This window comes from Aquamicrobium sp., from assembly GCF_023954335.1.
GTDB lineage: Bacteria > Pseudomonadota > Alphaproteobacteria > Rhizobiales > Rhizobiaceae > Aerobium.
In genome coordinates, this window is sequence record NZ_JAMLIE010000001.1 from 442,790 (window position 1) to 557,242 (window position 114,453).

The following is a 114,453-nucleotide window of genomic DNA, read 5'->3' on the forward strand; positions in this document are numbered from 1 at the left end:
ATCGCCTATGCGACATCGGTCGCGGCGGGGACGATCGCGCCGGCCGTATCCGGGACCATGTCGACGGAGGACGCGCTCGCGCGGCTCCTGTCGGGCTCGGGGCTGCGCTACAGCTTCACCAACGCCAACACCGTCACCATCCTCGAAGCCGGCGCGACGACGGACATCGGCAACGTCGCGGCCGACGGCAGCACGGTGCTCGACACGATCGACGTGCTGGGCGGCGGCGGCGGGTTCTCGCCGGATACGCCTTACGAGACGGCGGGCTCCAGCACCTACATATCGGGCGAGCAGATCGAGCGGTTCCGCGGCACGTCCACGGGCGACATACTGTCGGGCACGCCCGGCGTGCTCAACGGCGACAACCGCAACGGCGCGGCGCTCGACGTCAACATCCGCGGCATGCAGGGGCAGGGCCGCTCGCCGGTCAGCGTCGACGGCGCGATACAGGAAACGACGGTCTATCGCGGCTATTCCGGCGTCGTCGGCCGCTCCTATGTCGATCCGGACCTCATCGGCAGCGTGGCGATCGAGAAAGGGCCGAGCTCCGCGGCGGACGGGGCCGGCGTCATCGGCGGCATCATCCGCATGAGCACGATCACCGTCGACGACATCCTGCTGCCCGACAGGACGTTCGGCGTGCGGCTCAAGGGCGGCTTCAACACGAACAACTCTTCCGTCCCGCCCGTCGGAACCTGGGGCGGGCTTTCCGGCGCCGGCAACTATCCCAACGATTCCGTGCCAACGTCCTTCGGCGGGCCGGACGGCATGGACAGGCCGGGCTTCCTCGAGCCGACCGGCGGCTCTGGCAGCATCGCCGCCGGCTACCGGTCGGACTATGTCGATCTCGTCGCCGCCTATGCCCGCCGCAGGCACGGCAACTATCACGCCGGCACGAGAGGCGACGCCATTCCAAAGCCGGAGATCGGCCCGCAATATGGCTGGATCATCGTCAATGGCGAAAGGGTCTGGGGACCGCTGGACGACAGGAGCACCGTCACCTTTCCCGGCCTGTCGCGCTACAGGGCCGGCGAGGAGGTTCTGAACACGTCCCAGGACAACGCGTCCATTCTTCTGAAAGGGACGATCCGTCTCCCTCACGACCAGCAGATCGATCTCGGCTTCATGCGCTACGAGAGCACCTATGGCGAGATCATGCCGTCGCAGGTCCTGTGGAACCCCGGCGGCGGTGCTTACCAGGCCTGGCTGAACAGCATCGAGCTGGACACCTACACCGCGAAATACAAATGGGATCCGGCGGACAACGACCTGATCAAGCTGAACGTCGGCCTGTGGATGGTCGACAGCAACCTGATCCTTCCATACCAGTGGTACTTCACCGATCAGACGCCTCCCCCGGAACTCGCCAACTGGTTCGGCAGCAAGGGCAGGCGCTGGGGCGTGAACATCGACAACACCTCCTTCTTCGAGACAGCGTGGGGCGACGTATCGCTGAACTATGGCGGCTCCTACACCTATGAGATCATCCGGCCGGGCGACGGCACGGAACTGGACGGGAGAAGAGGAAACAGGCGCGAGCTCAGCCTGTTCACCGCCGGGCAGTGGAAGCCGACGGACTGGCTAACCCTCGACGCATCGCTCCGCTATTCGGACTTCACGTCGAAGGACACGCGCCCGTGGACGGTAACGACCTATCCTCTCCGGCACGGGGATCAGGTGATCAACTTCAAGACCTCCGCCGAACGCACGGCGTACCGGCAGGCAAATCCGGGCTCGGTCAATCTTCCTACCGTGCGCGAGACCAAATACGGCGTCTATCGCACCTTCGAGGACGACGGGCTCGCTCCGATCGTCAGCGCGACGGTCGAGCCGTGGGACGGCATCCAGTTCTACGGCAAATATGCCGAGGCGCTGAGGCTGCCGAGCCTGTTCGAGACGACGCGCGGCTGGTCGGCCGACCCGACCCAGGCCGATCTGGAGCCGGAGCATGCCAGGACCTGGGAAGTCGGCTTCAACGTGCTGCGCGACGACGTGCTGGTCGAAGGCGACCGCCTGCGCTTCAAGGCGAGCTACTTCGACAACAACGTCGACAACTACATCACCCGGACCGATACGCCGGAAGGCACCCTGCTCATGGTCAATGTCGACCACGCGAGGCTGCGGGGCTTCGAGCTTTCGGGTTCCTACGACACGGGCCGGTTCTTCGGCAGCCTGGCCTACACCCGCTACACGGACACCGAATTCTGCGTGAAGCCGGGGCAGATCAGAAACGCGACCTATGCCGACCAGCTCTGCACCGAAGGCGGTGTCTCGAACAGCTACGTGGTCAATCATCTCCCGCCGAAGGAGAGCGTGTCGCTGACGCTCGGCGCCCGCGCCTTCGATGAAAGGCTGACCGTCGGAGGCCGGCTCACCTATATCGGCGAGCGGCCGGTGACCGGATTGGGCGAGCGGGCCGGCACCGGCCTGATAACCCATATCGAATGGGAGCCCTACACGGTGGTCGACCTGTTCACGAGCTACAAGGTCAACGATCAGTTCCAGATCGACGCCGCGATCGACAACGTCACGGACACCTATTACATGGACGCGCTCACGCTCGGCCTGTTTCCTTCGCCCGGCCGCACCTTCCGGCTGAACATGACGGCGAAGTTCTGATATCCGTGCCGCGGGGCGGGCGATTCCCGTCCCGCACTCGATCCTGATCCGTCCGTGAAAGCCCTGTCCATGAACGAAGCCGTCATCCTCGACAAACCGCTCGACCTCTCCCGCTCGAAGCGCCTGAAGGCCGCGACCCACGAGACGCACGGGCGGCTGGACGATGCGATCATGGCCGGCGCGCCGTTCGCCAGCCGGGAGCGCTACGGCCTGTTCGCCAGGGTCCAGCACGGCTTCCACCGCGACATCGACTGGTCTGCCCCCTGAAAAGTGGCCCTCCCTGAAGTAGGCTATTGAGCCGTTGGAGAGGACTTTGGAATGCCCCAGAAGAAGCACAAGCCCGAAGAGATTGTCGCGAAGCTGCGCCAGGTCGATGTTTTGTTGTCACAAGGCCGCTCGGTTGGAGAAGCGGTTCGTTCGATCGGCGTGACGCAGTTTACGTATTACCGCTGGCGCAAGGAGTTCGGCGGTCTGAAGGGTGATCAGGTGAAGCGCCTCAAGGAGCTTGAGAAGGAGAACGACCGTCTGCGCAAAGCGGTGTCGGACCTGACGCTCGAGAAACTGATCCTCAAAGAGGCTGCCTCGGGAAACTTCTAAGCCCTTCCCGTCGTCGTCGTTGTGTCGATCATGTCATGGCGAAGTTCTGCGTGTCGGAGCGCTTCGCCTGCAAGGTTCTCGGCCAGCACCGTTCGACCCAGCGCAAGAAGCCCAGAGGTCTGCATGATGAGGAGGCGCTGACTGCCGACATCATCCGTCTGGCTTCCCGGTATGGCCGCTATGGCTATCGTCGGATCACCGCGAAGTTGCGGTCGGAGGGATGGACGGTCAACGCCAAACGCGTCGAGCGCATCTGGCGGCGGGAGGGGCTGAAGGTTCCCCAGAAGCAACCGAAGAAAGGCCGGCTGTGGCTGAATGACGGATCGTGCATCCGGCTTCGGCCGGAGCATCCCAACCATGTCTGGTCCTATGACTTCGTCGAGGGCCGGACCCACGATGGCAGAAAGTTCCGCATGCTCAACATCATCGACGAGTTCACTCGGGAGTGCCTGGCGATCCGGATCGGTCGCAAGCTCAACTCGACCGACGTCATCGACGTTCTGTCGGACCTGTTCATCCTGCGCGGTGTGCCGGGCCATGTTCGTTCCGACAATGGTCCGGAGTTCATCGCCAAGGTCGTGCGGGAATGGATCGTGGCCGTCGGCGCAAAGACCGCCTTCATCGAGCCGGGCAGCCCGTGGGAAAACGGCTACTGCGAAAGCTTCAACTCGAAGCTCCGCGATGAACTGCTCAACGGTGAGATCTTCTACAGTCTCGCCGAAGCAAAGGTCATCATCGAGGCATGGAGACGCTACTACAACACCGAGCGGCCGCACTCATCGCTCGGATACAAGCCGCCGGCACCGGAGGCCATCATCTGGCCTCCACCGTCGCGCGGATCGACACCGCCATCGGCCCAGGTAATGGCCGACAAGCCGATCATGCATTAAGATTGAAACCGGACCACCCTATGGGGTCAGGCCAGTCTTCCCTCTCGGGGAGCCACCAGAGGCCCTCTTCTACAACGCTTTCATCAAGACTGATGGTCATGTTTTAACTGGCCTGTACAACAGCATTCAGAGGCATAAACAATTTTAGCGGCTGAGAGTCGAAAATCACAAAACCATGATGACGATAGAACGCGGCGGCTACTTCATCCTTCGCATCTACTGCGAGCGCGAAAACACCCATTTCCGCACGAAGGGCGCGATTGGCTGCATCCCATAGCATTGCCGCACCAAGGCGCTTTCCCTGAAACGCCGTGTCGATGGCAAGTCGCCCGACGCGCGCGACGGGGACCACCGGATAACGCGGCAGGCGGCGAGCTATCTCTTCCGGCATGTCGCGCAGGGCCACATCACCAGCAGACAGCGTGTAGTATCCAGCGATGCGGTTCGACTCCTGCTCATGCGCGACGTAGCAGAGGGCCGCGCGCCGCTTGATGTCCTGTCCGGCTTGCTCTTTTAGATAGCGGTCCAGCGCAAACACGCCGCAGGAGAATCCCTTGCGGTCATGCTGTGACGCCAACGCCTCGATGACGAAACGGGCCGTCACCGCGATTCCAGAACCAGTTCATCATGTGCGGCCTTGGCGCGCTTCAAAGCCGCCGATGGTTCCGGCGGATTGAAAAGCATATCGACAAAGCGTTGCTGGTCCTCGATCGACAGGCGAATGACGTTGTTGTCCTCGATTGTGCGACGCGCGGCCTCCTGCGCGGCGGATACGATAAAATCGCTAAGGCTACGCCCTTCCATTTCAGCGGCGCGCTTGACGATAGCCAACGCTTCCGGTGCGATACGGGCCTCAAGCCGCGCTGTGCGTGGTGTTTCCTGTGCCATAGGTGAATCTCCTTTCCATCATTGTACGTGAAATCACCGTACAAATGCAAGAAAATCCACTACGTCCTAAATGGCGGGCATATCCAGTTTTCCGGCAGGGCGGAACGTCACCGCCTCCGGCTGGGTTTCCGGTTCGGCATCGTCCAGCGCAAGGGCGTGATCCTGCGGCAACTGACGTTTCACGGCGTCGGGTGCTTCATCGGCGAGCTTTTCCCGCAATTCTTGCAGACGCTCTCGGTTCATTCCGCCCGCTTCGTTGGCCCTTCTGGCTTCCGCGCGCGTCTCGTCGGCAAGTTTCTGAAATTCGAGAATGTCATCGCGCTGTTGCACCAGATCGGCCTCTCGCTCGAACGGGTTCTGATATAGCTCCCAATGGGGTCGCCAGTCCTCGATCATATCGGGGTCGATGTCTTCCACCTCGACGCCATGTTCATCGAAGACCCGCGTTCCGTCCTCAGTCTTGAAGACGCGGCGGCCATCGGGAAGCACATAGGCTTTGTCGAGCAGTATTTTCAGTTCCTCGCGAACCTGTTTCAACTGCTCGTCGTTTTCCATCAGGGCCTTGACGGTGGCGGCGTCATATTCGTCAAGCTCGATCATGAAGCCATTGAATTCTGCTTCGGTCGCCAGAATGGTGATGGCCATATCCAAAAGCGCATCATGCTCGGCGGAAGTATCCTGCTCGCGCTTCTTGTCGCGTTCTTCCTTGTCCTTGACGTGTTGATGGATGCGCCGCTCTTCCTCGCGCCGATCTGCGGCACGTTTCGCAAACTCAAGGCGATATGAGCGAAGCGGTGCTACTTCCATCACCCCCCGCATTCTTTCTCGACAAGAGCGGCCATTACTGCCCCTGCTGTGTAGTCGGAGAGGCGCAGCGGCGGGACATAGACATCTTCCTAGAGAGCTACTCTGAGGTCCCTTGGGAAATCATCGGGGAGTTTCAGGACGTGCTTTCTGGCAAGCATGATGACCGCCCCCAATTGGCCGCCGCCCTCAAGATGGTGCGGGAGACTGGAGCCGAATTGCTTGTGGCGAAGCTGGACCGCCTAAGCCGCAAGGTCTCCTTCATTGCGGCCCTCATGGACGACCCCAAGGTAAAGCTCCGGGTTGCCTCCATGCCCCACGCCGACAAGTTCCAGCTTCATATCTATGCGGCTCTTGCGGAGCAGGAGCGGGACTTCATCTCCAAGCGCACTAAGGCCGCACTCCAGATGGCGAAGGAGAGGGGTCGGCAATTGGGCGGCCTCAGGGACAAGACCATGAAGCGAAACGAGGCGATCCAGCGCAAGGCCAACGCCGAGGCCGCGAAGCTCATCAAGATCATCGGACCCCTCCGGGAGGCCGGACAGACCCTCGCCACCATCGCCGGGACGCTCAATGACATGAAGGTGGAGACTTCGAGGGGCGGCACATGGACGCCCATGCAAGTCAAGAGGGTGCTGGTTCGTATAGGGAGCCTATGAGCAATGCCCACCCTCCACGTCTTGCCAGACATCACCAAGTGATTAATGATGTTGGATGGGATCGGAGGGAAATCAATGCAAATTGACAAGCAGAAAAGTGTTGCAGTTGTTGGGAGAAGCGCCGCGATACCGAGACCAAAGAGGGTTGCCGTGGCGCTTTGGCAATTAATAGCGTCTCTCGCGCTGATCGGCGGAGTAATCTATGCCTTCTTCGCTGGCTGGTATTGGGCACTATTGGGTTTCATCACTATGTTCATTATTGCCAAAGCCAACCAGAATACCGCCGCCAATTTTATTGCGGAGACGGCAAGAGAGAACCCAGTTTTTGAGGCCGAGATGCGCCGAGCGAGTGTCATCCTAGATTAGGATCGCCGCCCGGTATCCTTCACCCCGAACCGTGGAAACCGCTCCATCGCCCGCGCCTTCGCCGCCACCGTGACGCCGCCATACTGCTCGCCCACCGTGCGGGGCTTGTGGCCGCATATCGCGTCTAGCACACGCTCCGCAATCCCGGCCTCTATGCCGATGGTCTTGAACGTATGCCGCCAGCCGTGGTTAGGCGCAATGTTCGGATCGGGGACAACCTCCCGTGCCACCTCCACCATTCTGTTTTTGGCTGTCCTCCATGCCGCCCTGTCCGTACCAGACCACAGGAATAGGAAGCCGTCAGGAGCCGCATGGACGAACTCCAGAAAGCCCATCTCGATAAGGTGAGGGTGGATTGGAACCTCCCGCCCTTGGTTACCCTTCACCGTGATGGCCTCCGGCGTGATGGCGAGAACCCAATGCCCCTCTATCTGCCGCACGTCTTGTTTCCGTAGCTGGACCATCTCCCCGACCCGCGCCCCGGTATAGGCGCAAAGCCATGGAACCCATCGACGGGCCTCAAAGCGCGGCAGCGGCTCCTTGCGCCCTCGCGTGGCCGAGGATGCCTGTGTGAGGAGTGCGTCAATCTCCTCCTTGGAAAACCAAGAGTCGCGCATACGGGCCTTCTTGCCGACCTTCATCGTGATGCCCGCAGCCGGATTAGCAGACAGCTTGCGATTGTCCACGGCCCACCCGAAGACACGGCGAATGCCACCGAGATAGTTATCCTTGATGGTGCTGGCGCTCAGGGGCCTCTTGGTGCGCGGGTTTGGGGTGGAGACGAGATGCTCCTTGAACCGCACCACATCCTCAGGGGACACCTTCCCGGCATCGTCATGACCGAGGAAGGCCACAAGCGCCCCCACGGCGGTCTCATAGCTCTCCTTGGTGCTTACCGAAACGCCTGCATTCTCAGCCTCAGCCCACCATGACTTGAACAGGGCGCGGAGGGAGACCGAAGGCGTTGCAGACGCAGGCTTGACCTCAGGCGGAGACCATTCGGGGAACCGTTCGGACTTGGGATCGGGCTGATAGTCGCCGCCGGCCTTACGTGCACGAACCCGCATCCCATCGGCTAGGGACCGGGCGAACTCCACGAGCAACAGGCCGCGCGTCTCTCCAGTGACAGACGCAATGCCCCGGCGTAGCAAGAGGCGGTCCACCAAGGGGCCAAGCTGCCGCTCCAGTTCACCACCATCCAGCATCTCCGCCTTGTCAGCTTCCAGAACGTAGGCCGCCGCCTCCGCCTCTAGGTCCATCCATAGTCGCGGATCACCGTGCCGTCCGCCTCGACCTGAAGCGTTACGCGCCGGGAGGCCTCTAGGTCCGCCGCCCATGAGCGGTAAAGCTCGCCGGACAGGGCCACGCATTGCTTGTGCGTCAGGAAGATCGGGGCATTGGCCCTCAGGTTCGCGTAGACGCCTTCGAGGTAGGCGACCGCCTCCGCCTGCCGTCGCTTGGCCTCTCCGGTATCGGCAGCCCTCAGGGAGTACCGGACGGAGCGCGTCTTTTCGGTAATGGTAATGGGAACGATGTCGCCGCCGCGCGGAATCTCCAATGTCATTCCGATGAGGCGTACCTTCAGGTCAGCGGGAATGCGCTGCTCGAACTGGAGATTGGAGGAGTCTTTGCGTGTGGTCGGAGCCACTATCCGAAGCCTCATGTCACGCGCCTTTGTCACACGGTAGAGCGAGCGCAAAGGATTGAAAAGGCCTAAATATCTGATCCGCTTATCGGAACGGAGAAGATGGTGCAAGGGCGGCATCACACTCAATCAATAGCTTATTGAAAAGAAACCATTTTTATAATGAGATTTTACGAAGTACCAACAAAAATACCAACAAACCGAAATCCGTACCGCCTCGCGGGCCTAATCCGGGAAACACCGATCCTGCATCAGGCCCAAGCCCGGCGAGGCTGCATTATTCATTGACCGGCGCGGACGGAGGTGAGCCGGCCCGCTCATGGCCCAACTCGCGGCTGATCTGCCGCCGCGATCCGATGACGCGATGCCGGCAGCTTCCCGTCCGGTAACCCATGCGCCGTCTACCGCGGATATGGATGTCGCGGTTCTGTGCTGCATCGGCAGCGCGACGGTCGACCTTCATACGGGCCGAAGCTGCCGCATGTATGGGCGCGCTCGCCGCAGGCATCTCGGGGTTCACTCGAGATGCCGCGGAAGCGTCACCGCATGGCGCGTGCGGAAGCTAATCGGCGGCAGCCGGGTCCTTCAGGAACTCGATGAGGTTGGCGATGTCTTCGGGCTTCTTGACACCGGCGAAGGCCATGGTCGTGCCTTTCACGGTCGTCCTGGGCGCGGCGAGATACTCCGCGAGATGCTGTTCGTCCCAGACCTTCCCGTCCTCGCCGAATGCGACCATTGCCTTTGAGTATCTGAAGCCTTCTACAGAGGCGACCGGGCGATCGACAACGCCGTCCAGATGAGGTCCGACGCGGTTCTTCCCGTCGAGGGCATGGCAAGCAGCGCATAGCCTGAAAGCCTTCTTGCCGGCGGTTGCATCCGCTGCGGCGGCAGCCGGGGAGAATAGGGAAGTAGCGACGATCGCCGAAAGCCAGGTCGCGGTGGTGAAGTGCTTGAACATTTCGTTTTCCTCAGCTTGCTCGATCCTGCATTCCCCAAGTGGCGTGTCGTTTGAGGTGAAGATCGCCTGTATCCGAGCGCTAGACAAGGATTTTCTGCCGCAAGCGGCACCTGCGGTCGCGCAGACTGCTGGATCTGGACGGATCAGACCGCGAAGCCGCTGTTTCCTTGCCCAGGGGCGGCGTTTTTCAGCGCAGCGGACAGATCTGTCCAGCCGCTTTCGTTCAGTTTGAGCGTGGATCGCGATCATGCGCATAGCGGTGGCGCTCGCAATCGGCGGATAGCGGCGAGGATGGCGCGTACCATCGTGCCGGTGACAGCGACCTCGGCCAGCTGGAAGGTGATGGTGCGGGCGTGACGGACCACACGTGCCCCGATCTTGATCAGCTTCAGTTGCAGGCTGGTCAACGACCAGTCGGCCATGGCCTCGGGCAGCTCGATGCAGCGCAAGAAGGTGGCCAGGTTGTACGCCAGGGCGTGCAGTTGCAGCCGCACCTCATTGTCGCGGAACTTCCGGCACGACAGCCGCGTCCAGCGAAAGGCGTATTTGCCCTCTTTGATGTGCTGCTCGGCGGTGCCGCGCTGGTTGTAGAACCGCACCACCCAGTCCGGCTCCATCGGCAGGTTGGTGACGATGAAGCCGACACGCGGGAACAGTTCGCCCGGATGCCATTCGATCTTGGCGATCACCCGGCGTTCCTTGTCCCAGGACGCCGCCTGATACTCGAATTCCTCGAAGAACCGCTTGACCTTGGTCAGTGACGGCCGCCCGACAGGGCGCGTTAGCCGATGCGCGATCTTGTCCTTGAGGACCGCGTTTGCGGGCAGCCGGATGGCGTAGAAGAACCGCGCTTCTTCCAATCGCTCATAGATCGCCGGGATCGCGTAGGCAGCATCGGCCCGGAAGAACCTGCCACCAAGGTCGCGCTCCGCCCCGCCCGCAAATCGCTTTTTCGTATGGGCCGCATAGAATCAGCCGTGGCAGCCGCTGGCAACCAAAGATTGCTCGCAGGGTACGATCAGGCGGCTTTAGAGCGCAATCGGGCAGCAAGAAGTGCAAGCATGGCCTCATCGTCCATTTCCGGCATTGCGTGCGCTTCCGCGCCGGCTTCTTCCCGCGCGCGAAGCTGGTCGAAGATTTCAGTTCGGCGATGATCGGGAACTTGCCCGTAGCTGCGAAATGTCGTCAGCACGTTTTCATGTCCGAGATTCGCGCCCCAAGCCGCCCAGGCTTCGGTCGTTATGGTCGTCCGTTCGCCTAGCCGCGCCAAGGTGTTGCGGAAGCTGTGAGGGTTGGCATAGGGCAGGCCGGCCCGCGCGAAGGCTTCCTTGAAAATCCGCCGAATCGCCGCCGCATTGCTCCAATGCTGGCGCGCCAGCCCGCCCGCCTCGAAACCGTTTTCGCCCAACGTCACCTTCGTCGCCGGGAAAAGCGGATCGTCCGGCCCGAAGCCGCGTTCCTTCAAGAGCGCCAGCCAGTCCACGACGATGTGCTCAATATCCGCGCCGACAGGAAAGAAACACGTCGTGAACGTCTTGCGGTTCTTGGTGCGCACATCGCGCGCGTCCTGAAACACGGCACGTCGGTCGAGATCGACATGCCTCCGCCTTGCCTTCACGTTCGGCCTTGGCGAGAAATTCGTCTGCGATGGCAGCGAACGTGTTGGCGTTCGACGCCAGCTTGGCCGCCCTGTCCGTCTTGGCTTGTTGCGCCGGGTCGATGCCGTTTGCCAGCAATTGCTTCGCGCCAGTGCGTTTCAGGCGCGCGTCGGCCAGCGACACGATGGGATATGCGCCGAGCGCCAGGGTCTTCTGCTTGCCGCCGTGCCGGTAGGATAGCCGCCAGAGCTTTCCGCCGGCCGGAGATACCAACAAGTGTAGCCCGCCGCCATCGCTGTGCTTGGTTGGGCTTTGAGAGGGGCGTAACCCTTTGATTTGCGTGTCTGTTAGCGGCATTTGTTGGTATCTCTACCGCCCGTTGGTTGGCATTTAGGACGATATGCCAACCAAGATACCAACAAATCCGTTGGATGCCAACAAACGGCCTCGGACCTCACCGGACAATGGGCAACAAAAAAGCCCAGAAATCCGGGCTTCCTGTGGTGTTTCTGGACCTTACTGGACAGTCTGAAACGAGAGTTTGGTGCCCAAGGGCGGATTGCGCTCGCAACCTCCACCCCTATTGATTTATAAGGGAAATTCCCGTCGTCGCCTAGCGATTGTCACACGGTCTTGCCACACGGAGGCCAATTCCCAGCTACTTGAAAGGAGGGGGCCTGCGGTTCAAAATTATTCAACACGACGCAGCTTCCGGCAGTCCCGACGCGAGCACAAGCGGGCCAAGGGGTCAGGCCGAGATTAACACCACGCATCTACCGGCAGTCCTACGCTACGAAGCTACGGAGGTTAAACCTGTTGCGGGCCGACTCCGCATGCCCATAGTGGGGAGCGCAACGCACACATGGAGTTTGCGCAATGACCACCGTACTACCCCTTACCGCATCTTCCGCATCCACCCCCGCCCCTTGGTGCGAGGACCTCGACGTGACACTGAGGCTCCTCCAAGACCCGGCCTTTGCCATCCGCTTCGCCCTCGATCACGTTCCCGACGCCGGCCTTGGGCGCATCTTCCTAGAGGAGTGGCAAGACGACCGTGCAGAAGGGACCACCGCCCGCGTCCGCCACTTGCTGGAGGGGATGAAGGAAGACCTCTCATACGGACAACCGGAAGCGGCCCAGTAGCAGCACCCAGCATCAATACGAGGGAGTGAGCCCAGCACCGGGCCGCTCCCTCAAGTTCTTTGTGAGTAAGCGTTCATGAGTACCAGACACATCAAGGCCTACTTTGAGGCCAACCGAAGACTAGTCGTGGAGGCCCGAGAGCTGCCCGTCGCCATCGTCCTCACCTTCCTTGGGGTTGCCATATGGGAGCAGCGCGGGGGCGACCACGGAGAGCCTATGACCCTTGAGGAGCTTGCCGTAAAGGTTGGCCGATCCGCGACCACCATCTCCCAGCATCTGAATTACCTAGGGGAGCACTACCGGGAGGGAAAACCGGGCCTAGGCCTTGTGGGGACAGAGCAGTACCTCCACAACCGGCGCAAGAAGGTGTTTCACCTGACGCCAAAGGGTAGAGGCCTCATCCGGCAGCTAGACATGATCCTGCGCAAGGCGGGATAGAGAAGACCACGGGCGCGGCTCCGGGGGACAACTTCGGGGCCGCATCTGGCTAATTCCCACGTACTTGAAAGCTATGCAGGCGGGCCGAGAGGATTGTGATTAATTCCCTCGCCCTTGAAATAGGTGCCCACTTGAAAGGATGATGCCGCCTGCCCACCGCATCGCGCCAATTAGTCCCTACTTGAAGGGCGGAGAGGAGATTGTGGCGGGATTGTGATTAATAGGCGGGTACTTGAAACACCGATAACGGTCAGCCGCCCGCGCAATTCCCTTGTATTTGAATAGAGCATAGCCGCCCGCAAGTAGCGGCCAGCTAGGCCCGCCCACCCCTCAACCGACCATCACCGCGCCCGCCGACCCTTCCAGCCACTAGCCGGGAGGACGCGGGCCTTTTGCCGTCCACAAAGGAGAACCTCTTGGACACTTCCCCCACGTTTGCCCCATCGTCGCTCATAACGCCCGAGCGGCTTGCCGCCGACCCTCAAGCCGCGCTCGCAGCCCTTCCACACTGGGTCCACAAGATTGAGTTCGTCACGCCTGAGACTGGCCCCGAGGCTCATCCCGCCGTCCAGCCCATAGTCTTCATATGGGCCGGCGAAACGCATATCCTCTATGAGGCGCACACGCCGCTTGCCGCCGCCCTTATGTGGGAAATCACGAAGCTCCCCGGCGTCTCCATCGCGGTTAACACCAACGGCAGCAAGGCACGATACTTCAGGTTCACCATTGCCGAGGTGGAAGAAGACCTCACCACCGTGGCCCGCTTTCTCAAGAACGTCGGCACGGACGAGCAAGTCCTGAAGACCCCGGCCCGCAAGTGGGACCAGAGGCCCGAGACCCTTATGACCCGCCCCGCACGGAAAGCCTCAAAGGACAGCCGGGCTGTCCTCATGGGCCACATCGAGCGCATCGCCAAGGAGTGGGAGGCGAGCGGGAAGATGCCCGCCCACCTTACGGCCGCCGAGTATATCGCCAACCTCTACCGCCTCCTCGTCCTCCTCGACCAAGAGGCCATCGGACGGGAGCTTTGCGACCTCCTTCCGACCATGCGGGAGGCCTGAGCGATATGGACAGCATCAGGACCGAAGAAGACCTCCTCCAAGAAGCACTTAGGCGGCTAGAAGCCGAGGATGCGCTCCCGGATCGGGGTCCCCCTACCCAGCCTCAACAGCCCGCGCCCGACATGCAGGAGGAAGACGCCAAGACCCTCCTAGACGCCGGCCGGGAGCTATGGGACAGCATTGGGGCAGGCATGGCGAAAGCCGGCATCGAGACCAAGGATTTCCTGCTAGGGGAGCCAGCGGAGCACGAGAAGTCAGCATTTCGCCGTGGCATTGAGCGCCGCGCTCAGGAACTCGCCTCCTCCAGCCCCGCCAACGCCGTCACCATCGGCATCTCACAGTTTGCCACCGGCCTCCTTGGAGCCGGAAAGCTCATGGCCCCCATCAAGGCCGTCCAGAAGCTCAAGGGCGCAGGGACGGCTGGCAGGGCGGCCTACGAGGTGGGCCTTGGCGCTACGGCCGGTGCCGTGGTGATCGACCCCCACGAGGAGCGCCTGAGCAACCTCATTGAGGAGTTCCCCTCCCTCCAGAACCCGGTGACCGACTATCTGGCGGCTGATCCCACGGACAGCGCCGCCGAGGGCCGCTTCAAGAACGCGTTGGAAGGGATCGGCCTAGACCTCGCCATCATCGGAACGCTTGGGGTCTCCCTCCGCGCCTATCGCGCAATGCGAGGAGGAGAGACCGAGCAAGCAGCCAAGGAAATCTCCAAGCTCCAAACCGGAAGCGCGGCCCCGGCCAGTCTCCGCCATGAGGCCGCAACCAAGCAGGCCGAAGCCATCAATCGGGATGCGTTCGGTCTCGACTTTGGGCCGGCTGCCCGAGAAACGCCCGCAGAGACTCACACAGGCCCGTCAGCGCCCGCCGAGTCCACCACACAGGCCCGAGCCCGAGAGGCCGCCCCTGAGCCTCCTAGAGGCGAGGAGGCGCGTTCTGCTTTCGAGGAGCGGGCTGCCGTCCTTGAATATGAGGAGGGTCTACCCCGCGCCGAGGCCGAACGCCGCGCAGCGGGCGAAACCGGCTATCAGCCGGAAGATACTGGGAGGGCGGCCAGCCCGAGCGGAGAGAGCAACCAAACGGGAGGGATTAATCCCGAGTCCGGTCTAAGAACGGCCTCCGACCTCCCTTCCCCTATCCAAGAGCCGCCGCGCGGTGTCGCCCCGAGAGGCCCCGCCTTGGTGGATGCCTCCCCCGAAGCCGTGGCAAAAATCGTCCTGGACACCGAGGCCGACCTGAAGGCCATCGCCAAGTTCGGCTCCCGTGAGGCTGCCATAGAGGCCGGCCAGATTGCGGGCCGCTCAGCGTCCCGGCTCCCGTGGCAAAAGCTCATAGAAACCCCGGACGGTCTCCGGGAGTTCATGACCAACGTGGAGGCCGTCACCAAGGGCCAGATGGACACCATCAAGGGCGGGGACGTTCTGTCCGACGCCACTGTCAACGCCAAGGTGAGGAAGATGGCCGAATGGTACGGCGAAGACCCTGCCACCCTCATGGGCGAACTTGTGGAGGCTGGGGGAGCCGCCGCCCAGATGACCGCCCGCATGGAGGCCGCCTACCTCGTCACCAACCGCATGTTTCAGGAGACCTATGAGCTTGCCTTCAAGCTCCAGAACGGAATGCTGGACGAGTTTGGAGGAGACGCGGCGAAGGCAGCGGCCGAACTCCGGGACAGGCTAAGGCTATCCGCTTCCATCCTCGCCTCCGCCCAATCCATGAGGGCCAGCGCGGGACGGACCATGAGGCGGCTCCGAGGACAGTTCCAGCTCAAGCCAGAAGACCTTGCCGCACTCGACGGGATGGACTCCGCTAAGCTGGCCGAACTCATTGCCTCCACCCGTGGCGACCCGAAGAAACTGGCACAGGTGGCAAACCCGACATTCCTCCGCAGGGTGATGAACGAGGTCAATTACAGCCTCATCAACTCCCTGCTTTGGCTCTACCCCACCCATGTGGTGAACGTCACGTCCAACGTGGTGATGCTCCTTGGCAGGCCGACCGAAAAGCTCCTTGGGGCCATCGCCATGGGGCCGAAGACGGGCGGGGACCTCCTCAGGCGGCAGGCCATCGCGGAATATACCGCCACCGTCGCCGCCCTTGGTGATGCTTGGCAGGCCATGGTGGAGGCCTTCAAGCGGGGCGACTCCATCCTCAGCCCCCACAACACTGAGTTCTTCCAAGGGGCCATCACCCAGCGACCGCTCCCATGGAAGCCGGCCGGGGGCATCATGGACCTTGCCGAGAACGTATGGAAGGCCGCGAACTATCGGAACATCGTCGGACTGCCCACGCGGACACTCGGGGCCGTGGACGAGTTCTTCAAAACCCTCCGCTATCGCGCCTATGTGCAGGGACAGGCGGCTGCCCGAGCGTACTCCTTGGGCCTCACTGGGGAGGACTTCCAGCGATACCTCCGGGCCGAGATGGAGAGGGTGATAGACCCCGCCACTGGGCAGGCGCTGGACCAGCGAGCATTGAGGGAAGCGCAGACCGCTACCTTCCAGAATGAACTCCTCGCCGGTACGGCAGGGGCGACCATCCAGCAGGCAAGGAACCGGCATCCCGTCCTTACCCTCATCCTGCCATTCGTGAAGACCCCGGTGAATGTGCTTCGCTACGGATGGAAGATGACCCCCGGCCTCAACCTCCTCCAGAAGGAGTTCCGGGAGGCCATCTCCGGGAAGCTCGGAGAGGAAGCAAAGGCCCACGCCTTGGGGCAGATGGCGCTAGGCATGACCTTCATGGGCCTCGCCGCCACGCTGGCGCTCAATGGCCGCATGACGGGAGCGGGACCATCCGACACGAGGCTTCAGGCCGAACTTAGGGCCACCGGCTGGCAACCTTACTCCTATGTCTTCGAGGGGGAGGACGGCACCAAGAGGTATGTCCCCATCGGCCGCTTTGACCCTGCCGGTATGGCGTTCGCCACCATCGTCAACCTCATGGACGCCCTACGCCAGAACCCGGATAGCAGCGAAGTGGAGACCGGCATCGGGGCGACAGCCCTTGCGCTTGCCAAGGCATTCTCTGACAGGACATTCCTCCATAACATGCACCAAGCCCTTGAGGCCTTGACCGACCCTGAGGCCAGAGGCGAGAGGTGGCTGGGGAATATTGCGGGCAGCGCCATCCCGCTCTCCTCCGCCCTCCGGGGTCTCAACCCCGACCCGTATCTTCGTGAGGCTCGCTCCTTTGTGGATACCGCCTTGAAGAACTTGCCGGGATTCTCGGCGACCCTGCCGCCCGTTCGGGATGTCTTCGGGGAGCCGGTTGCCCGCCGCATCGGCATCACCACCGACCAAAAGGCCGACCTAGTGGAGGCAGAACATAGCCGTATCCTCATTGAGACGGGGAGGGGCATCGGTAAGCCAGAACCCGACTTCGAGGGAGTGGACCTCCGCGACGTGACCTTGGAGTCGGGCCAGAACGCCTATGACCGCTATCAGGAACTCAGCGGCCATATCCCCGGCCAGAAGCCTCTCAAAGACCACCTTGCGCGGCTCATCAAGTCCGAGGCCTATCAGGACATGCCAGATGGAGAGGCCAGCGTCGTCGGCACACGGCTCAACGCTTTGGGGCGCATCTTGACGCAACACCGGCAAGCGGCCCGAGCGCGTCTCCTGAGAGAGAACCCTGAGCTTCAGTCCTTGGTGAAGGCCCGCCAGAGAGCGGTACGGGGGGCGATACTAGAGAACCGCAGCCAGCGGACAGGGAGCCAACCGGGAGCGAGGGAATTATTGGACGCCTTGGGACCACAGGAGGCAGGAGTTCCCTCAGGCCGAGGAGGGGCACAGCGCATCCTTGACCAGCTACGAGCACAGGAGGCGGCACGGCCTCCCCTCCAAGAGAGGCTGGCGGAAATTAGTGCAGCCCGTGCAGAAAGGCTGCGTCTGAAGCGCGAGGCCGATCATCGTCTTGCCGATGGGAGAATAGACCGCCGCCGTTAGGCTAACAGTGACCAGATAGGGACGCCGAGTTTGCTAGTGGCAGGCGACCTCAGGAGGGAGGGGGAGTGGGTGCTTCCCCCCTCCGAATTTATTGGGAAAAGAGCATAGATTTTCCCGTGGCGGGAACGATTTTAGGGTAGTATATGGAAGGTCGCCTAATAAAAAGGGACGACCATGACGCTCCTCCAGATTGCATATTTCCTTATTGCACTATCCTATGTTCTAGCAGCCGTCGCCATGTTTACTAATCACTAGGAGCGAGTATGAGGGACCTCGCCACCAAGGCAGACCTCCGCGCTAGTGTCCGGGACATCGAGGCGAAGCTCCATACGGAGGCTAACAGGCTCACCTTGCGGTTTGGCCTCATGTGGGCCGCAGCCGTCATCATCGTGGCATCGTGGCATTGTGGCTTCCCTAGCCGGCCTAACGCTAGGCGGGGGCGCTGAGTGAGGCTAGGAAGCGTAGATAACCAATCCCTTGAGTAGCGGACATGATGGCAAGGTCTAAGGGAGCCTCATGGATTTGCTCCAAGGGTGTCCCATGCCTGAACGGGTGGGCCGACTTCACCCACGCCTTGAAGTGGTCCATGAAGCGGTCCGCCAAGTCTTCCGCGTCCCCATGCCCGGAATAGCGTGCCAAGAGGAGGGGCTTGAGGTGTTTGTCCAGCACCTCCCCATTCAGACGGTTAACTTTGGGATCGCCTATGACCGCAAGGAAGGCGCTTTCGACCGCCTCAAAAACTCCCCGGATAAGGCCTTTGCCGCTTTGCCGCGTGGTTCCTAGATGGGCCATGGCCTCATGGAGAGCGTGGAGAGCGGCAGCAAAGCGAGGTGCACCAAGACCAGCAACCGCAGCGGCTACGGTCCTTTCAAATTCCTCGTCAACAAGGAAGTGGACTCCGCCCTTGTCGTCAATACGATACCCGAGGTGCTCCTCCCGAAAGATTCGCCGGACTTCTTTCAGAAATTCGCCCGGCTTATGCGTTGTGTGAAACCATATCGTGATAGCGCTAAGTATGTCCGCAATGTCTGCCTTGGTCCAGAATCTCTCATGGGAGAAGTGACCACTAATTCCTTTAGGATAGTTTATCCCCAGCTCCTCCTCAACAACTCCAGAGAAATCGTGTGCATTGAATCCGCTCGTTGATGCGGTGTTGAGGAACAGTTTTGCAATACGAAGCCTTGCCCTCTCGCTTTCTCTAAGAGGGGTCTCAGGCCTAATATAGTTCCTTATAAACATCGCCCCCTCTCTGGGTTGCGAGCTTTCCGTTTTTTTCATTCTGCCTCCGTATTCAGCGCCCGAACTCGTCAACAATATTTACTATCCGACTCCCGGAAAAGCTCCAAGTATCCGCCGCGCCGGCTATCTGGTGATTTACGCCCTGAGGCCGTTTCGCCTCGCCACTGTGCTGCTATCCTTAGACCCCAGAGGGAGGGCTCGAAATGTCGGCTCAATGCGCCATATGGCAGACGCGAACTTACAATCTTGATCCTGCTGGTAACGGCTTCCAGTACAATTCCCCCAGAGCCGGTGGATTGTATGAAATAACGGGTAGCGCCAAGACCACCGTGGGTCATCTCAATGCTCGGCAAAAGGCATATCTCACAACGTGGCTAGTGGGCCAACGCTGGCTTGGTGTCAAATGCCCCAAGGTTACCAGTGCCCAGATAGAAGCATCGAAAGCAGCAATTCCCTTGGCTGTATTCGATCGGCGCGATAGACTTCTTCGAGTGATTGCGACTCACACACCCGCCTTGGGGCAGACTATGGACTACTACGACCGCCGTGTTATGTGGGTCGTAGGGGAGCCTGTGCGAGAGAATAGCCATTGGGCCGAACAAGATGCACTGTTGGCGGCAACTGAGTCCATCGAGATTGATGAGGTAGAAACTCTAATCGCCTTTGCTGTAGAGCAGGGTCTATTATCGAATAAATCAGGGCTTGCCCTAACCTTCGACGGACACGCCCACCTGGATAGACTTCGAGGAGCCGCAACAGACTCCCTTCAGGGATTTGTCGCGATGTGGTTCGGGGCGGAGGTGGCCGAGGCATACGACAAGGGGATTGCGCCTGCAATCACTGATGCCGGTTACAAGCCAATGCGGATCGACCAGAAGGAGCATAACAACAAGATAGATGATGAGATCATTGCCGAGATTCGACGCTCCCGATTTGTCGTAGCGGACTTCACATGTGGTCTCATTGGAGAAGGCGAAGCAGAGACCGCTATTCCACGCGGCGGCGTCTATTACGAAGCTGGCTTTGCTCAGGGTCTAGGGATTCCGGTTATCTGGATGTGTCGAGAGGACCACATCAAGCACGTCCACTTTGATACCCGGCAGTTCAACCACATCACTTGGACTACCCCCGAGGAACTCAGAGAGAAGCTCCACAATCGAATTGGTGCGTTGCTTGGGGATGGGCCGCTGCGTGGCTAGGGCTTCTACCCATCCCAGCCATCTAAGTATCTGCGATGTCCTTCTACCGCTCTTAGCTTCCACCCGCGATGATCCCGGAATTATTCTTCAAGGAGCTAAAAGATGCCAACCGGCGAGGCCCCTATTGCAGTCCAGATCGGCATACTAGCCGTGGTGCTCTTGGCCATCTATGGCTTTGCCCAGCTTGTTTCCGGACCAACCGAGGACCAGCTACGGGCACAATATTTCCAATGGTTCCGCGAGGCCTACTCCTGTAAGGACCAAGGAAACCTCATTATCTGCCGATACCCATAGCCCGGCCAAGCGACAACTCCCGCGTTGGAGTAGCCGGGGTAAGGCCGGGCGAGGGCGCGGTCAGGACAGCCAGCCAACCACCAAGATCACCATCAGGGGGATGAGGAGCCTAGCCGCACCTTGTCCCCCTTTCTCTTTGCAGGGAACCATCATGACCTCACGAAACAGAAGGCGTACTCAAGCCGCCGACATCAAGCGCCGCGCCAAGGCCCCAGCGCCAGACGGCCCGGAGCAATGCGTTGTCGCGGGATGCCAGAGACCCACCCAACGCTCAGCCAGAAAGGGCCTCTCAGAGACCTATTGCCGCGTCCACATGGAGCGCCAAGCCCGCCATGGGCATCCCACAAGGCCGAGCTATTCCAAGGCGGAGCTTGTGCCGTTCCGCGAGGCCGCGCTCGGCTGGTATCGCCAGCACCATCACGAAGCCCACGTCCGCCAAGCCATCGTCCGGCTAGAGAGCCTCATGTCCTCCCAAGACCGCCCTAAGGACCACGACCAGCAGCGAAGCATGGCCCCGAAGGACAAGGCCCGGAACGTCCTCGCGCGGCTCCATCGGGAGGGTAAGACCGGAGAGCAGCTATTCCTCATAGTCCTCAGCGTTCGGGCGGCCTACGCCGAGATTGGTCCCTATGGCTACCCCGAGTTTCCGCTTGTGGTCATCGCCAAGCAGGCGAAGCAGCTCAGGGGAGCATCAGGAACCCACTTCCGGGATAGCCCCTATCGCTTTCCCTCCAAGTATCCCCGACCGCGCGGCCTCTACCTCCGCCTTCTTGGGGAGATGATCGAGGAGACGGCCAACATAGACCGGGACACCATAGAGACCGTGGCGCAGGCGGTGCGGCCTGCCGTGCGACAAGCCCAGAAGTCCGCATGGGAGGAAGCCAAGGCCCGTCAGGACGAGGAGGAGCGCACCATCGCCCTCATCCGCCTCATGGGCCGAGTTGGGAGCCTCACTGTTGGAACATCTTGACGAGAGATTGAGTGAACGCGAGAGGGGGAGAGTGGGCCTCCGAGTGAACAATAGGGAAGGCCCTTCCTCCATCTTCCTCGACCCGTGGTTGACCTCCGAGGGCCTGCCCCTAGCCACCATCGCGGACCACCTCCAAGTCCTCACCACGCCTCCACCAGCCTCCCGCATCAGGTCCGAACGCAAGGACGCCACCCTCCGCCGCCACTTCCTCATGGGCAACATCGCGGCCAACCTTGCGCACCTCGCCCTAAGCCCCAGCCGGGAGGACGGGCAGCGCCTCGCCATCTCCACCCGAAACGGCCAGAGGGAAACCACGCGGTACGACCGGCCGGGCTATCCTCAGCGCATGCTCAAGGCCGCCGTGGAGTCTCTCCAAGAGGCCGGCATGCTCGCGGTCCACCCCTACGTCTTCAAGCAGCGGACTACGACCGTAGAGCCTGTCCGTCGTCAGGGTTTTTGGGACAACAGGCGGCGTGAGCTAACGGAGGCTCTGGTCCATCAGGTTTGTCACATTAGGCCGCTGCATCTCGATGAAGCAAGCGACGCTGTTTGATGGTTTCGCGTTTGATCCTTTCCCTTTCCAGCGTGATGATATCGCCGCGCCCGAAGTAGACGTCGGCAGGGGTGAGATTGTCGAGGCTCTCGTGGTAGCGGCGGTGGTTGTAGTGATCGACGAACGCCGCGACCTGCTGCTCGAGATCACCCGGCAGGAAGTAGTTTTCGAGCAGGATGCGGTTCTTCAACGTCTGGTGCCATCGCTCGATCTTGCCTTGGGTCTGAGGATGGCAGGGCGCCCCGCGCGTATGTTCCATGCCCTTGTCGGATAGCCATGCGGCCAGGTCGGAAGAGACGTAAGAGGGGCCGTTGTCGGACAACAGCCGCGGCCGCTGCACCACCCTGGCGCTGTCGCAGCCAGAAGCCTGCAGCGCGATGGTCAGCGTGTCGGTGACGTCCTCGGCCTTCATCGTGGTGCACAGCTTCCAGGCGATGATGTAGCGAGAGAAGTCGTCGAGCACGGTCGACAGGTAGAACCACCCCCAGCCGATCACCTTCAAGTAGGTAAAGTCGGTCTGCCAGAGCTGGTTGGGCGCCGTCGTCTTGTCGTGGAACTCATCGGCGGCCTTGATGACGATGAAGGCGGGGCTGGTGATCAGGTCGTGGGCCTTGAGCAGGCGATAGACTGAGGATTCCGAGACGAAGTAGCCCCTCGTGTCGGTGAAGGTGACCGCCAGTTCCCGTGGCGACAGCTCCGGCTCGTTCAACGCCAGCTCAATGATCTGATCGCGTTTCTCCTCGGGGATGCGGTTCCAGACCCGGTTCGGCCGGGGCCTGCGATCCTCCAGCGCATCGACACCGCCGGCCAGGAAACGGTCATACCAGCGATTGAAGGTCGAGCGCGGAATACCGAGTTTTTGCAGCGTGCGCCGCGCCGACAGATGCGACTGCTCGACGAGCCGAATGATCTCCAGCTTCTCGGATGCGGGGTATCTCATTCGTCGTCGCCCCCATCCGCAATCATGCTTTTTTTAAGAATCCGCAGTTCCAGCGCCTGCTCGGCGACGACCTCCTTGAGATCGCGCGCCTCCTTGCGCAGAACCTTCACCTCGTCGCTGGTGGCGGCGCGCGCCGTATCCCCGGCAAGCCGCTTCTTGCCGGCTTCCAGGAATTCCTTCGACCAGGTGTAATAAAGGCTCTCCGCGATCCCCTCGCGCCGGCACAGCGCCGCGATCGACTCTTCGCCGCGCAAGCCCTCCAGCACGATGCGGATCTTCTCCTCGGCCGAATATTGCTTGCGGGTTGCGCGGCGGATGTCTTTGATGACCTGCTCTGCCGGCGCTTTCCCGGTTCCGGATTTCTGTCTCATCTTCGCTCCTTTGAAAGGCTACGATGAACCAGAAATCCTCCGTTCTCAGTTAAGCCGATTTGGTCCCATCAGTGCTGACGCCGGACAATTCGCAGCCGAGCTCAGCGAGGAGATGATCCTTCGAGAGATGGAGGATGCCACCGGCAATTACATCTCACGTCGGGGTGATGCCGATCCCGCGCTCCTCCTCGCGCCCACATCGGAACTCCTCTCATGCATCGACAGCGAGGCTCAGCCCCCCCGGGTCTAGGGACCGTATCGGCTTTCCCAAGCCACACGGGCCCGGGGGACCCCGAAACTTCGCCAGTGGATGTGGTCAGAAAGCGGTACACGCATGCACGTGTGCACGTGTGCAGCACGGATCATTCAGTCTGGACTGGAGATTGAGTAGTTGATCATGGAAAACCTAATCCAACATCCTCTTGCCTGCCGTGCATGCGCCATAGGCGGTGAAGCATGAGCGCCCAGCTTTTCCACATTGCGGATCGTGTTCTCAATCGGCCGCTGATGATCACGCAGGACAAGGCTCAGGTAATCCTCTCCGTCCTCGCTGGGCGCATCGGCGTCAGTATGCCAGAAGCCAGCCAGTTTGAAGGCTCTCCGTATGCGGGGGGCTCATGGGAAACGAGCCCGTTCAATGTGGCGGACGGTGTGGCGATCATCACGATCACCGGCTCCCTGGTCAATCGCGGAGCCTGGGTCGGAGCGAACTCAGGGCTTACCTCCTACGAAGGTATCGGCCACCAGCTCAAAACCGCGATGGCGGATGACGACATCCATGCGGTCATTCTCGACTTGCATTCGCCCGGCGGGGAGGCAGTTGGCGCCTTCGAGACGGCCGCGCTGGTTCGCGATCTCGCCGCAAAGAAGCGCACGGTCGCCGTCGTGAACGGCATGGCCTGCTCAGCAGCTTATGCCATCGTGTCGGGTGCGACAAAGATCGTGACGACGGAAACCGGCGTCTCAGGCTCGATAGGTGTCGTGCTGCTGCACGCCGATTTCAGTCAGCAGCTCGATCGTGAAGGCATCAAGCCGACGCTTATTCATGCCGGCGCGCACAAGGTCGACGCGAACCCGTTTCAGCCTCTCTCGGCCGCGGTGCGCGCCGACCTGCAGGCTGAGGTAAATTCATTCTACGAGGTTTTTGTTTCGACGGTTGCGAAGGGCCGTGGCGGCCGCCTATCAGCCGCGGCAGCACGCCAGACTGAAGCCCGAACCCTCATCGGCAGGGCCGCGGTGAAAGCAGGCCTGGCGGATGACGTGGGATCGTTTGAAACAGTTCTGGCCGAGTTGTCTCGCAAGTCGGCTCCTTCCGGTTTTCGTCGCTACGATTCCTCACACGCCGCAGCCTCGGCCGCCTTCCATAACCTCGCGGAGACTACAGGATCCAACACAGGAGTTTCCCCCATGCCTTCAAGCGTCGACCGAAAAGAGCGGACACGCCAGAGCCTTAACGCACATGCCCGCGATTATTGGGGCCAGCATGCGACGCAGCCGCGCAGCCAGACAGGTTCGCAGGCTGCCGACGAAGAGCACGAAGCGGGCGCCGCACGGCAGGCATCGAGGCCAGGTGATCGTCTCTCCGCCATTGCCCGAGCAAGGTACAGGAAGCGCGATCGCAGGGGCTCTGGGGAGGCGACCAATGAGTAAGCGCACTGTCGAGGCTGTACTGCGCCTTTCATCGAAACTCGGAAACATGGCGGCATTCCGCCAGCTTTCGAGCCATATGGAAGCGGTTGACAGAAAGGCCAAGGCCGTGAACCGCAGCCAGGCTTTAATCGCCCGATCGGCAAACGGTGCATATGCCGCAACCGCGAGGCTGATCGCGCCTGTGCTGTCGACCGCGGCCGCAGTTAATGCGACGAAAAACTACGCTGCGATGGATCGCCAGCTCGGTCGCATTGGCGATACTGCAGACGCGACCGTCGAGCAAACAGAACGCTTTGGCCGGCGCATGCGTGACCTCGCGGCAGAAGTGCGCATGCCTTTTCAAGAGGTCGTGAGTGGCGTGGCCGAACTGGCGGCCTCGGGGAAAAATCTCGACGAGATCGGGCAACTCATGCCGCATCTCGCCCGCGTTGCCCACGCCACCGGATCGGAATTTGCCGACATATCGACGACGTCCGACTCTATCGCCAACGCATTCGGCATCACGGCAAAACAGATGGAAACGTCTTTCGATCTGTTGGCGTACTACGGCAAAGCCGGAAAATTCGAGCTTCGCGACATGGCGGCCGAGCTGCCATCCCTCGCTCCTGCCTTCGCTGCGCTGGGCTATCGCGGCGAGGAGGCAGTCACAAAGCTTGCCGTCGCCCTCCAGACCGTCCGCATGGAAACAGGGACGTCGGGCGAAGCCGCTACGTCGTTTATGGACGTGCTCACCAAGATGCAGAGCGAGACGGTAGCGAACAACTTCAAGAAGTTCGGCATCGACGTGCGCAAGGCCATGGCGACGGCGCGGCGCGACGGCAAGGACGTGCTCGAAACCTTCAAGGACCTCGCCCTTCAGGCGGTAAAGGGCGACCTTTCCAAGCTGCCGCAGCTTTTCACCGACAAGCAGATGCAGGTCGGCATGCGATCGCTGATCAATAACTGGTCGGAGTTCGAACAGCTGCTTCAGAGTTCCGACAAGGCCGCCGGCACAGTTGCGGAAGGGGTGAAGAGATTCTCGAACGACGGCCAGGCTGCCATCGATGCGCTTTCAAACTCCTGGGATCGTCTGGCGAACAGTGTTGGCCGGGCACTCTACAAAATGGGCGGCGCCTCGATCATGGATCGAGTGTCCAGCGATCTCGAGACCGGAATGTCGCTCAGCGATCACCTTGCCGGCCAGGGAATGTCGGCGCTTCAGCGCGCAGATTGGACCTATCGACACTACCAATCGGACGATACGAAACAACGGCTCATGGAGTGGGAGGTCGGATACGGCCGAGATTCCCAACGCGAGGCGATCAATGCCATCGGTGAAGAGCTCGCCGCGAGGATGCATCAATCGACAGTTTCGCAGTCCCTTCCGGCCGACAAGGCGGGTTTTCCCATCGAGGGGCCGATTCCTATGATGCGGCCTGACAAGGCGACGGCGGCATCACTCGACGCGGCGCGCTGGAGCCGGCAGGCACGTGTGCCACATGCCTTTCGCATGGGCATCAAGGCGACACCGACTGGAAGGTATGACAGCTACAACGCCGGCAATAACGCATTAGCCGTCGAGCTGGCTCAGGCGGCGCGGGCGCCATCGCATCGCGATGCCGAGCGCGACTCGATGCATGTACTCCGCTCCGATCCCAATGGCGTCGCCGACGCAATCGACGAGGCGCTCGCGAACGGCGGCAGGAAGCTGCGCGAGGAGGCGGTGCGGGCCGGTGAGGATCTTGGCGCACAGGGTGGTACGACATTGGCTCGAAGCCTCGACGGTGTCGGCCGCCGGATCGGCGAGGAAGCCGCACGGGCATTTAAGGCCGGCGTCGGAACCATCAATGTCAATGCGAACGTGTCCGGCATCGGATCGGGTGTCTCTGGCAATCGCGGGACCATGCCCGCGCCCGGCACGACAGCGGAATGATCTTTGCGCGAACATCGGCCGAGTTCTGCTCGGGGCCGGTCGGGCTCCATTTCGATGTCGATCCTCTCACGCTGGTTGAGGATGACAGGATCGTCGTAGCATACCAAGATTGTGAGATGCTGCTTACGGTTCTGCGGAAGGCGCGCGCCGTCCTGTACCTTGGGTGCTTCCTCACACCGTGGTCCTATGCTCATTTTCGTCTGGAGCACCGCCATGGGATTTGGCGGCTTTTGACCGGTGACGGCGATATGATCAGGTGGCTTCAGCGCCGATGCAGCTAGCCACCTCGTAGCCGGATACGACGCCCAGGCGATCGTGGCGTTTCGCTCGCGAAGGATCGGGCGAGCTCGGCGGGGCGCTTTCCAACAACATCGCCATCGCTTTGAAACTCGTGGGCGAGCTGATCGCGGTTCTTCACACTATGGTCGACATCCACGAGGGCAGTGCAGCGTCGGACGCTTCCCATGCATAGGCATCTGTTTCAGTGGTTCAAACGTGAAACACTCTGCGTGAAACATGCTGCGCGGCGACAGTTTGCGCCCCGCGGCATGAGACCAGGGGGGGCGCCAGCCGGCCGACGGTCCCCTGCGCATGTTGTGGTCAGCCGTTCTTGCAGAAGAAAAACAGCACCCGGTTCTGTAGCCGCTCATGCGCCGCAAGAGAACGGAACGCGGCGAAGCGCTCCTTGATTTGCGAAGAAACCGAACAGGCGGCTTATCTCGCGTGCTCAATCTGCTTTAGAGCAGGGTGAAGTCCTCGCGACCGTGAACGCGTCTCTTCGACGAACTTGCGAGCGAAGTCCGCCTTCTCAGACGCGGGATTCCCAGTTTTTGACGCAAGACTACGGGCGACTTTCACAGTCTGTATCTCGACCGTCTTGACCGACACGCTGCCTCTCTTTTTCCACATCGTTCGCTCCCTCCGTTGCAGTCGTCATACAGTGATTTGGGCGTACTAGGCAAATGGTGCTGACACCTGTGATTTCCAGTATCAGCGCTAATGTTTGAGCTACGTGCATCAGGAGTTCGGTGACCGCTTCGTCTGCGAGCCTTCCTTCTATATCGCTGGTGACGACGAGCACTCCGTACGGGTCGATACCATCGTCATCAGTTATTGATATAGGTACACTAGTAAAGGACACGTATGTGTCACTGTCGTGATCCTGCCATTTTGAAGCCCGAGCCCGGCACAATTGAGCAACGGAATCTTCATTCGCATTGCCGGTTAAAATTGGTCGTCGGTCGAGAAAAGCTTTGCCTACATGGCCCTCGCCAGGAATCCAATCCCGGCCGACGCGACCTTTAGAAGGGTGGGTTCCTGAGGTTTTTCGCCAAGCGGATTTTAGCACGCCATCTGTCGGATCGTATATATATACTCCGATACTCCATTTTTCTGATATCTCGAATCCGAATATGGAATCTCCAGCCATATAGAAAGGAGACATGATCTCATCGATCATTTCGCTGAGATATTCTTTAGAGTTATTACCATCCCGTATTGCTTTAATGTATTCAATTGACATTGCCCTAAGAGAAAAGGATGCTATATTCTTATAATATAGATCAATAACGATTTCTTCAAATTCGTCGTTTTCTGTCTTTAGACGCTCCAAATCCTCTTCGTCTCGGCTCTTCTGAAGGAGCAAACCATAAATATCGTTATGAGCTGGGTGTGATTTCCGCCAGACAAGAGCATAAAAGATGAGCAGGAACAGCCATGCCACGATCGGGATGTACCATGAAAACTCCCACAGAGGGACCGTGGCTACGCCAAGAAGCGCCGTTGCAATGGGCAGCACCGCACTCTGCAAAGCGATTGCTGCAGTTTCGTTGTGCGAGTTTCGTTGAGCAAAGCGCGAGAAGAAATCTTTAAACGTATTCGTTTGCTCCATGCTCCCCTCCCGTTTGCGCAAACGTGACGCGAACTGTGGAAAAGCGCAAGCGCCGCGTGCTTATGGCACGTCCTCAATCAATTATTAAAGGTGGATGAAAAGGTGGGCTACTCATCCTATCTTTCATCTAACCAATTGAATTACAAAGCAAATTAGAGAAAAAATGGTGCCCAAGGGCGGAATCGAACCACCGACACTACGATTTTCAGTCGCATGCTCTACCAACTGAGCTACTTGGGCATTCCAGTGGGGAAATCCGTGCGGATCGTCCCGGCCCCGGCGATGTTGGCGATCCGCCGGAAGCGCGTGGGTTATAGCATGAGTTTTCCCCCTGTCCAGCGGGCGGGCCGGGGTTTTCTCAGCTTTTTGCCGAGCCGGCGCAGGAGGCCGAAAGAGGCGGCGCGGCGCGATCGCCGATCGGGCTATCCGCCATTCTCCTCCGGCTTCTCGTCGTCCTCCGTCGCCGGGATGGCGTAGGAGCCCGAGAGCCAGCGGTTCAGGTCGATGTTCTTGCAGCGCGGCGAGCAGAACGGATAGTCGGCGCGCGAGGACGGCTTGCCGCATTCCGGGCAGGGCCGCTTCGGCCGCAGCGGCGTGACCTTGGCTTGCGTGTCGTCGGGTCCCGGCATCGTCAGGCCCTCGCGCCGGCATGCCAGGCCGGATGCACCTTGTAGCCGTCGGCGGTGAGCAGGCCGACCGTCTCGTAGAGCGGCAGGCCGACGACGCCGGTGTAGGAGCCGACCATCTTGACGACGAAGGCGCCGGCCAGCCCCTGCACGGCGTAGCCGCCGGCCTTGCCGCGCCATTCGCCGGCCGCGAGATAGGCGTCGAGCTCCTCGCGCGACAGGCGCTTGAAGCGCACCCGCGTCTCGCTGAGGCGCTGGCGCACCTTGCCGGCCGGCGTGATCAGGCACACGCCTGTATAGACGCGGTGCGAGCGCCCCGACAGGAGGCGGAGGCAGTTAGAGGCCTCGTCCGTCGTCTCGGCCTTGGGCAGGATGCGCCTGCCGACCGCGACCACCGTGTCGGCGGCGAGGATGAAGCCGCCCGCTTCCGGCGCGCCGTCGGCGCGCAACCCCTCGAGCGCCTTCTCCGCCTTGCCGCGCGACAGCCGCTTGGCGAGCGAGCGCGGATGCTCGGCCCGCATCGGGGTCTCGTCCATGTCGGCGGGATAGAGCCGGTCGGGCTCGATGCCTGCCTGCTGCAGAAGCGCGAGCCGTCTCGGCGATCCCGAGGCGAGCACCAGCTTGGAAGGGGCGTTCATCGCAGGTCCGTCGGCAAGGGTGGCGAAAGGCCGCTACTTGAAGCGATAGGTGATGCGGCCCTTGGTCAGGTCGTAGGGCGTCATCTCGACCAGAACCTTGTCGCCGGTCAGCACGCGGATCCGGTTCTTGCGCATGCGCCCGGCCGTATGTGCGATGATCTCGTGTTCGTTTTCGAGCTTGACCCTGAACATCGCGTTCGGCAACAGTTCAGTGACGACGCCCGGAAACTCCAGTACTTCTTCCTTCGGCATCCGATACCTGTCTTGATTGGGATTTCCGGCCGCCCGGCCGCAAACTTGCGCGGAACCTATATGATTGCGGCCGCTTTGTGAACACGCTTATTCGCGCATTGTTCACGCCCCTTTTTCACGCCCTTTTAGCAAGCCGTTCAGTGATGCGCGCCTCCAGCCTGTCGCGCACATCGCGATAGGCGTCCATGATGCGCTCGCGCGTGCCGGTGGCGGTGGAAGGGTCGGCGGTCGGCCAGTATTCGACGTCGACGGCGAGCGAGCGGGTGAGCTCGAGCGCGGCGTGGTGGGCTTCCGGCGCCAGCGTGACGATCAGGTCGAAATAGGCGTCCTCCATGTCGTCGAGCCGCTGCGGCTGGCGCTGGCCGAGCGAGAGGCCCTTCTCGTCCAGCACCGCGTCGACGAACGGGTCGCGCTGGCCGGCGCGCACCCCGGCCGAGGCGACGAAGGTGCCCGCCGGCAGGACCTTGCGCGCCAGCACCTCGGCCATGGGCGAGCGGATGGCGTTCATGCCGCACAGGAACAGGATCGAGCGGGGAGGGCGGGCGCCCGACACCACCGGCGCCTACCCTTTCCAGTGCAGGACGCAGACCAGCGTGAACAGGCGCCGCGCGGTGTCGAAATCGACGTCGATCTTGCCGGTCAGGCGGTCCATCAGCGTCTGCGAGCCTTCGTTGTGAAGCCCGCGCCGGCCCATGTCGATGGCCTCGATCTGCGACGGCGTCGAGGAGCGGATCGCCTCGTAATAGCTTTCGCAGATCAGGAAATAGTCCTTCACCACCCGGCGGAACGGAGTGAGCGACAGGATGTGGGTGGCGACCGGGTCGCCGTTCTCGCGTGCCACCGCGAAGACCAGCCGCGCCTCGGCCAGCGACAGCCGGAGCCGGTAGGGGCCGGTGCCGGAATCGCCCACCGGCCGGAACGAGTTCTCCTCGATCAGGTCGAATATCGCTACCGCGCGCTCGTGCTCGACGTCGGGCGTCGAGCGGCCGATGGTCTCGTCCAGCTCGACGTCGATCAGGCGGGCACTGGCGTCCGGCTGGCCCATCGCGCTCAGCCTCCCGGGTTCAGCCGGATGGCGACGGAGGCGGCGTGGCCGTCGAGGTTCTCCGCCCGCGCCAGCGCGATCGCCGCCGGCCCGAGCGCGCGCAGCTGCTCGGGGCCGAGCTTCAGCACCGATGTGCGCTTGACGAAGTCGAGCACGGACAGGCCCGAGGAGAACCGCGCCGAGCGCGCCGTCGGCAGCACGTGGTTGGAGCCGCCGACATAGTCGCCGATCACCTCCGGCGTGTGCCGGCCGAGGAACACTGCCCCGGCGTTGCGGATCTGCGGCAGCAGGGCGTCGGGGTCCTCCACCGCGAGCTCGACATGCTCGGCCGCGATGCGGTTGGCGAGCGGCACGGCGTCTTCCAGATCGCGCACGAGGATGATCGCGCCGAAGTCGCGCCAGCTCGCGGCGGCGGTTTCGCCGCGCGGCAGGCGCGCGATCTGGCGCGCGACCTCTTTCTCCACCGCGTCGGCGAGGGCGGCATCGTCGGTGACGAGGATCGACTGCGCGGCCGCGTCGTGCTCGGCCTGGGCGATCAGGTCGGCGGCCAGCCATGCCGGGTCGTTGGCGGCGTCGGCGATCACCAGCACTTCGGAAGGGCCGGCGATCATGTCGATGCCGACCGTGCCGAACACGCGCCGCTTGGCGGCGGCGACGAAGGCGTTGCCCGGCCCGACGATCTTGGCCACCGGCGCGATGGTCTCGGTGCCGTAGGCGAGCGCCGCGATCGCCTGCGCGCCGCCGACCCGGTAGATCTCGGAGACGCCGGCAAGGCGCGCCGCCGCCAGAACCAGCGGGTTCAACTGCCCGCGCGGCGAGGGAACGGTGATGACGACGCGCTCGACGCCGGCGACCTTCGCCGGCACGGCGTTCATCAGCACCGAGCTCGGATAGCTCGCCGTGCCGCCCGGCACGTAGAGCCCGACCGCCTCGACCGCGCTCCAGCGCGAGCCGAGCTCGACGCCGAGCGCGTCGGTGTAGCGGTCGTCCTTCGGCATCTGCCGCGCATGGTGGCTGGCGATGCGCTCATGCGCGAACTCCAGCGCCGCGAGCGTATCCTTGTCGACGGCTTTCATCGCTGCGTCGACCTCGGCCTCGCCGATCCTGATCCCGGCTGCGGTGAGGTCGAGCCCGTCGAAGCGGGCGGTGTAGTCGATCAGCGCTTTGTCGCCTTCGGCGCGCACGCGGGCGATGATGTCGCGCACCGTCGCATCGACGTCCTCCGACACCTCGCGCTTGGTGGCGAGGAAGGCGGCGAAGCGGGTTTCGAAATCGGGATCGGCGCGGTCGAGGCGCAGCGGCATGGCGGAACGCTTCCTTACGTCTTGTGCTGCGGGCGCGAGGCGGTGTCCCAGGCCGCGCCCAGATCGGCGAGCCGCGCCTCGATATAGTCGACCTCGAGCCGGATGGCGCCTCCGCCCGAGAAAACCAGCTCCAGCGTGCCGGCCGGCGCCTCGACGCCCGGCGTGAAGCCGATGGCCAGCAGCGACAGCACCTCGTCCGGCCTGTCGCGCGCGATGCCGGTGGAGCTGACGCTCCGCACCGCCTCGAAATGCAGCGCGGCGCGGCGGCGCTCGTTGTTGCGGCGCAGGAAGCCCTGCCGGTTCTCCCAGACGAAGCGGTTGGCGGCGGCGATGAAGCGCCGCTCCACTGGCCGCCAGTCGAGGTCGCCCACCTTCATCACCGCGTCCTGCACATGGGCGGACACGACCGAAAGATCCTGTTCGTCGAGGGCGATAAGCTTGAGATGCGACATGAGCGATGCACTATCCGGGAACCGGGACCGATTTCCTTCCGGTGTTATGCCGTCTTGGTGTGCGGCGCAACTGAAAGAGGGGAGTAGTGAGTAGTGAGTAGTGAGTAGGGAATAGTGAACAGGATTTGGGGAGGAGCCGGGTACAGGGCGCAATCGCCCCTGAGTGCTCAACTACTCTCTACTCACTATTCCCTATTCACTCCTTCCTACTCACTCAGCCGCTCCACGATCGCCCCGCATCCCGATAGCTTCTCCTCCAGCCGCTCGAAGCCGCGGTCGAGGTGGTAGATGCGGTTGACGATGGTTTCGCCTTCCGCGGCGAGCCCGCCGATGACCAGCGACACCGAGGCGCGCAGGTCGGTCGCCATCACCGGCGCGCCGCGCAGCCGCTCCACTCCGTCGACGATGGCGGTCTGACCGGCGAGCGTGATCCTCGCGCCGAGCCGCGCCAGCTCCTGCACGTGCATGAAGCGGTTCTCGAAGATGGTCTCGGTGATGTGCGAGCGGCCTTGCGCCCGCGTCATCAGGCCCATGAACTGCGCCTGGAGATCGGTCGGGAAGCCGGGAAACGGCGCGGTGGTGATGTCGACCGGGCGGATGACGCCGCCCTTGCGGCGCACGCGGATGCCGTTGTCGAGGCGGATCACCTCGGTCCCCGCCTGCTCGATGGCCTCCAGCGCGGCTTCCAGCAGGTCGGCGCGCGCGCCCTCGAGGATGACGTCGCCGCCGGTCATGGCCACGGCCATGGCGTAGGTGCCGGTCTCGATGCGGTCGGGGATCACCGGATGCGTCGCGCCCGACAGCGCCGCCACCCCGTCTATGACGATGGTCGAGGTGCCCGCGCCCGACACCTTCGCGCCCATGGCGTTGAGGCATTCAGCGAGGTTGACGACCTCCGGCTCGCGGGCGGCGTTCTCCAGCACGGTCTCGCCCTTGGCCAGCGTCGCCGCCATCATCAGCACATGGGTCGCGCCGACCGAGACTTTCGGAAAGACGTAGCGGTTGCCGATCAGCCCCTTCGGCGCGCGGGCGTCGACATAGCCGACGTCGATGTCGATCTCGGCGCCCAGCGCGCGCAGGCCGTCGATGAACAGGTCGACCGGCCGCGTGCCGATGGCGCAGCCGCCCGGCAGCGACACCCGCGCCTGTCCCATGCGCGCCACCAGCGGCCCGATGACCCAGAACGAGGCGCGCATCTTCGAGACGAGTTCGTAGGGCGCGGTGGTGTCGACGATGTTGCGCGCGGTGAAGTTCATGGTCCGGGCATAGGCCGAGCCTTGCGCCTCGCGCCGGCCGTTGACCGAATAGTCGACGCCGTGATTGCCGAGGATGCGCGTCAGCTGCTCGACATCGGCGAGGTGGGGCACGTTGTCGAGCGACAGCGTGCCGTCGGTCAGCAGCGAGGCGATCATCAGCGGCAGCGCGGCGTTCTTGGCGCCGGAGATCGGGATCGACCCGTTGAGTTCGTTTCCGCCGACGATCCTGATGCGATCCATGCGCTGTTCCTCTGCCGGCTGGCCGGCCTGCCAATTTCCCTGCCGAAGCCGGTTCGTCTAGCCCGGCAGCCGGTTGCGATCAATCATGTTGTTGGCGAAACTGCTGATTGAAACCGGGGGCGATGCGCCGCCGCCGGCCTTCAGTCCTCGCCCCGCCCGTCCCCGTCGAGCCCGTCCTCGCCGCGCGTGCCCGCGAGCCCGTCCGGGCGCCGGTCCGCCTCGCCCGCCCGGCGCGAGCGGGCCTGCGCCTTGCGCCGTTGCAGGTTGGCCCGCAACCGCTCGGCGAGCCGCGCCTTCTTCTCGTCCTCGCGGCTGGAAGGGTTGTCGTGCGATGGCGGCATGCGTCGTGAACCACAGTCGAGGGCCCGGGCCCCGTTCGCCGCAGCCATAGCAGAATGCCGGCCACGCGCCAATCCGGCCCGGCCGCCCGCCCGCCCGCATCGGCTGCGGGGGGGGGGGGGCGCGCCGGCGGCAAGCTGTCCAAACAGGCTTCGCGGCATGTTTCCGGCTTGCCCAACCGGGTGCCGGCGCTTAAATGTCCGCTTTCAGGAGGGCGATTAGCTCAGCTGGTAGAGCGCCTCGTTTACACCGAGGATGTCGGCGGTTCGAGTCCGTCATCGCCCACCATTTTCTCTAACAAAATCAAAATGTTAGAGAAGACCGTGCCTTAGAAGAAAATGAAGTCGGCTGCTTGGCTCCACTATGGCTCCAAGGAGACGCCAATGGCTTCGATTCACAGGCACAGAGACAAGTATCAGGTGAGGGTTCGGCGGAAGGGACTGCCCACGATCACCAAAACATTCCACAAGCTCTCCGACGCGAAGGAGTGGGCAACGCTTCAGGAACGACAGGCAGACCGGGGCGAACTTGGTCCCGACCGGAAAGTTCTTGAGACGATCACGCTTGGCGAACTGGTGACCCGCTATCGGGATACCGTTCTGCCGGACAAGAAGGCTGGTTACAAAGAAGCTGAAATGCTCACCGCGTTCCTTCGTCATCCTATCTGCAAGAGACGCCTTTCCGAGCTTTCAGCCGCCGACTTTGTGAAGTGGAAGGACGAGAGGATAAAGGGCAAGGGCAGCGTCAAGCCGATCACCGCCAAATCCGCCAAGCGCATGCTGTCGCCGGTTCAGAGGCTTTTGCAAGTCTCGATGGATGAATGGGACGTTCCCCTGCGGGAGAATCCCCTATCCCGCTTCAAGCTCAAGGTGATCGACAACAAGCGGCAGCGGCGGCTTAGGGAAGGGGAGTTGAGCAAGCTCCTTGAGGCGGGGAAGAAGACGCGCAACCCGCTTATCGTCCCTATCATCAAATTCGCGCTGGAGACGGCCATGCGGCGCGGGGAGATTCTTGCCTTACGTGTCCGCGACATAGACCTCGAACGCCATTCAGCGACCGTCAGAGAGTCAAAGAATGGCTACTCCCGGACCATCCCGTTGTCTTCTGCTGCCGTGGCGATTCTGACCGACGCTATCGGCCGCATGGGTAACGACGAGAAGACGAAGAACGGCAGGCTGTTCCCCACTACTCCGATTGCGCTTCGCCTCGCATGGGACCGGCTGACGAAGCGGGCCGAGTTAGAGGATTTAAATTTTCATGACCTCCGGCACGAAGCTATCTCCCGGCTGTTCGAGCTAGGTTTGACGGTTCCCGAGGTTGCATCGGTGTCAGGTCACAGGGACATGCGGATGCTGTTCCGCTATGCACACGCCAGCCACGCCAGCATCCGGGCGAAGTTCGGCATGGGCTCCTTGCATGCGGCGGCTTCCGAGGCGTCACAGGTGGCGGCGGAATAGACGTATGCGAAATGGCGGGAGTCCCCGTTTGAGGAATTAATCCCGCCTTCTTCCGACACCGATAAGCATATTGCAGACATCCATGCTGCTTGATCGCGCTGGACCCCATGGAAACCAAGGGGTTCAGCATTTCTGCGCCGAGACGGGAGGCCGCTCCACTTCACCTTCTTTTCGTCCACCCGTTCGGGGTTACTCTAGCTCTGCGCATTATAGTTACGATTTTTCCTGACTTCTGAATCCATGGGTTTCCATGATTCGGAGATCATGGATGACAGGTGCATCGATAGAGGCGACGTTTGAGCTTTGGGCAGCGTCACTGCGGCAGGTAAAGGCACGAATGCGTCCAGCCGGTCTTGCGCCGCACATCGCCATTGATCCGCTGGTCCGTGCAGGAAATCCGCCGCATTGCAACCCGCCTCGCGCGGCGGTAAATCCAGCCCGCACGCATCATCGCATGGTCGCTTTGGCGACGAGCCCATCAGGCCGCAGCCCAGCAATCCCACATCAAATCAAAATCGCCACTGTAATATTAGCACGAGGGCGAAAACAGGTCTCGGCGAGAAGAGTCTAAAACTTGCTCTATCTTCCCATTGATGAGGGCGTCGAGTGGAGGGTGGCCTTCAAAGTCATGATGCGGTTGGACAAGCCATTGCCACGCTTTTCGGGCGTCGCCGAAGATCTGAATCAACTCGGCGATCCCGGCCGCTGGTCGGCCGTCAACAAACTGTTTCAGCGGGAAGACCGGCTTGCTGCTGGTTCGAGTACCCAGCGCTACAGCCTCATTGAGCTTCTGCCATCTATAGAGAGTGGAGCGCGGTATTCCATAATATCGTTCGATCGCCGTCGGACCTGCAACCGGTCCGGCCCAATCATCCGCTAATTGTACCGGATCAGAATTGGCAGGAGCGAAAGGAGGTGAGGCAGTGAAGCGTTCAACCCGACGCTCCTTCGCCTTCTGCCCTTCTCTCAACAGCTGTGAAACGAACTCGGTACCGTACTCTGAGATGTCGTCTTCAAGGGTCAGCAGAGTTCGCTGAACCACTTGAGTTTGTGTAACGATCTGCGAGGCAATGACGGCGGTCAATCGCGCTGCAACCCGAACCGATGTTGGCAATGCCGTAGGGTCATGCTTCTTAAGCGCTCGCTCAACGAGGTGGACGAGCTGTCCCTCCAAATCTTCACGGCGAGCGAGTTTCGCCTTGTGAATATCGCGGGAAAGTCTGCGCCGGGTAGTCATGCGTCCTCCTCTCGATTCGCATCGTACTGAGCATTTCAGTATCGCGGAAGCCGCCAGAAGTTAACGAGTTCCTAACGGCCCCCCTAGAATCGTGGCGATTATGCAACACCGCCGGCAAGACCGTGGCAGGATGGAGGCATACGAAGCGATCTTCAATTGCAAACGTGCCTTCCCCGCGTATCTTCAGGCTCGAAGAAGGGGCGCGCATGCGTGTCTTTTTCGAGGATTGGGGATGGGGCAGGGAACGCTGTCCTTCAGCAAAAATACCCAGACCCGCTTTTAACTTTGACTGGAGGTCAGAAATGAACATCAAGAGCCTTATCCTCGGCTCCGCTACCGTGGCTCTCGCCACCGCCGGCGCCCAGGCTGCCGACGCCATCGTCATCGCCGAGCCGGAACCCGTCGAATACGTCCGCGTCTGCGACGTCTACGGCGCCGGCTTCTTCTACATCCCGGGCACCGAGACATGCCTGCGCATCGGTGGTGAAGTCCGCGCCCAGTACGGCACCGCCGACAGCGATATCGGTAACTATAACGGCATGGCCAATGACCAGTGGCATTCTCGTGCTCGCGGCCGCATCTATTTCGATGCGCGTTCGGAGACCGAGTATGGCCTGCTGCGCGGCTATGTCCGCTTGGATCTGCAGAAGACCAATACCGAGTTTAGCGGCTCTCAGCTCGTCAACCACGTCTGGCTGTCGCTCGGCGGCTTCCGCACCGGTTGGACCGATTCGGCGTGGGTCAGCACCCCGCAGGGCGGCGTCGCTGCCGGCGGTTCGCACACCGACAATGGCTTCTTCTACGGCTACCACCAGACCCACCTGATCCAGTACAACTTCTCGGGCTCCAACGGCTTCTTCGCCACCGGCTCGATCGAGTTTGACGAGACGCAGAACGTCTCTACCGCGATCAATAACTACACGCCGGACCTCGTCGGTGTCGTCGGTGTCAACCAGGGCTGGGGCGCTGCATGGTTGAAGGTCGGCTACGACTCCGACATCAACACCACCGGGCGTGACGCGGTGGACAGCGGCTTCGGCGTCACCGCCGGCCTGCACTACAACATTCCGGGCGCGCCGGGTTCGTCGTTCCGCCTGATCGGCTACTATGCCGACAGCGACAACCTCTTCAACCCGCTCACCGGCACCGGTCTGGCGGCGTGGAATGCGGGTCCGGGCCTTGCTGGCGGCCCCGAGTGGTCGGTCCTGGCCTCGTACCATCACCAGTTCAACGCCCAGTTCGGCGCGTCGATCGGTGCGCAGTACTTCAGCGACTTCTACGTCGCCGGCACCGACATCAGCACCGGCCTCGACGGCTGGGCGCTCGAACTCGCTGCCGTCTGGACCCCGGTTGAGAACTTCACGGTTCGCAGCGAGGTCATCTACTCCGACTTCGACACCGTTCCGGGTTGGGGCCTCGATGGCGACAGCGTGTCGGGCTTCATCCGCTTCTCGCGCTTCTTCTGATCCTTCCCGGATTGGATAAAAGGAACCCGGCGGGCAACCGCCGGGTTCTTTTTTTTTTTTTGGAACTGCCACTGATCGGATGAGTATCGAACCAAACAGAGACGAACAGCCAAGGCCCAAGATGGGCAGTATCCAGGTTCACCTGTGCATGCGAGCACATGGACGAGGGCGAGCGCCTGATTGGGCGGATAACCTGATTCCGCAGGACCTAAAACGACAACCGTCCTCGCACCCAGGCGTGAAACCCTGCTCGACATCGGTCCGGACATCACCTCACGCGCCGCGCTGGGCGACAAAGGCTATTCCAGCAAGGCCAATCGCGCCGCCACGCGAACACGCGGCATCGCCCCGGTGATCCCTCACAAGGCCAACGAGAAAAACACGTCGACCTTCTTCGCCAAGTCACTCTACAAGGCGCGCGCTCGTATCGAGCAAGGCTTCAGGCGGCTCAAGCGCTTCAAACGCGTCACCCTGCGCTGCGAAAAGACCGCACGCAACTTCCGATCCATCGTCAGGCTTCGCTGCCGGCCTATGCTTGATCAAATTCGTCTACACGGCCTGAACGCCAGATGCTAATTTAGGGGCCTCTTGACGAAGTCGGCTTTTTGTGGGATACTAAGGTATAGGGGTAGAGAAACTTTTCGCTTCACCGAAGCTGATCCGGCAACCTTACGGGCATCATCATTGGTCCGCGCCCGGTGGCTATCTCTCCCCTCTATCATCAAACCACAGCATCTAACGATAACAACAAAAGGAGAGCACGATGCTTTTCGATGACGGTCGATTGGCCGAGATTTTTCCTGCCGAGGTATCTCTACTCATCCCCGAGCCGCAACCCGCCCCAATCGGTACTCCACGGCCCGAGGAACGGCTTTCAGGACGCGAACAGTCGGACGATTATTTCCGGGTCGTCTCCATCCTGAACGATCGGTGGCGGGTCATCGTCTGCAAGGACGCCATCCAGTGGATTCTTCAACAGCGCCGTAGGGACACCCCCAAATGGGATGGCGCGGCATACTGCACGACACGGCAGGGGTTACTTCGGTGCATCCGCGAGAAGGTCAAGGGCGACATCGACCCTTCAGCGCTCGCGATACTCGAGGCCCTGCCGGAGACGATCTGAACATTTCCACCATACGTCAGCACGACCAACCACCCGACAAGAGGTGTAGAATGAACATATATAATGAGTACGAGGCCAACCTCTTTCTCCAGTATCTCGACCCCGAGGCCGATACCTTCGTTTTCCAGACCTTCATCGAGAAAGGAACTGGCATAGAGAAGGGAACTGGCGGAAAGACCGTTACAGGCCGCCTGCCGGACGTGTCTCAGGAACTCGCCGAGGCGAATGAATCAGGCTTCGGCATTGCGGTGACGGTGAACGACACGGACGGACGGCCGCGCAAGGGCGAGAACGTCACGCGGATTCGTGCAATCTGGAGCGAGGACGATACGGGAAGGACGCTTCAGGCTATCAGGTTCCCATTGCCACCCAGCCTGACGGTCCAGTCGTCGCCGGGGAAGTATCATCGCTATTGGCTGGTCGAAGGTGACTGGCCAGCGGACGACGAGGGACGAAAAGACTTCCGGCGGGTTATGGCTTCCATGGTTCGGGATTACGGTAGCGACGAGAACGCGGCCGACATATCTCGCGTGTTGCGGTTGCCGGGGACACTCCACCGGAAGGGCGATCCTCATCCGGTCGAGATCATATGGGACAATGACGGCGCTCCCTGCCGCTATAGCCGGGAGGAGGTCGTGTCCGCCTTCGCTGGAGGAACCGACAGCCGGATTGACGACACGCCACATGCCGCCCCCAGGACAGCGCCGGGCCTAGCCGATCTTGACAGCTTGCGGGATGCTCTTGCCTTCATCCCCTCCGACGACCGGGACGATTGGCTGAAAGTCGGCATGGCCCTCCATCTTGAATCCGGTGGATCGGACGACGCATTCGGGATGTGGGACAATTGGTCGAAGGGGACGACGGCAGGAAACTACGTTCCGAAGAACCAACGGAGGGCATGGGCATCGTTCAGCGACAGCCACGGCAATCCCGTCACCGTCGGGACCGTGCTGCATCTTGCCAAGCAGAACGGTTGGCGGGGTCAAACGAGCGACGCAAGCCTTCCCGCAGAGAAGATCAGCATCGAGCGTCACCCCGGCGATCTGGCCGAGCGCACAATCGAGGCGGTGAAACGGTTCTTCACGGACGGCAACAAGAGCAATCCGTCACCGGACCACTATGCCGGGATGGAGGAAATCGCCAAGGTCGTTCAGGCCATGGCCGAGGGCGATGATGCCTTGGGCCGGGACTTCCTGATTTCCTCCCTGCCGACAGGAATCGGAAAGACGACGACGATGCGTGAAGCCATCCGGCAGATCGTCAGGACGCCCGAATATGATGATGTCGGGGTGATCGTCTTTCTGTCGCGTGTCGAGGAGATCGAGAAGTTGATTGCCGGCATGGGTTTGAAAGAGGACGAGTTCGCCACCATCGTCAGCCAGAGCTACGAGGACAAGGTGCCGCTCGGAAACCACCTGCCTGACAGGGCGCGGGTTCTGTTCACGACCCAGCAGATGCTCACGGCCTACCTGAAGGGGAAAGACCGCTTCGCGGACATCGACATATTCCATTTCGGCGGGAAGCCGCGTCAGGTCCGAATCTGGGACGAGGCTATATTGCCCACCAACAGCGTGACGCTTGGCCAATGGGACATCTCCAATCTCTGGAAGGGTCTGAGCAGCGGCGGCCATCGGGAATTAGTCGAGGAACTGCAAAACCTGTTCGACAGGGTGAAAGGAACGGACGGCAAAGCCGTTTTCGACATGCCCGACATCGCACGTTTCAGGATCAGACTGGATGATGTCCGCGGCCTGTTCAAGGGTGACGATGACCGGAAAGCAGTAGAAGCTCTATGGAAGCTCTCCGGCCGGACGGTGCGCGTCAGGGACGACAACAGGGGCAACGTGGTTCTCGACTATGACGATGCGTTCCCCGACGACCTCGGGCCGCTGCTTGTCTGTGACGCCTCCGGCCATCTGCGGCAGACCTATCGCTTCTGGCACGACGACAGGAAGGGACTGAGATTCCTCCACAGCCCCGGCAAGCGATATTCGGGATTGACGATTCATCACTGGAACCGAGGCTCCGGCAAGGATCAATTCAAGCGCGGGAAAAAGGGCCGGTGGGAAATCTACGATGGCATCGTCGCCACGATAAGGAGCATCCCGAAGGACGAAAAAATCCTTGTCATCCATTTCAAGCAGGACGCAAGCACGGCTGACATCGAACGCGAACTGAGAGACCTGCTTCCTTGGGATACCCGCTTGAGGTTCTGCACATGGGGAAAGCACACGGCGACGAACGAGTTTGTCGATTGCAATCACGTCATCCTCGTCAGCACCCTGCAATACGGCACTCCCCACTACGAGGCCCTTGCTCGGGGCGCGAAGAAACTCAGAACCGAGGACGACCTTGCCCAGTCCGACTACATCAAGACCCGCCTCGGGGAGATCAGGCACAATGTCTTTCAGGCGGCGTGTCGCGGGGCCGTCAGGAAGGCGGAAGGCGACTCATGTCCTCCCGGTTGCCATCTGTACGTCATCTATTCGGCCAAGAGCCTGCCGAGCGACATCCTGACCGGCATCTTTCCCGAGGCCAAGGTCGAGGACTGGCGGCCTGTCTACAAGCTCAAGGGGAGGAAACTGAAGCTTGCCGACTATCTTGACCGGAAAGCGACCATCGAGGGCAACATGGTCGAGAAGGCTGACATGACGGCGCATCTCGGCATCAGCAAGACGCAACTGACCACGGTGCTTGATGATGATGTCATCGGGTATCTGAAGGAGGTGAGAGGCGTCGAGGTCGAACGCAAGCGCACCTGTGTGATCGCTACCAAGCACAACCCTAACGGTGATCTTCTGCCGTGGGACGAGGGGTTTGTTTCGACATATAGGGCCAAGGCACCCTACGGGAGAAGTTCACGTTTATTCATTAAAGGTATCTCTATGGGAAACCCTGAACTTCCTCCATCCTTGTCGAGCGATACCCTCAGCCGCGCGCCGGAACTTCAGGGCGAACAGGGCGCTTCGGGAGAATGGGGGATTGAATATACCTGCCTTCTTCCGGCCGGGAGCCCTTCGGAAGCCGGTGAATGACCCCGTAGCGACAAACGCCCGTAGAACGAAAAGAGCCGCCTCCAGTTTCCCGGAGGCGGCAAGATACCCGCGTGCTGTAAACGTGGGCAGGAAACCGATTATTCAATCGCCAGCCGGCGCATTCTTCATGGCTTCGGCTACATCCTCGAAAGTAGTCCCGACCTGCTTGCCGACCGCCGACGCTCCGCCGATGACGGCAAGAGCAATAAGTGCGGCAATGAGGCCGTATTCTATAGCCGTCGCGCCGCTCTCGTCCTTGATAAACTTCTCAAAGAGGGTATTCATCTCCGTATCCTTTCAGATGTACTCTGTGTTGCAGCCGTTATTCTGTGTACGGAAGAACCATACCCCCCCCCCTGCGATTTACTTAATAAAGATGGTTAAAAAATCTTAAGCCGCCGTATGGCTAACATTCCGTGAGTAACGGATGGCAATGTCGCTTTCACGCTCATGGCCTGTGGGGAAGCTTCCTGTGGTCTGAGGGAATTTCTCCGAGAAAATCTCAAGGGGTCATTCTCGCAAGCCGGAAGCCCCCGGCCCCCTGCCCCTCCCCACCTGCCGGGGGTGTCCGGGATGGTCTCGGGCGGCTCCATTCGGAAGGCGGGAAGCGGCAACCGTCCTTGATCCCGGATGGCGACGGGGTGGCGCGCCCTTCGGTTGGCTCCAATCTGGCTCCACTATGGCTCCACTCGGCTCCAAATTTGGTCTGCTTCAGACCAAGCCTCTCTCCTTCTCCTTCACCCTTGCCTCCGGGCGGCAAAGCTGCTAGTCTCCAAGAAGTAGCTGATTTTATTTAGCTTCTAGGTTCGGGCGATTAGCTAAGGCGAAGCCGCTCAAGGCGACGAAGTTGCCGTCCAGCTGGTAGAGCGCCTCGTTTACACCGAGGATGTCGGCGGTTCGAGTCCGTCATCGCCCACCATTTTTTTTGCTCACGCCGAACTCGCTTCGCTCGCCGGCTCCGCGGGGCGGGCGAAAGCCCGGGCCGCGGTCGCGGCCTTGTTCGGGGTGAGCGGGTCGTTTTGCTCGCGCTTCCGACGATGATTCCCTCAGCATCCCGCCATCGCCAGATTTTAACCTTTTACGCCCAGAATGGCGCCGGTTCATCTGGAACGCGTGGTGGGTGGTGCTGCAATGATCCGCAAGTTTTTCTCCAATCGGTCCGGCAATTTCGCGATCATGAGCGCGATTCTGACCCTGCCTCTGGTGTTGAGCGCGGGGCTTGCCATCGATTACGCGCGCTATTCGGCGTCGCACCGGCATCTTCAGGAGCTGGCCGACGCGGCCTCCTTGGCGCTCGCCGCCTCCAAGGAGCAGAATCGCGAAAAGCTCGAGAAGATGGCGAACGACGTCATCGCGGCGAACCGCGATCCGAGCCGCCTCGCTTCCGTCAGCGTCGCCAGTCTCGTCGCCACGGCCGACGACATAGACCTCGAGCTCGACGGCGACATCCCCGCGACCATCATGAGCATCGCGGGCTACGATCGCCTGCCGAGCAAGGCGTCAGCGCTTGCCGAGCGCGCGGTGAGGGGCAATGTCGAGGTCGCGCTCATCCTCGACAACACGTGGTCGATGTCGGAGACGGATGCGAAAGGCGCTTCCAAGATCGCGACGCTGAAGACCGCATCGGCACGTCTCGTCGACGAGCTGATGCAGACGGAAGACGGCGTCGTCCGCATCGGGCTCGTGCCGTATGCCGACTACGTGAATGTCGGCACCCAGCACCGCGGCGCGTCATGGCTCGAGGTCGGGGCCGACTACACCACCACGCCTGCCCCGCGCACCTGCGAATGGAAGGACGTGACCACCAACGTCTGCGACAGGTACACCGACTGGAGAATGTGTACCCGCACCGTCGACGGCGTATCGGAGGAATACCGGTGCCGCGACTGCGCCGTGCCGTTGCGCCCGGTAACGACCTACAAGGAAGTCTGCACCGGCGGCGGGAACGGCACCGCCTACAAGTGGTACGGTTGCGTCGGCTCGCGCCGGACCAGCGACAACAGGCTCCACGACAAGAACCCTTCCGTGCGTTATCCCGGGTTCCTCGCGACGGCCTACAGGTGCCCCAACCCCATCGTGACGCTGACCTCCAGCAAGAGCACGCTGAAGACGGCCATCAACGACATGGTCATCAACCGCGACGGAACCGCCTACAGGCCCCTGACCTATATTCCGGCCGGGTTGATCTGGGGTCTGAACGTGCTGTCGCCGGGCGCGCCGTTCGAGGATTCGCAGGAATATGACGATCGCAATCTCAAGCCCCGCAAGGTGGCCGTCCTGATGACCGACGGGGTCAACACCCTGCGCTTCAATTCGAGCAACGGGCAGCACCCCACGCTGAGTACGACGGAAGTCACCAGGCAGAACCAGCTCAACCAGACGAACAACGACACCAAGGCGATCTGCGACTACATGAAAACGAAGAACATCGAGATCTTCTCGATCGCCTTCATGGTCGATGACGCCACGGCGAAATCCATTCTGGAATATTGCGCGACCGATGCCGAGCACTACTACGATGCCACCGACAGCGACGCGTTGCTGGCGGCCTTCAGCGGCATCGGATCGTCGCTGCGCGTCGTCAGGCTGGCCCGCTAGCCGCCCGCGGCGGCTTCGGAAGCATGTCGCTTTCGCCCGGCCCCCCGTTTCGGCCGGCGAGGAAAAACATCTCGTGACCTCGTCCCGGGGACGTGGTTAGTGGCCCGGCGTGCTGCGCGGCCGAATCGGCGATGCGGCGCGCGCCGTGCAACAGGAGATGGTTCCGGCCTTGACGACCACCGATGGCGAAGCGGCTGCCCGGCTTGAGGCGGCGCGCGCGCCGAAGCTGCCGATGCGCGACCTGCTTCGGCGCTTCGCGTCCTATTACCGCCCGCATCGCGGGCTGTTCGTGCTCGATTTCTCCAGCGCGGTCGCGGCCGGCCTGCTCGAGCTGGCCTTTCCCGTCGCGGTGACGTTGTTCATCGACCGGCTGCTGCCCACCGGCGATTTCGGGCTGATCGCCCTTGCCTCGGCGGGGCTGCTCCTCGTCTACGTCCTCAGCGCCGGCCTGCAGCTCGTGGTCACCTATTGGGGCCACATGCTCGGCATCCGCATCGAGACCGAGATGCGGCGCAAGGCGTTCGACCACCTCCAGAAGCTGTCCTTCGGCTTCTTCGACAACGTCAAGACCGGCCATCTGGTGGCGCGGCTCACCAAGGACCTTGAGGAGATCGGCGAGGTCGCCCATCACGGGCCGGAGGATCTGTTCCTCGCCGTGATGACGCTGATCGGCGCCTTCGCGCTGATGCTGTGGGTGCATGTGCCGCTCGCCCTCGTCACCGTGACGATACTGCCGCTGTCGGTCTTCGTGATCGTGCGCTACGGCGGGCGCATGACGGCGACCTGGCGGGCGATCTACGGCCGCGTGGCCGAGTTCAACGCCCGCATCGAGGAGAATGTCGGCGGCATCCGCGTGGTGCAGGCCTTCACCAACGAGGACCACGAGCGCAGCCTGTTCCTGCGCAGCAACGAGGGCTACCTGCGCACCAAGCTGGAGGCCTACCGGCTGATGGCCGCCGCCAAGTCGCTGTCCTACGTGTCGATGCGCTTCGTGCATGTCGTCGTCATGATGACCGGGGCCTGGTTCGTGGTGCGCGGCGAGCTTTCGGCCGGAGGCTTCGTCGGCTTCCTGCTGCTCGTCGCCGCCTTCATGCGCCCGCTCGACATCATCGGCGCGGTGATCGAGACCTATCCCAAGGGGATCGCCGGCTTCCAGCGCTACACGCATTTCCTCGGCACGCGGCCCGACATCACCGATCGCGACGACGCCCGGGTGGTCGGCCGGCTGAAGGGCGACATCGCCTATCGCGGCGTGCGCTTCGGCTACCGGGCCGAAAGACCGATCCTCGACGGCCTCGACCTCACGGTCCGCGCCGGCGAGACGGTGGCCTTCGTCGGGCCGTCGGGCGCGGGCAAGACGACGATCTGCTCGCTCCTGCCGCGCTTCTACGAGATCGACGCCGGCGCGATCCTGATCGACGGCATCGACATCCGCGACATGACGCTGAAGTCCCTGCGCTCCAATATCGGCATCGTGCAGCAGGACGTGTTCCTGTTCGCCGGCACGATCCGCGAGAACATCGCCTATGGAAGGCTCGACGCCTCGGAAGCGGAGATCGTCGAGGCGGCGCGCAAGGCGCGGCTCGACGACGTGATCGCCGGCCTGCCGGCGGGGCTCGACACCGTCGTCGGCGAGCGCGGGGTGAAGCTGTCGGGCGGGCAGAAGCAGCGCCTCGCCATTGCCCGCATCTTCCTCAAGAACCCGCCGATCCTGATCCTCGACGAGGCGACCTCGGCGCTGGACACCGAGACCGAGCGCGCCATCCAGCAATCGCTGGCCGAGCTGGCGCGGGATCGCACCACGCTGGTCATCGCCCACCGGCTGGCGACCATCGCCAATGCCGACCGCATCCTCGTGGTCGAGGGCGGCGGGATCGTCGAGGAGGGCAGCCACGCCGAGCTCATCGGCCGCAAGGCCGGCCGTTACCGCAGCCTGCAGGCCGCGCAGGCCGGAGAGCGCCCGCCGCTGGCGTCCGGGGCCGTCTCCTGACCGACACGGCCGTCCCGGACGGGTTCGCCTATCTCTTGTTTTTACGCAATTCCGGACGCAAGACCGCTTCGCACTTTTGCTGGAATTGCTCTAGGCGTCCAGCATGGCGGTCAGCGTCTCCAGCCGGTCGGCGTCGGCCGGCTCCTTGTCCCAGCGCAGCCGCGAGATGCGGGGAAAGCGCATGGCGACGCCCGATTTGTGGCGCGTCGAGCGGTTCAGCCCCTCGAAGGCGACTTCGAGGACGAGCCCGTGCCGGGGTTCGGCGCGCACGGAGCGCACCGGCCCGAAGCGCTCGACGGTGTTGTCGCGGACGAACTTGTCGATCAGCCTGAGCTCCTCGTCGGTGAAGCCGAAATAAGCCTTGCCGACCGGCACCAGCTCCTCGCCGCGCCACACGCCGAACGTGTAGTCCGAATAGAAGCTGGAGCGCTTGCCGTGGCCGCGCTGGGCGTACATCAGAACGGCGTCGACGATGTGCGGGTCGCGCTTCCACTTGAACCACGGCCCCTTCGGCCGCCCGGGCACGTAGGGCGTGTCGAGCCGCTTCAGCATCACCCCCTCGATGACCGGGTGCGGCGGCGACAGGCGCAGGGTGTCGAGCGCCGCCCAACTGGCGAAGGGCACGGTCGGCGACAGGTCGAAGCGGTCGGGATCGAGCCGGCCGACGAAGCGTTCGAGCCGCAGCCGCCGCTCGGCGAAGGGCGCGGCGCGCATATCCTCCGCGCCGTCGAGCAGGAGGTCGTAGCAGCGCATGAAGACGGGATAGTCGCGCAGCGTCCGGCCGGACACGGTCTTGCGGTTCAGCCGCTGCTGGAGGTCGGAGAAGCTGCCGACATGCCGCTCCGCCGGGCGGCCGACCAGCAACTCGCCGTCCAGCGCGCCGCTAAAGTCCATCGCCTCGACGAGGTCGGGAAAGGCCGGCGAGATCTCGTCGCCCGAGCGTGAATAAAGCCGCCGCCGCCCGCCCTCGCACACGGCCTGGACGCGGATGCCGTCCCATTTCCATTCGGCCGCGTAGTCGGCCGGCGCGATGCGCTCGAGGTCGCCGTCCTGCACCGGGTTGGCCAGCATGACCGGGCGGAACAGGGCGTTCGCGCTGCGCTCGGGCCGCGGCCCCGCGCCTTCCAGCCAGCGGAACAGCGCCTCGTAGGGAGGCTCCAGCCCGTGCCAGATCTCCTCGATGGCGTGGACGTCGACGCCGCCGAGCTCGGCCAGCGCCTGCTTGGCGAGGCGCGCCGAAACGCCGACGCGCAGGCCGCCCGTCACCAGCTTGATGACGGCGAAGCGCGAATCCGGCTCCAGCCGGTCGAGGAGCGAAGCGAGCACCCGCCCCGCATCCGAGCGGCTGACGCCACTGAGCGCCTCGACCACGAAGGCGAGCGAGAGGTCGTCGTCGTTGGCGCGTATCGGAACGGGCGAGGGCCAGGCGAGCGAGATCGTCTCGGCGAGGTCGCCGACATAGTCGTAGGAATAGGCGAACAGCACCGGGTCCATGCGCTCGGTGATCAGCGCCCGCAAGAGCGCCGGCTTGACCGTGGCGAACGAAAGCCCGCCCGTCAGCGCGGCCAGCGCGTAGCCTCGGTCGGGGTCGGGCGTCGCGCGGAAATGGTCGACCATCAGCTTCAGCTTGGCGTTGCGCGAGGGGGTGAGCAGCAGCCCGTCCAGGAGTTCGGCGAAGCGGCGCATGCTATTCGGCCTCGTCTTCATAGCCGACGAGATGGAGCGGCCGCGCCGCGATCCCGGCGAGCTCGCACCAGCGCACCGTCGCCTCCTCGCTGCCATGCGTGACCCAGACCTCGCTTGCGCCGGTGTCGGTGATGGTCGCGGTCAGCTCGTTCCAGTCGCAATGGTCGGAGACGATCAGCGGCAGCTCGACGCCGCGCTGCCTGACGCGCTGGCGGATGCGCATCCAGCCCGAGGCGAAGGCGGAGACGGGATCGGCAAAGCGCCGCGCCCAGCGGTCGGCGAAGGCCGAGGGCGGCCCGACGACGATGGCGCCGGCAAGATCGCGCCGCGCGCCGGCCTCGACCGTCGCCGGCTCCAGCCGCCCGAGGTCGATGCCCTCGGATTGGTAGTAGTCGCACAATTTCGCCAGCGCGCCGTGGATGCGGATCGGCGCGTCGTGGCCTTCCTCGCGCAGGAGGCGGATCATGCGCTGCGCCTTGCCGAGCGCGTAGGCGCCGACGAGATGCGTCCGCTCGGGGAAATGCGCCACCGAGCGCAGCAGCTTCGCCGCCTCGCCACCGGCCGGCGGGTGGGTGAAGACCGGCAGCCCGAAGGTCGCCTCGGTGATGAACACGTCGCAGCGGACCGGCTCGAACGGCGCGCAGGTCGGGTCGGGCGCGCGCTTGTAGTCACCCGAGGCGACGATGCGCGTGCCGCCATGCTCGACCGCGATCTGCGCAGAGCCGAGGACGTGGCCGGCCGGATGGAAGGTGACGGTGACGTCGTTGACCACGATCTTCTCGCCATAGGCGGCGGCCTGGCGCGCGCCGGCAAAATCCGGCCCGTAGCGCAGCGCCATGATGTCCAGTGTCTGGCGCGTGGCCAGCACATGGCCGTGGCCGGCCCGCGCGTGGTCGGAATGGCCGTGGGTGACCAGCGCCCGCCCGACCAGCCGCACCGGGTCGATGAAGAAATCCCCCGGCGGGCAATAGAGCCCTTCCGGGCGCGGGTGAAGAAGGTCGCGTGGCTGCATGGGGCATAGATAGGTCCGGCGGGCGGGAGCGGGAAGGCCCGGCCCTGCCGGCTCGCTACGCTCGCCCCCTCACCGGCCCTTCGGGCCACCTCTCCCCAAAGGGGAGAGGAAAGGCTGCCGCGATGACCGCACGTTACCTTTCATTTGGGCGGAGCCGGCGCACGCGCTTTTCCTCTCCCCTATGGGGAGAGGTGGCCCGAAGGGCCGGTGAGGGGCGGCGCGAGCGCGGGAAGGCTTGGCGCATCGCCTTCCCGGCATTACCTGTTGGCGGTGTCCGATCTCGCCGCCCCCGAAACGCCTCTCCTTCCGCAGCCCTTCGCGCGCTGGTTCTCCTCGCGCGGCTGGTCGCCGCGGCCGCACCAGCTCGACCTGTTGCGGCTGGCCGAGGCGGGGCGCTCGGCGCTGCTGATCGCCCCGACCGGTGCGGGCAAGACGCTGGCCGGCTTCCTGCCCTCGCTGACCGCGCTCGCCGCGCGGCCGAAGCGCAAGCCCGGCACGGCCGCGCCCGGCGTCCACACGCTCTACATCTCGCCGCTCAAGGCGCTCGCGGTCGACATCGAGCGCAACCTCGGCAAGCCGGTCGCCGAGATGGGGCTGCCCGTCGCCATCGAGACGCGCACCGGCGACACGCCGCAGCACAAGCGCCAGCGCCAGAAGCTCAGCCCCCCGGACATCCTGCTGACCACGCCCGAGCAACTGGCGCTGCTGATCTCTGGCCTCGATGCCGGCCGCTTCTTCGCCGATCTGAAATACGTCGTGCTCGACGAGCTGCACTCGCTGGTGACGTCGAAGCGTGGGCATCTGCTGGCGCTCGGGCTCGCGCGCCTGCGCAAGCTCGCGCCCGGCCTCCAGACCATCGGCCTTTCAGCGACGGTGGCCGAACCCGACGCGCTGCGCCGCTGGCTGGTGCCGCAGAACGCGCCGGAGAGCCCGGAAGGCGACATGGCCGGGCTGATCACCGTCGCGGGCGGGGCGAAGCCCGTCGTCACCATCCTCGATTCGCGCGAGCGCGTGCCGTGGGCTGGACATTCGGCGCGCTACGCGGTCCCCGACATCTACGAGGCGATCAAGGCCCACCGCACGACGCTGCTCTTCGTCAACACCCGCTCGCAGGCCGAGTTCCTGTTCCAGGAGCTGTGGCGGGTCAACGACGACACGCTGCCCATCGCCCTGCACCACGGCTCGCTCGACGTCGCCCAGCGGCGGCGGGTCGAGCGGGCGATAGAGGCGAACGCGCTGCGCGCCGTGGTCGCGACCTCGACGCTCGACCTCGGCATCGACTGGGGCGATGTCGACCTCGTCATCCATGTCGGCGCGCCGAAGGGGGCGTCCCGCCTCGCCCAACGCATCGGCCGCTCCAACCACCGCATGGACGAGCCGAGCCGCGCCATCCTCGTGCCGGCCAACCGCTTCGAGGTGCTGGAATGCCGCGCGGCGCTGGAGGCCTCGACCGAGGGCGCGCAGGACACCCCGCCGCTCGTCGAGGGCGCGCTCGACGTGCTCGCCCAACATGTCATGGGCATGGCCTGCGCCGGCCCCTTCGCCGAGGACGCGCTGTTTCAGGAGGTGCGCACCGCCGCGCCCTATGCCGGTCTCGCCGCCGCGACCTTCTCCCGCGTCGTCGATTTCGTCGCCACCGGCGGCTACGCGCTGCGCAGCTACGAGCGCTATGCCCGCATCCGCAGGACGAAGGAGGGACTGTGGCGCGTGGCGCATCCGCGCCTCGCCCAGCAGTACCGGCTGAACATCGGCACCATCATCGAGGAGCCGCTGCTGACCGTGCGGCTGGCGCGGCGCGGCCGCGGCGGGGCGGGCGTTGGCGGCCTCTCGCTCGGCAAGGTCGAGGAATATTTCGTCGAGACGCTGTCGCCGGGCGACACCTTCCTGTTCTCCGGCCGCATGCTGCGCTTCGAGGGTATCCGCGAGAACGAGTGCTACGTCTCCAACGCCGCCGGGCAGGACGCGAAGGTGCCGGCCTATGCCGGCGGCAAGTTCCCGCTCTCGACCTATCTCGCCGGCGAGGTCCGCGCCATGCTCTCCGACCCCCGCCGCTGGCCCGCCTTGCCGGCGCAGGTGCGCGAGTGGCTGTCGGTGCAGCGCAAGGTGTCGCTGCTGCCGGGACGGCAGGACATGCTGGTCGAGACCTTTCCGCGCGGCAACCGCTTCTACTTGGTCGCCTACGCCTTCGAGGGGCGTCTGGCGCACCAGACGCTCGGCATGCTGCTCACCCGCCGACTGGAGCGCGCCGGGGCGCGGCCGCTCGGCTTCGTCGCCACCGACTATTCGCTCGCGGTCTGGGCCGACCGCGACATCGGCGCGATGCACGAAAGCGGCGAGATGCCGTTTTCCGCCCTGTTCGACGAGGACATGCTCGGCGACGACCTCGAGGCGTGGATGGCGGAAAGCTGGATGCTGAAGCGCACCTTCCGCGCCTGCGCCGTCATCGCCGGGCTGATCGACAAGCGCCATCCCGGGCAGGAGAAGACCGGCCGGCAGGTCACCGTCTCCGCCGACCTGATCTACGATGTCTTGCGGACCTACGATCCGGGCCACATCCTGTTGCAGGCGACCCGCGCCGATGCCGCCGCCGGCCTCCTCGACGTCAGGCGTCTCGCCGATCTTCTTTCCCGCATCCGGGGGCGAATCGTGCATAAGTCGCTCGACCGCGTCTCGCCGCTCGCCGTGCCGATCATGCTCGAGATCGGCAAGGAGAGCGTCAAGGGCGAGGCCGACGAGGCGCTGCTCGCCGAGGCCGAGGACGAGCTGGTCGCCGAGGCGATGGGAGAACGATGAACGGCATGGCGCATAGGGGCGACCTTTACGGGGAGGATTTTACCGCGCGCACGCAGCCGCTTGCGCCGGGCTTGATCGCCGTGGCCGGCGAGCCGGCGCTGTGCGACCCGCGCGGTGCGCTGTTCCTGCCCGCCCTGCGTCTTCTCGTCGTCTCCGACCTTCATCTGGAGAAGGGCTCGGCTGCGGCGCGGCAGGGCCGGCTCCTGCCGCCCTACGACACGCTGGCGACGCTCGACCTGCTCACCGCCGTGATCGAGGCGCACAACCCGCGCATCGTCGTCAGCCTCGGCGACAGCTTCCACGACGACTGGGGGCCGGGGCGGATGCCGCCGCCGTGGCGCGACCGGCTCGCCCGGCTGATGGCCGGCCGCGACTGGGTCTGGGTCGCCGGCAACCACGATCCCGCCCCGCCCGCCGGCCTGCCCGGCGATGTCGCGCGGGGGATCGCCCTCGGGCCCTTGGCGTTGCGTCACGAGCCGGCGGCGGGCGGGCAGGAGGGCGAGATCGCCGGCCATCTCCATCCCGGCGCGATGGTGGTGCAGCGTGGCCGGGCCGTGCGCAGGCGCTGCTTCGCCACCGACGGCATGCGGCTGGTCATGCCCGCCTTCGGCGCGTTCACCGGCGCGCTCAACGTGCTCGATCCCGCCTATGACGGCCTGTTCCGGCGCGAGCGCCTCGTCGCCTATATGCTGGGCCCGGAGCGCGTCTACGCCGTCGCGGGCCGCCGGCTAAGGCGCGGCTGAACTGAAGCGTGTTGCGTCTTATCCACTCCGAAGGAGTGCGATCTTCGAGCGCCTGCGCCGCCCCTCATCCGCCCTTCGGGCACCTTCTCCCCGTGAACGGGGAGAAGGAATGCCGGCCGCAATTCCCGAAGGTTTTCTTGCCACGCATGCGATTGGCGAAAGCAGGGACGACAGCTCTCTTCTCCCCGTTCACGGGGAGAAGGTGGCGGCAGCCGGATGAGGGGCAGCGCGTGCGGAGCCGGTGATGCACATTGGGCGCAAGGCGCTTTAACCTCGTCCGCCGCCGCCCTGCGCGGACGGCTCGCGCAGCATGCCGTTGGTCAGGTCGCCTAGGTCGTCGCCGTCGACGCCGGCGCAGATGTTGAGGATCAGCGCGTCCTCGTCGCTGACCGAGACATAGGCGTGGCCCATGCGGCCGTCGAAATAGACGCTGTCGCCGGCTTCCAGCCGGATCGGGGCGTAGAATTCGAGGTTCAGCTCCACCGCGCCCGAAATCACGTAGACGAACTCCTCGCCGGGATGACGCACGAGGTCGGGGAAGGCGTCGAGCGCGCGCGCGGTGATGCGGGCGAGCGTCGGGTCCATCAGCTTGTCGGTCAGCCGCATGGCGAAGGGCTCGTAGACATAGGTGCCGGTGGGATAGGCCCGCCGCTCGGCCGCGCGCGTCACGTCGATACGCCCGGCCGGGGCCTCGCTCGCCTGCCGCGCCGGCTCGCCCATCAGCGTCATCAGGTCGACGTCCAGCCCCCGCGCCAGCTTCAAGAGCACGTCATAGGTCGGCGACATGCGGTCGTTCTCGATCTTCGAGATGGTCGAGACCGCGAGGCCGGCGCGCCCGGCCACCTGCTTCAAGGTCATGCCCGCGCCCCGGCGCAGGCCGCGCAGATGCGGCCCGAAGGCGATGGATTCCGTCGATGAGGCGTCGCTGGCCGGCATGGAATCATCCTGCCATAACCGATAAATTTTACCATCGGAAAATTCGTTGACAAAATTTTCTAATAGGAAAATCCTAGGCACGAGGGGAGTGCCGCTTCATGGCGTGGATCGCCGTCATCATCTTCGTGGCCCTGACGCTCGGCGGCGGCGCGGCCATCGCCTATGTCACCGGCGCGGCGGCGGTGCTGAGCTTCCTCGCCGCCGACCAGGCGCGGCATCTGGCGATCCTGCCGCAGCGTGTGCTGAGCCAGCTCGACGTCTTTACCTTCCTCGCCATGCCGCTGTTCATCCTCGCCGGCGAGCTGATGAGCCGCGGCGGCATCACCCGGGCGCTGATCGACCTCGCCATGCTGATCGTCGGCCGCTTCCGCGGCGGGCTCGGCCACGTCAACGTTGCCACCGCCATCTTCATGTCGGCGATGTCGGGCTCGGCGGTGGCCGACGCGGCCGCGACCACCAGCGCGCTGGTGCCGGAGATGCGCAAGCGCGGCTATCCGGCCGAATACGCCACGGCGCTCACTGCCGCCTCCTCGGTGCTCGGGCCGCTGATCCCGCCCTCGATCGTCATGATCTTCTACGGCGCGCTGATGAACGTGTCGGTGGCGGCGCTGTTCGCCGGCGGCATCCTGCCCGGCCTCTTCGTCGCCGCCGGCCTCTTCGCCTACAACGCCTGGGCCGCGCGGCGCTACGACCTGCCCGGCGGCCGCGACATGGAGATGCCGCCCGTGGCGCTGACGCTCTACAAGGCGCTGCCGGCGCTGACGGTGCCGGCGATCATGCTCGGCGGCATCGTCTTCGGCGTGGTGACGCCCACCGAGGCGGCGGCGCTCGCCGTGGTCATCGCCGTGCTGACCGGGGCGGTCTATGCCTTCATGCAGCCCGGCGCGACGGCGGCGCAGGCGATGCGCGACCTTTCCGGCCATGTCGGCGCGGCGCTCGAGCGCGCCGCGATCCTGACCGGGGCGATCTTCGTCATCCTCTTCGCCGCCGCCATCTTCGGCTATCTGGTGGCGATCCAGAACCTGCCGCAGCAGATCGCGGCGATCATCGAGGCGGTCGGCATAAGCGGCGTCGGCTATCTCCTCGTCATCACCCTGTTCTTCCTTTTCGTCGGCATGGTGATGGACAACATGATGGCGATGGTGCTGCTGGTGCCGCTGCTCGTCCCGGCGGCCATCGCCGGCGGCGCCGACCCGGTGCATGTCGGCGTCGTCGTCTGCCTCAATCTTACCATCGGCCTGATCTCGCCGCCGGTCGGCGGGGTGCTGATGGTCGTCTCGGCGATGAGCGGCGTCAGCTATCTCAGGCTCGCCCGGGCCGTCGTGCCGCTGTTCGTCCTTCTCGTCATCATGCTCTTCATCCTGGTGCTGGTGCCGGAGATCACGCTCTACATTCCAAGGCAGGCCGGATTCGTGACCTGAACAGCGATCCGGAGAAAAAAGGGGAATCCTGATGAAAACGACATCGAGACTGATGCTTGGCGCGGCGTTCCTCGCCGCTTCGTTCGCGGGCGGCGCTTCGACCGCTTCCGCCGAGGAGATCCGCATCGCGGTGGGCTGCCCGGCGGTGCCGGTCTGCGCCGACTGGGTGTTCGCCGAGGACCTCGCGGCGAAGCTGAAGGAGCAGGGGCTGGAAGCCTCCGTCCATGTCGGCGGCGCGCTCGGCAAGGACCCCGAGCTCGTCGACCAGCTGGCGCAGGGGCTGCTCCAGTTCGGCGTCACCAATTTCGTGATGATCAACGAGATCGACCCGCGCGTGCAGGGCTTCATCGCGCCCTACATGTTCGACGACATGGCGCACATGTTCCGCGCCCTCGACGAGACCGACCTTCTCGCCTCGATCGACGAGAACATGCGCAAGCAGGGCGTGCGCATCGCCGCGCTGACCGGGCTCGGCGGCACGGTCGGCATCTTCAACTCCAAGAAGACGATCAACTCGCTGGCCGACCTCGAAGGCATGCGCATCCGCGCCATCGACGCCACCCAGACCAAGCTGATCGAGGAATGGGGGGCGTCGTCGGTGGTCATCGACATGCCGGAATTCATGACCGGGCTTCAGCAGGGCATGGTCGACGGCTACGTCAACCCGCCGGTGGTGGCGCTGATCTTCCAGCACACCGACTACCTGAAGTTCTACACCGATGCCGGCTCCGGCACGCCGTTCCGCTCGGCCCTGATGTCGAACGACTGGTACGAGGGCCTCTCCGACGAGGACCGCGCCAAGGTCGACGCCGCCATCGACACGGCCAAGCAGAACAACCGCGCCTGGACCGAGGCCGCCGCGCAGAAGGAGCTGGAGCAGCTTCGCGAGCGCGGCGTCGAGGTGACGGCGCTGACGCCGGAGGCGCGCGCCGAGTTCGTCGAGCGCTCCAAGAAGGCGTGGCCGAGCCTGATGCCGGCCGAGGCGATCGACGCCTTCCTCGCCGCCGCCGAGCAGACGCGGCGATGACACGGGCGGGCCATGCCGTGGCGACGCTGAGCAATGGGCTGGACCGCGTCTGCCTGCTGCTCGCCAAGGCGGCGCTCGTCGGCATGGTCTGCGTCATCATGCTCCAGGTCGTCTCGCGCTACGGCCTGCGCCAGCCGCCGGCCTGGACCGAGGAGCTCGCCCGCTACCTGATGGTCTGGGGCGGGCTGCTCGGGGCGACGGCGGCTTTCCGCCGCGCCGCCGACCCGGCCATCGTGCGCATCGACGAGCGCGCCGCCGGCACGCGGCCGTGCCTCGCGCGGCTGGCGGTGGCGCTGACGGCGGTCGTCTTCGTCGGGCCGATCCTCTATTTCTCCTTCGTCGGGCCGAATTTCGATCTCTCGCGCGGCTTCGTCATGCGCATGGCCGCGCGCACCTCGCCGGGACTCGGCGTCAATCTCGGCTTCATCGCCGCCGCCATCCCCACCGTCTGCGCCATCCTCCTGATCCATGCCGCGGCGCGGGTTCTCGACGGCCCCCTGGCGCGGCCGGACCAGGAGCAGGCCGGATGAGCGCGGGCGACGAACGAGCCGATGTGATCGTCATCGGCGCCGGCATCGCCGGGGCCTCCGTCGCGGCGGAACTGGCGGGAGCCTGCCGCGTCGTCCTCCTCGAGCGCGAGGCCCAGCCCGGCTACCACACCACCGGCCGCTCGGCCGCGCTCTATTCGCCGACCTACGGCCCCGCGCCGATCCGGGCGCTGACGCGCGCCTCGGCCGGCTTCTTCGACGCGCCGCCGCCGGGCTTCGCCGCCGCCCCGCTGCTTCGCCCGCGCAAGGTGCTGACCGTGGCGAGCGCCGAGCGCGTCGATGCGCTCGCCGCGAGCTTCAGGGAATTGAGCGCCCGCGCCGATGTCGAGATGCTGTCCGGCGAAGCGGCGCGCGCAATGATGCCGCTGCTGCGGCCCGAGCATTCGGCCGCCGCCATGATGGAGAATGACGGGGCCGACATCGACGTTCACGCGCTGCATCACGGCTATCTGCGCCGGATGAAGGAAAAGGGCGGCCGGCTCGTCGCCCCGGCCGGGGTGCGGGCGCTGGCGCGCGAGCGCGACGGCTGGCGGGTGGAGACGCAAGGCGGCGTCTGGCGCGCGCCGGTCGTCGTCAATGCCGCCGGCGCGTGGGCCGACGAGGTCGCCGCCCTTGCCGGCGTCGCGGAAATCGGCCTGACGCCGAAGCGGCGCACGGCGATGATGATCGACGGGCCGGGCGGCCGCGTCGACGATGGCTGGCCGATGGTCGTCGATGTCGACGAGGCGTTCTACCTGAAGCCGGATGCCGGGCGTCTGCTCGTCTCGCCGGCCGACGAGACGCCGAGCCCGCCCTGCGACGCGCAGCCGGAGGAGATCGACGTCGCCATCTGCATCGACCGCATCGAGCACGCGTTCGAGATCGAGGTGAAGCGCGTGCTGAACAAATGGGCCGGCCTGCGCAGCTTCGTCGCCGACAAGGCCCCGGTCGTCGGCTTCGCGCCCGGCGCCGGCGGCTTCTTCTGGCTGGCGGGGCAGGGCGGCTATGGCATCCAGTCCGCTCCGGCCGTGTCGCGGCTGGCGGCGGCGCTCGTCCTCGGCCGGCCGGTGCCTGACGACATCGCCGCCGAGGGCCTCGACCTTGCTTCCGTCTCGCCCGCCCGCGCCGGCCTTTCCCCGGAGAATCCGCGATGAAGCTGTTCATGGCCGGTCTCGCCACCGAGACCAACTCGTTCTCGCCGCTGCCGACCGGCATGCTGAGCTTCGAGGAAGGCGGCATCGACCACGGCGACACGACGACGAAGCCGCTGCAATACTGGACCGCGCCGCTGCACATCTGGCGCAAGGCCGCCGAGGAACGCGGCTGGGCGGTGGCGGAAGGGCTGATGGCGGTCGCCCAGCCGGCCGGCCCGACCGTGCGCGCGACCTACGAGGCGCTGCGCGACGAAATCCTCGACGGCCTGCGCGCGGCGATGCCGGTCGACATCGTGCTCCTGGCGCTGCACGGCGCGATGATCGCCGACGGCTACGACGATTGCGAGGGCGACCTGATCGCCCGCTGCCGCGAGATCGCCGGCGACAGGGCCGTCATCGGCGGCCTGCTCGACCCGCATTCGCACCTGACCGAGGCGATGCTGGACAGGGCGAGCCTCCTCGTTCCCTACAAGGAATACCCGCATGTCGACGTGCCGGACCGCGCCCGCGACCTGTTCCGGCTGGCGGCGGAGACGGCGCAAGGCAGCATCAGGCCGGTGATGCGCGACCACGACTGCCGCATCGTCTGCGCCATGCACACGCCCTACGAGCCGATGCGCGGCTTCGTCGACGCGATGAGCGCGCGCGAGGGCCGGGACGGCGTGCTGTCCGCCTCGCTGATCCACGGCTTCCCATGGGGCGACCATCCGCGCTGCGGCGCGCGCAGCCTCGTCATCTGCGACGGCGACGCGGCGAAGGCCGAACGGATCGCAGCCGAGCTGGCGGAGCAGCTTTTCGCCATCCGCCACGGCCTCAACCGGCCGCATCCCGACATCGACGCCGCGCTCGACCGGGCGCTGGCCAGCCCGGCCGGGCCGGTGGTGCTCGCCGATGTCGCCGACAATGCCGGCGGCGGCGCGCCGGGCGACGCCACCTTCCTGCTCGACGCGATCCTGAAGCGCGGCATCGACCGCGCCGTCGTCGGCATCATCTGGGACCCGATGGCGATGCGCATCTGCCGCGAGGCGGGCGAGGGCGCGAGGCTGAACTTGAGGCTCGGCGGCAAGCATGGGCCGATGTCGGGCGACCCGCTCGACCTCGACGTGGCCGTCCGGCGGCTGGCGAGCGACCTGACCCAGCGCTTCGGCGAGCTGCCGATCCCGCTCGGCCACATGGCGTGGCTCGAATGCGGCGGCGTCGACATCGTCGTCAACGACCTGCGCACCCAGACCTTCCATCCGGAAGCCTATACCGGACTCGGCATCGACCTTGCCGCGCGCCGGCTGGTCTGCGTGAAGTCCTCGCAGCATTTCCATGCCGGCTTCGCGCCCATCGCCGCCGAGGTGATCCACGTCGCCACGCCCGGCTCGATCACGCCCGACTACGCCAACATCCCCTATCGCAACCGCGCGCCTGACTACTGGCCGAAAGTGGAAGACCCGTTCGCATGACCCCCGTTCGCATGAGCAATGCCCTGATCGCATCGAGAGACCGCTTCGCGGCGGACAACCCGGAAGAGCGCGTCGTCCTCAACGGCCGCGAATGGGGCGTGGTCGACACCGGCGGCGCGGGGCCGGCTCTGCTGCTCATCCCCGGCACGCTCGGGCGCGGCGACATCTTCTGGCAGCAGATCGAGGCGCTGCGCGCCCGCGCCCGCATCCTCGCCGTCACCTATCCGGCCACCGGCGGCGTCGCGGAGTGGGCCGACGATCTGGCGCTGCTCATGGACCAGCGCGGCATCGGCAGGGCGACGGTGCTCGGCTCCTCGCTCGGCGGCTATCTGGCGCAGTACATGGCGGCGGTCCATGCCCAGCGGGTGGAGCGGCTGATCGCGGCCAACACGCTGTGCTCGGTGGCGCTGGTCCGCCAGGTGCCGCCCTACAGCTCGGACCTCGACGCCGGCCCGATCGGCGAGCTGCGCGACGGCTTCGGCAAGGGCCTCAACGCGTGGGCAGCGACCCATCCCGAGCAGGCCGACCTCGTCGCGCTGCTCTTGGCCGAGGTCGGCGGCCGCATCCCCGAGCCGGAGCTGCGCACCCGCCTCAACGGCATCAAGCGCGCGCCGGACCTTCCCGCCGTCGCCCTGCCGGCCGAGCGTATCGTCACCGTCGAGGCGCAGGACGACCCGCTGATCCCGCCCTTCATGCGCGAGGAGGTGCGGGCGAAGCTGAAGCCGTCCGTCGCCTACCGCTTCGAGACCGGCGGCCACTTCCCCTACGCCGCGCGGCCGGCGCTCTACACCGCGATGTTGGAAGAACAGCTCGGCCTCGTCCCCGCCGGCACGAGCGAATGGGGCGGCGGCGAGGTGCGCGCGCGATGATCGTTCTTTCCCGTGAGGACGTCGCGGCGCTGCTGCCGCCGCAAACCGCGATCGAGGTCGTGGCCGCGGCGATGGAAGCGGTGTCGCGCGGCGAGGCCGAGCTGCCGCTGCGCTCCATCGTCGATGTCGGCGGCCCGAACAAGATGGGCATCATGCCCGGCCGCATGCGCAGCCCGCCCTGCCACGGCATCAAGCTGGTCAGCCTCTATCCCGGCAATGTCGCGGCCGGCTACTCCTCGCATCAGGGCGCGGTGGTGCTGTTCGAGCCCGAGCACGGCACGGCCATCGCATTGATGGACGGCGGCCCGCTGACCGCGCGGCGCACGGCAGCGGCCTCCGCCGTCGCCACCCGGGCGCTGGCCCGCGCCGACGCCGCCGTGCTGGCGATGATCGGCGCCGGCGAGCAGGCGCGCTACCATCTCGACGCACTGATGACGGTGCGGCCGATCCGCGAATTGCGCATCGCCAGCCGGACGGAAAAATCCGCGCTCGCCTATGCCCGGCACGCGCGGGACCGTTACCCGGACCTCGCCGTCACCCTCGCCGGCACCGATGCCGAGGCGGCGTTGCGGGGGGCCGACATCGTCTGCACCGTCACCAACTCGCCGGTGCCGGTGCTGCGCGGGGAATGGATCGCGCCGGGAACGCATCTCAACGTCGTCGGCGCCTCGATCCCCTCGAAGCGCGAGATCGACGACGCCGCGGTGCTCGCCGCGCGCGTCTTCGTCGACTACCGACCCTCGACCTTCGCCCAGGCCGGCGAGATCGTCGACATGATCGCGGCGGGCCGCATCGGACGCGAGCATGTCGTTGCCGAGATCGGGGAGGTGCTCGGCGGGACCAGCCCGGGGCGGCGCGACGATGGCGAGATCACGCTCTACCGCTCGCTCGGAATCGCGGCGCAGGACCTCGCCTGCGCCCATCATTGCTGGGCCGCGGCGCGGGATGCCGGGCGGGGGGTCGAGGCTCCGCTCTGATCGGGCTTGCCTTCGCCGGCTGGAAGACGCCATTCTTTCTCCGCGATCTTCGGCCTAATGACAGGCTGGGCTGGGAGACAAGAGCGTGCGCCGGTTTCGATGGGTTGTGCTGATCGCGTGTCTGGCCGCCGCGCCGCACGCGGCCATGGCGGAAAAGCGCGTCGCGCTGGTCTTCGCCGCGCAGGACTATGAGACGATCCGCCCGCTCGCCAACCCGCGCAACGACGCGCGGCTGATCGAGCGGGCGCTGGAGAAGCTCGGCTTCGAGGTATCGAGCGAATCCGACCGGGACTTGAGGCGCATGCGCCGGGCGCTGGAGAATTTCGTCGACGACGCGGAAGGCGCGGATGTCGCCTTCGTCTATTTCGCCGGCCACGGCGTCGAGATCGGCGGCCACAACCATCTCCTGCCGGTCGATGCCGATGCGACCTCCCTCGACCGGCTGAAGGAAACCTCCCTGCCGCTGGAAGAGGTCCGCGCTGCCGTCGCTGCGGCGGCGCGCTCGGTGCTGATCGTGCTCGACGCCTGCCGTAACGACCCGTTCGGCGCCGCAAGTCTCGCGCCGGACGGCCGCGGGGCCGTCTCCCTCGCGCCCGATGTGGAAAAGAGCGCGCGGCCGGGCCTCGGCCGGGTCGGCCGGGCGGAGAACACGCTGTTCGCCTTCTCGGCCGCGCCGGGCGAGACCGCCGCCGACGGGGCCGGCGAGAATTCGCCCTTCGCCGCCGCGCTCGCCGGCTTCCTCGACACGGACGGGCTGGAAATCCGCTCGGTGCTGACCCTCGTCCAGCAGCAGGTCTATGACGAGACCGGCGGCCGGCAGCTGCCCTATGTCGAGAGCGGCCTGCCCAGCCTGTTCTTCGCCAGCCGCAGCGGCGACCTTCCCGAGCGCGAGGCGCTGCTCCTGGCGATGGCCGACATCACCGCCGGCATGCGTGCCGAGGTCGAGATGATAGCGGCGGCGGGCGACATGCCGCTGGCGCCCCTCTACGGCGCGCTGATCTCCGCAGACCTGAAGGCCCTGTCGGCGCAGGACCGCACCGCGAAGCTGGAGGAGGCCGCTGCCGCCTACGGCAAGGCGCGGGCCGACCTGCGGACCCTTTCGGCCTCCGACCCCGAGGTCGCCCGTCTTCGCAGCGAGGCCGAGGCGCAGATGGGCCTCGGCGCATTCGACAGGGCGCGGGCGATTTTGGCCGAGGCCGTGTCCATCGACGCGGAGTCGGCCGACGCGCTGGCGGAAAAGCTGGTGTCGCGGCGCGTTTCCGAGGCGGCCTCGCTGAAAGCGGCGGCCGGCGTCTCTCTCGCCCAGTTGGACTATGCCGCCGCCCTTGACGCCTATGAGAAGGCGGCAGGGCTGCACCTCAAGATCGAGAACGAAGCGGTGCCGGACGCCGACCGCCGGGCGCGCACCTGGCTGCTCGCCGATCTCGGCGACCTTCAGGCCCAGCTCGGCTCGACCACCGCGGCGCTCGACGCCTACCGGCGGATGGAGGCGTCGGCCCGGCTGCGCATGACCCAGGGAGAAGGCGGCGACGACGCCATCCGCGACCTCGGCCTCGCCATGCTGCGCGTCAGCGACGTGCTGCGCACCCAAGGCGACATCGCCGGGGCCGAGGCGCTGCTCGATGAGAACCTGAAGATGCGCGGCGCGCAGCGCGCCCGCATGGAGGGCAATGCCGACTGGTTGACCTCGGTCTCCAACATAACCGAGCGCATCGGCGACATCCGCCGCCAGCGGCAGGATCTCGACGGCGCGCTGAGCTACTACGACGCGACCCTGTCCTTCCGCGAGTGGCTGGTCGAGCACTATGCCGACCGGCCGGAAAACCGCGACGGGCTGCTGTCCATCCTCGGGCGCATCGGCTCGGTCCGCTACGACAAGGCGGATTTCGCCGGGGCGGCGGCGATCTGGGCGAGGCGGCTCGATGAAGCGCGCCGCTTTGCGGCCGATTTCCCCGGCGAGGTGCCGGCCAGCATCCGCCTGTTCGACGCGCTTCTGTCCGTCGGCGACGCGGCGCTTGCCGAGGGCGACGGGGACCGCGCGCTCGCCGCCTACGACGAGGCCGCGGCGGGCGCCCGCGCCCTGATCGCGCGCGACGGGCGGCAGGTGCGGCTGCATTACGCGCTGGCGCAGAGCCTGAAGGGCGCGGGCTGGGCGCATCTGGCGCGCCGCGACAGGCCGGCCGCCTATGCCGCCTTCGACGAGGCGCGCGCCGTCATGGACGGGCTGACCGCGCAGGACCCGCGCAACGTCCAGTGGCGGCTCTACCGCGCCCGCATCATGAGCGACATCGGCACCGCCCGCTACCAGGCGGGCGAGTACGACAAGGCCATCGCGGTGCTGGAGCGCAGCGTCGAGGATCTCGGCGCGCTGGCCGCCGGCCCCGCCGCCGACCGCGACATCCGCCTCGCCCTGATGCGGGCCCTGCTCGACCTCGGGCGCAGCCGGCGGCTGATCGACGACAACGCGAAGGCCCGCGACGCCTATGCCGGCGCGGCCGGGATCGGCCGGCAGCTCGACCTCGTCAATTCGCAGGACAGCGCCCTGCGCGCCAATTTCGAGGCGGCGCTCTACAATCTCGGCGTGCTGTGCGAGATGCTGGGGGGCAGGGAAGAGGCCGCCGCGGCGTTCTCCGAGCTCGCTGCGCTGGTGCGGGACAGAGACGCCCGGCAGCCCGGGCCGGACACCAGACGGCGGCTCCTCGACCTCACCGTCAAGATCGCGCGCCTGTCGGCCGACCCGCGGCCGCACTACGAGGCGGCGCTGGAGCTTGCCGAGAGGCTGGAGGCGGCGTCCGAGCTCGGCGAGTACGACGCGACGCCCGCCCAGCTGCGCGAGCAGCTGGCGCGGCTGCCCTGATTAGGCGTTAGTGGCCGAGGATCTGCTGGAGGAACCGCTGGGTGCGCTCGCTCTTCGGGTTCTCGAAGAACGTCGCCGGCGGCGCTTCCTCGATCACCTCGCCGCCGTCCATGAAGATCACCCTGTCGGCGACCTTGCGGGCGAAGCCCATCTCGTGCGTGACGCAGATCATCGTCATGCCGTCCTCGGCCAGCTTGATCATCACGTCGAGCACTTCCGAGATCATCTCGGGGTCGAGGGCCGAGGTCGGCTCGTCGAACAGCATCAGCTCGGGCTTCATGCACAGCGCGCGGGCGATGGCGACGCGCTGCTGCTGGCCGCCCGACATCTCGGCCGGGTACTTGTGCGCGTGGTCGGGGATCTTGACCCGCTCCAGATAGGTCATGGCGATGTCCTCGGCCTCGCGGCGCGAGACCTTGCGCACCAGCATCGGCGCCAGCGTGCAGTTCTCCAGCACCGTCATGTGCGGGAACAGGTTGAAGCTCTGGAACACCATGCCGACCTCGCGCCGGATCGTGTCGACGTTGCGGGCCGAGTCGTTCATCTCGATGCCGAGGACGCGGATCGTCCCGTCGTGATGGCTTTCGAGATGGTTGATGCAGCGGATCAGCGTCGACTTGCCGGAGCCGGAGGGCCCGCATATGACGATGCGCTCGCCGCGATTGACGGTGAGGTCGACCTTGTTCAGCGCGCAGAACTGCCCGTAATACTTGACCAGCTCCTTGATCTCGACGACCGGCTCGCGAGCTTCGCTCATGGCGTCCATTCCTTATATCTTGCCTACGCGCATGTTGCGCTCGAGATACGCGCCGTATCTCGACAACGAGAAGATGAAGACGAAGTAGAGGATGGCGACGAACACGTAGACCTCGACATAGGCGAAGCGCCATTCGCCGGTGCCGTAGGCGGCGTTGGCCGACGCCATCAGCTCGAAGAAGCCGACGATCACCACCAGCGACGTTTCCTTGAAGGCGATGACGATCTGGCTGATCGTCGGCGGCAGCGCGTAGCGGAACGCCTGCGGCATCAGGATGTAGCCGACATGGTGCCTGTAGCTGAGGCCGAGCGCCGTCGCGGCCTCCTCCTGCCCGCGCCCGACAGCCTGCATGCCGCTCCTGATCACCTCGGCCTGATAGGCGGCGAAGAAGATCGCGCAGCCGGCGATGACGCGGTAGAGCTTGTCGCCGCTCATGCCCTGCGGCACGAGGAAGGGGACGATGACGGCGGCGGTGAACAGGATGGACAGGAGCGGCAGCGAGCGCACGGAATCGATGACCAGCGCCGCGGCCGACGAGATCACCGGCATCGACGACCGGCGCAGCAGGGCGAGCATGATCGCCATCGGCATGCCGAGGAGCACGGTGGCGACGAAGATGAAGATCGTCAGCGAAAGGCCGCCCCAGCTCGCCTCCGGCACCACGGAAAGGCCGAACACCCCGCCGCGCATCAGCCCGTAGAAGATCGCGAAGCCGACCAGCCACAGCCCGGCGAGCCGCCGCGCGGTCCAGAACACCGGCAGGCAGGACAAGATCGAGACGATGACGATGGCGATGCCGCCCAGCACCGAGCGCCACTGCTCGTCATAGGGGTAGAGACCGAAGAGGATGACCCGCCAGCGCGCCTCGATCACGGCCCAGCAGGCGCCGGTCGCGCCGCGGCAGGCCTCGGCGCCGGTGTCCGAGGTCCACACGGCGTTGACGACGCCCCATGAGAACAGCCCCCAGGCGATCCACGCGATCAGGGCAATGCCGGCGAGCGAGATCGCCACGTTCAGCAGCGAGGCGAGGGGCCGGTCGCGCAGCCGGTTGATGAAGCGCCGTCCGAAGGCCTGTTCCACGATCGTCGTCATGACCCGGCCCGCGCCCCCGGCAGGGCGATCGCCCTGTTGATCCTGTTGAACACCTGCGCCAGCGTGTAGTTGATGGCGAGGAAGCCGGCCATGAGGATGCCGATCAGCTCGATCGTGTGTCCGCTCTGGGTGATCGACACCGCCACCACCATGAAGAAGTCGCTGAAGCCGACGGCGATGCCCAGCGTCGTCGCCTTGATCAGCCAGATATACTGGTTGGTCAGCGACGGCAGGATCATGCGGAAGGCGAGCGCCATGCGGATGCGGGTGAAGATCTGCCACGGGCTGAGGCCGAGCGCGGTGGCGGCCTCGATCTGGCCCTTGCCGACCGAGATCAGTCCCGCGCGCACGATCTCGGAAATGTAGGCCGCGCCGTAGATGGTGATGGCGGTTATCATCGTGCTGACCTCGGGGCCGATCTGGATGCCGCCGGAGAAGTTCAGCCCGCGGCGGGCCGGGATGCTGATGAGGTCCGTGTCCGGCTTGCGCCCGAGATAGAGCAGGATGAGCGCCGCGATGACGGTGACGGCGAGGACGCCGAGCGCCAGCCTGGTGCGCGCCTTGGGCTCGATCCGCTTGAAGCGGCGGGCGTTGTAGATCCAGATCAGCACGCCGGCGCCGGCGAGCACGGCGGCCAGCGCCCAGAACGCCATGCCCAGCGTCACGTTGAGGCCGGGCACGAAGATGCCGCGCGCGGAGAGGAAGACCATGTCGCCGTAGGAGATGGCGTTGCGCGGGTTCGGCAGGTTGGTGAACACCGCGAACCAGAAGAACACCTGCAACAGGATCGGTATGTTGCGGAACGTCTCGACGAACATCAGGCCGATGAAGTTGAACACCCTGTTCGTCACCGTGCGCGCGATGGCGACGAGGACGCCGAGCAGGGTGGCGAACGTCAGCGAGATCGCGCCGAGCCACAGCGTGTTCATCAGGCCGATGACCAGCACCTTCCAGTACGGGTCGGTCGTGGAATAGGGGATGAGCGAGTAGTTCACGCTCCAGCCGGTGGAGCGGTTCAGGAAGCCGAACCCGAAGGTCACGCCCTGCGCCTGCAGGTTGCTGCGGGTGAAATCGACCACGAGCCAGACCAGGAACACCACGGCGGCGATGAAGAGCGCCTGGATCAGCCATGAGGCCTTCGAGCCTCGCAGGGTGGGTGCGCGCATACGGCTTTCCAAGGTTTCCGGGCCAGGATTTCCGGGCAGGGAGGACCGGTGCCGCGAGCGCGGCACCGGCCAGCGATCGTCAGTCGAGGATCAAGTGGTAGAACACGCCGCCGTCCCGGAACAGCGCGTTCATGCCGCGATCGATCTTGTAGGGCGACCCGGTGCCGAGGTTGCGGTCCCAGACCTGGGAGGTGTTGCCGAGCTTCTTGATGACGTTGTAGCCCCAGTTGTCATCGAGGCCGAGCTGGGTGCCGATGCCGGGCGTGGCGCCGAGCAGCTTGGCCACCGCCGGGCTCGGCGGATTGGCGCGCACCTCGTCGACGTTCTCGCTGGTCACGCCGTTGGCCTCGGCGATGAGCAGGGCGTTGATCACCCAGTTGCCGATGTCGATCCAGTTGTCGTCGCCCTGCCGCGCGATCATGCCGATGGGCTCGGCCGAGATCACCTCGTCGAGGAAGACGTGGTCGTCGGGATTGTCGGCCTTCAGGCGAACGGTGCCGAGGACCACGTCCCACTGGAAGTAGCCGTCGCAGCGGCCGGACAGATAGGCGGCGTCCAGCTCCTCGGTGCGCTCGATGGCGACGATCTCGGCGCTGAGGCCGGTGCGCTCGAGATACTCGGCGAGGTAGCGCTCGTTCGACGTGCCGGCCGGCGTGCAGATCGAGCCGCCCTCGAGGCCGGAGATGGCGTCGATGTCGCTCTCGGCATGCACCATCATGCGCATCGGCGCGAGCAGGTAAGGCTGGGTGTATTGCAGGTTCAGGTCGGTGTCGCGGCCGAACGTCCAGCCGCTGGCCTTGATGACGATGTCGAGATCGCCGGACTGGAGCGACGGAAAGCGCTGCGCCCAGCCGACCGGCACCACCTCGAGATGGCCCTCATGATCGCCGAAGATGGCGGTCGCCATCGCGCGGCACAGGTCGATGTCGTATCCCGTCCATACGCCGCGGTCGTCGATCTCCGCGAAGCCGAGATACGAACCGTTGTGGCCGCTGCACCGCAGCGTGCCGCGCTCCTTGACCGCCTTGAGCGTATCGCCGAACGCGGCGGCGGCCGGCGCCTGCATCGCCGTCGTGGCCCCTGCCACCACGGCCAGAGCGGTTGCGTACTTAACAATGTTCCTCATAGCGACCTTCCCCTTGATATTGTGGAAGAGCATGCCGTTCCCGAACGGCCCACTCATTTAATATGATATAACACATATCATTCTTCAGCAATCGGTTATTCGCTTGCGCGGCGATCGCCTTCCCCAGCGGCATAAGGGTTTGGAAACGCTGGATTCGGGCCGAAAGAAAACGGCCGCTCTCACGAATGTGAAGCGGCCGCGCGCGATGGTCGTCCCGGTTCGCTCCGGCATGTCGGGGGTGCCGTGCCGGGCTCTTTCCATGTCAGCTCCCGTCGTCGTCGGGATGGCCGAGCTCGCAGAACCAGCCGCCCAGATAGCGGGTGGCCGGCGATTTCGGGTCCGGCACCGGCGTCGCCGCCTCGACCTTGTCGCGGAACGGCTCGCTGCTGTCGCGCGGGATGAACCCGAGATGCGCCGCGCCGGTGTTGTCGACCGTCTTGACCTTGTTGTCCGACATGCCGAAGGAGATCGTGTGCCCGACGCGCGGCGCGGTGAGCGCGGCCTCGACGAGCCGCACGCAGTCGGCGAACGACAGGTAGGACCACAGCATGCGCCGGTCCGCCGGCTCGGGGAAGGACGAGAAGATGCGCAGGCACACGCTCTCGATGCCGAACTTGTCCCAATAGAGCCGGCTCAGGCTCTCGACGAAGGTCTTCGACACGCCGTAAAGGCTGTCGGGACGGACGGGAGCGTCGACGCCGATCTGCGCCTCGACCTCGTGATAGCCGATGGCATGGACCGACGAGGCGTAGACGACGCGCCGGGCGCCGTGTTTCCGCGCGCCTTCGTAGATGTGGTAGGAGCCGCGGATGCTGGCGTCGAGGATCGTCTGCCACGGCGATTCCACCGCCGCGCCGCCGAAATGGACGATGGCGTCGCAATCGCGCGTCGCCGCGATGGCGGCGTCCATGTCGGCGAGGTCGAAGATCGCCTCTTCCTCGTTCGCGGCGAGGTCGCCCACCGGCTTCACGTCCGCCAGCCTGATCGTCGTGGCGAGGGGCGCGAGCCCGCGCCTCAGCTGCGTGCCCAGCCGGCCCGCGGCGCCGGTGAGGAGGATGCGGTTGTAAAGCGGCATGGCGTCTACTCCAGTGCGCCGACGGCGGCGTCGATGCGGGCGAGGGCCTCGGTCAGCGTTTCCTCGCCGGTGGCGGTCGAGATGCGGAAATAGGGCGAAAGGCCGTAGGCGACGCCGGGCACGGACGAGACCCGGCCGTGCTTCAGGAGATAGTCCGCCACCGCCGCGTCGTCGGCGAGCACTGTCCCTTGCGGCGTCTTGCGGCCGATCAGCGCGCCGCAGCCGATATAGGCGTAGAATGCGCCGTCCGGCGCCGGCAGGCTGAGCCCGCCGATCTTCGCCACGCCGGCGACGACGAGGTCGCGCCGCGCCTCGAAGGCGGCGCGAAAGCGCGCGACATGATCCTGCGGCCCTTCGAGCGCCGCGAGCGCGGCCGCCTGCGCGATCGAGCAGACCGAGGTCACCGACTGGCTCTGGACGACGTTCATCGCCTTGATGAGCGGCGCGGGACCGGCGGCATAGCCGACGCGCCAGCCGGTCATCGCGTAGGATTTCGACACGCCGTTGACCACGAGGCTGCGCTCGACGAGCTCGGGGCAGGCAGCGGCGAAGGAGACGAATTCCCGGCCGTCGAAGAGGATGTGCTCGTAGATCTCGTCCGACAGGACCAGCACCGAGGGGTGGCGCGCCAGCACCGCGCCGAGCGCCTCGAGCTGCGCCCGCGAATAGACCGCGCCGGACGGGTTGCCAGGCATGTTGAGGAACAGCCACTTGGTCCGGGGCGTGATCGCCGCCTCCAGCAATTCGGGCGTCAGGCGAAAGCCCGTCTCGGCCGGGCATTCGACGGTGACGGGCGTGCCGCCGAGCAGCTTCACCATCTCGGGATAGGAGACGAAATAGGGCGCGAGCAGGATAGCCTCGTCGCCCGGCTCCAGCGTCGCCATCAGCGCGTTGAAGATGATCTGCTTGGCGCCGTTGGCGACGGTGACGTCGTCGGGGCCGAAGGACAGCCCGTTCTCGCGCCTGAACTTTTCCGCGATCGCCGCGCGCAGGGCCGGCGTTCCGGCCGGGGCGGTGTAGAGCGTCTCGCCGGCCCGCGCGGCCCTGAAGGCCGCGTCGATGATGTGGTCCGGGGTGGGGAAATCCGGCTCGCCCAGCCCGAGGTCGATGACGTCGACGCCGGTGGCGCGCAGCGCCTTGGCCGCCTGCGAGGCGACCATCGAGGCCGACGGCCTGATCGCCGAGAGCCGTGAGGCAACGTAGCTCATTCCTGCTCCTCCGTCACATAGCCGCGCGACCGGTCGAGCGCGCGCGCCTCGGCGCCGCGCCGCGCGGGATCGCCATAGCCGCCGCCGCCCGGCAGCTCCAGCACCAGCCGGCGGCCGGCGGGAACGTGCTGCCAGCCCTTGGGCCGCATCGCGGTGCCGTCGTCGAGGCGGGCGGAGCCGGCCTTGCCGTCCTCGCCGCCCTCGCGCCCGGCCGGCGGGTGATGGATGCGGTCGAACATCGCCGAGAAGTCGAACTCGTGGCCGTCGAGTGCGGCGATCTCCATGACCTGCCCGAGGCCGCCGCGGAACTCGCCGTCGCCGCCGGAATCCGGCCGCAGCTCCTTGCGCCAGACGACGATCGGCCCGGTATGCTCGGTCGCCTCGATCGGCATGGTCTGGACGCCGGAGGGGAACGCCGTCGCCGACAGCCCATCGAGCGACGGGCGCGCGCCCATGCCGCCCGAGTTGAACATCAGCACCTCCGCCCGCCGGCCCTCGCCGCCGGCCACCGGACGCGCCGAGATGTGGATGTTCCACAGCGCGCCCGCGCCCTCGGCGAGGATGCGGCCGGGCAGAGCCTTGGCCATCGCGCCGAGGATCAGGTCCGGCACCATGTGGCCGATGACGTGGCGCAGCGCCACCGGCGCGGGGCGCGCCGCGTTGAGGATGTTCACCGGCGACGTCACCCTGAACGGCGCCAGCGAGGCGGCGTTGTTGGGGATGTCCGGCGCAATCACGCATTTCAGCGCATAAGAAGCGTAGGCCGTACTGTAGATGATCGGCACGTTGATGCCCCAGCGGCTCATCGGGTCCGAGCCGGTGAAGTCGATGCCGACATGGTCCTCGGCGATGGAGACCGCGACGGCCAGCCTGATCGGGTCGTCGTAGCCGTCGGTGACGATCGCGTTCGACCAGTTCCCGCGCGGCAGCTCCGCAATGCGTTGCAGCATCGCCGCGCGGGTGCGCGAGAAGATGAAGCGCGAGAGGTCGTCGAGCGTCGGCAGGCCGGCCTCGCGCATCATCTCGACCAGCCGGCGGTGGCCGACGTCGTTGCAGGCGGCGAGCGAATAGAAATCGCCGACCACCTGGTTCGGCTCGCGGACATTGGCGTGGAGCAGCCGCACGAGGTGGCGGTTGACGACGCCCTTTTCCGCGAATTTCATGATCGGGATCTGGATGCCTTCCTCGTAGACCGACTTGCCGTCGGCCCCGAAGCCGCGGCCGCCGACATCGACGACATGGGCCGTGCAGGCGAAGAACGCGACGAGCTCGCCGTCCAGGAAGGACGGCGAGACCATGGTGATGTCGTGCAAATGGCCGGTGCCGAGCCAGGGGTCGTTGGTGACGTAGGTGTCGCCCTCGAACATCTCCTCGCGCGGGATCTCGTCCATGAAGTTGCGCACCGCCGCCGCCATGGTGTTGACGTGGCCGGGCGTTCCCGTCACCGCCTGCGCCAGCATCAGCCCGTCGGGGGTGAAGACGCCGGCCGACAGGTCGCCCGCCTCGCGCACCGAGGTCGAGAACGCCGCGCGCAGGAGCGTCATCGCCTGCTCCTCGACCACCGAGATGAGCCGGTTCCACATCACCTGCATGCGGATGTCGCTGAGTTCGCTCATCGCGCGCTTCCCTTCCGTTCGAGGAGGATCGAGCCGTCCGCCTGCACCACGGCGTCGAACAGCGCCGTCAGCAGCGTGGAGGTCTCGGATTCGACGATGATCGCCGGCCCGGCGACATGGTCGCCGGCGCGAAGTGCGGTGCGCTCGATGATTCCCGCGGGGCGCATCGCGCCGCTGCCCGGGTCGAACACGTCGCGCGTCGCCTGCGGCTCGACCTCGCGCGCGGCCGGCGCGAGCGCGTGCCGCTCCGGGGCGGGGCGCTCGTCCTGCGCCTTCACCGACCATGTGACGATCTCGATCTCGAGGCCGGCAAACCCGTCGATGGCGCGCCCGAAGAAGCGGGCGTAGTGCTCGCGGAAGAGCGCGGTGAGACGGTCGGCGTCCGACGCGTCGAACGGCCGGTCGGGCAGCGGCACCGGAATCTCCCAGCCCTGCCCGGCATAGCGCATGAAGGCGGTGATGTCGCGGCGGATCGCCCCGCTCGTCCCCGCTCGCACGAAGCTCTCGGCGGTGCGGGTGAGCTCGCCGAGGAGCGCGTTGACTTCCGTGGCGTCGAAGCGCGACAGCCGCACCAGCCGCGAGGTCAGCGCCTCGTAGCCGAACGGGGCCTTGAGGAAGCCGATGGCCGAGCCGACGCCGGCGCCCTGCGGCACGATGCAGCGGTCGATGCCGAGCTTCTCGCACAGCCGCGCGGCGTGGAGGGGCGCGGCGCCGCCGAAGGCGATCATGACGTTGTCGGCGATGTCGCGCCCGTTCTCGACCGCGTGGACGCGGGCGGCGTTGGCCATGTTCTCGTCGACGACCTCGCAGATGCCGAACGCCGCCGACAGCGTGTCGAGCGACAGGCGCTTGCCGACATCGGCGACGATGGCCGCGTCGGAGGCTCCGGCGTCGAGCCGGATCGCACCGCCGGCGAAATTGTCGGCGTCGAGCTTGCCGAGCGCAAGGTCGGCGTCGGTGATGGTCGGGCGCGCGCCGCCGCGGCCGTAGCAGGCCGGCCCCGGCTCGGAGCCGGCGCTTTCGGGGCCGGTCTGGATGCGGCCCATCGCGTCGACGCGGGCGATCGAGCCGCCGCCGGCGCCGATCTCGATCATCTCGATCACCGGGATCGAGATCGGCATTCCCGAGCCCTTGGCGAAGCGATAGGTGCGGGCGACCTCGAAGGTCCGCGCCGTGCGCGGCTCGAAATCCTCGATCAGGCAGATCTTGGCGGTCGTTCCGCCCATGTCATAGGAGAAGACCGAGCCGAGGCCGAAGCGGCGGGCGATGTCGGCGGCGAAAATCGCGCCGCCGGCCGGCCCCGATTCCACCAGCCGCACCGGGAACAGCGAGGCCGTCTCGACCGAGATCAGGCCGCCGCCGGAATGGATCATGAAGACCGGGCAGGTCGCTCCCATCTCCTTCAGGCTGGCCTGGAGCCGGGTCAGGTACTCGCCGATCTGCGGCCGGACATAGGCATTGGCGCACACGGTATTGAAGCGCTCGAACTCGCGCATCTGCGGCGAGACCTCGGCGCTGATCGAGACCGGCAGATCGAGCCGGCGCTGCAATATCGCGCGCGCCCGCTGCTCGTGCGCCGGGTTGGCGTAGGAATGGATGAAGCCGATGGCGACGGAGCGGAACCCGCCGGCGGCGATGCGCTCGGCGACGCGCTCCAGCGCCGCCTCGTCGAGCGGCTGCAATTCCTGCCCCTCGGCGCCGATGCGCCCGGCGACGGTGAAGCGGTCCTCGCGCGGGATCAGCGGCTCGGGCAGCTTGAGGTCGAGGTCGTACTGCTCGAAGCGGCTTTCCGTCCGCATCTCGATGACGTCGCGAAAACCCTCGGTGGTGACGAAGGCGGTGCGCGCGCCGCGCCGCTCGATCAGCGCATTGGTGGCGAGCGTCGTGCCGTGGATGATCGTCTGCAGCGCCCCCGGCGAGATACCCGCCTCGCGCGTGACGATGCCGATGCCGTCGAGGATCGCCCGTTCCGGCGCGGCGTAGTCGGTCAGCACCTTGGTCGAGAACAGCCGGCCGTCGATGTCGAGGGCGATGTCCGTGAAGGTGCCGCCGATGTCGGCGCCGAGGCGTATGTCTTTCGCTGTGCCGTTCATGCCCTGATCCTTCTGCGCGCCGCCGGCCGAAAGCGGCACCCCCGCGCGACGGCGGGAATGGCCGGCCGAGAGTGACCGGCGATGCGCCGCGGCGGAATCAAGAAATTTTGCCGATTGGAAAGTTTTTCTTTCCTTTCGGCAAGGGCGACCTCACCGCTCGCGCGCCCAGTCCTGCTCGACGAGCCAGCGATGCAGCATCGCCACCGCCTTCACCCTGAGATGCGAGCGCGGCAGGACCACATGAAAGCCCGGCACCTCCTCGGCCCTCATGCCGGTCAGTGCGTCGCGCCCGAACGGCGCGACGAGCGCCCCGGACCGCAGGTCCTCCTCGGCGTCGAAGGTCGACAGAAGGCCGATTCCGATGCCCTGTACGGTGGCGCGGCGCATCGAGGCGGCGTCGTCGAAGCCGATGCTGCGGTTGCCGCCCCCCTTCTCGACCTCAAGGTGGCGCAGGATGTCCGGCCACAGGCGCAGCGACTTCACCGTGTCCAGCAGCGTCGCCTCAGCAAGATCGGCCGGCGAGCGGATCGTCGCCGCGATCTCCGGCGTGCAGCAGATGACCTTGGGATCGGCAACGAGCAGCGACGACTGGTAGCCCGGCCAGCCTCCCTCATAGCCCCACTGGATGGAGAGATCGACCTCGTCGCGCGCGAAGTCGGGCGTGTCGATCATCGTCGTCAGCCGCAGGTCCGCGTCCGGCAGGATGGCGCGGAACAGGGACAGGCGCTGCAGGAGGTGGCGCGTGGCGAAATAGGGGCTGGCGTTGAGGTTGATGCGGGTGCGGGCCGCGGATTTCGTCACCCGCCGCACCCCTTCGGACAGCTCGTGAAAGCCCGCCTTTACGAAATGGGAGAGCAGGATCGCCGGTTCCGTCAGCTCGACCGAGCGGCCGCGGCGCACGAACAGCGTCACCTCGAGCAGCTCCTCGAGCAGCTTCATCTGCTGGCCGACCGCCTGCGGCGTGACCAGCAGCTCCTCGGCCGCGCGCCGGAAGCTGCGATGCTGGGCGACGGCGTGGAACACCCGGAGGGCGTTGAGGGGCGGCAGGCGCAGTTTGTCGCTCATGCCGCACCTCCCCTCCTTCCCGATTGGCCTTGCCGCCCTGCCTCAGGCGTAGATGTAGCCGCCCGATACGATCACGTTCTCGCCGGTCATGTAAGTGTTTTTCGGCCCGCCGGCCATCAGAACCCATTCGGCGATTTCGCGCGGCTCCGCGCCGCGCCCGAGCGGGCTCGCCCTGGCGAGCTCGCCGAGGAAGCCGAGCTCGCGCGCCTTCTCGGTCGCCATGCCCGCCGGCGCGACGGAATTGACGAGAATGCCGTCGGCGGCGACGTGGTGGGCGAAGGAGCGCGTCAGGCTGACCACCGCCGCCTTGGTCGCGGCGTAATGCGCGTTCTGCGGGTGCGCCTTGAAGGCGTCGACGGAGGTGATGTTGACGATGCGGCCGCGTACGTGGTTCGTCGGCTCGAGGCCCTGCATGTGGAGGACGGCTGCCACCATCATGTGATAGGTGCCCTTGATGTTGACGGCGTTGGAGGCGTCCCATTCCGCGTCGGTGATCTCGAGCAGCGGCCGGCGCGGATAGATCGCTACGCAGTTGATCATCGTGTCGACGCGGCCGAGCCCGGCGGCGATCTCGCCGAAGGCGCGATGGGCCTCGGGGCCGACGCTGACATTCGCCGCCGCATGCGCCGTCGCCAGCCCCGCGGCGCGTGCCGGGCCGAGCGCCGCGTCCGCGCCCTTGCCGTCGAGGTCGATGATGCCGATGCCGGCCGCGCCGGCGTCGACCGCCATCTCGGCGAGCAGCGCGCCGAGCCCGGTCGCGCCGCCGGCGATCAGTATGTTGAGACCCTGCATGGACGCCTCCTTACTTTGCGCCGGCCGGAGCGGACGGGCGGGTTGGCACGATGTCGAAACGGGTGACGTCTGCCCAGGCGGGAAGGCCGAGCACCGTGACCAGCACGGCGGCGATGTCCTCCGGCTGCACAGCGGCATCGTCGGCGTACATCTTCGTGCGCGCCGCCTCGTCGATCACGCCCTTGTAGAGCGGGGTCTCGGTGCGGCCGGGCACGATCTCGGTCACCCGCACGCCATGGGGCGCGAGATCGCCGCGCAGCGAGGCGGCGAAGCCGGATATGGCTGCCTTGGTCGCCGAATAGAGCGCCATGTTCGGCACGACGAGATGGCCGGCCGTCGAGCCGGTGAACACCACATGCCCGCTGCCGCGTTCGCGCATCTGCGGCACGATCATCCGCGTCATGAACAGCGTGGCGGTGAGGTTCAGGTCGATGGCGGCGTCGATGGCGGCGACGTCGATGTCGGCGAAATGGCCGAGCGGCGGCATGATGCCGGCATTGTTGACGAGCACGTCGACATGAAGGCCGCGCACCGCCTCCTCGACCGCGGCGCGGTCCTTGACGTCGAGGCGGATCGGCCGGATCGTCGGGTCGAGCGCGCGCAGCTCGTCGAGCGCGTCGCGGTTTCGCCCCACCGCCAGCACCTCGTATCCCGCCCTGGCCAGCGCGATCGCGATCGCCCGGCCGATTCCGCTGGTTGCGCCGGTCACCAATGCCGTCTTTGCCATCACGTGCCTTCCATGGGTTGTCTGCCGGCTCACGCCAGCCGGATCGGGTTGCCGCGCAGATATTGCGCATAGGGCGCCTGGACGAGCCAGCCGGCATCGACCGGCAGGGTGACGCCGGTGATCGACGCGGCGAGGTCCGAGCACAGGAACGCCGCCGCCTCGGCGACGTCAGCGGGCTCGACGAAGCGCCTGAGCGCCGTGGTCTCGACGATGGCGTCCGGGTCGCGCTCGCCGCGGGCGATCTTCTCCTTCAGCCCGTCGGAAAGCGTGTAGCCCGGCGCGACGGCGTTGACCCGCACGCCGCGCGGGCCGAGCTCGGCGGCGAGGATCTCCGTCAGCGCCAGTACGGCGTGCTTGCCGGGCGTGTAGGCGGGCAGCGACAGCGGCGCGAACGAGGCGAGCGAGCCGACATTGAGGATCGCGCCGCGCCCGGCCTCCGCCATCAGCCGGCCGAAGGCCTGGCAGCCGAGCAGCGTGCCGCGATAGTTGATGCGCCACAGCCGCTCGTCCTCGTCGAGCGGCTGATCGAGCACGCGCTTGCCGCTCTGGAGGATGCCGGCGCAGTTGACGGCGACATGCGGCGTGCCGAAGGCGTCGACGGCGCCGGCGGCGAGCGCCTCGACGGAGGCCGGGTCGGCCACGTCGACCGCAGCGAACAGCGCCCGCGCCGCGCCAGCTTCCGCGCAGGCTTGCGCGACGGCTTCGCCCCGCTCGCCGTCGCGCCCGGCGACGAGAACGTTCGCGCCCTCGCGGGCGAAGCGCAGGGCGATCGCCTTTCCGATGCCGGACGTGCCGCCGATGACGACGATGGCGCGCGCTTCCTTCATTCCGTTTACCCTTCTTCGCCGATGCCGAAGAATCGGCACATCGCGCCGACCTGGAAGTCCATCATCGGCCTTCCTTCCTGCACGCGACAACCGATCCGCCGCGCCTCGCGCAGGAGCGCAGTTTCGGCCGGTTCCATGATGATGTCGACCACCGTCATCTCAGGGCGCAGCAGGCCGGCGTCGACCGGCAGCGGATCGCCCGCATGCATGCCGACCGGCGTCGCGTTGATGACCATGTCCATATCCGTCGGGTCGGCCGATCCGGTCTCGACGCGGCAGGCGGGGAAGGCGGCCATGACGAGCGCGGCGAGCCGTCCTGCCCGCGAGGCGTCGACGTCGAACAGGCGGATATGGCGCGCGCCGGCTTCCGCCAGCCCGTAGGCGAGCGCGGTGCCGGCGCCGCCGGCGCCGAGCTGGAGGATGGCGCGGCCCGCGAGCGCGTGGCCGCCCGCCGTGAGCGCGTCGATGAAGCCGACGCCGTCGAAATTGTCGGCATGCCAGCCGCCGCCCTCGGCGCGCCTGATGCAGTTGGTGCTGCGCACCCGCCGCGCCCGCTCGTGCGCTGAGGCGCAGAGTTCGAAGGCCACGGTCTTGAACGGCACGGATATGATCGCACCGCGCACGTTGGTCGCGGCCGTCAGGCCGTCCCATAAGGTGGCGAACGCCTCCGGACGGCAGGTCAGCGGCACCATCAGGCTGTCGAGCCCGCGCCGTTCGAACAGTTCGTTGAAGATGCCGGGGCTTTTCGCATGATCGACGGGATGCGCGATCATCGCGAATATCTCGGCCTTGCCGCTGCCTCGCACTGCCTGCATCCTCCCGGATTGCGCCCCGTTCCCGGCCGGAGCCGCTTGCGCCGCGGTTGCAAAGTTATATGATATTACATTCAGTTCAATACTGGCCGTTCAATACCGGTCTTCAAAGAAGGTCCGCCGCATGGAAGAGCGCCCCAACCTCCTGAAATCCTCGCTCGCGGACGGCAGGCCGAGCATCGGGCTGTGGTGCTCGCTCGCCTCGGCGCTCACCACCGAGGTCGTCGCCGGCTCGGGCGCGGGCTGGCTGCTGGTGGACGGCGAGCACAGCCCGAACGATTTGCGCAGCGTGGTCGCCCAGCTTCAGGTTCTCGGCGGCTTCCCCTGCGAGGGCGTGGTGCGGCTGCCCTCCGACGATCCCGTCGCGATCAAGCGCTACATGGACGCGGGCGCGCGCAGCCTGATGATCCCGAACGTGCGCGATGCGGCGCAGGCGAGGCGCGTCGTCGAGGCGATGACCTACGCGCCCGGCGGTTTTCGCGGCTTCTCGGTCGGCCATCGGGCCAACCAGTTCGGCCGCATCGCCGGCTACCACGCCAATGCCCGCCGCAACCAGTTGCTGGCGGTGCAAATCGAGTGCGCCATCGGCGTCGCCAACGCCGCCGAGATCGCGGCTGTCGAGGGGGTCGATGTCCTCTTCGTCGGACCGGGCGACCTCTCCACCAATCTGGGCTTCATGGGCAATCCGGGCGCGCCGGAGGTGCAGGCGGCGATCGCTACGGTCGGGCGCGCCGCAGCCGCTGCGGGCAAGGCCGGTGGCATCCTCGCGCCGGTCAAGGCGGATGCCGACCGCTATCTCGGCGACGGCTTCACCATGGTCGCGGTCGGCTCCGATCTCGGCCTTCTCGCCAGAGCCTCCGACGCCCTCGTCGCTTCCTTCTCCCGGTAGATCGCGGACAAATCCATGGCCATTCCTCCCTACAAGTCGCCCGCGCGCAACGCCTACGACATCGTCATCGTCGGTGGCGCCGTCATCGGCTCGTCCACCGCCTACTGGCTGAGCCAGGCGGCGGGCGCGGGGCTCTCCATCCTCGTCGTCGAGCGCGACTCGAGCTACGAGTTCTCCTCGACCGCGCTGTCGACCAGCGCCATCCGCCAGCAATATTCCAACCCGATCAACGTGCTGATCAGCCAGTTCGGCGTCGAGTTCATCCGCGGCTTCCGCGAGCGGATGGCGCCGTTCTATCCCGACGAGCCGTCGCCCGATCTCGGCTTCAGGGAGCATGGCTACCTGTTCTGCATCCCGCCGGAAGGCGTCGAGGCGGCGCTGGCGCGCGTCGACATGCAGCGCAGCCTCGGCGCGCATACCGTCTTCCTGTCGCCCGGCGAGATCAAGGAGCGCTTTCCCTGGGTCAATGTCGACGATCTCGGCGGCGGCTCGTGGGGCGCTGAGGCGGAAGGCTGGTTCGACTCGATGGGGCTGCTCAACGGCTTCCGCCGCGCGGCGCGCGCCGGCGGCGTCCATTATATCGACAACGCCGTCACCGGGCTCGACGTCGAGGGCGGCAGGGTCGTCGCGGCGACGCTCTCCACCGGCGAGCGGATCGCCTGCGGCACGCTCGTCAACGCCGCCGGGCCGCGCGCGCGGCTGGTGGCGCGGATGGCCGGCCTCGACATCCCGGTCGAGCCGCGCAAGCGCTACAGCTTCGTCTTCGCCAGCGCGACGCCGATCCCCGGCCGGATGCCCAACGTCATCGACAAGACCGGCACCTTCGTCAGGCCGGAAGGCGAGCTGTTCCTCACCGGCAACACGCCGCTCGACGACGGCCCCGCCGACTACGACGACTTCAATATGTGCCACGAGGAGTTCGAGGAGCGCATCTGGCCGGCGCTGTGGCACAGGATCCCCGCCTTCGACTCGCTGCGGGTCATGCAGCGCTGGACCGGGCATTTCGAATACAACAGCCTCGACCACAACGGCATCGTCGGCTTCCACCCGCAAGTGCGCAACTTCATGTTCGCCAACGGCTTTTCCGGCCATGGCCTGCAGCAGTCGCCCGCCGCCGGCCGCGCCGTCAGCGAGCTGATCCTTTACGGCGCGTTCTGCACCCTCGACCTGTCGCCCTTCGGCTATGCGCGCATTGCCGCAAACGAGCCGTTCCTGGAAGAAGCCGTGATCTGAAATCCCTTCCCCGGCGGCGCGGCGCGCGCCGGGGAAGGGCGTCCCGGGAGGGTCAGGTCGGGAAGCCGTTGGCCAGCCAGCCGCCGTCGATGCGCAGATGGGTGCCGGTGGTCATCGAGGCGTCGTCGCTGATCAGGAAGCTGCACGCGCGCGCCACCTCGTCCGGCTCGGCCAGCCGGCCGAGCGGCGTGCGCCGGCGCACGGCCTCCAGCTTGTAGATGCCGCGGTCGATCAGGTCCTGCACCATCGGCGTGCGGGTGCCGGTCGGCACCACGCTGTTGACGCGGATGCCGAGCGGGCCCCACTCGACGGCGAGCGAATTGGTCAGCGCGATCACCGCGCCCTTGGAGGCGCAGTAGGCGGTGCGGGCGAGCGCACCCTGGAAGCCGTAGACCGACGAGATGTTGACGATCGAGCCACCCCCGGCCTTGGCCATGTGGGCGGCGACGGCCTTGCTGACGATCCACGTTCCCATCAAATTGACGTCGACCACCTTGCGGAAGGTGTCGATCGAGGCCTCGAGCGCCGGCTCGACGGCGACGACGCCGGCCGAATTGAGCAGCGCGTCGATGCCGCCGAAGCGGGCCGCCATGTCCTCGACCGCCTCGCGCACCGCCGCCTCGTCGGTCACGGAAAGGGTGCGCGCGACCACCTCGGTCGTTGCGCCGAGCTCGCGCGCCCGCTCGTCGAGCAGGTCGCCGGCGATGTCGATCAGGTAAAGGCGCGCGCCCTCCTCGGCGAGCCGCTGCGCCGTCGCGAAGCCGATGCCGTTGGCCGCGCCGGTGATCAGTATGCGTTTTCCATCATGCCTTGCCATGACCATCCTCCATCTCGTGCCGCAATCGGGTGTCTCTCAGCCAGCGGGCGCGCGCTGGTGCATCTTGGTGCCGCCGACCACCTGATGCGTCGGCACCACCTCGATCTGCGCCACGCAGACATGCGGCGGCGTCGACAGCACGTAGCGGATCGCCTCGGCGATGTCCTCGGGGCGCAGGCACTCGTAGGGGTCGTAGAGCAGCTCGTTGGCGCGGGCGTGGTCGCCGTCGAACATCTCGGCATGCATGCCGGTGCGGACGCGGCCGGGGCGGATCTCCGTCACCCGCACATCGGTGCCGAACAGCTCCATCCGCAGGTTGGAGCTCATGTTGTGGATCGCCGCCTTGGACGCCGAGTACATCGGCTGGCCGGCGGAAGGGTAGGGCCCGGCGAGTGAGCCGACATTGACGACATGGCCGCGATTGCGCGCCACCATGCCGGGCACGACCGCCGACAGGCAGTTGTGGACGCCGACCACGTTGACGTCGACGATGTGCCGGGCCGAGGCGTGCGGCACGCTGTAGAGCGTGCCGGTGACGCCGAGCACGCCGGCGGCGTTGACGAGGATGTCGATCTGGCGCTCCGAGAAGGCCTGTCTCAGCCCTTCCGCGTCGGTCACGTCCATGAAGACGGTCTCGACGTTCGCGGTGCCGTCGAGCAGGGCGAGCTTCTCGCGGTCGTTGGACAGCGCGACCGTGTGCACCCCGGTGCCGGCGAGCATCCGCACCAGCGCGGAGCCGATGCCGCCGCTTCCCCCCGTGACAAGCGCAGTCGTACCCTTTGCCAACATCGCAGCATCTCCGGACATGAGGACATGATGCTCAAAGTTATTTGTTATATCATATGAACGTCAAGCTGAATCTGCCACTTCGGTAGGGGCCGTTCCCATGGCGGGCCGGGCACGAAAAAGCCCGCCGGCGGCGGGCTCGATTCGCGGGTTGCGCCCGACCGAACGCCTAGGCGGGTTCCTGCGCCACGGCGGCGTGGAAGGCCTGCGAGGCGAACTCGATGTCGCGGGAGATCGCCTGCGCCAGCGCCTCGGCGTCGCCCTTCTCGATGTTGTGGATGATCGCGGCGTGGTTCATGACGCCGCGGTCGGTCTCCGCGAACTTCGGATAGATGATGTTGAGGTAGGACCCGGTCCGCAGCCAGCAGCTCTCGATCGTCTTGACGAGGAACGGCATGTTGGAGGCGTGGTAGATCTTGAAGTGGAACGCCCAGTTCATCTCGATCAGGAGCTTGAAATTCGAGTCCCGGTCCGCCTTGACCAGCCTCTCGTTCAGGCTCTTGATCTCGGCGACGTCCTTCTTCGTCAGGTTCGGCAGCGCCTCGCGCGCCGCCAGGCTTTCCAGCGACATACGGATCTTGGTCAGCTCGGTGATCGCCTCCCCGTCGAGCTTGGGGATGTAGATCGAGCCGTTGCCGCCGAGTTCGAGGATGCCCTCGGCGACGAGGTTGAACAGCGCCTCGCGCGCCGGCGTCAGGCTGACGCCGAGCGAGGCCGCCACCGCGCGCAGGGTCAGCTTCTCGCCGGGCTTGAACAGCCCGGCCATGATGGCGTGGCGCAGTTGCTCGCGCACCCGCACGCCGAGCGTCTCCGTCTTCACGACGGGCGAAAAAGTGGCAAGCGCTCCAGCCATCATCCGGCCCACGACATGGTTTGCGAATCAGGACCGCTACTATGGCCGATCCGGAGAGAATATGAAATTTGCATGAGATCCTTGGCCGATGCGGAAAGGCGTTGCGAAACCGGGTTGGGATTTATAACATATTACAAGCTGCCGCAACCTCGATGCCGGAGTGCACGCTCGTGAAAATCTGCTGGATTCATCCTACCACACGCGACGATGCGCTAGAACCGCTGTGGTCGAGGCTCGACGAGACGATACGCCCGATCCTGCGCAAGGACACGCAACTGGAGCAGCGCTTTCTCGCCCGGAGCGGAAACTTCGTCCGCTCGCTCTATGCCGAGCACCTGAACTCCGTCCACCTCGTCGACGCGGCGCTTCAGGCCGAGAAGGACGGGTTCGACGCCGTGTTCATCGGCTGCTGGAACGATCCGCTGATGGAGGCACGCGAGGTCCTCGCGATTCCCGTCGGCTCGGTCAGCGAGCAGACGATGCTCGCCGCCATGGCGATGGGCAGGCGCTTCGCGGTGGTGACGGTCTCGGAAAAGACCACAGTGGCCATCGAGAACGACATCCACGCCTACGGCTTCCGCGACAGGGCGATTGTCCGTCCCGTGCGCGCCATCGAGCCGCAATCCGACGGCAAGCTCCTGCTCGGCGCCGTCGACGATCCCCACAGGGAGTTCATCCCCCGCTTCGAGGCCGTGGCGCGCGACTGCATCCGCGACGGTGCCGACACGATCCTCGTCGGCTGCGGCTATTACGGGCCGCTGCTGCGCGCCGCCGGCTACACCGGGATTCCCGGCACCGGCGTCCCGGTGGTCGACGCCACCGCCGTCGGCCTCAAATATCTCGAGATGATGGCCGATCTGTCGCTGTCCATGGGGCTGGTGAAGAGCAGCCGCCTTCAGTTCCGCGCCCCGCCGGCCGAGGCCATCGCCCGCGCGCGCGCCAGTCTCGCCGGGGCCTGAGCGGCGCTTCCCGTCTCCCCTTGCCCGATGTCCCCCGGCCGCGCGCCATAGCCAGCGGCCGGGCCGGCGGCGGGCGTCCGCAGGGCTGGAACCGGCAGGCACGGACGGAAGTTCACCCTTGCTATCGTCAAATGTAATGTGATACTTGTTATAACATAAGAGCGCAGGATACCCGCCATGAAGAACTCTCCTTCCATCGACGAGCAGATCGAGATGTATCGGCGCATGATCGTCGTGCGTCGTCTCGAGGAAGGGCTGGGCGCGCTGCACAAGGAAGGCAAGACGAGGGGGCCGATCCACCGCTGCGACGGCCAGGAGGCCGTGGGCGTCGCCGCCACCGCGATGCTGCGCGAGACCGATCTGGTGACGAGCACGCATCGCGGCCACGCCCACTATATCGGCAAGGGCCTCGACGTTTACCCGGTGATCGCCGAGATCTTCGGCCGCGACACCGGCTATTGCGGCGGCCGGGCCGGCCACATGCTGATCGCCGATGCTTCCAAGGGCATGATCGGCGGCAACGCCATCGTCGGCGCCGGCATCCCCGCCGCCACCGGCATGGCGCTGTCCAACCAGATCCTCGGCAACGACAACGTCGCCATGTGCATCTTCGGCGACGGCGCGTCGCAGACCGGCATCTGCCACGAGGCGATGAACATGGCCGGGCTGTGGAAGCTGCCCGTCGTCTTCGTGCTCGAACACAACAAATTCGGCCTGACCGTTCCCACCGCCGTCCAGTCGCCGGTCGACGACATCAGCATCCGCGCCGCCGGCTACGGCATGCCCTCCGTCATCGTCGACGGCAACGACCCGGTCGCGGTCTACCGCGCCGTCGCTGGCATGGTCGAGCGCGCGCGCCGCGGCGAGGGGCCCGGCATGGTCGAGGCCAAGACCTATCGCTGGGAAGGCTTCTCCACCTCCGACATGGGCGGCTACCAGACGCCGGAGGAGATCGCCGCATGGAAGGAGCGCGACCCGATCCGCATCGCATTCGCGGCGCTGAAGGGCGAGGTCGGCGAGGCGCGCCTCACCCGGATCGACGAGGAGGCGAGCGAGGAGGTGCGCGCCGCCTTCGAGCGGGCGCTTTCCGATCCCTTCCCCGCCTACGACTACCATTCGGCCAGCGCGGCCTATTCCGAGGTGAACTGACATGTCGTTGATGCGCTATGCCGAAGCCCTGAACGCCGCGCTGCGCGAGGAGATGCAGCGCGATCCGAGCGTCTTCATCTTCGGCGAGGACATCGGCCGCTACGGCGGCGTGTTCAAGGTGACGCGCGGGCTGATGGAGGAGTTCGGCGAAAGCCGGGTCCGCGACACGCCGATCTCCGAGCAGGCGCTGACCGCGATGGCGGTCACGGCCGCCATGTCGGGCACCCGGCCGATCCTTGAGATCATGTATGCCGACTTCATCCCGCTGACGCTCGACGCGCTGGTCAACCAGGCCTCGATCTACGACTATATCTGGAAGGGCCAGGTGGCGATGCCCTTCGTGCTGCGCACCCAGGGCGGCGGCGGCGCCGGGGCCGGCGCGCAGCACTCCAAGGCGCTCGACGCCATGCTCGCCCACATTCCCGGCATCAAGGTGGTCGCGCCGGCGACGCCGGCCGACGCCAAGGGCATGCTGAAATCGGCGATCCGCGACCAGCAGCCCGTCGTCTTCCTCGAGCACAAGCTGCTCTACAACATGCGCGCCGAGGTGCCCGACGACGCGGATTTTCTCGTGCCGCTCGGCAAGGCCGCGACCGTGCGCGAGGGCGAGCACGTCTCGATCTTCGCCACCTCGCGCATGGTGCATGAGAGCCTCAAGGCCGCCGAGGCGCTGGAGAAGGACGGCATCTCGGCCGAAGTCGTCGACCTGCGCTCGCTGCGCCCGCTCGATGTCGGGACGATCAGGGCGTCGGTGGCGAAGACCAACCACGCCGTCGCCGTCAACGAGGGCTGGCGCTTCTGCGGCTACGCCTCGGAACTGTCGGCGACGATCATGGAGCTGTGCTTCGACGATCTCGACGCCCCGGTGGCGCGCGTCACGCTTCCCGACATGGCGATCCCCTACAGCGAGCCGCTGGAGATGGCAGTGCTGCCGAACGCCGACAAGATCCGCGACGCGGTCCTGAAGACCGTCGCGTAACGGGATGACCGCCATGCTGCACCCCATCACGATCGAGGCCGCCGGCGGCGAATACATGGATTCGGTCGTTATCGTCGAATGGACCGTGAAGCCGGGCGAGAAGGTCACGACCGGCGACACGGTCGTCGTCGTCGAGACCGCCAAGGCGGCGACCGAGGTGCCGGCCCCGCATGACGGCTATCTGGTCGAGACCTTCTTCGCGCCGGGCGAGGAAGCGCCGGTCGGCGCGCTGCTCGGCAATATCGGCGAAACCCCCGAAGCGGCCGGCTCCGGCGACAGCGGCGGCGCGCCGGCGCGGCCAGTGGCTGCACCGTCGGAAACCGTTTCCGCGCTCGCCCCCGCCTCCACCTCGAGCGCTGCGCCTTCGCCCCACGGCCGCACGGTGGCGACGCCGCTTGCCCGACGCATCGCCCGTGCCGGCGGCATCGATCTGCGCACCGTCAAGGGCAGCGGGCCGGGCGGCCGCATCAAGCGGCGCGACGTCGAGGCCGCCGCCAGGGCGCGTCCGTCTGTCGACGCATCGCCTGCCGTCGGCGCGCGGCCGACCGCCGCCGCGACGGTCGTCTTTCTCCACGGCTTCGGCGCCGACCGCGCCGCCTGGCGTCTGGTCGCGCCATTGCTCGATCCGGGCGTGCGCGTCGTCATGCCCGAGCTTCCCGGCCACGGAAGCGCCCCGGCGCTGGAGGTCTCGCGCATCGACGACATCGCGCGGGCGATCGACGACGAGCTCGCGGCGCAAGGCGTCGAGGAAGCCCATCTCGTCGGCCATTCGCTCGGCGGCGCGGCCGCTCTGGCGCTGTCGCAGATCGGGCGGCTGCGCATCCGCTCCCTGTGCCTGATCGCGCCCGGCGGCCTCGGGCCGGAGATCAATTCCGCCTTCCTGAACGGCTTCACGCAGGCGACCCGCGAGGACAGCCTGCGCCCCTGGCTGGAGAAGATGGTCGCCGATCCGGCGATGCTGCCGGACGGCTTCGCCGGAACCCTGCTGCGCCAGCGCGAACGGAGCGGCACGCAGGCGGCGCAGGCGAGGCTTCTGGAGGCGCTGTTCCCCGACGGCACGCAGGGCATGCGGCTCGGCGCGGCGCTCGACGCCGTCCGCGTTCCGGCGAAGGTCCTGTGGGGAATGAAGGATGCGGTCATTCCCTGCTCGCATGCCTCGGCGGTTCCGGGCACTGTGGCGCTTCACCTGTTGCGCGACGTCGGGCATGTGCCGCCGCTGGAATGCCCGGAGATCGTCGCGAGGCTGATCGGCGAGCTTATCCGCAGCAACCCGTAAGCGGTGCCGCTGTCGGGCGCAGTTCAAGGAAGGGGAGGTCGTCCTCCGCGGATTTCGGCCCTTTGAAGCCGAGGCAACCGTGGTCTTCACATTTCTTCATTCTGGCTCTTGCCATTTGTTATAACAAAGATCAGGATGCCCTATCCTGCGGAGAAAGACGTGACCGGTTCCCGACCTGAAAGCGTACTGATCACCGGCGGCGCGAGCGGCATCGGCCTCGCCTGTGCCGGGGCGTTCGCGGCGGAGGGCTATTCGGTCGGGCTGTTCGATCTCGACCGGGAGAAGGCCGAAGCCGCCGCGGCCGGGCTCGGCATCGGCGACAGGGCCACCGCGTTCTGCGGCTCCGTCACCGAGGAGGGCGACCTCGCCGCCGCCGTCGCGGCGATGGAGGACCGCTTCGGCGGCGTCGACTGCGTCGTCACCTCGGCCGGCATCGTCAAGGTCGAGCCCGCCTTCGAGGTCGCGCCCGAGACCTTCCGCAACACGCTTGAGGTCAACGTGCTCGGCACCTGGCTCGCCGCGCAGGCCGCCGCGCGCTCCATGGCGAAGACCGGCGGCGGCTCGATCGTCATGCTCGGCTCCGTCTACGGCGCCGGCGGCGCGCCGCATCGCGCCGCCTATTGCGCCTCTAAGGGCGCGGTGCACATGCTGGTCGAAAGCCTCGCCGTCGAATGGGGCGGCCTCGGTATCCGGGTCAACGCGGTCGCGCCGACCGGCGTGCGCACGCCGATGATCGACAGGCTGGTCGCCGAGGGCCTCTACGATATGAAGGGCGTGCACGGCCGCACGCCGCTCGGCCGCCTCGCCGAGCCGGAGGAGGTGGCCGACGCCTGCCTCTTCCTCGCCGGCCGCCGTGCCGCGATGGTGACGGGCCATGTGCTGCGGGTCGACGGCGGTTGGCTCGCCAACGGCTACATCCTGAACTGACGGGCTCCCTGATGGACAAGACACTCATCTTCAAGGTCGATGGCGTCGAGCACGAGATCGAGCTCGACGGCACCCACGCGCCGAAGACGCTGGCCAGGGTGCTGGCCAACACGCCGGCTACCATCGACATCCACTGCGCCAAGATCGCCGGCAGCCATATCATGTGGCCGGTGCCCTTCGTCGAGCGGGCGGAGAGCGCGGCCGACGTGCTGGATATGCAGCCCGGCTCGTTCTTCTTCTGGCCGGAGCGGCAGTATCTCGAAATCACCTACGACGCGCTCCAGGCCGAGACCGCGGCGGTCAGCTATCTCGGGCGGCTGAAGCACGGTGCCGAATGGCTGCGCGCCTACGCCGACCGCCAGCGCCGCGAGCAGGGCCGCGCGGTCTTCACCGCCGAGCTTTACCTGCGCGGCGCGGCCCCTGCCCCAACTCCCGAGAATGGCGGCAGCGACGGGCTGCGGCGCATCCGCGACGCGCGCCTCGCCGCATGGGAGCGTGCGCCGGACGATGTCGGGGCGCTGCTCGCACGGCGCGGCCTCAACATCCCCTACGGCCCGCTGTCGATGGCCGAGGGCGAATTGCGCAAGCTGCACGAGCTTCTGTGGCGGCTGTGGAACCAGGAGGGCCGGCGCGGCGACGCCGAGAAGGCGACCATCGCCGCCTTCGTCCTCGAGGCGGCGATCACCCGCGTCGGCGGCTTCTGCCACATGCTCGACACCGCCGGCGTGTTCCAGTCTGGCATCGAATGCCTGAAGGCCGGGGCGGACGCGGTCGACGAGGTCCTCGTCGAGCTCATCCTCTTCTCCGGCCGCATGGCCGCCTGGCTCGACCTCCACATCTGCTGGTGGCCGATCAACGAATTGACGCTCGACGCGCTCAAGACCCGAAACGGTTCCTGAAAGGTACGACCATGGACAAGAAGCGGCTCAACCTCTCCTCCGGCTCGAAGTTCGAGGAAGCCTTCGGCTACTCGCGCGCGGTCAAGGCCGGCGACATGCTCTTCATCTCCGGCACCATCGGCATGAACTATGCGACGAGCCAGATCTCCGACGATCCCGTCGAGCAGCTGCACCAGATCATCCGCAACATGGAGCCGTCGCTGGCCAAGGCCGGATCGTCGCTGAGGGACGTCGTGCAGATCACCGTCTACGTCACCGCGCCGGAGGTCTTCCAGACCATCGGGCCGGAGCTCGGCAAGATCTTCGGCGATATCCGCCCGACCAACGCCGCGCTCGTCGTCGCCTTCCCCGTCCCCGACGTGAAGGTCGAGATCTCCGCCACCGCCGTCATCGGCTGCGGCTCGTAAGGAAAGGAACGCAGGGATGACGCAGGCTAAGGTCCGCCACGGCGACGTCGAGTTCGTCCTCGTGCCGCTGGAAAGCTGCCTCGATCTGGCGCTGTCGCTCAAGGATGCCGGCAAGAAGTGGCATTCGCACGTCCTGTCGCCGGGGTGCCACCACAACCCCTATGCCGAGGAATACGCCATCGTCATCGAGGACGATTCCGAGGGCATCCCCTATATCGCCCGCTCCGACGGCTTCCCGGAGGTCGACAAGCAGCTCGTCAAAATGCTGCATGGCGACGACATCCTCGATCCCGCCAAGGCGACCGGAACCGGCGCGGGCGTCGCCGAATCGGCGATGCTCAAGCGGCTGGTCGAGGTGAACCGGCAAAGCACCAACTGGCACCACCACATGAACTTCCCCGAATGCGCCTTCAATCCGCACAAGGGAAAGTGGGCCATCACCATCGAAAGCGAGGCCGGCACGTTCTCCGAGGCCTATGACGAGGAGCCCGTCGACGTGCTGCGCGAGGTCGAGGTGATCTATTTCGCCAATCTGGAAAAGAAGCAGAAGAAGGCCTGAGGGCCTTCTTCCCGTTCAGGCCTTCATCGCTCCCTCTTCCTGAGAGACCCGCAGAAATGACCGCGCTCGACCGCATCGAACCCACGCTCGCCGATGTCATCTGGACGCGCACGTCCAGCGAGGCCCGCACGGCCTACCCGCCGCTGGACGCGGACAGGGAGGTCGACCTCATCGTCGTCGGCGCGGGCTTCGCCGGCCTGTCGGTTGCGCTCCACGCCGCGCGCGCCGGCCTCTCGGTCGCGGTCCTCGAAGCGGGCACGGTCGGCAACGGCGCGTCGGGCCGCAATGGCGGCTACGCGGTGCCGCACTTCCCCGGCGCGCTGCGCCCGAGCCAGGTCGAGGCGCGGCTGGGCCGGAAGAAGGGCGAGGCGCTGGTCTCGCTGGTCTCTGCCGGGCCGGACCTGATGTTCGAGCAGATCAGGCAGTACCAGATCCGCTGCGATCCCGAGCAGAACGGCTGGGCGCAGCCGGCCCATTCGCAGAAGGCGCTCGCCAGTACGCGGGCGATCTTCGAGGAGTGGAAGGCGCTCGGCGCGCCGGTCGAATGGCTCGACCGCGACGGCATGACCGCCGCGCTCGGCGCGGCCGGCTATCTCGGCGGCTGGTGGCGCAAGTCCGGCGGCACCGTCAACCCGTTCGCCCTCGCCATGGGGCTCGCCCGCGCTGCCGTCGCCGAGGGTGCGACGATCCACGAGCGCAGCCCGGTGTCGAAGGTGTTCCGCGAGAACGGACGCGCGGTCGCGCTGGCCGGCGGCCGCCGGGTGAGCGGGCGCAAGGCGATCATCGCCACCAACGGCTACACCGACCCCCTGATGCCGGGCCTGCAGCGCAGCGGCATCTCGGTGCGGCTGTTCCATTGCGTCACCGAGCCGCTCTCGCCGGATTTGCAGAAGGAGATCGCGCCGACGCGCATCTGCTTCACCGATTTGCGCAAGTCCGGCGGCTTCAGCCGCTACGACCGCGACGGGCGCATCATATCGGGCGGGGCGGTGTTCTCGCTCGGAAACCCGAAGGACTACGGCCTCGCCCATGCGCGGCGGCGCGTGGTCGAGCTGTTCCCGCAGTTGAAGGGGCGGGAGCCACGCTTCGAGGCCTATTGGGAAGGCTATTGCTCGATCACCGAGAGCGCGCTGCCCAACCTTCAGGTGCTGGACGAGAACATCTACTCCCTGCTCGGCTTCTCGACCCGCGGCGTCGCGCTGACCCAGAACATCGGCCGCATCGTCGGCGAGTTCCTGGCGGAGAAGTCGACCCTCGACGACGTGCCGCTGGAGGTGGTCGAGGGCGTCCGCTCGATCTCCATGCACGGGGTGAAGACGCTCGTCGGCCGCAACATCTTCCCGGTCTACCGGGCGATGGACCGCTACGGCTTCACCTGAGGCTCCGCCCGCGCTTCTTCAAAAACCGGACAACGAGGGGGTTCGGCCCCGGCGATTTTCCCTGTAGGCTCCGGCTTCCGGCTCAGAGCCGGCGCTTTCGGGGAGGATCACCATGAACGTTGCCGAATGGCTCTACGCCCGCGCCCTCATAGCCCCGGATTCGCCGGCGCTGATGACCGGCGAGGCGGTCGACGCCGACTATGCCGCCTTCGCCGCCCGCGCCGGTTCGCTGGCCGCGGCGCTGAGCGGGCGCTACGGGATCGGCTCCGGTGACCGGGTCGCGATCTTCATGCGTAACCGCAGCGACTATCTCGAGGCGCTGTTCGGCGTGCTGTGGCTGGGTGCGACCGTGGTGCCGATCAACGCCAAGCTGGCGCCGAAGGAAGCGCAGTTCATCGTCGCCGACTCGCAGGCGCGGCTCGTCCTCGTCTCGGACGACGTCGGCGCGCCGCTGGCGGCGGCATATCCCTCGATCCCGATGCTCTCGGCCGACGATCCCGCCTGGGCTGCCATGCGGGCCGGCGCGTCGATGCCGCGGCCGGCGCCGCGCGAGGGCGGCGACGTCGCCTGGCTGTTCTACACCTCCGGCACCACCGGCCGGCCGAAGGGCGTGATGCTGACCCACGCCAACATCGTCGCCGCCTCGCTGTGCTACACCGCCGACGTCGACACGCCGGGACCGGGCGACGCGGCGCTCTACGCCGCGCCGATCTCGCACGGTGCCGGCCTCTACAGCTTCATCAACGTGCGCGCCGGCGCGCGCCATGTCGTGCCGGAATCGGGCGGGTTCGATGCCGACGAGATCCTCGACCTGGCGCGGTCGCTGCGCGACGTCACGTTCTTCGCCGCGCCGACCATGGTGCGCCGGCTGGTCGAGTGCGCCCGCCGGCGCGGCGAGGACGGCGACGGCATCCGCACCGTCATCTATGGCGGCGGGCCGATGTATCTCGCCGACATCGAGGAGGCCGTGCGGGTGATGGGACCGCGCTTCGTCCAGATCTACGGGCAGGGCGAGAGCCCGATGACGATCACCGCGCTGAGCCGCGCCCTGATCGCCGACCGCGGCCATCCGCGCTGGCGCGAGCGCCTCGCCTCGGTCGGGACGGCGCAGGGCTGCGTCGAGATCCGCCTCGTCGGGCCGGACGACGCGCCGGTCGCCACCGGCGAGGTCGGCGAGATCGCCGTGCGCGGCCCGCAGGTGATGGCCGGCTACTGGCGCAATCCCGAGGCCAGCGCCGAGACGCTGCGCGGCGGCTGGCTGCACACCGGCGATCTCGGCCGCCTCGACGCCGACGGCTTCCTGACGCTGACCGACCGCTCCAAGGACGTCATCATCTCCGGCGGCTCCAACATCTACCCGCGCGAGGTGGAGGAGGCGCTGCTGCTGCATGGCGAGGTGCGCGAAGTGTCGGTCGTCGGCATGCCGGACCCCGAATGGGGCGAGGAGGTCGTCGCCTTCGTCGTGCCGAAGACCGGCGCGGCCATCGACACCGCCGCGCTCGACCGGGTCTGCCTCGACAACATCGCCCGCTTCAAGCGCCCCAAGCGCTACGTCTTCATGGGCGAGCTGCCCAAGAACAATTACGGCAAGGTGCTCAAGACCGAGCTGCGCAAGCTCGAGCTTTAAGGCGCGGCTCAGGCGGGCTTCGCGCTCGCGCCGCGCCCGGGGCGGGTGCGCAGCAGGATCATCGCCATGATGCCGATGTTGAGCATGTTCCAGGCGATGCCGTTCCAGAAGGCTGCGGCGTAGGACCCGGTCATGTCGTAGATCCAGCCCGACATCCAGCCGCCGACGGCCATGCCGACGATGGTGGCCATCATGACCAGGCCGACGCGCTGGCCGGCCTCGCGCGCCGGCAGGTATTCGCGCACGATGATGGCGTAGCTCGGCACGATGCCGCCCTGCGCCAGCCCGAAGACGAAGGAGACGACGTAGAGCGAGGCCAGCCCGTCGAAGGGGATGTAGGCGAAGAGCGCGGCGCATTGCGCCACCGATCCGATCAGCAGCGTCCGGACGCCGCCGATATAGTCGGCGATGAAGCCCGAGGCGAGCCGGCAGACGACGCCCCCGACCAGCATCAGCGACAGCATCTCCGAGCCGCGCGCCACGCCGTAGCCGAGGTCGACGCAATAAGCGACGATGTGCACCTGCGGCATCGACATGGCCATGCAGCAGCCGATGCCGGCGACGGCGAGCAGGATTTGCAGCGCGCGGGGCGTGAGGTCTATCGCGTGGGTTCGCGGCGTGGCGGCCGGGGTCCCGGCGGCCGAAGGCGCCAGATGCGGCGCGGGCCGGCGCAGAAGGAACGCCAGCGGCACCATGGTGAGGAGGCAGAAGACGCCGATGGCGGCATAGGTGAAGCGCCAGCCCTCGTCGTGCAGGGTGATCTGCATAAGGAGCGGCCAGATCGCCCCGGCGAAATAGTTGCCGCTCGCCGCCGCCGCGACGGCGACGCCACGCCGCTTCACGAACCAGTGCGACAGGTCGGCGATCAGCGGGCCGAAAGTCGCCGACGCGCCGAAGCCGATCAGTCCCTGCAACAGGGCGAGGACCCAGATCGACGACACCATCGCGCCGAGCACGTAGCCGACGAACAGCGCCGCCGCCGCCATGACCAGCGGCAGGAAGATGCTGCCGGCCCGGTCGACGATCCGCCCGAGCCAGACATTGCCGACGGCGAAGCCCACCATCGTCATCGTATAGGGCAGCGAGGCGTCGGCGCGGTCGACGCCGAACTCGTTCTGCACCATCGGCAGGACGACGACGACCGACCACATGCCGACGCTGCCGATGGTGGCGATCAGCACCGAGACGACGAGCCGCGTCCAGGCATAGCGTCCGTCGATGTCGGCAGGGGCGGTCGTTTTCATGGGGCGGTCTCCGTCGCCCCGCACCATTGCCGGCAGACTTGGGCGAGACACAGCGCCACGGACGCCTATCGACCGTTCCAGCAAATCGGGCCACGGTGGAAAACCGGCCTATTGAAATCGATTTCATTGTGTGGTTCCATCCGTGACATCAACCTTGGGAGGAAGCCTCGTGAAGAAGATCGCAGCTCTTGCATTGTCCACGGTCGCGGCAATCGCCGTCACCGCCTTCTCCGCAAGCGCGGAGGATTTCAAGATCGGCCTGTCCAACGGCTGGGTCGGGTCCGAATGGCGCACCCAGATGATCGAGGAAGCCGAGGCCGCCGCGGCCGCCTGGAAGGACAAGGGCGTCAATGTCGAGGTCGTGGTGCAGAGCGCCAATGTCGACGTGCCCGGCCAGATCGCCCATGTCCGCAACTTCATCAATGAGGGCGTCAACGCCATCATCATCAACCCCAACAGCCCGACCGCGTTCGATCCGGTCTTCGCCCAGGCCAAGGAAGCCGGCATCCTCGTCATCTCGACCGATGCCGAAGTCTCCTCGCCCGACGCGATCTATGTCGGCATCGACCAGAAGGCATGGGGCGCGGCCGGCGCCGAGTGGCTGGCCAGGACGCTCGACGGCAAGGGCAACGTCGTCGCCATCAACGGCGTCGCCGGCCACCCGGCCAACGAGATGCGCGTCGCCGGCTACCGCGAGGTGTTCGCCAAGCATCCCGACATCAAGATCGTCAACGAGGTGAACGCGAACTGGGATCAGGCGCAGGGCCAGCAGGCGATGCAGAACCTGCTCGCCACCTATCCCGACATCAAGGGCGTGTGGGTGCAGGACGGCATGGCCGCCGGCGCGTGGAAGTCGATCATGGACGCCGGCAAGACCGGCGACATCGCCGCCACCGGCGAGATCCGCAAGGACTTCATCGACCTGTGGGTGGCCGACAAGCTGAACTCCGGCGCGTCGGTCAACCCTCCCGGCGTCATGGCCTCGGCGCTCAACGTCGCGGTGCTGATGCTCCAGGGCAAGGAGCTGAAGGAGCCGGCCACCGCCGGCCAGTACGGCAACGCCATGTACCTGCCGATCCCGTTCATCGACTCGACCAATCTCGACGAGGCGGTGAAGCAGGTCGAGGGCAAGCCCGGCCACTACTCCTTCACCAGCCAGCTCTCGATCGAGGACGCCGAGGCGCTGTTCAAATAGGGCTCCTCCCGGCCGGAAGCGCGAGGCCGAGCCTTGCGCTTCCGCAGCTGCGCGGGGACAATGCGCCCGCGCCAAGGGAACTCGCAATCATGTCGAAACTGATCCTGCGCGGCGTGAGCAAGGCTTACGGCGCAACGATGGCCTTGAGCCACGGCGACCTCACGCTCGAGGCCGGCGAGGTGCACGTGCTGATCGGCTCGAACGGCTCGGGCAAGTCGACTCTGTGCAAGATCGCCGCCGGCAGCGTGCGCCCCGACGCCGGCGAGATGCTGATCGACGGCGAGCCGGTCGCGGTCTCCGGGCCGCAGGCCGCGCGCGACCACGGCATCGGCATCTTCTATCAGGAGCTCTCGCTCGCCGCCCGGCGCACGGTGGAAGAGAACATCCTCATCAACGACCTGCCGCTGAAGGCGGGCCTGTTCGTCGACAGGAAGGCGCTCACCGAGCGCGCCGCGCGCTACATCGCCCTGTTCGACGGCGTCGCCGGCGAAGGCTTTGCCGCCGATGCGCCGGTAGAGACGCTGCGCGCCGACCAGCGCCAGCTCGTCGAGATCATGAAGGCGCTGGCGTCGGAAGCCCCGATCCTGATCTTCGACGAGCCGACCTCAGCGCTCGACCGCGCCCAGGTCGACCGCTTCTTCGAGATATTGCGCCGGCTGAAGGGTGAAGGCCGCGCCATGGTCTTCATCTCCCATCGCATGGACGAGATCTTCGCCATTGGCGACCGGGTGACGGTGATCCGCGACGGCAGGACCGTGGCGACGATGGCCACCGCCGACACCGACCCCGCCGCCGTGATCCGCCTGATGGTCGGCGAGCAGGAGGAGCTGGCCGCGGTCGCCGTCCCGGCGGAGGCGCAAGCCGACGGCGAGACGGCGCTTTCAGTCTCCGGCCTCTCCGGGCCGGGCTTCGCCGATGTCGGCTTCGAACTGAAGCGCGGCGAGATCCTCGGCTTCGGCGGGCTGCACGGCCAGGGCCAGTCGGCGGTGCTGCGCGCCCTGTTCGGGGCGCTGCCGATCCATGCCGGCACGGTCGCGCTTCGAGGGCGCCCGGTGCGCGCGGCCGGCCCGGCCGAGGCCATCGAGCAGGGCTTCGCCTATGTCTCCGGCGACCGGCGGCGCGACGGCGTCGTCACCGGCCGGCCGATCCTCGAGAACGTCGTGCCGATCCATTATCTGCGCCAGCGGCTGAAGCTCGCCCGGCCAGCCCGGCTGCGCGAGGTGGCGACGCCGGCCGTCGCGGCGATGAAGACCCGCTTCGCCGGCTTCTCGCACCCGGTCGATTCGCTTTCCGGCGGCAACCAGCAGAAGGTGGTGATCGCGCGCTGGCTGATCGACCGGCCTGAAATCCTGCTGCTCGACGACCCGACCAAGGGCATCGACCTCTCGGCCAAGGCGGACCTCTTCGCGCTGATCCGCAAGCTGGCGGCCGAGGGCATGGCGATCATCCTCTATTCGTCGGAGGACGCCGAGCTCCTCGCCAATGCCGACCGCATCCTCGTCTTCAATGGCGGGCGCACCGTGCGCGAGCTGACGGGGGGCGAGCGCACCCGCTACAACCTCTATCAAGCCGCCTACGAGGCCGCGTGATGGGGGCCGCGTGATGGAGAAGGTCGTCTCTGCATCCTCCCGCGCGGGCGGCATCGGGCGGCTCATCGCCCGCCATCCGTTCCTGCCGGCGCTGCTCATCGCGCTGGTGCTGCTGGCGCTCAACGGCTTCTACCAGCCGCGCAGCGTCAGCCTCGTCGGCCTGACCGGCCTGACCAAGACCTACATGGCGCTGATGCTGCTGGCGATCGCGCAGACCTATGTCGTCTATGCCGGCGACATCGACCTGTCGGTCGGGGCGATCGTCTCGCTGGTCAATGTCGTCCTCGTCGTGCTGATGGACCGCTGGGGCGGCGGCGGGCTGTCGATCTTCACCGCGATGGTGGCGGGGCTCGCCGTCGGCATCGCCTGCGGGGTGCTCAACGGCGTCGTCGTCGCGGCGCTGAGGCTCCAGGCCATCGTCGCCACCTTCGCCACCTCGATTTTCTTCACCGGGCTTGCCCTGTGGGTGCTGCCCGTCGCCGGCATGCCGGCGCCGACGGCGTTCTGGCGCACCTATGGCGGGCGCTTCCTCGACGTGCCGTTCGTGTTCTATGCGGTCGTCGTTCTGGCGGTGCTGCTCTACCTGATGGCGAAGCTCAGGCTCACCACCCAGCTTCTCACCGTGGGCGACGAGGCGCAGGGTGCCTACCAGAGCGGCCTGCCGGTGACGGCCATCCGCATCAAAGGCTATGCGCTGTGCGGCCTGTTCTGCGCGCTCGCCGCCTTCTGCATCACCGGCGACACGGCGAGCGGCGACCCGCTGGTCGGCGGCAAGATGACGCTCTATTCCGTCGCCGCCGTTGTGCTGGGCGGGGCGGCGCTCTCCGGCGGCTTCGGCACGGTGGTCGGCTCGGTCTTCGGCGCGCTGATCATCGGCCTGATCAACTCGCTGGTCTATTTCGTCGGCACGCCGTCGGAGTGGCAGAACCTCGTGCAGGGCCTCGCCATCCTCGTCGCGCTGATGGCCGGCATCCTTGTCGGCCGGGGAACTGGCGGACGGAGGGCGGGGCGATGACCGGCCTTCTCTCCCTCCTCAAGCAGCCGCTCACCGTCGCGCTCCTCCTCATCGTCGCGCTGCTCGCGCTCGGCGAGGCCCTGAGCCCCGGCTTCGCCTCGCCGCAGCAGATCCTGCGCCTCCTGATCGTCGCCGCCCTGCTCGGCATCGTCGCCGCGGGCCAGAACCTCGTCATCCTCGGCGGGCGCGAGGGCATCGACCTTTCGGTCGGCGGCATCGTCTCGCTGTCGGCCATCGTCGCCGGCAATTTGATGAACGGGTCCGATTCCGGCATCGCCCTCGCTATCGCCGGCTGCATCGCCACCGGCGCGTTCTTCGGTCTCGTCAACGGGCTCGGCGTCACCTTCCTGCGCATTCCGCCGCTGGTGATGACGCTCGGCATGCTCGGCGTGCTCCAGGGGCTGCTCGTCGTCATCCGGCAGGGCATTCCCTCCGGCCGCGCCGCGCCGTCCCTGTCGCACTTCGTCGCCCAGCCCTTCCTGTTCGGCCTGCCGGGTATCATCTGGCTGTGGCTCGGCGTCGGGCTCCTGATGGCCTTCCTGCTCCACCGCACCGTCTTCGGCCACCGCATCTACGCCATCGGTTCCAACGAGCAGGCGGCCGTCATGGCCGGCGTGCCGGCGGCAAGGGTGCGCGTCATGCTGTTCGTGCTGTCGGGCGTGTTCGCGGCCATCGCCGGCATCTGCCTTCTCGGCTATTCCGGCTCGTCCTTCGCCAATGTCGGCGAGCAGTACATGCTGCCGTCGATCATCGCCGTGGTCTTCGGCGGCACCTCGCTCGCCGGCGGCAAGGGCGGCTACACCGGCACCATGGCCGGCGCGGTGATGCTGGTCGTGCTGCAAAGCATCCTGACGACGGTCAACATCGACGAATCCGGCCGCCAGATGATCTTCGGCGCGACGCTGCTGGTGCTGATGCTGTTCTACGGCCGCGGAAGGGCGATGCGGGCATGAACGCGCGCCCGCCCAAGATGAAGGACATCGCGCGCACGCTCGGCGTGTCGTCGGCCACGGTGTCGCGCGCGCTTTCCGGCACCGGGCTGGTGGCCGAGCCGACGCTCACCCGCATCCGCGAGGCGGCCGAGGCGCTCGACTACCGGCCGAACGTTAGCGCCCGAAACTTACGCCGGCAAAGCTCCATGACCGTGCTGATGGTGGTGCGCGACATCGGCAACCCGTTCTATCTCGAGGTCATGAAGGGCGTCGAGGCGGCGGCGCGCGAGGCCGGCTACGCCGTGCTGATGGGCAATGCCGAGAACGACCCCGACCGCGAGGCCGAATATTTCGCCATGCTGCGCGACGGCAATGCCGACGGCATGGTGCTGATGACCGGCAAGCTGCCGTCGAGCCGCTTCCGGCTCGACAGGCTGCCCGTCGTCGTCGCGCTGGAGAGCATCGAGGGCACGGGCTTTCCCCATGTCGAGATCGACAATCACGGCGCGGCGCGCGAGGCCGTGCGCCACCTGATTTCGCTCGGCCACCGGCGCATCGCCCATATCGCCGGCCCGCTGGCCGAGCCGATGGCGATCAGGCGGCGCGACGGTTTTCGCGCGGCGATGGCGGAGGCGGGCCTTCCCATTCCAGCCGGCTACGAGCAGGCAGGCGACTATCTCCTGCAAGGCGGGCGCGACGGCTGCCGCGCTCTCCTCGCCCGTGCGGACGCGCCCACCGCGATCTTCTGCGCCAATGACGAGATGGCGTTCGGCGCGATCCACGAGCTGCGCCGCAGCGGTCTCGACGTGCCGCGCGACGTCTCCGTCGTCGGCTTCGACGACATCTATTTGAGCCAGGCGATCTACCCGCCGCTGACCACGGTGAGCCAGCCGCGCGCCGAGATCGGCCGCATGGCGATGGGCGTCCTGCTCGACATCATGGCCGGCGGCAAGCCGCCCGACGGCCCGGTGATGATGCCGACCACCCTGATGCTGCGCGAGAGCACCGCGCCGGCCCGTGAATTCGAACCGCTACGAGGATAAGGACATGACTGGACAAACGAGGCAGAGGCTGCGCATCGGGTTCGTGGGGTCGGGCTTCATCGCCCATTTCCACCTGCGGTCGATGGTCAGCGTGCGCAATGTCGACGTCACCGGCGTCTACAGCCGCAGCGCCGGGAAGCGCCAGCGTTTCGTCGACGCCGTGACCGAGCTCGGCATGGGCGAATGCCGCGGCTACGCGACACTCGAAGACATGCTCCGGGCCGACGACATCGACGCGGTGTGGATCCTCTCGCCCAACGACACCCGCCTCGGTGTCATGCGCACCCTCCATGCCGAGGTGAAGGCCGGCCGCTCGAAGGTCGTCGCCGTCGCCTGCGAGAAGCCGCTGGCGCGCACCATTTCGGAAGCGCGCGAGATGGTGCGCCTCGTCGAGGATGCCGGGCTGAACCACGGCTATCTGGAGAACCAGGTCTTCGCCACGCCGGTCAGCCGCGGCAAGGAGATCGTCTGGCGCCGCGCCGCCTCGACCACCGGCCGGCCCTATCTCGCCCGCGCGGCGGAAGAACATTCCGGCCCGCACGAGCCATGGTTCTGGCAGGGCGACAAGCAGGGCGGCGGCGTGCTCTCCGACATGATGTGCCATTCGGTCGAGGTCGCGCGCCATCTTCTGACCGCGCCGGGCGCGCCGCGCGATTCGCTCAAGGTCAAGTCGGTCAACGGTACGGTGGCGAACCTCAAATGGACGCGGCCTCATTATGCCGATCAGCTCGCCAGCCGCTTCGGCAAGGAGGTCGACTACCGCAACCGGCCGTCCGAGGATTTCGCCCGCGGCGTCGTCGCTCTCGAGGACGCGGACGGCAACGAACTGATGATCGAGGCGACGACCTCCTGGGCCTATGTCGGCGCCGGCCTGCGCATCCAGCTCGAGCTGCTCGGCCCCGAATACGCCATGGAGTTCAACTCGCTGGCGACGGGGCTCAAGATCTTCATGTCGCGCGCCGTCACCGGAGCCGAGGGCGAGGACCTGGTCGAGAAGCAGAATGCCGAGCAGGGCCTGATGCCGGTGCTGGAGGACGAGGAAGGCATCTACGGCTACACCGGCGAGAACCGCCACATGGTCGAGTGCTTCCGCAAGGGCGAGACGCCGATCGAGACCTTCCATGACGGCCTCGCCGTGGTCGAGATCCTGATGGGCCTCTACCGCTCGGCCGAGACCGGCGAGACCGTGCGCTTCCCCGCGCCGGAGCTGGAGGACTACGTGCCGGTTGTCGCCAGACGCCATGGCTGAGAAACGGGCGACCGAGGGGCCGGCCGCGCCCGGCCTCGCGGTCCTCCATGCGGAGATGGCGCGGCAGAACCGCGACGCGGCCGCCGCCTTCGACGCGGTCCGGCCCGATGCGGCGCGGATCGCCGCCCGCATCCGCGCCCTCGGCCGCGTCACGCTCCTCGGCATGGGCGCCTCGCACTGGGCCAACCGCATGGCGCTCTTCGCCTATCGCAAGGCCGGTATTCTCGCCGCGGCGGAGGTGGTGTCCGAGGCGATGCGCCAGCCGCCCGCACCGGGCGGGGTGATCCTGCTCACCTCCCAGTCGGGCGGCTCGGGCGAGATCAGGGCGTGGTTCTCGCGCTTCCCGGATAATGAAGACCAGTACGGCCTGACGCTGAATCGCGACGGATTCCTCGCCCGGACCGCCTTTTCGCTCGTCGCGCCGGTCGAGCGCGAGCGGGCCTTCGCCGCCACGCGCTCGATTATGGTGACGCTCGCCCTCCATGCCGCGATCCTCGACGCGCTGGGCGGCGGCGACCTTGCCGCCGAGATCGCGGCGCTGCGCGCGCTGTGGCAGGCGGACGCGCCGCCGCCCGCACCGCCGGCCGAGGCGATTGTCGCGCTCGTCTCTTGCCGCGCGCTCGTCCTTTCTTCGCGCATGCCGGTCCATGCCGCGCTCGAGGCCGCGGCGCTGACCTTCATTGAACTCGCCCGCGTACCGGCGCTGGCGCTGGAGACCGGCCAGCTCCTGCACGGGCCGATGGAGACGCTGTCGCCCGGCACCGCGCTGGTGCTGGCCCGCCCCGCCGGCGAGGATGCCGCCACGCTGACGCGTATCGCGCAGGCGGCGGTCGGACTCGGGCTGAAGCCCGTGCTGTTCGATCTCTCCGGCGGCGCGCCGGTCGCGGGCGCGGTGACGATTTGTCTTCCTTCCCGGCAAGGCCTTGCGGCGCAGGCGACGCTTCTGCCGGCGGCGCAGAGGCTCGTCATCGAGGCGGCGGCCGGACGCGTCGGCGAGGGCTTTGGCACGCCGCTGCGCTCTTCCAAGGTGACGGACGGGGAAAGCCCGTGACGGGGGTGCGGATCCTCGTCCTCGGCAACGCCAATGTCGATCTGGTGCTCGGCGAGATCGACGGCTGGCCGCGCATCGGCACCGAGATCAGGGTCGAGCGCGCCGAGATGCGCGCCGGCGGTTCGGCCGGCAACAGCGCGCTGGCGCTCGCCGGCATGGGCGTTCCGCATCGCTTCATCGCCTCGACCGGCAGCGACCCCAACGGCGCGTGGCTGCGTGGCGCGTTCGACGCCGCCTCCTGCGACTGGATCGACGACGACGGCGCGACGACGCTCACCGTCGGCATCGTCCACAAGGGCGGCGACCGCGCGTTCCTCACCACGCCCGGCCATCTCGACACCGCCCGCGTCGAGGAGCTCGTCGCGCGCCTGCCCGACGCGCCGCTCGGCCCCGCCTTCGCCCTCGTCTCCGGCGGCTTCCTGATGCCGGGCATCCGCGCCGGCACCGACGATCTTCTCGACGCGCTCACTGCGCGCGGCTGGCGCACGGCGATCGACCCCGGCTGGCCGCCGGAAGGCTGGCAAGAGGAGACGCTGCGGCTGATGGGAGGCTGGCTCGCCCGCGCCGACGTCGCCCTGCTCAACGAGGTCGAGGCCCAGGCCATCGCCGGGAAGGAGGGGACCGCGCCGGCGGCGGAGCTGCTCGCCGCGCGGCTCGCCCCCGGCCGCATCCTCGTCATCAAGCAGGGCGAGAAGGGCGCGGGCGCCTGGCAGGGCGGCCGGAATTTCCATGCCGCCGCGCCGAAGGTCCGCGTCATCGACACGGTCGGGGCGGGCGACACCTTCAATGCCGGCTTCCTTGCCGCGCTGGCGAAGGGGGCGGGGCCGGCCGCCGCGCTCGCCAAGGGTGTTCAGGCCGCCTCGCGCGCCGTCTCGACCTCGCCGCGCCGCTACGGGCCGTGAAACGGCCGGTTGACACAAGACGGCGGACGCGGGATCGGGCAAGAGGTTCGACAGCGGCGGCCCGTCCGCAATGAGGAGGAATTTCCCGACATGAGCAAGCTCACGCTCTGGCACTGCGCCGACGCCCGCTCCTTCCGCGCGCTGTGGGCGCTGGAGGAACTCGGCCTCGACTACGAACTGCGCGTGCTGCCCTTCCCGCCGCGCGCTTTCGACAAGGGCTATTTCGAGGAAAACCCGCTCGGCACGGTGCCGCTTCTGGTCGACGGCGCGACGCGGATGACGGAATCGGCCGCCATCCCTCATTATCTCGCCACCGTCCATGGCGGCGGCCGGCTGGCGCTTCCCGTCGACCATCCCGCATACGGCGCCTACCTCAACTGGCTGCATCACGGCGAGGCGACGCTGACCTTCCCGCAGACCATCTATCTTCGCTATGCGAAGCTGGAGCCCGAGGAGCGCCGCCAGCCGGTCGTCGCCGAGGATTACAAGAAATGGTTCCTCGGCCGGCTGAAGCTCGCCGAGGCGAGCCTCGCCGACGGGCGCGATTTCCTCGTCGGCGGCAGCTTCACCATGGCCGACATCTCGGTCGGCTACGCCATCATGCTGGCGCAGATGATCGGCATCGGGCCGGAACTGCCGCCGCACGCGCTCGGCTGGTTCCGCCGCCTGAAGACGCGGCCGGGCTATCTCGCCGCCAAGGAGGCGCAGAAGGCCGGGCCGCCGCTGTTTCAGCCGTCGTCGCCGGCGCGCGAATAGTTCTCGCCGAGGCACACGCGCATGCCGCGCGAGCCCTCGCGGATCGAGCGCGGCTTCAGCCCGAAGGCGGCGCGGATCGTGTGGCTGAAATGGCTGGAATCGGGATAGCCGAGGCCGAGCGCCACCGCGGTCAGGCTGTCCGCGCCATTGGCGTGGTCCATGAAGCGGCGTGCGCGCTTCCACATCCGCTGGGTGCGGAAGGAGGAGCCGGCCTCGTCCTTGAACAGGTGCAGGAAGCGCGAGGTGGAAAGCCCGACCGCGCCGGCGCAGGCCTCGGCAGAAATCGCCGTGTCCGGCAGCTCGTCGAGCAGGCGGGCGAGGACATGGCGCACGCGCTTGTCGATAGTGCGCGGCTTCAGCCGCTCGCGCAGGAAATAGCGGTCGAACTCGGCGGTGGAGAAGCCGCCGGCGTCCGCGCCCCGTGTCACCTCGCGCCGCGCGGTCAGGATGCGGCGGATCAGCCGCCCGTCCCCCGGCCCGTCATTGATGCGGCCAATGAAGGCGGCGGCGTCAGCCGCGTCGACCGTCTCGGGCTCGAAGCAGACGGTGGCGATGCGGCCGCTCGGCGTGCGCAGCCGGTGCGGCGCGAAGGCGGGAACGGCGGCGATGCGGCGCTTCTGCCACGGCCCGTCGCCGACGCGGATGTCGAGATGGCTGTCCGGCGAGGCGTAGACCGCGACCGCGCCGAGGCGGCGCGTGCTCATCGCGTTGCCGACGAGCCCGCTGTAGAACAGCCGCTCGCGGCCGATCAGCATCCGGCTCGGCAGCCTGTCATCGCGGTCCGTCATCGCCATTCTCCTCCCGCTTGCAAGCTAGAGGATCGCAGCGAAAAGGGGAATGCGGCTTTCACGCCCATCCGTGTCGATCAGGGCGCTTTTCCGATGGAGGCGGGCAGGCCGTTTACCCTCCGGCACTGTCCGGCGCGATCTCGATCAGGACCTGTCCGGCGGCGACCTGATCGCCGGGTGCGACGGTGACCGCCGCGACCAGCCCGGCAATGTCGGCGGCGTGGACATGCTCCATCTTCATCGCCTCCAGCGTGACCAGCGGCTGGCCGGGCGTGACGGCCGTGCCCGCCGCGACCTCGACCGCGACGACGCGCCCGCTCATCGCCGCCCTTACTTTGCCGTCGCCACCCGCCGCCCCGACGCGCGCGGCCGGCGCGCGGGTCAGGTCGCGCGCCGACCACACCGCGCCGCGATAGCGGAAATCGACGGTCGCGCCGTCTTGCGCGAAGGCCGCGCTTTCCATCACCCCGTCGAGCACGAAACGGACGCCTTCCCCGTCGCTTCCCACCGCCGCGAGGCGATGGTCGTCGCCGTCGATAACGACGGCGAAGTCGTGCGGCGAAAGCTGTGCCACCCGCGCGGCGACCGGCTCGCCGTCGAGGGTGAAGCTCAGCGCCACCGGCAGCGCGGGGGCGAGCGTCGCCGCCGCACCGTGATTGGCCGCGCCGGCCCGGTGGATAAACCAGGCGGCGAGCGCGGTGGCGCGGGCCTGCGCCTCACTGTTCCGCGCCGTCAGCGCGGCCTCGTTCCGGCCGATGAAGGCGGTGGTCGCCTCGCCCGCGGCGAAGACCGGATGAGCGAGGCAGCGGCCGAGGAATTCCTGGTTGGTGACGACGCCGAGCGCGGTCATCTCCTCCAGCGCCAGCAGCAGCCGGCGCCGCGCCTCCTCGCGCGTCGCGCCATGGGCGACGAGCTTGGCGATCATCGAATCGTAATAGGGCGGGATCGCGCCGCCCGGCCTGAGCGCGTGGTCGGTGCGGATGCCCTCGGCCGGCCGCCAGCCGCGCATCGTGCCGCTCTGCGGCATGAAGCCGTGCCGCGCGTCCTCGGCGCACAGCCGCACCTCGATGGCGTGGCCGGCAAAGGCGATCTCGTCCTGCGCGAGCGGCAGCGCCTCGCCGGCCGCGACGCGCAACTGCCATTCGACGAGGTCGAGGCCGGTGATCGCCTCCGTCACCGGATGCTCGACCTGGAGCCGCGTGTTCATCTCCATGAACCAGAAGCGGCCGTCCGGGTCGAGCAGGAATTCGAGCGTGCCCGCGCCCTCGTAGCCGATGGCCCGCGCCGCGGCCACCGCCGCCTCGCCCATCCGCGCGCGCAAGGCGGGGTCGACGGCGGGCGAGGGCGCTTCCTCGATCAGCTTCTGGTGGCGGCGCTGCACCGAGCAGTCGCGCTCGCCCAGATGCACGACATGGCCGTGGCGATCGGCGAAGACCTGGATCTCGACATGGCGCGGCTCGGCAACGGCGCGCTCGAGGATGACCGTGTCGTCGCCGAAGGCGTTCAGCGCCTCGGAGCGCGCCGCGCGCAGCAGCGAGGCGAAATCCTCCTGCCGTTCGCAGAGCCGCATGCCGCGCCCGCCGCCGCCGGCCGCCGCCTTGATCATCAGCGGAAAGCCGATCTTCCCGGCTTCTTCGGCAAGGCGCCCGGCGCTCTGGTCCTCGCCCTGATAGCCGGGGATGCAGGGAACGCCGGCCTCCTCCATCAGCCGCTTCGCGCCCGCCTTGTCGCCCATGGCAAGGATCGCCTCCGGCGACGGGCCGACGAAGACGAGGCCGGCAGCGCGGCAGGCTTCGGCGAAGCCGGCGTTCTCGGCGAGGAAGCCGTAGCCGGGATGGATCGCGTCCGCGCCCGTCCGGCGCGCGGAGTCGATGATCGCCTCGATGTCGAGATAGGATTGCGCCGGCAGCGGCCCGCCGATGCAGGCGGCGCGGTCGGCGGCCATGACATGGGCGGCGTCCGCGTCGGCCTCGGAATAGACCGCGACCGTGCGGTAGCCGAGCCGGCGCGCCGTCCTCATCACGCGCAGCGCGATCTCGCCGCGATTGGCGACCAGCAGGGTGGAAAAGGGTGTCATTCCGCTCATCGTCGCTCCGGCCGCCTCATCCCGCCTTGGGGAAGGTTCCCATGAACTTGCACAGGATCTGGAGCATCACCTCGTCCGCGCCGCCGCCGATCGAGGTGACGCGGCCGTCGCGGAAGATGCGCGCGACGTGGTTGTCCATCGTGTAGCCCATGCCGCCCCAGAATTGCAGGCAGCCGTCGGCCACCTCGCGGATCAGCCGCCCGGCCTTCAGCTTGGCCATGGTGGCGATGCGCGTGGCGTCCTCGCCGCGCACGATGGTCTCCACGCCCTGCCACGACAGCGCGCGCAGCGCGGCGACCTCGGTCTCCATCTCGGCCAGCCGGTAATGCACCCACTGGTTGTCGAGGAGCGGGCGGCCGAACGCCTTGCGCTCGCGCGTGTAGTCGACGGTCATGTCGATGGCGCGCTGCGCCATCGCCCCGGCGTTCAGCGCGCCCCACAGCCGCTCGTACTGGAACTGCTCCATCTGGTAGACGAAGCCCATGCCTTCCTCGCCGATGCGGTTCGCCTGCGGCACGCGCACGTCGTCGAAGAACAGTTGCGCCGTGTCCGACGCGTTCATGCCGATCTTGCGGATCTTCTTCGCGACGGAGACGCCCTTCGTCTTCATCGGCACCACGATCAGCGACTTGTTGCGATGCGGCGCGCCGTCCGAGGTGTTGGCGAGCAGGCAGCAGAAATCGGCCTGCGTGCCGCTCGTCGTCCACATCTTGCCGCCGTTGATGACGTAGTCGCCGCCGTCCTTGCGCGCCGTGGTGCGGATCGCGGCGACGTCCGAGCCGCCGCCGACCTCCGACACGCCGAGGCAGCAGACCGCCTCGCCGCGGATCGCCGGGCCAAGGACCGCCTCGCGCAGCTCCTTGCTGCCGTGGCGGGCGAGCGCCGGCGTCGCCATGTCGGTCTGCACGCCGATGGCCATCGGGATGCCGCCGCAATCGATGGCGGCGAGCGCCTCGGCCAGCACCGCCGGATAGGAATAGTCGAGGCCGAGGCCGCCATTCTCGACCGGCTTGTCGAGGCCGAGCAGGCCGAGGTCGCCGAGCTGGCCGAACACCTCTCGCGCCGGGAAGATTTCCTCCTCCTCCCATCGCTCGACATGGGGGTTGATCTTCTCGGCCGCCCAGCGGCGCACCGTGTTCCTGATCTCTTCGTGCTCGTGGGTAAGCTGCATCCGGTGTCCCCCGATCCTCATGGCCGCGCGACGGAAAACTGCATCGGCTGCGGCCGGCGTGCTTCCGCCTCGCGGCAGATGGCAAGCGTCGTCGCCAGCACCGCGCGGGTGTCGCGCGGGTCGATGACGCCGTCGTCCAGCAATTGCGCGCTGGTGGTGAAGACGTCCATCTGGCTCTCGAAATGCGCGATGATACGGCTCTTCATCAGGTCGAGCCTGGCATGGTCGACCTCGCCCTTGCGGCGCATGCCGGCCTCGGTGACGATGCGCATCGTCTCGGCCGCCTGCTCGCCGCCCATCACCGCGGTCTTGGCGTTCGGCCAGGAAAAGCAGAAGCGCGGGGAAAAGCCGCGTCCGCACATGCCGTAATTGCCCGCGCCGAACGAGGCGCCGCAATAGAGCGTGATCTGCGGCACGGTGGCGTTGGTCACGGCCTGGATCATCTTCGAGCCGTGCTTGATGATGCCGCCCTCCTCCGCCTCGCGCCCGACCATGAAGCCGGTGGTGTTGTTCAAATAGAGGATCGGCGTGCGCGACTGGCAGCAGGCCTGGATGAAATGTGTCGCTTTCGACGCGCCGGCGCTGTCGATCGGGCCGTTGTTGGTGACGACGCCGACCGGCCAGCCCTCGACGGCGAAATGGCCGCACACGGTGGCGCTGCCGTAGTTTTCGGAGAATTCGAGGAAGTCGGAGCCGTCGGCGATACGGGCTATCACCTGCCGCATGTCGACCGGGCGCTTGTGGTCCATCGGCATGATGCCGAGAAGGTCCTGCGCGTCGTGGAGCGGCGGGGAAAAGCCGCGCGCCCCGGCTTGCGGCAGGTCGCGGTTCCAGTCGAGCCTTGCCACGATCTCGCGGGCGATGCGGACGGCGTCGCGGTCGTCTTCGGCGAGGTAGTCGCCGAGGCCGGAAATCGAGGTGTGCATCTCCGCGCCGCCCAGCTCCTCCTCGCTCGCCACCTCGCCGGTCGCGGCCTTGAGCAGCGGCGGACCGGCGAGGAAGGCGTGCGAGCGCCCGCGCACCATGACGATGTAGTCGGAAAGCCCGGTCTGGTAAGCGCCGCCGGCCGTGGACGAGCCGTGAGTGACGGTAATCACCGGAAGGCCCGCTGCGGACATGCGGGCGAGGTTGCGGAAGGTGGTGCCGCCGTGGATGAAGTCGGCGACGCGATAGGTCATCAAATTGGCGCCGGCGCTCTCGACGAGCTGGACATAGGGCAGCCGGTTTTCGAGCGCGATCTCCTGCGCCCGCAGAATCTTGTCGAGCCCCATCGGCTGCAACGCACCGGCGTCGATGCCGGAATCGGAGACGATGATCATCGCCCGCGCGCCGGAAACGAAGCCGATGCCGGCGATGACGCCACCGCCCGGCACGCTTTTGTCGAGGTCGGGCGTGTCCATGCCGAGGCCGGCGAGCGCGCAAAGCTCGAGGAACGGCGCGCCCGGATCGAGCAGCAGCGCCAGCCGCTGGCGCGGCAGCAACTGGCCGCGCTTCTCGAACCGCTCGGTCGAGGCCGCCGACTTCGCCTCGGTGCGGCGGCGGAAGCCGTCGACGCGCTCGATCAGCGCCAGCATGCCGTCGCGATTGGCGCGGAAGACATCGCTGCCGGTCGAGACGGTCGATTCGATCACTGCCATGGGCGTCAATCCTGCTTAACGGCGCGAGACTAGGCGGTGGCCTCAGCGGTTTCTTGTGTCCACTCGCTGACACTGCGGGGCAGCGCCTCGCCGCAAGAACGCGCCCGCGCCCGACTCTATCGTCCGCACGAGACGCATCCGGGAGCGAGGAAAGCCGCCGATGATCGAAGGACTGTTCGAACGCCCTGCCGGGCTCGGCCTCCTCACCGCGGAGCACGACGCGCTGCGCCGGACAGTGCGCGCCTTCGTCGCGCGCGAGATCGCGCCCAACATCGCCGCGTGGGAGGAGGCGCGCCGCCTGCCGCGCGCGCTCTACCGCAAGGCGGCGCAGATCGGCCTTCAGGGGCTGATCTTCCCCGAGGCGCTGGGCGGTTCGGGCGGCGATTTCCTGATGCAGATCGTGGCGAGCGAGGAGATCGCCCGCGCCGGGGCCGGCGGCGTCTGCGCCTCGCTCGGCTCCTACATGATCGGCCTGCCGCCGATCGTGAAGCTCGGCTCGCCGGAAATCCTCGAAACCTACGCGCGGCCGATCATCGCCGGGGAGAAGATTGCGGCGCTCGCCGTCACCGAGCCGGGCGGCGGCTCGGACGTGGCCGCGCTGCGCACCGCGGCCCGGCGCGAGGGCGACCACTATGTCGTCAACGGCGAGAAGACCTTCATCACCTCCGGCATGCAGGCCGACGTCTTCACCGTCGCCGTGCGCACCGATCCCGCCTCGAAGGGCGCGCGCGGCATCTCCTTCCTCGTCGTCGACGGCGACGCGCCGGGGCTGGAGCGGGCCGAGCTCGACAAGATGGGCTGGCACGCCTCCGACACCGCGCATCTGACCTTCCGCGACGTGCGCGTGCCGGCGGGCAACCTGCTCGGGCGCGAGCATGAGGGCTTCTCGGCCGTGATGCTCAATTTCAACGACGAGCGGCTGACCATCGCCGCGCAGGCGATCGGGCAGGCCGAAGCCTGCTTCACAGAAGCGCTGTCATGGGCGCGCGAGCGGGAGACCTTCGGCCGCAAGCTCATCGACAACCAGGTGATCCGCCACCGGCTGGTCGACATGGCGATGCGGATCGACGCGGCCCGCACCCTGCTCTATGACGTGGTCGAGCGGCGGATGGCCGAACGCGACGCGCTTCCCGTTCATGTCGCGCGCACGGCCATGGCCAAGATCACCGCCACCGACGCCCTGTTCGCGGTCGCCAACGCCGCGGTGCAGATCCTCGGCGGCATGGGCTACATGCGCGGCACCGTCTCGGAGCGGGTGTTCCGCGAGACCAAGGTCCTGTCCATCGGCGGCGGCGGCGACGAGATCCTGAAGGACCTCGCGGCCCGCCAGATGGGTTTCTAAGCCGGCTCAGTTCTGGCTCAGCGTCCGCCGCACCGCGTCCTGCCAGCCGGCAAGCTTCTTCTTGAGCGTGCCCTCGTCCATCTGCGGCTGGAAGCGCCGCTCCAGCGCCCAGCTCTCGGCGAAGGCGTCCGCGCCCGGCCAGACGCCGGCGCGCGAGCCGGCCAGCCATGCCGCGCCCAGCGCGGTGGTTTCGAGAATGCGCGGCCGGTCGACCGGCGCGTCGAGGATGTCGGCCAGCCGCTGCATGGTCCAGTCCGAGGCAACCATGCCGCCGTCGACGCGCAGCACCGTCGCCTTGCCCTTGGCCTTCCAGTCGCGGTGCATGGCGGTGAGCAGGTCGCGCGTCTGGAACGCGACCGATTCGAGCGCCGCGCGCGCGAACTCGGCCGGGCCGGAGCCGCGCGTCAGGCCGAAGATCGCGCCGCGCGCCTCCGCGTCCCAGTGCGGCGCGCCGAGGCCGACGAAGGCCGGCACGAGGTAGATGTCCTGCGCCGGGTCCGCCTCCGCCGCCAGCCGGCCGCTGTCGGCGGCCTTGGCGATCATCTTCGCCCCGTCGCGCAGCCACTGAACGGCGGCGCCGGCGACGAAGATCGAGCCTTCGAGCGCATAGGTGGTGCGCCCGTCCAGCCGGTAGGCGATGGTGGAGAGCAGCCGGTTCCTAGAGCGCACGACCGCGTCGCCGGTGTTGAGCAGCGCGAAACAGCCGGTGCCGTAGGTCGATTTCATCATGCCCGGCTTGAAGCAGGCCTGGCCGATGGTCGCGGCCTGCTGGTCGCCGGCGACGCCGAGGATCGGGATTTCCGCGCCGAACAGGCTTTTCTGCGTCGTGCCGAAATCGGCGGCGCAGTCCTTCACCTCTGGCAGCATGGCGGCCGGGATGCGCAGGATGTCGAGAAGCTCGTCGTCCCAGCGGTTTTCAACGATGTTGTAGACCAGCGTGCGCGAGGCGTTGGTGGCGTCGGTGGCGTGGACCGCGCCGCCCGTCAGCCGCCAGATCAGGAACGAATCGACCGTGCCGGCGAGCAATTCGCCCTTCTCGGCGCGCCGGCGCGCGCTCTTCACCTTGTCGAGGATCCACGCCATCTTGGTGCCCGAGAAGTAGGGGTCGAGCAGCAGGCCGGTCTTCCTCGCGAATTTCGGCTCCAGCCCCTTTTTCTTCAGCTTCTGGCAGAAGGCGGCGGTGCGCCGGTCCTGCCAGACGATGGCGTTGTGGATGGCCTTGCCGGTGGCCTTGTCCCAGATCACCGTCGTCTCGCGCTGGTTGGTGATGCCGATGGCGGCGACGGCGTCGGCCTTCAGCTTCGCCTTCTTCAGCGCCTGCTTCACCGACCAGACCGTCGTCTCCCAAAGGTCCTCGGGATCGTGCTCGACCCAGCCGGAGGCAGGGAAGTGCTGGGGAAACTCCTTCTGGCCGATGGCGACGATGGCCATCTTCTCGTCGAAGACGATGGCGCGGGAGGAGGTGGTTCCCTGGTCGATGGCGAGGATGTGCTTGCGCATGGGCGGCCGGTCGCGGATCAAGGTCATGGAAGGCGGGTGCGGTGCGGGCGGGGGATCGCTCCCCCGCCCGCGAGCTTACAGCGCAGTCGTGGTTACTGCCAGCTCTTGACCAGCTCGTCGTAGTTGACGGTCTGCGGCTGTTCCTTCTCGTTCTCGATCTTGAGCTGCGGCGCGATGTTGCCCTTGGCCACCGCGTCCTTGTTCCAGTATTCGAGATCGTGCTCCTCGGCGAGCTTGGGGCCGATGTCGCCCTGCACGCCGGCGCGCTCGAGGCGAGCCATCACCTGCTCCTGCTCGGCGCACAGCGAGTCCATCGCCTCCTGCGCGGTCTTGGCGCCCGACGAGGCGTCGCCGATCGCCTGCCACCACAGCTGCGCCAGCTTCGGATAGTCAGGCACGTTGGTGCCGGTCGGCGACCATTGCAGGCGGGCCGGCGAGCGGTAGAACTCGACGAGGCCGCCGAGCTTGGGCGCGCGGTCGGTGAAGCTCTGGTGGTCGAGCGTCGACTGGCGGATGAAGGTCAGGCCGACATGGCTCTTCTTGACGTCGACGGTCTTCGACGTGACGAACTGGGCGTAGAGCCAGGCCGCCTTGGCGCGGTCGTCGGGCGTGGACTTCATCAGCGTCCACGAGCCGGCGTCCTGATAGCCGAGCTTCATGCCGTCCTTCCAGTAGACGCCGTGCGGCGAGGGGGCGAAGCGCCATTTCGGCGTGCCGT

The 114,453-nt window shown here is 66.4% G+C and carries 100 protein-coding genes, 2 tRNA genes and 2 pseudogenes (2 of these 104 only partly in view); 54 read left to right on the forward strand and 50 right to left on the reverse strand.

The window, feature by feature from the left end:
* From M9945_RS02245 to M9945_RS02255, 3 genes and pseudogenes are all read left to right on the forward strand, one after another.
* On the forward strand, positions 1-2,619 hold the 3' portion of the coding sequence (locus M9945_RS02245) for a TonB-dependent receptor (RefSeq protein WP_367943230.1). The gene continues 219 nt to the left of window position 1, outside the view; 2,619 of the gene's 2,838 nt are visible here — the last part of the coding sequence; the start codon falls outside the window, past its left edge; the stop codon is at positions 2,617-2,619.
* A gap of 69 nt (positions 2,620-2,688) precedes the next feature.
* A pseudogene (locus M9945_RS02250) lies at positions 2,689-2,871 on the forward strand (biliverdin-producing heme oxygenase); the annotation flags it as partial.
* A gap of 66 nt (positions 2,872-2,937) precedes the next feature.
* Positions 2,938-4,106, forward strand: a protein-coding gene (locus M9945_RS02255) for an IS3 family transposase (protein ID WP_367930896.1) whose coding sequence is annotated in 2 segments (ribosomal slippage) — positions 2,938-3,202 and positions 3,202-4,106 — 1,170 coding nt in all. Because the reading frame shifts where the segments join, the coding sequence is not laid out codon by codon here.
* Positions 4,107-4,209: 103 nt separating this feature from the next.
* Here the strand turns inward: M9945_RS02255 and M9945_RS02260 are convergent.
* From M9945_RS02260 to M9945_RS02270, 3 genes are all read right to left on the reverse strand, one after another.
* Positions 4,210-4,710: a GNAT family N-acetyltransferase gene (locus M9945_RS02260; RefSeq protein ID WP_367930895.1), complete on the reverse strand. Its 501-nt coding sequence runs from the start codon at positions 4,708-4,710 to the stop codon at positions 4,210-4,212.
* On the reverse strand, positions 4,707-4,994 hold the full coding sequence (locus M9945_RS02265; RefSeq protein WP_367930894.1) for a DUF1778 domain-containing protein: 288 nt from the start codon (positions 4,992-4,994) through the stop codon (positions 4,707-4,709). The genes M9945_RS02260 and M9945_RS02265 overlap by 4 nt, the downstream gene beginning before the upstream one ends.
* A 66-nt stretch (positions 4,995-5,060) precedes the next feature.
* Positions 5,061-5,801: a hypothetical protein gene (locus tag M9945_RS02270; protein WP_367930893.1), complete on the reverse strand. Its 741-nt coding sequence runs from the start codon at positions 5,799-5,801 to the stop codon at positions 5,061-5,063.
* Between M9945_RS02270 and M9945_RS02275 the strand changes: the two genes are divergently transcribed.
* The gene (locus M9945_RS02275; protein WP_367943231.1) at positions 5,777-6,457 is read left to right on the forward strand and encodes a recombinase family protein; all 681 of its coding nucleotides are present in this window, start codon (positions 5,777-5,779) and stop codon (positions 6,455-6,457) included. The genes M9945_RS02270 and M9945_RS02275 overlap by 25 nt on opposite strands.
* A gap of 75 nt (positions 6,458-6,532) precedes the next feature.
* Positions 6,533-6,823, forward strand: a complete 291-nt coding sequence (locus M9945_RS02280) for a hypothetical protein (protein ID WP_367943232.1) — start codon at positions 6,533-6,535, stop codon at positions 6,821-6,823.
* Here M9945_RS02280 and M9945_RS02285 read toward each other — a convergent pair.
* The 6 genes and pseudogenes from M9945_RS02285 to M9945_RS02310 all read right to left on the reverse strand — a co-directional run bounded on the left by M9945_RS02285 (position 6,820) and on the right by M9945_RS02310 (position 11,381).
* The gene (locus M9945_RS02285; protein ID WP_367943233.1) at positions 6,820-8,082 is read right to left on the reverse strand and encodes a tyrosine-type recombinase/integrase; all 1,263 of its coding nucleotides are present in this window, start codon (positions 8,080-8,082) and stop codon (positions 6,820-6,822) included. The two genes, M9945_RS02280 and M9945_RS02285, sit on opposite strands and share 4 nt — an antisense overlap.
* Positions 8,073-8,486: a hypothetical protein gene (locus tag M9945_RS02290; RefSeq protein WP_367943234.1), complete on the reverse strand. Its 414-nt coding sequence runs from the start codon at positions 8,484-8,486 to the stop codon at positions 8,073-8,075. The genes M9945_RS02285 and M9945_RS02290 overlap by 10 nt, the downstream gene beginning before the upstream one ends.
* A 544-nt stretch (positions 8,487-9,030) precedes the next feature.
* Positions 9,031-9,426 carry a cytochrome c family protein gene (locus M9945_RS02295; RefSeq protein WP_367943235.1) on the reverse strand — a complete coding sequence of 132 codons (396 nt, stop codon included), beginning with the start codon at positions 9,424-9,426 and terminating at the stop codon, positions 9,031-9,033.
* Between the two features lie 245 nt (positions 9,427-9,671).
* Positions 9,672-10,358, reverse strand: a pseudogene (locus tag M9945_RS02300) (IS1380-like element IS1247 family transposase); the annotation flags it as partial.
* An 86-nt stretch (positions 10,359-10,444) separates the two neighbouring features.
* Positions 10,445-10,981, reverse strand: coding sequence for a hypothetical protein (locus tag M9945_RS02305; RefSeq protein ID WP_367943236.1), 537 nt, complete (start codon positions 10,979-10,981; stop codon positions 10,445-10,447).
* Positions 10,920-11,381 carry an Arm DNA-binding domain-containing protein gene (locus M9945_RS02310; protein ID WP_367943237.1) on the reverse strand — a complete coding sequence of 154 codons (462 nt, stop codon included), beginning with the start codon at positions 11,379-11,381 and terminating at the stop codon, positions 10,920-10,922. Before M9945_RS02310 ends, M9945_RS02305 begins: the two co-directional genes overlap by 62 nt.
* Positions 11,382-11,900: 519 nt before the next feature.
* Between M9945_RS02310 and M9945_RS02315 the strand changes: the two genes are divergently transcribed.
* The 4 genes from M9945_RS02315 (at position 11,901) to M9945_RS02330 (ending at position 17,610) form a co-directional block, all read left to right on the forward strand.
* A complete protein-coding gene (locus M9945_RS02315; protein ID WP_367943238.1) occupies positions 11,901-12,167 on the forward strand; it encodes a hypothetical protein in 267 nt (88 codons plus the stop codon).
* A 75-nt stretch (positions 12,168-12,242) separates the two neighbouring features.
* Positions 12,243-12,605, forward strand: coding sequence for a hypothetical protein (locus tag M9945_RS02320; RefSeq protein WP_367943239.1), 363 nt, complete (start codon positions 12,243-12,245; stop codon positions 12,603-12,605).
* A gap of 416 nt (positions 12,606-13,021) precedes the next feature.
* A complete protein-coding gene (locus M9945_RS02325) occupies positions 13,022-13,666 on the forward strand; it encodes a hypothetical protein (RefSeq protein WP_367943240.1) in 645 nt (214 codons plus the stop codon).
* 5 nt (positions 13,667-13,671) lie between these two features.
* Positions 13,672-17,610: a hypothetical protein gene (locus M9945_RS02330; protein WP_367943241.1), complete on the forward strand. Its 3,939-nt coding sequence runs from the start codon at positions 13,672-13,674 to the stop codon at positions 17,608-17,610.
* Between the two features lie 429 nt (positions 17,611-18,039).
* Here the strand turns inward: M9945_RS02330 and M9945_RS02335 are convergent, their stop codons facing one another.
* Positions 18,040-18,888 (reverse strand): hypothetical protein, encoded by an 849-nt coding sequence (locus M9945_RS02335; RefSeq protein ID WP_367943242.1) that lies wholly within the window; start codon positions 18,886-18,888, stop codon positions 18,040-18,042.
* A gap of 488 nt (positions 18,889-19,376) precedes the next feature.
* On the opposite strand from M9945_RS02335, the gene M9945_RS02340 reads away from it, so the two are divergent.
* The 3 genes from M9945_RS02340 to M9945_RS02350 all read left to right on the forward strand — a co-directional run bounded on the left by M9945_RS02340 (position 19,377) and on the right by M9945_RS02350 (position 21,865).
* Positions 19,377-20,048, forward strand: coding sequence for a hypothetical protein (locus M9945_RS02340; RefSeq protein WP_367943243.1), 672 nt, complete (start codon positions 19,377-19,379; stop codon positions 20,046-20,048).
* Between the two features lie 802 nt (positions 20,049-20,850).
* Positions 20,851-21,312, forward strand: coding sequence for a hypothetical protein (locus M9945_RS02345; protein WP_367943244.1), 462 nt, complete (start codon positions 20,851-20,853; stop codon positions 21,310-21,312).
* Entirely contained in the window at positions 21,299-21,865 is a 567-nt protein-coding gene (locus M9945_RS02350; protein WP_367943245.1) for a hypothetical protein, read from the forward strand. Before M9945_RS02345 ends, M9945_RS02350 begins: the two co-directional genes overlap by 14 nt.
* Here M9945_RS02350 and M9945_RS02355 read toward each other — a convergent pair.
* A protein-coding gene (locus M9945_RS02355; protein WP_367943246.1) for an IS3 family transposase occupies positions 21,825-23,176 on the reverse strand; the annotation gives its coding sequence in 2 pieces (ribosomal slippage) (positions 21,825-22,840 and positions 22,840-23,176; 1,353 coding nt in all). The two genes, M9945_RS02350 and M9945_RS02355, sit on opposite strands and share 41 nt — an antisense overlap.
* Before the next feature lie 456 nt (positions 23,177-23,632).
* Between M9945_RS02355 and M9945_RS02360 the strand changes: the two genes are divergently transcribed.
* Both M9945_RS02360 and M9945_RS02365 read left to right on the forward strand, forming a co-directional pair.
* Complete coding sequence (locus M9945_RS02360; protein WP_367928904.1) at positions 23,633-24,826, forward strand: S49 family peptidase; 1,194 nt, start codon at positions 23,633-23,635, stop codon at positions 24,824-24,826.
* Positions 24,819-26,738 carry a phage tail tape measure protein gene (locus M9945_RS02365; protein WP_367928903.1) on the forward strand — a complete coding sequence of 640 codons (1,920 nt, stop codon included), beginning with the start codon at positions 24,819-24,821 and terminating at the stop codon, positions 26,736-26,738. Before M9945_RS02360 ends, M9945_RS02365 begins: the two co-directional genes overlap by 8 nt.
* 841 nt (positions 26,739-27,579) lie before the next feature.
* Here the strand turns inward: M9945_RS02365 and M9945_RS02370 are convergent.
* From M9945_RS02370 to M9945_RS02420, 11 genes are all read right to left on the reverse strand, one after another.
* Positions 27,580-28,629 carry a GAF domain-containing protein gene (locus M9945_RS02370; protein WP_367928902.1) on the reverse strand — a complete coding sequence of 350 codons (1,050 nt, stop codon included), beginning with the start codon at positions 28,627-28,629 and terminating at the stop codon, positions 27,580-27,582.
* A gap of 164 nt (positions 28,630-28,793) precedes the next feature.
* A tRNA-Phe gene (locus tag M9945_RS02375) sits at positions 28,794-28,869 on the reverse strand.
* A 182-nt stretch (positions 28,870-29,051) separates the two neighbouring features.
* Complete coding sequence (yacG, locus tag M9945_RS02380; protein WP_367943247.1) at positions 29,052-29,258, reverse strand: DNA gyrase inhibitor YacG; 207 nt, start codon at positions 29,256-29,258, stop codon at positions 29,052-29,054.
* A 2-nt stretch (positions 29,259-29,260) separates the two neighbouring features.
* Positions 29,261-29,893, reverse strand: a complete 633-nt coding sequence (locus tag M9945_RS02385; protein ID WP_367928900.1) for a Maf-like protein — start codon at positions 29,891-29,893, stop codon at positions 29,261-29,263.
* Between the two features lie 33 nt (positions 29,894-29,926).
* Positions 29,927-30,145, reverse strand: coding sequence for a translation initiation factor IF-1 (gene infA / locus M9945_RS02390; RefSeq protein ID WP_006200926.1), 219 nt, complete (start codon positions 30,143-30,145; stop codon positions 29,927-29,929).
* A gap of 115 nt (positions 30,146-30,260) precedes the next feature.
* Positions 30,261-30,698, reverse strand: a complete 438-nt coding sequence (locus tag M9945_RS02395) for a low molecular weight phosphatase family protein (RefSeq protein ID WP_367943248.1) — start codon at positions 30,696-30,698, stop codon at positions 30,261-30,263.
* 9 nt (positions 30,699-30,707) lie between these two features.
* On the reverse strand, positions 30,708-31,190 hold the full coding sequence (locus M9945_RS02400) for a UPF0262 family protein (RefSeq protein ID WP_367943249.1): 483 nt from the start codon (positions 31,188-31,190) through the stop codon (positions 30,708-30,710).
* Between the two features lie 5 nt (positions 31,191-31,195).
* Positions 31,196-32,494, reverse strand: a complete 1,299-nt coding sequence (gene hisD, locus M9945_RS02405; RefSeq protein ID WP_367943250.1) for a histidinol dehydrogenase — start codon at positions 32,492-32,494, stop codon at positions 31,196-31,198.
* A gap of 14 nt (positions 32,495-32,508) precedes the next feature.
* Entirely contained in the window at positions 32,509-32,946 is a 438-nt protein-coding gene (locus M9945_RS02410; RefSeq protein WP_367943251.1) for a DUF2948 family protein, read from the reverse strand.
* Between the two features lie 206 nt (positions 32,947-33,152).
* Positions 33,153-34,442: a UDP-N-acetylglucosamine 1-carboxyvinyltransferase gene (gene murA, locus M9945_RS02415; protein ID WP_367943252.1), complete on the reverse strand. Its 1,290-nt coding sequence runs from the start codon at positions 34,440-34,442 to the stop codon at positions 33,153-33,155.
* A gap of 140 nt (positions 34,443-34,582) precedes the next feature.
* Positions 34,583-34,783 carry a hypothetical protein gene (locus tag M9945_RS02420; RefSeq protein ID WP_367928895.1) on the reverse strand — a complete coding sequence of 67 codons (201 nt, stop codon included), beginning with the start codon at positions 34,781-34,783 and terminating at the stop codon, positions 34,583-34,585.
* Positions 34,784-34,993: 210 nt separating this feature from the next.
* Here M9945_RS02420 and M9945_RS02425 point away from each other — a divergent pair.
* Together M9945_RS02425 and M9945_RS02430 are read left to right on the forward strand one after the other, a co-directional pair.
* Positions 34,994-35,069 (forward strand) — tRNA-Val (locus tag M9945_RS02425).
* A gap of 95 nt (positions 35,070-35,164) precedes the next feature.
* Entirely contained in the window at positions 35,165-36,238 is a 1,074-nt protein-coding gene (locus tag M9945_RS02430; protein WP_367928894.1) for an integrase, read from the forward strand.
* Between the two features lie 529 nt (positions 36,239-36,767).
* On the opposite strand, the gene M9945_RS02435 is transcribed toward M9945_RS02430, so the two are convergent.
* The gene (locus M9945_RS02435) at positions 36,768-37,475 is read right to left on the reverse strand and encodes a hypothetical protein (protein ID WP_367928893.1); all 708 of its coding nucleotides are present in this window, start codon (positions 37,473-37,475) and stop codon (positions 36,768-36,770) included.
* Between the two features lie 302 nt (positions 37,476-37,777).
* On the opposite strand from M9945_RS02435, the gene M9945_RS02440 reads away from it, so the two are divergent.
* The 4 genes from M9945_RS02440 (at position 37,778) to M9945_RS02455 (ending at position 43,099) form a co-directional block, all read left to right on the forward strand.
* Complete coding sequence (locus M9945_RS02440; RefSeq protein WP_367928892.1) at positions 37,778-38,941, forward strand: porin; 1,164 nt, start codon at positions 37,778-37,780, stop codon at positions 38,939-38,941.
* Positions 38,942-39,196: 255 nt separating this feature from the next.
* Positions 39,197-39,517 carry a transposase gene (locus M9945_RS02445; protein ID WP_367944745.1) on the forward strand — a complete coding sequence of 107 codons (321 nt, stop codon included), beginning with the start codon at positions 39,197-39,199 and terminating at the stop codon, positions 39,515-39,517.
* A gap of 187 nt (positions 39,518-39,704) precedes the next feature.
* Complete coding sequence (locus M9945_RS02450; protein WP_367928891.1) at positions 39,705-40,064, forward strand: hypothetical protein; 360 nt, start codon at positions 39,705-39,707, stop codon at positions 40,062-40,064.
* 50 nt (positions 40,065-40,114) lie between these two features.
* On the forward strand, positions 40,115-43,099 hold the full coding sequence (locus M9945_RS02455; RefSeq protein WP_367943253.1) for a PriCT-2 domain-containing protein: 2,985 nt from the start codon (positions 40,115-40,117) through the stop codon (positions 43,097-43,099).
* A gap of 102 nt (positions 43,100-43,201) precedes the next feature.
* Here the strand turns inward: M9945_RS02455 and M9945_RS02460 are convergent, their stop codons facing one another.
* Positions 43,202-43,384, reverse strand: coding sequence for a Flp family type IVb pilin (locus M9945_RS02460; protein ID WP_367928889.1), 183 nt, complete (start codon positions 43,382-43,384; stop codon positions 43,202-43,204).
* Between the two features lie 846 nt (positions 43,385-44,230).
* On the opposite strand from M9945_RS02460, the gene M9945_RS02465 reads away from it, so the two are divergent.
* The gene (locus M9945_RS02465; RefSeq protein WP_367943254.1) at positions 44,231-45,697 is read left to right on the forward strand and encodes a pilus assembly protein TadG-related protein; all 1,467 of its coding nucleotides are present in this window, start codon (positions 44,231-44,233) and stop codon (positions 45,695-45,697) included.
* A gap of 232 nt (positions 45,698-45,929) precedes the next feature.
* A complete protein-coding gene (locus tag M9945_RS02470; protein WP_367944746.1) occupies positions 45,930-47,687 on the forward strand; it encodes an ABC transporter ATP-binding protein in 1,758 nt (585 codons plus the stop codon).
* A gap of 90 nt (positions 47,688-47,777) precedes the next feature.
* On the opposite strand, the gene M9945_RS02475 is transcribed toward M9945_RS02470, so the two are convergent.
* Together M9945_RS02475 and M9945_RS02480 are read right to left on the reverse strand one after the other, a co-directional pair.
* The gene (locus tag M9945_RS02475; RefSeq protein WP_367943255.1) at positions 47,778-49,373 is read right to left on the reverse strand and encodes a cisplatin damage response ATP-dependent DNA ligase; all 1,596 of its coding nucleotides are present in this window, start codon (positions 49,371-49,373) and stop codon (positions 47,778-47,780) included.
* Between the two features lies 1 nt (position 49,374).
* Entirely contained in the window at positions 49,375-50,385 is a 1,011-nt protein-coding gene (locus tag M9945_RS02480; RefSeq protein ID WP_367943256.1) for a ligase-associated DNA damage response exonuclease, read from the reverse strand.
* A gap of 270 nt (positions 50,386-50,655) precedes the next feature.
* On the opposite strand from M9945_RS02480, the gene M9945_RS02485 reads away from it, so the two are divergent.
* Positions 50,656-53,178 carry a ligase-associated DNA damage response DEXH box helicase gene (locus M9945_RS02485; RefSeq protein ID WP_367944747.1) on the forward strand — a complete coding sequence of 841 codons (2,523 nt, stop codon included), beginning with the start codon at positions 50,656-50,658 and terminating at the stop codon, positions 53,176-53,178.
* Between the two features lie 5 nt (positions 53,179-53,183).
* Positions 53,184-53,921, forward strand: a complete 738-nt coding sequence (gene pdeM, locus M9945_RS02490) for a ligase-associated DNA damage response endonuclease PdeM (RefSeq protein WP_367943257.1) — start codon at positions 53,184-53,186, stop codon at positions 53,919-53,921.
* A gap of 267 nt (positions 53,922-54,188) precedes the next feature.
* Here the strand turns inward: pdeM and M9945_RS02495 are convergent, their stop codons facing one another.
* Positions 54,189-54,857, reverse strand: coding sequence for a helix-turn-helix domain-containing protein (locus M9945_RS02495; protein ID WP_367943258.1), 669 nt, complete (start codon positions 54,855-54,857; stop codon positions 54,189-54,191).
* A 98-nt stretch (positions 54,858-54,955) separates the two neighbouring features.
* Here M9945_RS02495 and M9945_RS02500 point away from each other — a divergent pair, with 98 nt between their 5' ends.
* The 8 genes from M9945_RS02500 (at position 54,956) to M9945_RS02535 (ending at position 65,140) form a co-directional block, all read left to right on the forward strand.
* Positions 54,956-56,278 carry a TRAP transporter large permease gene (locus tag M9945_RS02500; RefSeq protein WP_367943259.1) on the forward strand — a complete coding sequence of 441 codons (1,323 nt, stop codon included), beginning with the start codon at positions 54,956-54,958 and terminating at the stop codon, positions 56,276-56,278.
* A gap of 31 nt (positions 56,279-56,309) precedes the next feature.
* Positions 56,310-57,305 (forward strand): TRAP transporter substrate-binding protein, encoded by a 996-nt coding sequence (locus M9945_RS02505; RefSeq protein ID WP_367943260.1) that lies wholly within the window; start codon positions 56,310-56,312, stop codon positions 57,303-57,305.
* Entirely contained in the window at positions 57,302-57,835 is a 534-nt protein-coding gene (locus M9945_RS02510) for a TRAP transporter small permease (protein WP_367943261.1), read from the forward strand. Before M9945_RS02505 ends, M9945_RS02510 begins: the two co-directional genes overlap by 4 nt.
* Positions 57,832-58,986, forward strand: coding sequence for an NAD(P)/FAD-dependent oxidoreductase (locus M9945_RS02515; RefSeq protein ID WP_367943262.1), 1,155 nt, complete (start codon positions 57,832-57,834; stop codon positions 58,984-58,986). Before M9945_RS02510 ends, M9945_RS02515 begins: the two co-directional genes overlap by 4 nt.
* Complete coding sequence (locus M9945_RS02520; protein ID WP_367943263.1) at positions 58,983-60,437, forward strand: M81 family metallopeptidase; 1,455 nt, start codon at positions 58,983-58,985, stop codon at positions 60,435-60,437. Before M9945_RS02515 ends, M9945_RS02520 begins: the two co-directional genes overlap by 4 nt.
* Positions 60,434-61,306 carry an alpha/beta fold hydrolase gene (locus M9945_RS02525; RefSeq protein WP_367943264.1) on the forward strand — a complete coding sequence of 291 codons (873 nt, stop codon included), beginning with the start codon at positions 60,434-60,436 and terminating at the stop codon, positions 61,304-61,306. Before M9945_RS02520 ends, M9945_RS02525 begins: the two co-directional genes overlap by 4 nt.
* Positions 61,303-62,283 carry an ornithine cyclodeaminase family protein gene (locus M9945_RS02530; protein WP_367943265.1) on the forward strand — a complete coding sequence of 327 codons (981 nt, stop codon included), beginning with the start codon at positions 61,303-61,305 and terminating at the stop codon, positions 62,281-62,283. The genes M9945_RS02525 and M9945_RS02530 overlap by 4 nt, the downstream gene beginning before the upstream one ends.
* Positions 62,284-62,368: 85 nt before the next feature.
* Positions 62,369-65,140, forward strand: a complete 2,772-nt coding sequence (locus M9945_RS02535; RefSeq protein ID WP_367943266.1) for a caspase family protein — start codon at positions 62,369-62,371, stop codon at positions 65,138-65,140.
* A gap of 7 nt (positions 65,141-65,147) precedes the next feature.
* On the opposite strand, the gene M9945_RS02540 is transcribed toward M9945_RS02535, so the two are convergent.
* The 13 genes from M9945_RS02540 to M9945_RS02600 all read right to left on the reverse strand — a co-directional run bounded on the left by M9945_RS02540 (position 65,148) and on the right by M9945_RS02600 (position 79,499).
* Entirely contained in the window at positions 65,148-65,897 is a 750-nt protein-coding gene (locus tag M9945_RS02540) for an amino acid ABC transporter ATP-binding protein (protein WP_367928875.1), read from the reverse strand.
* A gap of 12 nt (positions 65,898-65,909) precedes the next feature.
* Complete coding sequence (locus tag M9945_RS02545) at positions 65,910-66,989, reverse strand: amino acid ABC transporter permease (RefSeq protein ID WP_367943267.1); 1,080 nt, start codon at positions 66,987-66,989, stop codon at positions 65,910-65,912.
* Positions 66,986-68,155: an ABC transporter permease subunit gene (locus tag M9945_RS02550; RefSeq protein ID WP_367943268.1), complete on the reverse strand. Its 1,170-nt coding sequence runs from the start codon at positions 68,153-68,155 to the stop codon at positions 66,986-66,988. Before M9945_RS02550 ends, M9945_RS02545 begins: the two co-directional genes overlap by 4 nt.
* 79 nt (positions 68,156-68,234) lie before the next feature.
* A complete protein-coding gene (locus M9945_RS02555; RefSeq protein WP_367928872.1) occupies positions 68,235-69,281 on the reverse strand; it encodes a transporter substrate-binding domain-containing protein in 1,047 nt (348 codons plus the stop codon).
* A gap of 262 nt (positions 69,282-69,543) precedes the next feature.
* A complete protein-coding gene (locus M9945_RS02560; protein WP_367943269.1) occupies positions 69,544-70,356 on the reverse strand; it encodes an NAD-dependent epimerase/dehydratase family protein in 813 nt (270 codons plus the stop codon).
* Positions 70,357-70,361: 5 nt separating this feature from the next.
* Positions 70,362-71,564, reverse strand: coding sequence for a pyridoxal phosphate-dependent aminotransferase (locus M9945_RS02565; RefSeq protein WP_367943270.1), 1,203 nt, complete (start codon positions 71,562-71,564; stop codon positions 70,362-70,364).
* A complete protein-coding gene (locus tag M9945_RS02570; protein WP_367943271.1) occupies positions 71,561-73,180 on the reverse strand; it encodes a hydantoinase B/oxoprolinase family protein in 1,620 nt (539 codons plus the stop codon). Before M9945_RS02570 ends, M9945_RS02565 begins: the two co-directional genes overlap by 4 nt.
* Positions 73,177-75,273, reverse strand: coding sequence for a hydantoinase/oxoprolinase family protein (locus tag M9945_RS02575; protein WP_367943272.1), 2,097 nt, complete (start codon positions 75,271-75,273; stop codon positions 73,177-73,179). The genes M9945_RS02570 and M9945_RS02575 overlap by 4 nt, the downstream gene beginning before the upstream one ends.
* Before the next feature lie 150 nt (positions 75,274-75,423).
* Positions 75,424-76,338 (reverse strand): LysR substrate-binding domain-containing protein, encoded by a 915-nt coding sequence (locus M9945_RS02580; RefSeq protein WP_367943273.1) that lies wholly within the window; start codon positions 76,336-76,338, stop codon positions 75,424-75,426.
* 42 nt (positions 76,339-76,380) lie between these two features.
* A complete protein-coding gene (locus tag M9945_RS02585) occupies positions 76,381-77,130 on the reverse strand; it encodes an SDR family NAD(P)-dependent oxidoreductase (RefSeq protein ID WP_367943274.1) in 750 nt (249 codons plus the stop codon).
* A gap of 10 nt (positions 77,131-77,140) precedes the next feature.
* Positions 77,141-77,857, reverse strand: coding sequence for an SDR family oxidoreductase (locus M9945_RS02590; RefSeq protein WP_367943275.1), 717 nt, complete (start codon positions 77,855-77,857; stop codon positions 77,141-77,143).
* 29 nt (positions 77,858-77,886) lie between these two features.
* Positions 77,887-78,684, reverse strand: a complete 798-nt coding sequence (locus M9945_RS02595; protein ID WP_367943276.1) for an SDR family NAD(P)-dependent oxidoreductase — start codon at positions 78,682-78,684, stop codon at positions 77,887-77,889.
* Between the two features lie 5 nt (positions 78,685-78,689).
* Positions 78,690-79,499, reverse strand: a complete 810-nt coding sequence (locus M9945_RS02600; RefSeq protein WP_367943277.1) for a shikimate dehydrogenase — start codon at positions 79,497-79,499, stop codon at positions 78,690-78,692.
* Between the two features lie 121 nt (positions 79,500-79,620).
* Here M9945_RS02600 and M9945_RS02605 point away from each other — a divergent pair, with 121 nt between their 5' ends.
* Complete coding sequence (locus M9945_RS02605; RefSeq protein WP_367943278.1) at positions 79,621-80,385, forward strand: HpcH/HpaI aldolase/citrate lyase family protein; 765 nt, start codon at positions 79,621-79,623, stop codon at positions 80,383-80,385.
* Between the two features lie 15 nt (positions 80,386-80,400).
* Positions 80,401-81,618, forward strand: coding sequence for an NAD(P)/FAD-dependent oxidoreductase (locus M9945_RS02610; protein WP_367943279.1), 1,218 nt, complete (start codon positions 80,401-80,403; stop codon positions 81,616-81,618).
* Positions 81,619-81,670: 52 nt separating this feature from the next.
* Here the strand turns inward: M9945_RS02610 and M9945_RS02615 are convergent, their stop codons facing one another.
* The 3 genes from M9945_RS02615 to M9945_RS02625 form a co-directional block, all read right to left on the reverse strand.
* Positions 81,671-82,435 (reverse strand): SDR family NAD(P)-dependent oxidoreductase, encoded by a 765-nt coding sequence (locus M9945_RS02615; RefSeq protein ID WP_367943280.1) that lies wholly within the window; start codon positions 82,433-82,435, stop codon positions 81,671-81,673.
* Between the two features lie 36 nt (positions 82,436-82,471).
* Positions 82,472-83,224, reverse strand: coding sequence for an SDR family oxidoreductase (locus tag M9945_RS02620; RefSeq protein WP_367943281.1), 753 nt, complete (start codon positions 83,222-83,224; stop codon positions 82,472-82,474).
* A 166-nt stretch (positions 83,225-83,390) separates the two neighbouring features.
* Positions 83,391-84,074 (reverse strand): GntR family transcriptional regulator, encoded by a 684-nt coding sequence (locus tag M9945_RS02625; RefSeq protein ID WP_367943282.1) that lies wholly within the window; start codon positions 84,072-84,074, stop codon positions 83,391-83,393.
* 170 nt (positions 84,075-84,244) lie between these two features.
* Here M9945_RS02625 and M9945_RS02630 point away from each other — a divergent pair, with 170 nt between their 5' ends.
* The 10 genes from M9945_RS02630 to M9945_RS02675 all read left to right on the forward strand — a co-directional run bounded on the left by M9945_RS02630 (position 84,245) and on the right by M9945_RS02675 (position 94,235).
* On the forward strand, positions 84,245-85,033 hold the full coding sequence (locus tag M9945_RS02630) for an aspartate/glutamate racemase family protein (protein ID WP_367943283.1): 789 nt from the start codon (positions 84,245-84,247) through the stop codon (positions 85,031-85,033).
* Positions 85,034-85,210: 177 nt separating this feature from the next.
* Positions 85,211-86,182: a thiamine pyrophosphate-dependent dehydrogenase E1 component subunit alpha gene (locus tag M9945_RS02635; protein ID WP_367943284.1), complete on the forward strand. Its 972-nt coding sequence runs from the start codon at positions 85,211-85,213 to the stop codon at positions 86,180-86,182.
* Position 86,183: 1 nt separating this feature from the next.
* Positions 86,184-87,161 (forward strand): alpha-ketoacid dehydrogenase subunit beta, encoded by a 978-nt coding sequence (locus M9945_RS02640; RefSeq protein ID WP_367943285.1) that lies wholly within the window; start codon positions 86,184-86,186, stop codon positions 87,159-87,161.
* A 13-nt stretch (positions 87,162-87,174) separates the two neighbouring features.
* A complete protein-coding gene (locus M9945_RS02645) occupies positions 87,175-88,437 on the forward strand; it encodes an acetoin dehydrogenase dihydrolipoyllysine-residue acetyltransferase subunit (protein WP_367943286.1) in 1,263 nt (420 codons plus the stop codon).
* 159 nt (positions 88,438-88,596) lie between these two features.
* Complete coding sequence (locus M9945_RS02650) at positions 88,597-89,364, forward strand: SDR family NAD(P)-dependent oxidoreductase (protein ID WP_367943287.1); 768 nt, start codon at positions 88,597-88,599, stop codon at positions 89,362-89,364.
* A gap of 11 nt (positions 89,365-89,375) precedes the next feature.
* Positions 89,376-90,263, forward strand: coding sequence for a hypothetical protein (locus M9945_RS02655; RefSeq protein WP_367943288.1), 888 nt, complete (start codon positions 89,376-89,378; stop codon positions 90,261-90,263).
* 11 nt (positions 90,264-90,274) lie between these two features.
* Positions 90,275-90,670, forward strand: coding sequence for a RidA family protein (locus tag M9945_RS02660; protein ID WP_367928851.1), 396 nt, complete (start codon positions 90,275-90,277; stop codon positions 90,668-90,670).
* A 16-nt stretch (positions 90,671-90,686) separates the two neighbouring features.
* The gene (locus M9945_RS02665; protein ID WP_367943289.1) at positions 90,687-91,229 is read left to right on the forward strand and encodes a hypothetical protein; all 543 of its coding nucleotides are present in this window, start codon (positions 90,687-90,689) and stop codon (positions 91,227-91,229) included.
* Positions 91,230-91,285: 56 nt separating this feature from the next.
* Entirely contained in the window at positions 91,286-92,608 is a 1,323-nt protein-coding gene (locus tag M9945_RS02670; protein ID WP_367943290.1) for an NAD(P)/FAD-dependent oxidoreductase, read from the forward strand.
* A 112-nt stretch (positions 92,609-92,720) separates the two neighbouring features.
* The gene (locus M9945_RS02675; protein WP_367943291.1) at positions 92,721-94,235 is read left to right on the forward strand and encodes a class I adenylate-forming enzyme family protein; all 1,515 of its coding nucleotides are present in this window, start codon (positions 92,721-92,723) and stop codon (positions 94,233-94,235) included.
* A gap of 8 nt (positions 94,236-94,243) precedes the next feature.
* Here M9945_RS02675 and M9945_RS02680 read toward each other — a convergent pair whose 3' ends face one another.
* Entirely contained in the window at positions 94,244-95,479 is a 1,236-nt protein-coding gene (locus M9945_RS02680; protein WP_367943292.1) for an MFS transporter, read from the reverse strand.
* Positions 95,480-95,648: 169 nt separating this feature from the next.
* Here M9945_RS02680 and M9945_RS02685 point away from each other — a divergent pair, with 169 nt between their 5' ends.
* The 9 genes from M9945_RS02685 to M9945_RS02725 all read left to right on the forward strand — a co-directional run bounded on the left by M9945_RS02685 (position 95,649) and on the right by M9945_RS02725 (position 105,211).
* Entirely contained in the window at positions 95,649-96,674 is a 1,026-nt protein-coding gene (locus tag M9945_RS02685; RefSeq protein WP_367943293.1) for an ABC transporter substrate-binding protein, read from the forward strand.
* 89 nt (positions 96,675-96,763) lie between these two features.
* Positions 96,764-98,263, forward strand: coding sequence for a sugar ABC transporter ATP-binding protein (locus M9945_RS02690; protein WP_367943294.1), 1,500 nt, complete (start codon positions 96,764-96,766; stop codon positions 98,261-98,263).
* 13 nt (positions 98,264-98,276) lie between these two features.
* A complete protein-coding gene (locus M9945_RS02695) occupies positions 98,277-99,278 on the forward strand; it encodes an ABC transporter permease (protein ID WP_367943295.1) in 1,002 nt (333 codons plus the stop codon).
* Positions 99,275-100,231: an ABC transporter permease gene (locus M9945_RS02700; protein ID WP_367943296.1), complete on the forward strand. Its 957-nt coding sequence runs from the start codon at positions 99,275-99,277 to the stop codon at positions 100,229-100,231. The genes M9945_RS02695 and M9945_RS02700 overlap by 4 nt, the downstream gene beginning before the upstream one ends.
* Positions 100,228-101,253, forward strand: coding sequence for a LacI family DNA-binding transcriptional regulator (locus M9945_RS02705; RefSeq protein ID WP_367943297.1), 1,026 nt, complete (start codon positions 100,228-100,230; stop codon positions 101,251-101,253). The genes M9945_RS02700 and M9945_RS02705 overlap by 4 nt, the downstream gene beginning before the upstream one ends.
* 4 nt (positions 101,254-101,257) lie before the next feature.
* Complete coding sequence (locus M9945_RS02710; protein ID WP_367943298.1) at positions 101,258-102,502, forward strand: Gfo/Idh/MocA family protein; 1,245 nt, start codon at positions 101,258-101,260, stop codon at positions 102,500-102,502.
* A complete protein-coding gene (locus tag M9945_RS02715; protein WP_367943299.1) occupies positions 102,495-103,553 on the forward strand; it encodes an SIS domain-containing protein in 1,059 nt (352 codons plus the stop codon). Before M9945_RS02710 ends, M9945_RS02715 begins: the two co-directional genes overlap by 8 nt.
* Positions 103,550-104,455: a carbohydrate kinase family protein gene (locus M9945_RS02720; protein WP_367943300.1), complete on the forward strand. Its 906-nt coding sequence runs from the start codon at positions 103,550-103,552 to the stop codon at positions 104,453-104,455. The genes M9945_RS02715 and M9945_RS02720 overlap by 4 nt, the downstream gene beginning before the upstream one ends.
* Positions 104,456-104,545: 90 nt before the next feature.
* Positions 104,546-105,211: a glutathione S-transferase family protein gene (locus M9945_RS02725; protein WP_367943301.1), complete on the forward strand. Its 666-nt coding sequence runs from the start codon at positions 104,546-104,548 to the stop codon at positions 105,209-105,211.
* On the opposite strand, the gene M9945_RS02730 is transcribed toward M9945_RS02725, so the two are convergent.
* The 4 genes from M9945_RS02730 to M9945_RS02745 form a co-directional block, all read right to left on the reverse strand.
* A complete protein-coding gene (locus M9945_RS02730; protein WP_367943302.1) occupies positions 105,184-105,999 on the reverse strand; it encodes a helix-turn-helix domain-containing protein in 816 nt (271 codons plus the stop codon). The two genes, M9945_RS02725 and M9945_RS02730, sit on opposite strands and share 28 nt — an antisense overlap.
* Positions 106,000-106,111: 112 nt before the next feature.
* Positions 106,112-108,085 carry an acetyl-CoA carboxylase biotin carboxylase subunit gene (locus M9945_RS02735; protein ID WP_367943303.1) on the reverse strand — a complete coding sequence of 658 codons (1,974 nt, stop codon included), beginning with the start codon at positions 108,083-108,085 and terminating at the stop codon, positions 106,112-106,114.
* Between the two features lie 16 nt (positions 108,086-108,101).
* Positions 108,102-109,256: an acyl-CoA dehydrogenase family protein gene (locus tag M9945_RS02740; protein WP_367943304.1), complete on the reverse strand. Its 1,155-nt coding sequence runs from the start codon at positions 109,254-109,256 to the stop codon at positions 108,102-108,104.
* A gap of 17 nt (positions 109,257-109,273) precedes the next feature.
* Positions 109,274-110,893 (reverse strand): acyl-CoA carboxylase subunit beta, encoded by a 1,620-nt coding sequence (locus M9945_RS02745; protein WP_367943305.1) that lies wholly within the window; start codon positions 110,891-110,893, stop codon positions 109,274-109,276.
* A gap of 160 nt (positions 110,894-111,053) precedes the next feature.
* Here M9945_RS02745 and M9945_RS02750 point away from each other — a divergent pair, with 160 nt between their 5' ends.
* Positions 111,054-112,235, forward strand: a complete 1,182-nt coding sequence (locus tag M9945_RS02750) for an acyl-CoA dehydrogenase family protein (RefSeq protein ID WP_367943306.1) — start codon at positions 111,054-111,056, stop codon at positions 112,233-112,235.
* A 6-nt stretch (positions 112,236-112,241) separates the two neighbouring features.
* On the opposite strand, the gene glpK is transcribed toward M9945_RS02750, so the two are convergent.
* Both glpK and M9945_RS02760 read right to left on the reverse strand, forming a co-directional pair.
* Positions 112,242-113,735, reverse strand: coding sequence for a glycerol kinase GlpK (gene glpK, locus M9945_RS02755; protein ID WP_367944748.1), 1,494 nt, complete (start codon positions 113,733-113,735; stop codon positions 112,242-112,244).
* Between the two features lie 92 nt (positions 113,736-113,827).
* Positions 113,828-114,453 carry the 3' end of an ABC transporter substrate-binding protein gene (locus M9945_RS02760; RefSeq protein ID WP_367943307.1) on the reverse strand. The gene runs 1,096 nt beyond the window's last position, so only the last 626 of its 1,722 coding nucleotides appear in the window; the start codon falls outside the window, past its right edge — the gene reads right to left on this strand; its stop codon occupies positions 113,828-113,830.

Bases quoted from the DNA above. Each gene is read 5' to 3' on its own strand.
- M9945_RS02530 (WP_367943265.1), top strand. From the start codon at position 61,303: ATGATCGTTCTTTCCCGTGAGGACGTCGCGGCGCTGCTGCCGCCGCAA.
- M9945_RS02370 (WP_367928902.1), bottom strand. From the start codon at position 28,629: ATGGAGCAAACGAATACGTTTAAAGATTTCTTCTCGCGCTTTGCTCAA.
- M9945_RS02400 (WP_367943249.1), bottom strand. From the start codon at position 31,190: ATGGGCCAGCCGGACGCCAGTGCCCGCCTGATCGACGTCGAGCTGGAC.
- pdeM (WP_367943257.1), top strand. From the start codon at position 53,184: ATGGCGCATAGGGGCGACCTTTACGGGGAGGATTTTACCGCGCGCACG.
- M9945_RS02660 (WP_367928851.1), top strand. From the start codon at position 90,275: ATGGACAAGAAGCGGCTCAACCTCTCCTCCGGCTCGAAGTTCGAGGAA.
- M9945_RS02480 (WP_367943256.1), bottom strand. From the start codon at position 50,385: ATGCAGCCACGCGACCTTCTTCACCCGCGCCCGGAAGGGCTCTATTGC.
- M9945_RS02695 (WP_367943295.1), top strand. From the start codon at position 98,277: ATGGAGAAGGTCGTCTCTGCATCCTCCCGCGCGGGCGGCATCGGGCGG.
- M9945_RS02680 (WP_367943292.1), bottom strand. From the start codon at position 95,479: ATGAAAACGACCGCCCCTGCCGACATCGACGGACGCTATGCCTGGACG.
- M9945_RS02545 (WP_367943267.1), bottom strand. From the start codon at position 66,989: ATGACGACGATCGTGGAACAGGCCTTCGGACGGCGCTTCATCAACCGG.
- M9945_RS02555 (WP_367928872.1), bottom strand. From the start codon at position 69,281: ATGAGGAACATTGTTAAGTACGCAACCGCTCTGGCCGTGGTGGCAGGG.
- M9945_RS02590 (WP_367943275.1), bottom strand. From the start codon at position 77,857: ATGGCAAAGACGGCATTGGTGACCGGCGCAACCAGCGGAATCGGCCGG.
- M9945_RS02615 (WP_367943280.1), bottom strand. From the start codon at position 82,435: ATGGCAAGGCATGATGGAAAACGCATACTGATCACCGGCGCGGCCAAC.
- M9945_RS02550 (WP_367943268.1), bottom strand. From the start codon at position 68,155: ATGCGCGCACCCACCCTGCGAGGCTCGAAGGCCTCATGGCTGATCCAG.
- M9945_RS02435 (WP_367928893.1), bottom strand. From the start codon at position 37,475: ATGACTACCCGGCGCAGACTTTCCCGCGATATTCACAAGGCGAAACTC.
- M9945_RS02330 (WP_367943241.1), top strand. From the start codon at position 13,672: ATGGACAGCATCAGGACCGAAGAAGACCTCCTCCAAGAAGCACTTAGG.
- M9945_RS02315 (WP_367943238.1), top strand. From the start codon at position 11,901: ATGACCACCGTACTACCCCTTACCGCATCTTCCGCATCCACCCCCGCC.
- M9945_RS02705 (WP_367943297.1), top strand. From the start codon at position 100,228: ATGAACGCGCGCCCGCCCAAGATGAAGGACATCGCGCGCACGCTCGGC.
- M9945_RS02310 (WP_367943237.1), bottom strand. From the start codon at position 11,381: ATGCCGCTAACAGACACGCAAATCAAAGGGTTACGCCCCTCTCAAAGC.
- M9945_RS02690 (WP_367943294.1), top strand. From the start codon at position 96,764: ATGTCGAAACTGATCCTGCGCGGCGTGAGCAAGGCTTACGGCGCAACG.
- M9945_RS02735 (WP_367943303.1), bottom strand. From the start codon at position 108,085: ATGAGCGGAATGACACCCTTTTCCACCCTGCTGGTCGCCAATCGCGGC.
- M9945_RS02275 (WP_367943231.1), top strand. From the start codon at position 5,777: ATGAGCGAAGCGGTGCTACTTCCATCACCCCCCGCATTCTTTCTCGAC.
- M9945_RS02635 (WP_367943284.1), top strand. From the start codon at position 85,211: ATGAAGAACTCTCCTTCCATCGACGAGCAGATCGAGATGTATCGGCGC.
- M9945_RS02565 (WP_367943270.1), bottom strand. From the start codon at position 71,564: ATGAGCTACGTTGCCTCACGGCTCTCGGCGATCAGGCCGTCGGCCTCG.
- M9945_RS02715 (WP_367943299.1), top strand. From the start codon at position 102,495: ATGGCTGAGAAACGGGCGACCGAGGGGCCGGCCGCGCCCGGCCTCGCG.
- M9945_RS02470 (WP_367944746.1), top strand. From the start codon at position 45,930: ATGCGCGACCTGCTTCGGCGCTTCGCGTCCTATTACCGCCCGCATCGC.
- M9945_RS02280 (WP_367943232.1), top strand. From the start codon at position 6,533: ATGCAAATTGACAAGCAGAAAAGTGTTGCAGTTGTTGGGAGAAGCGCC.
- M9945_RS02295 (WP_367943235.1), bottom strand. From the start codon at position 9,426: ATGTTCAAGCACTTCACCACCGCGACCTGGCTTTCGGCGATCGTCGCT.
- yacG (WP_367943247.1), bottom strand. From the start codon at position 29,258: ATGCCGGGACCCGACGACACGCAAGCCAAGGTCACGCCGCTGCGGCCG.
- M9945_RS02605 (WP_367943278.1), top strand. From the start codon at position 79,621: ATGGAAGAGCGCCCCAACCTCCTGAAATCCTCGCTCGCGGACGGCAGG.
- M9945_RS02440 (WP_367928892.1), top strand. From the start codon at position 37,778: ATGAACATCAAGAGCCTTATCCTCGGCTCCGCTACCGTGGCTCTCGCC.
- M9945_RS02625 (WP_367943282.1), bottom strand. From the start codon at position 84,074: ATGGCTGGAGCGCTTGCCACTTTTTCGCCCGTCGTGAAGACGGAGACG.
- M9945_RS02500 (WP_367943259.1), top strand. From the start codon at position 54,956: ATGGCGTGGATCGCCGTCATCATCTTCGTGGCCCTGACGCTCGGCGGC.
- M9945_RS02360 (WP_367928904.1), top strand. From the start codon at position 23,633: ATGAGCGCCCAGCTTTTCCACATTGCGGATCGTGTTCTCAATCGGCCG.
- M9945_RS02730 (WP_367943302.1), bottom strand. From the start codon at position 105,999: ATGACGGACCGCGATGACAGGCTGCCGAGCCGGATGCTGATCGGCCGC.
- glpK (WP_367944748.1), bottom strand. From the start codon at position 113,735: ATGCGCAAGCACATCCTCGCCATCGACCAGGGAACCACCTCCTCCCGC.
- M9945_RS02270 (WP_367930893.1), bottom strand. From the start codon at position 5,801: ATGGAAGTAGCACCGCTTCGCTCATATCGCCTTGAGTTTGCGAAACGT.
- M9945_RS02285 (WP_367943233.1), bottom strand. From the start codon at position 8,082: ATGGACCTAGAGGCGGAGGCGGCGGCCTACGTTCTGGAAGCTGACAAG.
- M9945_RS02675 (WP_367943291.1), top strand. From the start codon at position 92,721: ATGAACGTTGCCGAATGGCTCTACGCCCGCGCCCTCATAGCCCCGGAT.
- M9945_RS02745 (WP_367943305.1), bottom strand. From the start codon at position 110,893: ATGGCAGTGATCGAATCGACCGTCTCGACCGGCAGCGATGTCTTCCGC.
- M9945_RS02610 (WP_367943279.1), top strand. From the start codon at position 80,401: ATGGCCATTCCTCCCTACAAGTCGCCCGCGCGCAACGCCTACGACATC.
- M9945_RS02505 (WP_367943260.1), top strand. From the start codon at position 56,310: ATGAAAACGACATCGAGACTGATGCTTGGCGCGGCGTTCCTCGCCGCT.
- M9945_RS02645 (WP_367943286.1), top strand. From the start codon at position 87,175: ATGCTGCACCCCATCACGATCGAGGCCGCCGGCGGCGAATACATGGAT.
- M9945_RS02340 (WP_367943243.1), top strand. From the start codon at position 19,377: ATGGACTACTACGACCGCCGTGTTATGTGGGTCGTAGGGGAGCCTGTG.
- M9945_RS02385 (WP_367928900.1), bottom strand. From the start codon at position 29,893: ATGAACGCCCCTTCCAAGCTGGTGCTCGCCTCGGGATCGCCGAGACGG.
- M9945_RS02700 (WP_367943296.1), top strand. From the start codon at position 99,275: ATGACCGGCCTTCTCTCCCTCCTCAAGCAGCCGCTCACCGTCGCGCTC.
- M9945_RS02450 (WP_367928891.1), top strand. From the start codon at position 39,705: ATGCTTTTCGATGACGGTCGATTGGCCGAGATTTTTCCTGCCGAGGTA.
- M9945_RS02510 (WP_367943261.1), top strand. From the start codon at position 57,302: ATGACACGGGCGGGCCATGCCGTGGCGACGCTGAGCAATGGGCTGGAC.
- M9945_RS02665 (WP_367943289.1), top strand. From the start codon at position 90,687: ATGACGCAGGCTAAGGTCCGCCACGGCGACGTCGAGTTCGTCCTCGTG.
- M9945_RS02710 (WP_367943298.1), top strand. From the start codon at position 101,258: ATGACTGGACAAACGAGGCAGAGGCTGCGCATCGGGTTCGTGGGGTCG.
- M9945_RS02265 (WP_367930894.1), bottom strand. From the start codon at position 4,994: ATGGCACAGGAAACACCACGCACAGCGCGGCTTGAGGCCCGTATCGCA.
- M9945_RS02515 (WP_367943262.1), top strand. From the start codon at position 57,832: ATGAGCGCGGGCGACGAACGAGCCGATGTGATCGTCATCGGCGCCGGC.
- infA (WP_006200926.1), bottom strand. From the start codon at position 30,145: ATGCCGAAGGAAGAAGTACTGGAGTTTCCGGGCGTCGTCACTGAACTG.
- M9945_RS02560 (WP_367943269.1), bottom strand. From the start codon at position 70,356: ATGCCGCTTTACAACCGCATCCTCCTCACCGGCGCCGCGGGCCGGCTG.
- M9945_RS02580 (WP_367943273.1), bottom strand. From the start codon at position 76,338: ATGAGCGACAAACTGCGCCTGCCGCCCCTCAACGCCCTCCGGGTGTTC.
- M9945_RS02430 (WP_367928894.1), top strand. From the start codon at position 35,165: ATGGCTTCGATTCACAGGCACAGAGACAAGTATCAGGTGAGGGTTCGG.
- M9945_RS02455 (WP_367943253.1), top strand. From the start codon at position 40,115: ATGAACATATATAATGAGTACGAGGCCAACCTCTTTCTCCAGTATCTC.
- M9945_RS02465 (WP_367943254.1), top strand. From the start codon at position 44,231: ATGATCCGCAAGTTTTTCTCCAATCGGTCCGGCAATTTCGCGATCATG.
- M9945_RS02335 (WP_367943242.1), bottom strand. From the start codon at position 18,888: ATGAAAAAAACGGAAAGCTCGCAACCCAGAGAGGGGGCGATGTTTATA.
- M9945_RS02670 (WP_367943290.1), top strand. From the start codon at position 91,286: ATGACCGCGCTCGACCGCATCGAACCCACGCTCGCCGATGTCATCTGG.
- M9945_RS02595 (WP_367943276.1), bottom strand. From the start codon at position 78,684: ATGAAGGAAGCGCGCGCCATCGTCGTCATCGGCGGCACGTCCGGCATC.
- M9945_RS02365 (WP_367928903.1), top strand. From the start codon at position 24,819: ATGAGTAAGCGCACTGTCGAGGCTGTACTGCGCCTTTCATCGAAACTC.
- M9945_RS02620 (WP_367943281.1), bottom strand. From the start codon at position 83,224: ATGTTGGCAAAGGGTACGACTGCGCTTGTCACGGGGGGAAGCGGCGGC.
- M9945_RS02740 (WP_367943304.1), bottom strand. From the start codon at position 109,256: ATGCAGCTTACCCACGAGCACGAAGAGATCAGGAACACGGTGCGCCGC.
- M9945_RS02475 (WP_367943255.1), bottom strand. From the start codon at position 49,373: ATGCGCCGCTTCGCCGAACTCCTGGACGGGCTGCTGCTCACCCCCTCG.
- M9945_RS02460 (WP_367928889.1), bottom strand. From the start codon at position 43,384: ATGAATACCCTCTTTGAGAAGTTTATCAAGGACGAGAGCGGCGCGACG.
- M9945_RS02585 (WP_367943274.1), bottom strand. From the start codon at position 77,130: ATGCAGGGTCTCAACATACTGATCGCCGGCGGCGCGACCGGGCTCGGC.
- M9945_RS02725 (WP_367943301.1), top strand. From the start codon at position 104,546: ATGAGCAAGCTCACGCTCTGGCACTGCGCCGACGCCCGCTCCTTCCGC.
- M9945_RS02345 (WP_367943244.1), top strand. From the start codon at position 20,851: ATGGCCCCGAAGGACAAGGCCCGGAACGTCCTCGCGCGGCTCCATCGG.
- M9945_RS02420 (WP_367928895.1), bottom strand. From the start codon at position 34,783: ATGCCGCCATCGCACGACAACCCTTCCAGCCGCGAGGACGAGAAGAAG.
- M9945_RS02540 (WP_367928875.1), bottom strand. From the start codon at position 65,897: ATGAGCGAAGCTCGCGAGCCGGTCGTCGAGATCAAGGAGCTGGTCAAG.
- M9945_RS02495 (WP_367943258.1), bottom strand. From the start codon at position 54,857: ATGCCGGCCAGCGACGCCTCATCGACGGAATCCATCGCCTTCGGGCCG.
- M9945_RS02575 (WP_367943272.1), bottom strand. From the start codon at position 75,273: ATGAACGGCACAGCGAAAGACATACGCCTCGGCGCCGACATCGGCGGC.
- M9945_RS02600 (WP_367943277.1), bottom strand. From the start codon at position 79,499: ATGCAGGCAGTGCGAGGCAGCGGCAAGGCCGAGATATTCGCGATGATC.
- murA (WP_367943252.1), bottom strand. From the start codon at position 34,442: ATGGATCGCATCAGGATCGTCGGCGGAAACGAACTCAACGGGTCGATC.
- M9945_RS02570 (WP_367943271.1), bottom strand. From the start codon at position 73,180: ATGAGCGAACTCAGCGACATCCGCATGCAGGTGATGTGGAACCGGCTC.
- M9945_RS02520 (WP_367943263.1), top strand. From the start codon at position 58,983: ATGAAGCTGTTCATGGCCGGTCTCGCCACCGAGACCAACTCGTTCTCG.
- hisD (WP_367943250.1), bottom strand. From the start codon at position 32,494: ATGCCGCTGCGCCTCGACCGCGCCGATCCCGATTTCGAAACCCGCTTC.
- M9945_RS02410 (WP_367943251.1), bottom strand. From the start codon at position 32,946: ATGTCGCATCTCAAGCTTATCGCCCTCGACGAACAGGATCTTTCGGTC.
- M9945_RS02655 (WP_367943288.1), top strand. From the start codon at position 89,376: ATGGACAAGACACTCATCTTCAAGGTCGATGGCGTCGAGCACGAGATC.
- M9945_RS02525 (WP_367943264.1), top strand. From the start codon at position 60,434: ATGACCCCCGTTCGCATGAGCAATGCCCTGATCGCATCGAGAGACCGC.
- M9945_RS02750 (WP_367943306.1), top strand. From the start codon at position 111,054: ATGATCGAAGGACTGTTCGAACGCCCTGCCGGGCTCGGCCTCCTCACC.
- M9945_RS02640 (WP_367943285.1), top strand. From the start codon at position 86,184: ATGTCGTTGATGCGCTATGCCGAAGCCCTGAACGCCGCGCTGCGCGAG.
- M9945_RS02320 (WP_367943239.1), top strand. From the start codon at position 12,243: ATGAGTACCAGACACATCAAGGCCTACTTTGAGGCCAACCGAAGACTA.
- M9945_RS02290 (WP_367943234.1), bottom strand. From the start codon at position 8,486: ATGAGGCTTCGGATAGTGGCTCCGACCACACGCAAAGACTCCTCCAAT.